Source organism: Echinicola marina (assembly GCF_020463795.1).
GTDB classification, from domain to species: Bacteria; Bacteroidota; Bacteroidia; order Cytophagales; family Cyclobacteriaceae; genus Echinicola; species Echinicola marina.
Genome location: NZ_CP080025.1, coordinates 3551616 through 3666958, shown reverse-complemented (window position 1 = coordinate 3666958; position 115343 = coordinate 3551616). Strand labels below are relative to the sequence as shown.

At 38.6% G+C, this 115343-nt stretch carries 96 protein-coding genes and 1 pseudogene (2 of these 97 cut by a window edge); 30 read left to right on the top strand and 67 right to left on the bottom strand.

The features are described from left to right. From KZP23_RS14875 to vapB (KZP23_RS14745), 27 genes are all read right to left on the bottom strand, one after another. A protein-coding gene (locus KZP23_RS14875) for a glycosyltransferase (RefSeq protein ID WP_226332577.1) crosses the window boundary here: on the bottom strand, window positions 1-218 show its start. It extends 670 nt beyond the left edge of the window; 218 of the gene's 888 nt are visible here — the first part of the coding sequence; its start codon is at window positions 216-218; its stop codon lies beyond the left edge, outside the window. Then, a complete protein-coding gene (locus KZP23_RS14870) occupies window positions 215-1147 on the bottom strand; it encodes a glycosyltransferase family 2 protein (RefSeq protein ID WP_226332576.1) in 933 nt (310 codons plus the stop codon). The genes KZP23_RS14875 and KZP23_RS14870 overlap by 4 nt, the downstream gene beginning before the upstream one ends. Beyond that, complete coding sequence (locus tag KZP23_RS14865) at window positions 1140-2345, bottom strand: glycosyltransferase (protein WP_226332575.1); 1206 nt, start codon at window positions 2343-2345, stop codon at window positions 1140-1142. Before KZP23_RS14865 ends, KZP23_RS14870 begins: the two co-directional genes overlap by 8 nt. Further along, on the bottom strand, window positions 2329-3225 hold the full coding sequence (locus KZP23_RS14860) for an FkbM family methyltransferase (protein ID WP_226332574.1): 897 nt from the start codon (window positions 3223-3225) through the stop codon (window positions 2329-2331). Before KZP23_RS14860 ends, KZP23_RS14865 begins: the two co-directional genes overlap by 17 nt. Further along, on the bottom strand, window positions 3222-4139 hold the full coding sequence (locus KZP23_RS14855) for a hypothetical protein (RefSeq protein ID WP_226332573.1): 918 nt from the start codon (window positions 4137-4139) through the stop codon (window positions 3222-3224). The genes KZP23_RS14860 and KZP23_RS14855 overlap by 4 nt, the downstream gene beginning before the upstream one ends. 2 nt (window positions 4140-4141) lie before the next feature. Further along, a complete protein-coding gene (locus KZP23_RS14850; RefSeq protein ID WP_262904662.1) occupies window positions 4142-4903 on the bottom strand; it encodes a glycosyltransferase in 762 nt (253 codons plus the stop codon). Beyond that, window positions 4900-5844, bottom strand: coding sequence for a glycosyltransferase family 2 protein (locus KZP23_RS14845; RefSeq protein WP_226332572.1), 945 nt, complete (start codon window positions 5842-5844; stop codon window positions 4900-4902). Before KZP23_RS14845 ends, KZP23_RS14850 begins: the two co-directional genes overlap by 4 nt. Beyond that, window positions 5841-6764 carry a glycosyltransferase family 2 protein gene (locus tag KZP23_RS14840; protein ID WP_226332571.1) on the bottom strand — a complete coding sequence of 308 codons (924 nt, stop codon included), beginning with the start codon at window positions 6762-6764 and terminating at the stop codon, window positions 5841-5843. Before KZP23_RS14840 ends, KZP23_RS14845 begins: the two co-directional genes overlap by 4 nt. 35 nt (window positions 6765-6799) lie before the next feature. Continuing rightward, window positions 6800-7669 carry a glycosyltransferase family 2 protein gene (locus tag KZP23_RS14835; RefSeq protein ID WP_226332570.1) on the bottom strand — a complete coding sequence of 290 codons (870 nt, stop codon included), beginning with the start codon at window positions 7667-7669 and terminating at the stop codon, window positions 6800-6802. 9 nt (window positions 7670-7678) lie between these two features. Beyond that, complete coding sequence (locus KZP23_RS14830) at window positions 7679-8437, bottom strand: class I SAM-dependent methyltransferase (RefSeq protein WP_226332569.1); 759 nt, start codon at window positions 8435-8437, stop codon at window positions 7679-7681. Further along, the gene (locus KZP23_RS14825) at window positions 8430-9659 is read right to left on the bottom strand and encodes an ABC transporter ATP-binding protein (RefSeq protein ID WP_226332568.1); all 1230 of its coding nucleotides are present in this window, start codon (window positions 9657-9659) and stop codon (window positions 8430-8432) included. Before KZP23_RS14825 ends, KZP23_RS14830 begins: the two co-directional genes overlap by 8 nt. Before the next feature lie 10 nt (window positions 9660-9669). Further along, window positions 9670-10440 carry a class I SAM-dependent methyltransferase gene (locus KZP23_RS14820; protein WP_226332567.1) on the bottom strand — a complete coding sequence of 257 codons (771 nt, stop codon included), beginning with the start codon at window positions 10438-10440 and terminating at the stop codon, window positions 9670-9672. A 164-nt stretch (window positions 10441-10604) separates the two neighbouring features. Beyond that, on the bottom strand, window positions 10605-11423 hold the full coding sequence (locus tag KZP23_RS14815) for an ABC transporter permease (RefSeq protein WP_226332566.1): 819 nt from the start codon (window positions 11421-11423) through the stop codon (window positions 10605-10607). A gap of 6 nt (window positions 11424-11429) precedes the next feature. After that, the gene (locus tag KZP23_RS14810) at window positions 11430-12167 is read right to left on the bottom strand and encodes a class I SAM-dependent methyltransferase (protein WP_226332565.1); all 738 of its coding nucleotides are present in this window, start codon (window positions 12165-12167) and stop codon (window positions 11430-11432) included. A gap of 44 nt (window positions 12168-12211) precedes the next feature. Continuing rightward, window positions 12212-13039 (bottom strand): glycosyltransferase, encoded by an 828-nt coding sequence (locus tag KZP23_RS14805; RefSeq protein ID WP_226332564.1) that lies wholly within the window; start codon window positions 13037-13039, stop codon window positions 12212-12214. A gap of 13 nt (window positions 13040-13052) precedes the next feature. Further along, on the bottom strand, window positions 13053-13841 hold the full coding sequence (locus KZP23_RS14800; RefSeq protein WP_226332563.1) for a class I SAM-dependent methyltransferase: 789 nt from the start codon (window positions 13839-13841) through the stop codon (window positions 13053-13055). Window positions 13842-13855: 14 nt separating this feature from the next. Then, window positions 13856-14809: an FkbM family methyltransferase gene (locus KZP23_RS14795; RefSeq protein ID WP_226332562.1), complete on the bottom strand. Its 954-nt coding sequence runs from the start codon at window positions 14807-14809 to the stop codon at window positions 13856-13858. A 21-nt stretch (window positions 14810-14830) separates the two neighbouring features. Next, on the bottom strand, window positions 14831-15787 hold the full coding sequence (locus KZP23_RS14790; RefSeq protein ID WP_226332561.1) for a D-alanyl-lipoteichoic acid biosynthesis protein DltD: 957 nt from the start codon (window positions 15785-15787) through the stop codon (window positions 14831-14833). Further along, the gene (locus KZP23_RS14785; RefSeq protein ID WP_226332560.1) at window positions 15787-17307 is read right to left on the bottom strand and encodes an MBOAT family O-acyltransferase; all 1521 of its coding nucleotides are present in this window, start codon (window positions 17305-17307) and stop codon (window positions 15787-15789) included. The genes KZP23_RS14790 and KZP23_RS14785 overlap by 1 nt, the downstream gene beginning before the upstream one ends. Before the next feature lie 1016 nt (window positions 17308-18323). Next, on the bottom strand, window positions 18324-18674 hold the full coding sequence (locus KZP23_RS14780; RefSeq protein ID WP_226332559.1) for a HepT-like ribonuclease domain-containing protein: 351 nt from the start codon (window positions 18672-18674) through the stop codon (window positions 18324-18326). Further along, window positions 18667-19062, bottom strand: a complete 396-nt coding sequence (locus tag KZP23_RS14775) for a nucleotidyltransferase family protein (RefSeq protein WP_226332558.1) — start codon at window positions 19060-19062, stop codon at window positions 18667-18669. The genes KZP23_RS14780 and KZP23_RS14775 overlap by 8 nt, the downstream gene beginning before the upstream one ends. Before the next feature lie 283 nt (window positions 19063-19345). Next, window positions 19346-19738, bottom strand: coding sequence for a type II toxin-antitoxin system VapC family toxin (locus tag KZP23_RS14770; protein ID WP_226332555.1), 393 nt, complete (start codon window positions 19736-19738; stop codon window positions 19346-19348). Then, window positions 19738-19944 (bottom strand): type II toxin-antitoxin system VapB family antitoxin, encoded by a 207-nt coding sequence (gene vapB / locus KZP23_RS14765; protein WP_226332554.1) that lies wholly within the window; start codon window positions 19942-19944, stop codon window positions 19738-19740. Before vapB (KZP23_RS14765) ends, KZP23_RS14770 begins: the two co-directional genes overlap by 1 nt. Window positions 19945-20883: 939 nt before the next feature. Further along, window positions 20884-21228 (bottom strand): HepT-like ribonuclease domain-containing protein, encoded by a 345-nt coding sequence (locus KZP23_RS14760; protein ID WP_226332557.1) that lies wholly within the window; start codon window positions 21226-21228, stop codon window positions 20884-20886. Beyond that, on the bottom strand, window positions 21221-21511 hold the full coding sequence (locus KZP23_RS14755; RefSeq protein ID WP_226332556.1) for a nucleotidyltransferase family protein: 291 nt from the start codon (window positions 21509-21511) through the stop codon (window positions 21221-21223). The genes KZP23_RS14760 and KZP23_RS14755 overlap by 8 nt, the downstream gene beginning before the upstream one ends. Before the next feature lie 286 nt (window positions 21512-21797). Further along, window positions 21798-22190 (bottom strand): type II toxin-antitoxin system VapC family toxin, encoded by a 393-nt coding sequence (locus KZP23_RS14750; protein ID WP_226332555.1) that lies wholly within the window; start codon window positions 22188-22190, stop codon window positions 21798-21800. After that, window positions 22190-22396 carry a type II toxin-antitoxin system VapB family antitoxin gene (gene vapB / locus KZP23_RS14745; protein WP_226332554.1) on the bottom strand — a complete coding sequence of 69 codons (207 nt, stop codon included), beginning with the start codon at window positions 22394-22396 and terminating at the stop codon, window positions 22190-22192. The genes KZP23_RS14750 and vapB (KZP23_RS14745) overlap by 1 nt, the downstream gene beginning before the upstream one ends. Before the next feature lie 1887 nt (window positions 22397-24283). Here vapB (KZP23_RS14745) and KZP23_RS14740 point away from each other — a divergent pair. After that, window positions 24284-24523, top strand: a complete 240-nt coding sequence (locus tag KZP23_RS14740; protein ID WP_226332553.1) for a DUF6520 family protein — start codon at window positions 24284-24286, stop codon at window positions 24521-24523. A 371-nt stretch (window positions 24524-24894) separates the two neighbouring features. Here the strand turns inward: KZP23_RS14740 and KZP23_RS14735 are convergent, their stop codons facing one another. The 4 genes from KZP23_RS14735 to KZP23_RS14720 all read right to left on the bottom strand — a co-directional run bounded on the left by KZP23_RS14735 (window position 24895) and on the right by KZP23_RS14720 (window position 33272). Beyond that, window positions 24895-26259, bottom strand: coding sequence for a RagB/SusD family nutrient uptake outer membrane protein (locus tag KZP23_RS14735; protein ID WP_226332552.1), 1365 nt, complete (start codon window positions 26257-26259; stop codon window positions 24895-24897). Between the two features lie 1281 nt (window positions 26260-27540). Continuing rightward, the gene (locus KZP23_RS14730) at window positions 27541-30762 is read right to left on the bottom strand and encodes a SusC/RagA family TonB-linked outer membrane protein (RefSeq protein ID WP_226332551.1); all 3222 of its coding nucleotides are present in this window, start codon (window positions 30760-30762) and stop codon (window positions 27541-27543) included. 12 nt (window positions 30763-30774) lie between these two features. Continuing rightward, the gene (locus tag KZP23_RS14725) at window positions 30775-32364 is read right to left on the bottom strand and encodes a TlpA family protein disulfide reductase (RefSeq protein ID WP_226332550.1); all 1590 of its coding nucleotides are present in this window, start codon (window positions 32362-32364) and stop codon (window positions 30775-30777) included. Between the two features lie 755 nt (window positions 32365-33119). Continuing rightward, window positions 33120-33272: a hypothetical protein gene (locus KZP23_RS14720; protein WP_226332549.1), complete on the bottom strand. Its 153-nt coding sequence runs from the start codon at window positions 33270-33272 to the stop codon at window positions 33120-33122. A 319-nt stretch (window positions 33273-33591) separates the two neighbouring features. On the opposite strand from KZP23_RS14720, the gene KZP23_RS14715 reads away from it, so the two are divergent. From KZP23_RS14715 to KZP23_RS14690, 6 genes are all read left to right on the top strand, one after another. Next, complete coding sequence (locus KZP23_RS14715) at window positions 33592-33849, top strand: helix-turn-helix domain-containing protein (RefSeq protein WP_226332548.1); 258 nt, start codon at window positions 33592-33594, stop codon at window positions 33847-33849. A gap of 321 nt (window positions 33850-34170) precedes the next feature. After that, window positions 34171-35088 (top strand): IS1595 family transposase, encoded by a 918-nt coding sequence (locus KZP23_RS14710; RefSeq protein ID WP_226332547.1) that lies wholly within the window; start codon window positions 34171-34173, stop codon window positions 35086-35088. Between the two features lie 35 nt (window positions 35089-35123). After that, on the top strand, window positions 35124-36512 hold the full coding sequence (locus KZP23_RS14705) for an AAA family ATPase (protein ID WP_226332546.1): 1389 nt from the start codon (window positions 35124-35126) through the stop codon (window positions 36510-36512). Beyond that, entirely contained in the window at window positions 36512-37393 is an 882-nt protein-coding gene (locus tag KZP23_RS14700) for a hypothetical protein (RefSeq protein WP_226332545.1), read from the top strand. Before KZP23_RS14705 ends, KZP23_RS14700 begins: the two co-directional genes overlap by 1 nt. Window positions 37394-37419: 26 nt before the next feature. Beyond that, the gene (locus KZP23_RS14695; RefSeq protein WP_226332544.1) at window positions 37420-37752 is read left to right on the top strand and encodes a hypothetical protein; all 333 of its coding nucleotides are present in this window, start codon (window positions 37420-37422) and stop codon (window positions 37750-37752) included. Between the two features lie 393 nt (window positions 37753-38145). Then, complete coding sequence (locus KZP23_RS14690) at window positions 38146-38952, top strand: IS110 family RNA-guided transposase (RefSeq protein ID WP_226332543.1); 807 nt, start codon at window positions 38146-38148, stop codon at window positions 38950-38952. A 32-nt stretch (window positions 38953-38984) separates the two neighbouring features. On the opposite strand, the gene istB is transcribed toward KZP23_RS14690, so the two are convergent. Beyond that, the gene (gene istB, locus KZP23_RS14685) at window positions 38985-39710 is read right to left on the bottom strand and encodes an IS21-like element helper ATPase IstB (RefSeq protein WP_226332542.1); all 726 of its coding nucleotides are present in this window, start codon (window positions 39708-39710) and stop codon (window positions 38985-38987) included. Window positions 39711-39739: 29 nt separating this feature from the next. After that, a complete protein-coding gene (gene istA, locus KZP23_RS14680; protein ID WP_226332541.1) occupies window positions 39740-41287 on the bottom strand; it encodes an IS21 family transposase in 1548 nt (515 codons plus the stop codon). A 161-nt stretch (window positions 41288-41448) separates the two neighbouring features. Between istA and KZP23_RS14675 the strand changes: the two genes are divergently transcribed. From KZP23_RS14675 to KZP23_RS14655, 5 genes are all read left to right on the top strand, one after another. Beyond that, entirely contained in the window at window positions 41449-42159 is a 711-nt protein-coding gene (locus tag KZP23_RS14675) for a transposase (protein ID WP_226332540.1), read from the top strand. Window positions 42160-42212: 53 nt separating this feature from the next. Further along, the gene (locus KZP23_RS14670; protein WP_226332539.1) at window positions 42213-42452 is read left to right on the top strand and encodes a hypothetical protein; all 240 of its coding nucleotides are present in this window, start codon (window positions 42213-42215) and stop codon (window positions 42450-42452) included. Window positions 42453-42835: 383 nt separating this feature from the next. After that, a complete protein-coding gene (locus tag KZP23_RS14665) occupies window positions 42836-43423 on the top strand; it encodes an STM3941 family protein (RefSeq protein ID WP_226332538.1) in 588 nt (195 codons plus the stop codon). 133 nt (window positions 43424-43556) lie between these two features. Then, on the top strand, window positions 43557-43751 hold the full coding sequence (locus KZP23_RS14660) for a hypothetical protein (protein WP_226332537.1): 195 nt from the start codon (window positions 43557-43559) through the stop codon (window positions 43749-43751). Continuing rightward, complete coding sequence (locus KZP23_RS14655; RefSeq protein WP_226332536.1) at window positions 43751-44047, top strand: DUF2695 domain-containing protein; 297 nt, start codon at window positions 43751-43753, stop codon at window positions 44045-44047. The genes KZP23_RS14660 and KZP23_RS14655 overlap by 1 nt, the downstream gene beginning before the upstream one ends. A gap of 38 nt (window positions 44048-44085) precedes the next feature. Here KZP23_RS14655 and KZP23_RS14650 read toward each other — a convergent pair whose 3' ends face one another. Both KZP23_RS14650 and tcmP read right to left on the bottom strand, forming a co-directional pair. Then, window positions 44086-44811 carry a DUF5131 family protein gene (locus KZP23_RS14650; RefSeq protein WP_226332535.1) on the bottom strand — a complete coding sequence of 242 codons (726 nt, stop codon included), beginning with the start codon at window positions 44809-44811 and terminating at the stop codon, window positions 44086-44088. Between the two features lie 76 nt (window positions 44812-44887). Beyond that, entirely contained in the window at window positions 44888-46012 is a 1125-nt protein-coding gene (gene tcmP / locus KZP23_RS14645; RefSeq protein WP_226332534.1) for a three-Cys-motif partner protein TcmP, read from the bottom strand. Window positions 46013-46398: 386 nt separating this feature from the next. Here tcmP and KZP23_RS14640 point away from each other — a divergent pair, with 386 nt between their 5' ends. From KZP23_RS14640 to KZP23_RS14575, 13 genes are all read left to right on the top strand, one after another. Further along, on the top strand, window positions 46399-47016 hold the full coding sequence (locus KZP23_RS14640) for a hypothetical protein (protein ID WP_226332533.1): 618 nt from the start codon (window positions 46399-46401) through the stop codon (window positions 47014-47016). Between the two features lie 53 nt (window positions 47017-47069). Next, the gene (locus KZP23_RS14635) at window positions 47070-47807 is read left to right on the top strand and encodes a DUF6966 domain-containing protein (RefSeq protein ID WP_226332532.1); all 738 of its coding nucleotides are present in this window, start codon (window positions 47070-47072) and stop codon (window positions 47805-47807) included. An 896-nt stretch (window positions 47808-48703) separates the two neighbouring features. After that, window positions 48704-49267 carry a transcriptional regulator gene (locus KZP23_RS14625; RefSeq protein WP_226332531.1) on the top strand — a complete coding sequence of 188 codons (564 nt, stop codon included), beginning with the start codon at window positions 48704-48706 and terminating at the stop codon, window positions 49265-49267. 500 nt (window positions 49268-49767) lie between these two features. Beyond that, window positions 49768-50004: a DUF6364 family protein gene (locus KZP23_RS14620; RefSeq protein ID WP_226332530.1), complete on the top strand. Its 237-nt coding sequence runs from the start codon at window positions 49768-49770 to the stop codon at window positions 50002-50004. Then, window positions 50001-50414: a type II toxin-antitoxin system VapC family toxin gene (locus tag KZP23_RS14615; protein ID WP_226332529.1), complete on the top strand. Its 414-nt coding sequence runs from the start codon at window positions 50001-50003 to the stop codon at window positions 50412-50414. Before KZP23_RS14620 ends, KZP23_RS14615 begins: the two co-directional genes overlap by 4 nt. Window positions 50415-51022: 608 nt before the next feature. After that, entirely contained in the window at window positions 51023-51364 is a 342-nt protein-coding gene (locus KZP23_RS14610; protein ID WP_226336534.1) for a type II toxin-antitoxin system RelE/ParE family toxin, read from the top strand. Then, on the top strand, window positions 51361-51651 hold the full coding sequence (locus KZP23_RS14605; RefSeq protein WP_009183299.1) for a helix-turn-helix domain-containing protein: 291 nt from the start codon (window positions 51361-51363) through the stop codon (window positions 51649-51651). The genes KZP23_RS14610 and KZP23_RS14605 overlap by 4 nt, the downstream gene beginning before the upstream one ends. A gap of 596 nt (window positions 51652-52247) precedes the next feature. Continuing rightward, the gene (locus tag KZP23_RS14600; RefSeq protein ID WP_226332528.1) at window positions 52248-52790 is read left to right on the top strand and encodes a hypothetical protein; all 543 of its coding nucleotides are present in this window, start codon (window positions 52248-52250) and stop codon (window positions 52788-52790) included. Between the two features lies 1 nt (window position 52791). After that, window positions 52792-53244, top strand: a complete 453-nt coding sequence (locus tag KZP23_RS14595) for a helix-turn-helix transcriptional regulator (protein ID WP_226332527.1) — start codon at window positions 52792-52794, stop codon at window positions 53242-53244. Between the two features lie 6 nt (window positions 53245-53250). Next, a complete protein-coding gene (locus KZP23_RS14590) occupies window positions 53251-53718 on the top strand; it encodes a hypothetical protein (RefSeq protein ID WP_226332526.1) in 468 nt (155 codons plus the stop codon). 1114 nt (window positions 53719-54832) lie between these two features. Then, complete coding sequence (locus KZP23_RS14585; protein WP_226332525.1) at window positions 54833-55909, top strand: hypothetical protein; 1077 nt, start codon at window positions 54833-54835, stop codon at window positions 55907-55909. A gap of 39 nt (window positions 55910-55948) precedes the next feature. Continuing rightward, window positions 55949-56803 carry a hypothetical protein gene (locus KZP23_RS14580; protein WP_226332524.1) on the top strand — a complete coding sequence of 285 codons (855 nt, stop codon included), beginning with the start codon at window positions 55949-55951 and terminating at the stop codon, window positions 56801-56803. A 323-nt stretch (window positions 56804-57126) separates the two neighbouring features. Next, a complete protein-coding gene (locus KZP23_RS14575; RefSeq protein ID WP_226332523.1) occupies window positions 57127-58548 on the top strand; it encodes a YfaP family protein in 1422 nt (473 codons plus the stop codon). A gap of 684 nt (window positions 58549-59232) precedes the next feature. Here KZP23_RS14575 and KZP23_RS14570 read toward each other — a convergent pair. Continuing rightward, on the bottom strand, window positions 59233-60417 hold the full coding sequence (locus KZP23_RS14570; protein WP_226332522.1) for an ArnT family glycosyltransferase: 1185 nt from the start codon (window positions 60415-60417) through the stop codon (window positions 59233-59235). A 118-nt stretch (window positions 60418-60535) separates the two neighbouring features. Next, window positions 60536-61132 (bottom strand): dihydrofolate reductase family protein, encoded by a 597-nt coding sequence (locus KZP23_RS14565; protein ID WP_226332521.1) that lies wholly within the window; start codon window positions 61130-61132, stop codon window positions 60536-60538. 369 nt (window positions 61133-61501) lie between these two features. Between KZP23_RS14565 and KZP23_RS14560 the strand changes: the two genes are divergently transcribed. Then, on the top strand, window positions 61502-62098 hold the full coding sequence (locus tag KZP23_RS14560) for an MCP four helix bundle domain-containing protein (protein WP_226332520.1): 597 nt from the start codon (window positions 61502-61504) through the stop codon (window positions 62096-62098). Window positions 62099-62323: 225 nt separating this feature from the next. Continuing rightward, window positions 62324-62722 (top strand): acyl-CoA thioesterase, encoded by a 399-nt coding sequence (locus KZP23_RS14555; RefSeq protein ID WP_226332519.1) that lies wholly within the window; start codon window positions 62324-62326, stop codon window positions 62720-62722. 103 nt (window positions 62723-62825) lie between these two features. Here the strand turns inward: KZP23_RS14555 and KZP23_RS14550 are convergent, their stop codons facing one another. The 29 genes from KZP23_RS14550 to KZP23_RS14410 form a co-directional block, all read right to left on the bottom strand. After that, the gene (locus KZP23_RS14550) at window positions 62826-63731 is read right to left on the bottom strand and encodes a pirin family protein (protein WP_226332518.1); all 906 of its coding nucleotides are present in this window, start codon (window positions 63729-63731) and stop codon (window positions 62826-62828) included. A gap of 381 nt (window positions 63732-64112) precedes the next feature. Next, a complete protein-coding gene (locus KZP23_RS14545; RefSeq protein WP_226332517.1) occupies window positions 64113-65753 on the bottom strand; it encodes a hypothetical protein in 1641 nt (546 codons plus the stop codon). 12 nt (window positions 65754-65765) lie between these two features. Then, window positions 65766-66953, bottom strand: coding sequence for a DUF4249 domain-containing protein (locus KZP23_RS14540; RefSeq protein WP_226332516.1), 1188 nt, complete (start codon window positions 66951-66953; stop codon window positions 65766-65768). A gap of 6 nt (window positions 66954-66959) precedes the next feature. Continuing rightward, on the bottom strand, window positions 66960-69686 hold the full coding sequence (locus KZP23_RS14535; RefSeq protein ID WP_226332515.1) for a TonB-dependent receptor domain-containing protein: 2727 nt from the start codon (window positions 69684-69686) through the stop codon (window positions 66960-66962). 36 nt (window positions 69687-69722) lie between these two features. After that, the gene (locus KZP23_RS14530) at window positions 69723-70457 is read right to left on the bottom strand and encodes a hypothetical protein (RefSeq protein WP_226332514.1); all 735 of its coding nucleotides are present in this window, start codon (window positions 70455-70457) and stop codon (window positions 69723-69725) included. A 168-nt stretch (window positions 70458-70625) separates the two neighbouring features. Then, on the bottom strand, window positions 70626-71675 hold the full coding sequence (locus KZP23_RS14525) for an alginate O-acetyltransferase AlgX-related protein (RefSeq protein WP_226332513.1): 1050 nt from the start codon (window positions 71673-71675) through the stop codon (window positions 70626-70628). A 1-nt stretch (window position 71676) separates the two neighbouring features. Continuing rightward, window positions 71677-72573 carry a hypothetical protein gene (locus KZP23_RS14520; RefSeq protein ID WP_226332512.1) on the bottom strand — a complete coding sequence of 299 codons (897 nt, stop codon included), beginning with the start codon at window positions 72571-72573 and terminating at the stop codon, window positions 71677-71679. A 28-nt stretch (window positions 72574-72601) separates the two neighbouring features. Next, the gene (locus KZP23_RS14515; protein WP_226332511.1) at window positions 72602-74086 is read right to left on the bottom strand and encodes an MBOAT family O-acyltransferase; all 1485 of its coding nucleotides are present in this window, start codon (window positions 74084-74086) and stop codon (window positions 72602-72604) included. Between the two features lie 186 nt (window positions 74087-74272). After that, window positions 74273-75322: a hypothetical protein gene (locus KZP23_RS14510; protein ID WP_226332510.1), complete on the bottom strand. Its 1050-nt coding sequence runs from the start codon at window positions 75320-75322 to the stop codon at window positions 74273-74275. A gap of 1731 nt (window positions 75323-77053) precedes the next feature. Beyond that, window positions 77054-78535: a Gfo/Idh/MocA family oxidoreductase gene (locus KZP23_RS14505; protein ID WP_226332509.1), complete on the bottom strand. Its 1482-nt coding sequence runs from the start codon at window positions 78533-78535 to the stop codon at window positions 77054-77056. Window positions 78536-78902: 367 nt separating this feature from the next. Next, entirely contained in the window at window positions 78903-79628 is a 726-nt protein-coding gene (gene pgl, locus KZP23_RS14500; RefSeq protein ID WP_226332507.1) for a 6-phosphogluconolactonase, read from the bottom strand. A 14-nt stretch (window positions 79629-79642) separates the two neighbouring features. Then, window positions 79643-81148, bottom strand: coding sequence for a glucose-6-phosphate dehydrogenase (zwf, locus tag KZP23_RS14495; RefSeq protein ID WP_226332506.1), 1506 nt, complete (start codon window positions 81146-81148; stop codon window positions 79643-79645). Window positions 81149-81186: 38 nt separating this feature from the next. Beyond that, window positions 81187-82584, bottom strand: a complete 1398-nt coding sequence (gene gndA / locus KZP23_RS14490) for an NADP-dependent phosphogluconate dehydrogenase (protein WP_226332505.1) — start codon at window positions 82582-82584, stop codon at window positions 81187-81189. An 18-nt stretch (window positions 82585-82602) separates the two neighbouring features. Further along, the gene (locus KZP23_RS14485) at window positions 82603-83085 is read right to left on the bottom strand and encodes an RpiB/LacA/LacB family sugar-phosphate isomerase (protein WP_226332504.1); all 483 of its coding nucleotides are present in this window, start codon (window positions 83083-83085) and stop codon (window positions 82603-82605) included. 503 nt (window positions 83086-83588) lie between these two features. After that, on the bottom strand, window positions 83589-84986 hold the full coding sequence (locus KZP23_RS14480; RefSeq protein ID WP_226332503.1) for a PAS domain-containing protein: 1398 nt from the start codon (window positions 84984-84986) through the stop codon (window positions 83589-83591). Between the two features lie 510 nt (window positions 84987-85496). Continuing rightward, a complete protein-coding gene (locus KZP23_RS14475) occupies window positions 85497-86618 on the bottom strand; it encodes an AEC family transporter (RefSeq protein WP_226332502.1) in 1122 nt (373 codons plus the stop codon). 16 nt (window positions 86619-86634) lie between these two features. Next, a complete protein-coding gene (locus KZP23_RS14470) occupies window positions 86635-87816 on the bottom strand; it encodes a pyridoxal phosphate-dependent aminotransferase (RefSeq protein ID WP_226332501.1) in 1182 nt (393 codons plus the stop codon). Between the two features lie 512 nt (window positions 87817-88328). Next, on the bottom strand, window positions 88329-88772 hold the full coding sequence (locus KZP23_RS14465) for a hypothetical protein (RefSeq protein WP_226332500.1): 444 nt from the start codon (window positions 88770-88772) through the stop codon (window positions 88329-88331). Window positions 88773-88817: 45 nt separating this feature from the next. Then, on the bottom strand, window positions 88818-90284 hold the full coding sequence (locus tag KZP23_RS14460) for a SusD/RagB family nutrient-binding outer membrane lipoprotein (RefSeq protein WP_226332499.1): 1467 nt from the start codon (window positions 90282-90284) through the stop codon (window positions 88818-88820). Between the two features lie 31 nt (window positions 90285-90315). Next, window positions 90316-93771, bottom strand: a complete 3456-nt coding sequence (locus KZP23_RS14455; RefSeq protein WP_226332498.1) for a SusC/RagA family TonB-linked outer membrane protein — start codon at window positions 93769-93771, stop codon at window positions 90316-90318. Between the two features lie 252 nt (window positions 93772-94023). After that, the gene (locus KZP23_RS14450; RefSeq protein ID WP_226332497.1) at window positions 94024-94989 is read right to left on the bottom strand and encodes a FecR family protein; all 966 of its coding nucleotides are present in this window, start codon (window positions 94987-94989) and stop codon (window positions 94024-94026) included. 159 nt (window positions 94990-95148) lie between these two features. Continuing rightward, window positions 95149-95733 (bottom strand): RNA polymerase sigma factor, encoded by a 585-nt coding sequence (locus KZP23_RS14445; protein WP_226332496.1) that lies wholly within the window; start codon window positions 95731-95733, stop codon window positions 95149-95151. Window positions 95734-96053: 320 nt separating this feature from the next. Further along, window positions 96054-96563, bottom strand: coding sequence for a winged helix-turn-helix domain-containing protein (locus tag KZP23_RS14440; protein WP_226332494.1), 510 nt, complete (start codon window positions 96561-96563; stop codon window positions 96054-96056). Window positions 96564-96798: 235 nt separating this feature from the next. Next, window positions 96799-98358 carry an alpha-amylase family glycosyl hydrolase gene (locus KZP23_RS14435; RefSeq protein WP_226332493.1) on the bottom strand — a complete coding sequence of 520 codons (1560 nt, stop codon included), beginning with the start codon at window positions 98356-98358 and terminating at the stop codon, window positions 96799-96801. Between the two features lie 163 nt (window positions 98359-98521). Next, window positions 98522-99583: a class II fructose-bisphosphate aldolase gene (gene fbaA / locus KZP23_RS14430; RefSeq protein ID WP_215225829.1), complete on the bottom strand. Its 1062-nt coding sequence runs from the start codon at window positions 99581-99583 to the stop codon at window positions 98522-98524. A 23-nt stretch (window positions 99584-99606) separates the two neighbouring features. Beyond that, entirely contained in the window at window positions 99607-102405 is a 2799-nt protein-coding gene (locus tag KZP23_RS14425; RefSeq protein WP_226332491.1) for an alpha-amylase family glycosyl hydrolase, read from the bottom strand. Window positions 102406-102522: 117 nt separating this feature from the next. Further along, window positions 102523-103563, bottom strand: coding sequence for a SusE domain-containing protein (locus KZP23_RS14420; protein ID WP_226332488.1), 1041 nt, complete (start codon window positions 103561-103563; stop codon window positions 102523-102525). An 18-nt stretch (window positions 103564-103581) separates the two neighbouring features. Continuing rightward, on the bottom strand, window positions 103582-105168 hold the full coding sequence (locus KZP23_RS14415) for a RagB/SusD family nutrient uptake outer membrane protein (RefSeq protein ID WP_226332486.1): 1587 nt from the start codon (window positions 105166-105168) through the stop codon (window positions 103582-103584). A gap of 18 nt (window positions 105169-105186) precedes the next feature. Beyond that, a complete protein-coding gene (locus tag KZP23_RS14410; protein ID WP_226332485.1) occupies window positions 105187-108153 on the bottom strand; it encodes a SusC/RagA family TonB-linked outer membrane protein in 2967 nt (988 codons plus the stop codon). Between the two features lie 351 nt (window positions 108154-108504). On the opposite strand from KZP23_RS14410, the pseudogene KZP23_RS14405 reads away from it, so the two are divergent. From KZP23_RS14405 to KZP23_RS14395, 3 genes and pseudogenes are all read left to right on the top strand, one after another. After that, window positions 108505-109551: pseudogene (locus KZP23_RS14405) on the top strand (LacI family DNA-binding transcriptional regulator); the annotation flags it as partial. Window positions 109552-109857: 306 nt separating this feature from the next. Beyond that, on the top strand, window positions 109858-112278 hold the full coding sequence (locus tag KZP23_RS14400) for a glycoside hydrolase family 31 protein (protein WP_226332481.1): 2421 nt from the start codon (window positions 109858-109860) through the stop codon (window positions 112276-112278). An 88-nt stretch (window positions 112279-112366) separates the two neighbouring features. Continuing rightward, the gene (locus KZP23_RS14395; protein WP_226332480.1) at window positions 112367-113746 is read left to right on the top strand and encodes an MFS transporter; all 1380 of its coding nucleotides are present in this window, start codon (window positions 112367-112369) and stop codon (window positions 113744-113746) included. Window positions 113747-113806: 60 nt separating this feature from the next. Here the strand turns inward: KZP23_RS14395 and KZP23_RS14390 are convergent, their stop codons facing one another. Further along, on the bottom strand, window positions 113807-115343 hold the 3' portion of the coding sequence (locus KZP23_RS14390; protein WP_226332478.1) for a sensor histidine kinase. It continues 248 nt past the right edge of the window; the window shows 1537 of its 1785 coding nt (coding positions 249-1785); the start codon falls outside the window, past its right edge; it ends in the stop codon at window positions 113807-113809.

Here is a 115343-nt window from a genome sequence, read left to right as displayed (position 1 = left end):
TAAGAACCAGATATGGGTTCATCAATTATTCTAATATTCAAACAATCAGTTAATTCCCTTGGAACTTCCACATCCCCTTCCGGATCATTATTTATTACTAATATTTCTGATCTATAACCATTAATTTTCTGGTGCATCAGTGCCCTTAAGCATAATATCAATCTATTGGTATCCTTGTAAACGGGAATAATTATTGAAAACAAAATAACTTGACTCATTTTAATTTATAATGCTTCATTCCCCAGTTATAAAAGAAAGGAATAAACCAAGCTCTTATGGGATGTATTATAAATTGAAATCCATGTAATAATGCCTTTCTCATAAAATGTGGACGAATCGGGTTTGAAATGGCTCTGGCAATATGATATATCACATACTTTCTCTCAAAATCATATAGTTTATTTAAACCTATATTATCTATGATAACTAACAATAATTTCATTTTAGAAGACCTCGATCTTCCAGTAATTCTATTATTACTATGTCTTCTAGCAATAGAAACAGGCTTATCCAATTCTCCTGAAATGAAACTAAATTTCCTTGAAAATCTCAACCATAATTCAGTATCCTGATGCAAAGTCAATCTTTCATCAAATCCGTTCAATTCCAATAATACCTCCTTTCTAAAAGTATTGGCATTGGTATGCCCAATAATCAAATCTTCTTCCAAACCGAATTGGTAAGTCCTTTTAGTACCCAACTTTTTTTGATAGTCCTCTAGTACAATTTTAATCCCAAACTCCTCTATTTCCCCATTTTGATAAGCAATGGCTGATAAAGAGTAGACAGCATCAAATTTAATTCCATTCTGAAAAATGTCTTTTTCAGAACGGAATCGAAAAGGTTCATACCAATCATCTGCATCTAAGAAAGCAATATATTCAAATGATGCATGCTGAATCCCCAAATTTCGACTTGCTGAAGCTCCTTTATTTTTTCTATTAGAGTGCGTCACAAGAACAGCAGAAGAATATTTAGCAACAATTCTGTTACAAACTTCCAATGAATTATCCTTAGATCCATCTTCCACCAAAATCACTTCCCCCACCTCTGTTAAATGAATAGCTGATTCCACTGCCTCCTCAACAAAAGATGCTGCATTATAAACAGGAATAATTACAGAGACCTTAAATGAATCCCTAGTCAACTTGATAAAATGATTTCATAGATTTAAAAAAAGTTTCTCTTCCACATTGAAAAACAGCTAAATTTCTGATTTTTTGAGGATTAATAAGTACCTCCTTATTTTTAATCTTTATAATAGCTTCAGCCAATGATTGGGGATTTTTTACTGGTACAACCAGACCTGTTTCATGGGTAATACTATCTTCTACTCCACCATTTGCAGTTGTTACAACAGGCAAACCACACATCATCGCCTCCCTTACTGCGATTCCATGAGGCTCCTGAATGGTAGGAGAAACAAAAACATGTGCTCTATTTAACACATCACTTATTTTTGATCTCTCTACAAAAGGTAAAAATGTGCCTTTTTCATATATCCCCAGTTCTTTACTTTTGGTAATAAACATATTATGTTCAGCATTTTTGGAATCTAAATCACCACCTTTTCCAATCATGATGAATTCGACATCATGATTCATCTTTACTACCTCTTTTATAGCTTCTAAAAATGTTATCGCACCTTTTATTGGTAAGGAATTTAAAATAGTTATGATGGTAAACTTCCTGTTTCTTCTACTCAAATCAATTTCATATTTCGTTTCATCCACCAAATTCCAAATTACTTCAGGGTTACATTCGGGTTGATTCATCAATACTTGACGTCTTTCATCATAACTTACTGTTGCTATTTTTGTGGCAGCTTTAAAAGCATCTAGTATCAGTTTAGCCCTCAACCTTGAATAATAATGAAAAACAAAAACCTGATGCTCTATAATCACAAAAGGGATATTATTAATTTTAGAAAGTTCGTGAGCATATATACTTGCATCCATTCCGCTTTGGGCGTGAATAAGGTCTGGAATACCATTTATTTTCACATATGAGTCATATGCTTTCCTGTAAAAATATCTCGCCAATTGGATTCGAAAACGATCTGGTACTCTTCTATTATCCGGAATGATAAATCCATAAGCTATTGGGTTTTGAGGCAAAAATTGACGATCAATCTCTAAATTAGATTTTATAAAACTCAGAAAATAAATCCATAATAATTTCAACAAAGGTGTTGATTGTTTCAAGCCATATAAAACTTTTATATCAATATCCTTATGATGAGAAAGAAAAGCTGCCTGCTCCCTAAAAAAAGACCCTTTTAACGGATTATTAAGGGTTGGGTACCAAGAAGGTATAATTAAACATTTCTTATCCAATACCACCATATTTTTCTATTTCTGCAGCCTTTTCTTTTGGGCTCATTAAATAGTTCAGGTTATTCTGATCAGTATTTTCACCTAGCTTAATGATTGGTTCAATCCCACTATTTTCATTAATCCAATAAAATTTATAATCCTTATCATTGAATAAATTCTCCAATTTCTCTCCTATTTCCTTACTTTGGACCTCCAGAATAATTGTAGGTCTATCCCTCCATAATCTTTCCCCATAACCTAATAGGACTTCATATTCCAAGGTTTCCACATCTATTTTCACCAGATCCACTTTTTCGATGTTTTTATCCTCCAAAAACTGATCTAAGCGACTTACCTTAACCATTATAGATTGTTGTTTTTCCGTCCTCCATTCCTTATTTAAGCTACCATGTGTAGTATTATTTGCCTCGAAGGTTGAGAATCCCGTATTATAAAAAGGAAGACTTCCATTGGAATCAGAAAGAGCTAACTGAATACAATTAACTTGAAAACCATTGACTTCACTGTTTAATTTTAAAACCTTATAAATATTGGGTTGGGGTTCAAAAGCAAAAATTTGCGCATCTGAATTATATGCTTGGGCCAACATTGAAAATATTCCAGTATTAGCTCCTATATCCAGAATAGTCGATGATTTTTTACTCAATTCAGCCCAAATAGACCTTGTTTTCTTTTCCCAATTGATTTTATCAAATCCTTGCCAAAAAATTTCAGTCTCCCAATAAAAGGCATTATTATATAACCAGAATCCGATCCCATCTTTTGTTCTTACCCTAAACTTATCAATAAAGGTTCGTTTCTTTAGGCCTAAAATTGGCTGTAAAGGCTTTAATAATTGATAAACTGGCCGAGCTAAGTTGTGATGATAATATTCCTTTAATTTATTCATTTATGAATCAGATAAGCGCTTGTTTTTTTTTCATACCAACTAAACATACTGACAAATGGAAACCCAGCATAAATCTTATCATTCCTTTCAATAGATTCCTCATAGGTAGCAATATCATATTTACTCTTAATATAATTTCTTTCTAATTTTCTTCTCATCCTGTAACTATAATAATAATAATACCATGCTAGTGAAAAGCTCATCCAGCTATCATACTTTCCAGATTGAGGATAGTAATGTTCTTTGATGATATAATTAAAGACTTGCATATCATAGTTTTGGTCATCGGCTAGATTTTCGAAAATACTTACCATTCTTTTCAGTAATTCTGCGACCTCTTGCTTTCTACCACCAATAGTACCTGGATTAAACACTGGATAGAAAAAAAAGCTTACTGCCATATTATCTAAAAACCTGTCATTAAAGTACTTTAATGCTTTTAAAGTCCATATCCCATTTTTCCATACACGTCTATTTCCTCTTCCAATATTTAATCGCTCGGGATTGGACATAAAAAAAGGTAAAGGGTTTTTATTAATAATCACATCATTGATATCTGTAGTCAATACAAAGCAATTATCAGGGAGCTTTTGTACAAACTCATAAAATACAAAGAAGCGCTCATCATTTAAGGACATCTTTCCCAATTGGCATTTGACAAAACGGATATGCTGTGTCTGATATGTTTCTAAAAATGCTTCGCTCAATTGATCATAAAAGACCACTGCTTTTAGACCATGTTCCTTCACACTTTCATACCAATGCTGGATATATTCAAAGTCATTTTCTTTCTGGAAACCTCCCCTAACTGGGTCTTGCTTAGAAGAAAAATAAGTAGATAGTACGATTAGTTCACCTTCCAAATCTCCTAATATTGGTAAAATGGTCTGAAACTGATTAAGTATCCTCTGCATCCCTATCTCTTTTTATACCACCTATAAATTGGCCCCAGTTTATCTGCCAACAGGTATTTGGAAAAGTCTTTTATAAATGCATCCTGAATTAGGGATGCAGGCTTCTTCATAAGTCTTTTCCAATAACTATATACAGCCATTCTAAAATCCTTGTCATGCAGGTAATCCCATTCATTTTTCCAGCTATGGTTCCATAGATGTACTGTATATGATTTTTCAGTTAAATACGGAAGGTAATCTTCCCCTCTCTTGGTATAGGGCAAAGGATAAAAATATTCCGGTGAGGAGGCTTTGGCTTTTTCTTCTTCACTTAAGCGTATGGTCAAATAATGAGGAATATCCAATGGAGCTTGGTGATCAAATTTTATTTGCTTGTACCCTCCCAACAAATTTCCTATGATAGCATTATTTTTCTCCGCACCGATTATAGCGGCATTAATTTGTCCTTTCTTTTCTTCCCCTAAAAAGAACTTATGATGTCTCAAATCATCTAATGATTTTAGCAATAGCATATCAGTATCCAAATAAATACCACCCTCATGGTAAAGGGCAAACAGCCGGCATACATCAGATACAAAAGCAAACTTATTTAAACGATAAGCTTCCTTAGTAAAATCGCATAACCTTATATCAAAATTGCTCTCATCCCAACGTCTTATCTGATAATCTGGTAAATGCTTTTTCCAGCTTTCTATACAATTCAATTCTAAAGCTGACATCTCACCTTGTCCGAACCAACAATAATGAATGATTTCAGGAATCATATTAGCTTTACTCCTTTCAAAAATCGAATACCTAATATTTTGATACCTTGAAATCTACCCTTAAAAAGATTATTTACAGTTCCAAAATAAAACAGATCCCAAAACTGTTTTGAAGATAACGGAAGGAATAAAAGCATATCATTAAATACATTTCTGAAAAATAATTTTTCAGTCTTATTTACCTTCCCTTTTATCTTTTTAAAATTTTTAAAAATCAATTTATAACTGAGATAACTTATTAGGTATTGGTATTTAGTCTGTAATTTAAAATGGCTATTTGTAATTGATCCTTGAGCCAATCTCCAGTAAACGATAGATTTCTCTTCAAAAATAAACCTAGGATTTTGTAAAAATAATCTTGTAAAAAATTCAGCCTCTTGACCTTTTTTTAAGTTCTCATTAAATAATATATCAAAATTCAATAAATATTCCTTTTTGAATAATGGCTGTGCGGTTTGAATCCAAAAACTACCTTTAATATAATCAAGAGGTAAGTTTCTATTTAAATTTTCATAATCTAACCTTTCAAAGACAGGCAGTTTATAATTATTATCATCAATTTGATGAATATTACTAATAATGAAATCAAATTTATATTGATGATTGAAGAAGGAAGCTACCTTAAAAAACAAAAAGTTTTCATCTAAAACATCATCTGAATCAAACCAATTTATATATTCCCCTTGGGCCATCTCAAAGGCATAATTCCTTGCTGCATTCCCTCCTTTTTTTCGATTATCTGGCCTTTTATAAACTTTAAATCGTTTATCCTTTGCTACATATTCCTCTAAGATTTCCCAGGAGCTATCCGTACTATGATCATCTACAATAATACATTCCCAGTTTTTATAAGTTTGGGCCAATACCGAATCTAAAGATTCCTTTAGATAGGGAGCTTTATTATAGTTGGGTACAAGAATAGATACTAACGGGGTTTTCAATTAAGATAATTGTTTCCTTTTACTTTATTTTTTATTCGGGAATCTTCCACCTGCACCTTTAATGATCTTAAAATGAGAAATGTTTTTATCCATTTTATAAAACTGGAAGCTCTTAAGGCAAAAAAAGAAATAAGTAATTTTCTTTTAAGTTCTTTAAATTCTGCATTTATCATTGGTTCTAGTGGTTTATTAATATCCCCACACTTAATTTTGATATATTTTTCAAACAATTTGACATTTTCATATTTATCCTCATTTATAAAAAGTTGTTCTCTATCGTGATAAATAAATGCAGAAGGGACAACACCAATTTTATATCCATGATATCTTAATCTATGACAATAATTCTCATCCTCACCATAATGAAAAAATATAGGATCAAATCCTCCAATTAATTTTATGATATTTACTGGAATTAACCAAGCTGCTGCATTCACATAGGGTAATGGATAAACATTTTTAAGCTTATTTCCCTTAATTAGGTCTGAAAATAAATTATCACACTTAATTTCAATTATATAATTAGAAAACTTAAGATCGATCCTTTTCCCTTGACCATCCAATTGAATTGGACTTAAAATTGCATATTCTTGATTATTATTAGCAGTATTAATCAATTTCTCAAGTGTGATACTTTCAACCGTTGCATCTTGATTTAATAAAAATACGTAATCATAGTTTTGTTCTATAGCGTATTTCATCCCAATATTATTTGCCTTCCCAAAACCTAAATTCTCTTTATTCCTTATTAAATTAATTTCAGGAAAATTCTCTAAGATAATATCGCAAGTACAATCATTTGAATTATTATCAATTACTATGATTTCAACGGGATATATAGAATTTAAAATTGAAAATATGCAATTTTCAATCCACTTTTCCCCGTTATATGTTACTACTATTGATAAAACCTTTTTCATTTTTTCAAAAAGAAGAAAACTAATATTATTTAATATCAAAAAAACCGTTTAATCCGTCGAATCATTTTTTGAACTATTGGATAACTTCTCAAAATTATTTCAATCTTATTTCTAAAACTAAAATCCCAAAAATGGTTTAATAAATAAAGCCTATTAAGGCTTTTTAGTTCCAATTTAGAATTCGAGGAATTTTTATTACTAGCTTGATTTTTATGCAGCCTAAATCCAATTAAGGTAGAATCTAATATAATAATATCTGAAACCTTTAATATTCTATACCAATATTCGTAATCTAATGATTGATTTAGATTTTCTCGAAAAAATCCTACCTCCTTAATTATTTTTTTTCTAAACATTACTGATGAAGGCTCACCGACTTTATTCTTTGGTTCCTGAAAAAAAAGAGAGGATTTAAAAAGTGAATAAGAAATCCTAAAATTACCAATTTCTGTATTCCTTAATGTTTGTTGTAAATCAGAATAATTTTCAATCCAATTACTATAATATTCAGAATCCCCATCATGACAAATTATCCTTCTTAAGCATCCCACCATACCAACCTCTGCATTTGCATCCAAATAACTAACCATTTGATCAAGGCAATTTGGCTCTAATATATCATCTTGAAATAAAAATTTTATATATTCTCCAGAGACATTTCTCAAACAGTTATTCCAATTTGACCCGATACCTCTTGTATTGTTGAAAAAAATTTTATTCTTTATCCAAGGGTTTTTACGAAGAAATCCCTGAACAATCTTTAATGACGAATCTGTTGATTTGTCATCTGAAATGATAAGTTCGAAATCTTTAAAAGTTTGATTTTTTACTGAAGACAAACATTCACATAAATATTCTTCCCCATTATATATTGGTATACATATAGAAACTTTTACTGAATTCAAGTTGTATATTTATTTGTTTAAAACCTTATTTTTAATTTTACGAAGTATAATTCTAAATCTAAAACTAATACTTGTCTCATAATTTAATTTTATTTTATTGTAGGAGTCTTTCAAGGAATTAAACTCTATTAATTTATTTCCATAATCTTCAAAAAAGGAACTGAGCCAGCTACTATTTCTCAACTCAGAAATGAAGTTATTTTCAAAATTTTCTTTAAGAATTATAATTCCTAAACCATTAGAATGTCTAAAATTGAAATTTAATTTGTACGTCTTTATAAGTTCTTTCCAATACCTATGAACACCAAAATCTTTCCGATAAACTTCAGTATCGTGAAAAAGCACTACTGCATTGCTTTTAAGTTTTGGTAACCATGTTTCAAAATCATTTTTTACCGCATCATAAGTATGTAAGCCATCAATATGAAGGCAATCTATAGACCCATCTTCAAAATCAAAAACAGCTCTATTAAAATCTTTTCTTATTAACTTAACATTGTCAGAATAATTTTCATCAACATATTTTTTTAAATCCTCAAAAATATTTTCATCATAAAAACCTGCATGGTTGTCCCCCTTCCATAAATCAATTGCATAAAGTTTTGCATCAGAATTATATATTCTACAAGCTTCGCAAAATGCAATAAATGAGTTACCCGAATGCGTTCCCAGTTCCACTATCATTTTTGGTTTTGTTTTCTCAATTAAATAAAACGCAAATGGAATATGACCAACCCAATTATATGGAAATACAATTCTATTATTCATAGTTATAATTTAAAAACACTCTTCCATAGTCAATATTTTCCCATTTATAAAAGGTGCTACCATTATCAAAAATTTTAAATGGAGCTAATCCATCTAAATACAAATAAGAATCATATTCATCGTGGATGTTTATTAACCATTTGAAAGAATTTGGAGTTAATAAACCTCCTTTAATAAATACTCTGACTTCGTTTTTCCCAACTTTGATATTAAATGGCTTTATATGAATGGATGATATTTTTACGTCTAAATTATCTTTTAATAGCAAAGCGATTATAACATTAGAAATATTTTTAATAGACTCAAATCGTATATAAATTTGAAAATCCTTGTCATGAGGAATTGAATTATTCATATCATCTTTCCCATCACATGATATTTGAAAGTTTTTTAAATTCAAAAATTCAAAATTATGTTCAGGGATAGATACTTTTAAATTATTCGATAAATAATATTGTAATGAAGACCTAGAACTTCCCAAAAATTTCAAATATCCATCTTGAAGAACTATTCCTGCATTGCATAATGATCGAACAGCTCCCATATTATGACTTACAAATAACACCGTTCTACCTTCATTCTTGCTCACATCCTCCATCTTCCCTAGGCATTTCTTCTGGAATTCAAAATCCCCCACCGCCAATACTTCATCAATCACTAATATTTCTGGTTCCAGATGGGCGGCTACTGAGAAGCCCAAGCGCACCCGCATTCCTGAGGAATAAAACTTGACAGGGGTATCGATATATTTCTCCACTCCGGAAAAATCAATGATTTCGTCCAGCTTATGATCTATCTCCCTTTTGGTCATGCCCAAGATGGTCCCATTCATATAGATATTTTCACGGCCACTGAGCTCTGGATGGAAACCTGTCCCCACTTCCAATAAGGCGGCAATTCGCCCATTGATTTCAATTCTTCCTGAAGTGGGCTCGGTGATCTTAGATAGGATTTTTAGTAAAGTGGACTTTCCAGCGCCATTCTTCCCTATAATCCCCAACACTTCCCCTTCCTTTACTTCAAAAGATACATCTTTCAGTGCCCAATGCACACCTTCTTCCTGATCCTCCTGAAAGCGGCCTAAGTTTTTGATCCGCTGAAAGTTCTGAAATGGATATTTGATGGTATTCACTAACTGCTGCGCTAAGGTATCCGCTTTCTTTTCTTTAAGCCCGATGCGGTAGCGTTTAGAAAGGTTTTCTACTTTGATTACGGTCTTCAAAACTCTTTAATTAAAATTGCTCAAACCATTTCCAATGTCTAACAGAATCATGGGTCTTTCTTAAAAAAACCATTGATGAATTCTTTATATCAAATGAATGTGGATTATGTATTCTTTCAGTAAAAAAATATTTTTTTCTTTTAAAGGGTATTAATTTATAAATCCCCTTTATTAAAGTTAAAAAAGTTTTTTCCCTTAAATTTTCCTTAAAATCAACATCCTCCTTAACAATTCGTTCCAATTTTATGTTGTCAAAATTTAATATATAAGAAATAGCTTTCCTTATACTCGGCCAGTTCGAATCATCTATTGCAATAATCCCTCCTGGTCTTATCATTCTTTCCAAATAGAAAAAATCTAATAATGTATGCTCAAATGTGTGATAACCGTCTATGAGTGCAAAATCATATCGCTTATTGTCATTAAGGAGTTTAGGAAGAACTATCTCCGAATATTCCTGAACAAAAACTATTTTCTTATATCCAGCTTTTTCAATATTGTTTATTCCTACTCCTTTCCAGTCAGATTCTTGAAAGGGATCTATAACAGTATGAAACGCATTTTCTTTATCGTCTAAAGCTTCACAAATAGCTAAAGTAGAGATACCATAAGCACAACCTATTTCAATCGTATTTACAATTAAATCATTTTCCTTAATTATTTGAATAATTGCTTCTATTTCATCTTTGGAAAGTCCAGAATGTATCTTAATCTTTTCTCCAGATGCGCTTTCGGCCATACCTGAATCTAAGACTTCCTTAAAATATTTATTCTTTATCATTATTAATGGCTTATAAAATCATAAGCGTTTTAAGCTCTCAAGACACATAAAACGCTTCTATTTTGCAAAATTGAAATTTGGGATAAAATGACAAATATATAATTTAGAAATTGTGCACCTTGGATTCTAAATTATAGGTAAATAAATCAATCTTTAAATTTATATTAGGCTACATCCGCAAAGACTTTTTCCATTTTTCTGAAGTAGAATAAGCCAAAGGTAAAAAGACCAATTGACACTAAACTTCCCGGCCAGACCCATTCCCAGGGAACTTCTCTGGCCAATAACATGGCCCTGATGCCTTCTATTACCCCCACCATTGGATTAAGTGAATAAACAAACCTCCAAACTTCAGGAACTGCCATAGTACTGTAAACCACTGGAGCAGCATAAAGAAGAAGCTGAACAATAAAACTCAGGGCATATTTCACATCCCTGTATTGTACCGCCATAGCAGACAAGATCATACCAATGCCCAATGAAGTCAGTAAGAGCTGAAGCAATAAAACCGGTAAGAAAATAATTTCCCAACCTGGCAACACTTGAAAATAGATTAAGAGCCCCAGCAGGATTACAAAAGAGATCATAAAGTCCAATAATTTGGAAAATATGGCTGATAGCGGCAGAATCAACCTAGGGAAATACACCTTGGTAATCATGCCTGCATTGGCCACCAAGCTATTGGCGGAGTCCGTCAAGGTTCCGGAAAAATAGCTCCATGGCCATAAAGCCAAGTATGAAAAGAGAATATAAGGCATACCATCCGAATCCACCTTGGCCAAATTCCCAAAAACCACCGTAAACACCAGAGTTGTAAATAGAGGTTGGATAATTGCCCAGCCAATCCCTAAAATGGATTGGGCATACCTGGCCTTAATGCCTCTTACCGTCAGGAAATATAATAGGTCCTTATACCTCCATAATTCATTTAAATCAATTAGCCTCCAACCTTTTGAAGGCTCAATAATATTTAGTTTTGACATTCTTTTTCAGTCCAGATTCAATTTTGACAGCTCCCATAAAGCCATTGACTTATCAAAATAAAGCCCATTGTCATCTGTATTATTTTCTTTAATCACCTTTAAAGGTGTTCCCAAATTAAATGGTGTAATTTCGAGATTTATCGGACGCCATCCACCTGTAGCAATATCACGATTGATTTTCCTAGCTCCGTAAGTGGTGGTCAACAAATACTTGGAACCAGAATTTTTAAAATTTCTTAGTGTCTTATCAATATCTGAAAATGAAAAGTGAACTAAACAATCCCTGCAAAAAATCAAGTCTACCTTTGGGAGTTGGTCCTCAATGATATTACCTTTTTTGAAAATTAACACGGATTCATCTGCATACTCATCACTTAACTTATTGATAACATCTTCAACAATATCCATCCCTGTATATTTAATTCCCTCTCTATCTAAATTTTTCATCCAATTAAAATCTCCACAAGGAGCATCCAACATGCTTTTTATCCTCAACTCCTGATTCAATATATTTAACTTCCGCAGCAGAATTCTGGTATGTTTTATTTCCGATCCCTTTCCTGAAACACTTTCCTTTGATCCCCAAGTATTTTTACCATTAATTTCTTCAAAAATCTCTTTGCTAGAGCCATTTTTCAAGTCAATATTGGGGTAGTATATATATTGGTTTTCTTGTATTTTACCCCTTAGTTTTCTTAGAAAAAACTTTAACCTAATAACAGTTGAATTATTTAATAGACTCATCTTTTCGCTTTCACTATTGATTAATTGGGTTTTTCAAATTACCCTTATGCCTTTAACCCAATCCTTCTTTTTGTTTTAATGAATAGATTATTCATTCTTCCCATCAAATATTTTAAAAAGGAATACAAAAGCATATTCCCTTTAGGGACATTGGGAGCATCTTTTATATGAAATAAGGACAAATCATTTCCAAGCAAAGGCATACCTGAAGGTTTATTTAAAAGATTATTGCCATGGACAATTTGCAACCACATTTTTGGGATAAGCAAATCAATGGATTTGATGGTTTCGGTTATTTCCTGGTGTTGCCTACCGAATATTGAAACATCCATATCATCTGCTGATTGAACTAAAGAAATGAATGGGTTACTGCGCATCTTTTTCAGATGGACGACTCCTGATCGCCTATCCAATATCAATCCTTTAAGCGGGTTTATGGCGAGAGGTAAGTTTTGATATTGGTTTGAAAATTCTTTTTGAATAGCTCCCATAAAATAATCGGCAATCGCATCATCACAGTCCAGTCGGGTAGAAATTATAACATCAGTTTTTTCTAGTTCAACATCCTTGGATATAAAATCAAGAATATCTTTATCCATTTTGCTCCAATGATCACTAAACCTAAATTGAATAATGTGCTTGGTATCCAATGAAGAAATTATTTCCAATTCCTTTTCAGGGGTTCTTGGATCAAAATATACCAACCATGTAAAATTATTGCAGCGCTGATTTATTACACTTGGATAACAATAATCAAAGAAAAGTTGAATTCTCTCTGATAACCATCGCTCGGGATCCATCTTTAAATTATATGGAACCATCTCCAAATACTGGACATTAAACCTAGAAATAAGAAAATGTTTAAACCTCAATTATTTATAAAACCTAAGTTGAACGATTAATATTGGATCCCTCATTATTTTTATTCTTATATATAAAGATAAGGTTATGATAAAAATGAATCGCTGAAATGTTTAGGTCATAATAATTGGGCTTATATGTATGATTTTTATATTCCTCATGGTTTAACCCATCCACTAAGGATTTAAAATAACCCATAATCGTTTCCTTACTATTTCTTTCTTCTAACTCCCCTCCATAATGCTCCCAATAAGAAGTCTGCGTGTCTTCAATTACATAGATACCACCTTCATTTAATTTAGGAAATAGATGATGGAAGGTAAACAATACATGTTCATTGATATGACTTCCATCATCTATTATAATGTCTAAACTTCCTGCCTCATTACAAACTTGATCTAGAAACTTTGCATCCACTTGACTCCCTTGATATATCTTTATTCTAGCCTCTTCATGAGCCGATTTATCGTAAATATCAAATGAAAAAATTAGACCTCTTGAGAAGTATCTTTTCCACATTCTCAAGGAGGATCCACCACTAAATGGTTTGTCATATCCTCCAACCCCAATTTCTAGCAATTTAATTTTCTTATTTCTTAACCTTTGAAAATGAAATTGATAATGGGGAGTATACCAATGCTCCCCCCATTTGTCTGTACCATAAATCTGAGCCAAAAAGGTTAAGTCACTCCCCCTTCCTATACTAACAATTCTTTTTCCTAAGTTTTTAAGTTTCCTCATTTGCTTAGGGGAAGCCTTATTATCCATAAGAGGAATAACCTTTTCACGAAAAAATCTATCTACCTTTATCAAGCTTCTGAATATTATTAAACGTCCTTATCTATATTAACTGCCAAGAAATTAGTTTCTTTTGGTAGAATGCTATCCAATGAAACAACTTGCTTTTTACTATATAATCCAAATACTTTATAATCTATGGAGTTTAAAGTATTAATCATTGTCTCTTGATATTGGAATCCATGCGCTTCAAATATCAAATCAGGGTATTGTTCTTTTAAAAACCTCTCTCCCCCGCAAATCACCTTCTTTTCATACCCCTCAGTATCCAGTTTCACCAAGTCTGGTCTTATGGATTCATTTTTGATAAAATCATCCAATGTATCCACCGTAACTTCCTGAGTATTTAGTCTTTCAAATCGCTGTAACGCTTGGATGTTTCCTCCACTCAAACTTCCCAACCATAACTCAGTCTCTGGAAAGGTAATTTGAGCATGTTCAAATTTATCTCCTAAAGCAATAGCATGCCATTCCCCTTGGACACCATTCACTTTGCATAAAGTATCAAAGAAAGGCTTACATTTTAAATTGGGTTCTATTGATATAGCCCTTATTCCACACGATAAAAACATCAATGAATGAGTACCATAATTCGCTCCAATATCTAAAAAACAGCTTGGAGGATTTTCAGAAGTAATCTTTTCCTCATAATACTCCTTAATTTCATAATCATGACCCAACACTGAAATCGCTGTCTCCCAATCCAACCAAAGCGATTCTGATCTCAAAGGGATTTTGATATCCTTTCCTGCAAATTTCAATATCCAAACTCCATCTATTGTATATTGTTTTCCATCTCTAAAAATTCGACCATATAACGAATGAAATATTGATTTCTCATAATAGCTCATTCTATGGTAAAAGCGATTAAGTTTGGCTCTTTTAGATGGATTAAGAACCGCTTTTTTCACCGCATTTTGTGTAATCTTTCTTAAAAAAGAAAACTTTCCATTTAGCTTAAGAAAAAGCTCAATTGGTCCCATATGTGATTTTTACTTGACTTTTTACTCTAAAATTTTCAAAATATCAGTTAATAATTGTTCATTATAAATTTGAACTCCTTCTTTTTTTAGGTGCAAATTATCAATAAAGAACTTTGATGAATAGTTTAGGCCTGAAATTGCTATCTCATTATAATTTTTATATCCTTCAAGGTTATTGTCTACCACAACATTTTTAATAAATTGATCAACTTCTTTCCTATTCGACGCTGATTGGTACCACTGAGGATTAATTGGAGCGGCAACAAAGAGAATCTTAATATCATTTTTCGAAATAAATTTCACTGCATCATTCAGTGCGTTTAATTGATAATCAATCAATTTATATTCATAATCTTTAATGCTATTGGATTTAAATTCCGATGAAGAGTATTCGACAAAACCACCCTCTATATAAGTTTTATTTTTAATTACTGATACTTCCTGAAAGTCATCAAAATCAGTGAAAATTTGTTTTAGTCCTACATAAACATATGTATTTGTTAATTCATAGCTTTTGGTTGTCAAGAGTAAATTAATCAAATCACCATTAACTCCCTCATTTGAGACTAAATCTATTAAACTTTCCTTACCTGAGTTAGCAATACTGAATCTAGGACTAACATCCCAAACTACTAACTTTGGATTCATATCTTTTAGATATTTGTCTATTAAATATTTAGATTGTATTGCTGTTTGAGCACTTGATCCCAGATTAAATGCTTTAAGGCCTAAATCATCAAATAATCTAACATCAATTCCACGATAAGCCAATGAAGAACCAACAATTAAAATATCAATATCTTTTGTTTGATCAGCTTCTCTCAGCCGGCTCCACATAAAATCGTTCTCCCCTCTTAAATCTCTAATATTTCTAAAAAATCCATAAGGCCTAATTTCACCAATGAAATATGTCACAAATGGATATAATCCAATCAATAAAAGGAATAAAATTAGTCCCTTTCTTAAAAACCTATCCATTAGAATTGAAAATAAATAAAGTCAACAGGCTCACTAAAGACTCCCAAATAAATTACAAAATAGGTGATCGTTACATAAACAGCATACCGCCATCTTTTTCTTGGTAATAGCTGTAACCAACTCCCCTTTTCCCTGCCTACCCACTCCAATACAATAAATAATACCAGCGCCATTCGAAGGTCATAATTGATAAAACCAAAATGCTTAGGCATAAATGGATTGACCACTAGATTTTGAATATAAGCCATAGCATCATTCAATGATTCAGACCTAAAAAATATCCATGCCAGGCATACCAAAGTAAATGTCATTAGTATCTGTAGTGATTCGTTCCAAGTAGGAAGAAGTCTATTTTCAGCAATTGCATCTATATGCTGTCTATTTTTCTTTCTAATGAAAAGTGGAATAAAAAATAAAGCATTCAATCCACCCCAAAATACAAAAGTCCAATTTGCCCCATGCCAAAGTCCTGAGACCAAAAAGACAATAAATATATTGCGAATGCTCAGCCACTTGCCCACTTTAGAACCTCCTAATGGAATATAAACATAATCCCTAAACCAAGTAGAAAGCGAAATATGCCACCTTCGCCAAAATTCAGCTATGTCCCTACTGAAATAAGGTGTCTTAAAGTTTGTCATTAAATCAAAACCCAATAGCTTTCCTACACCAATAGCTATATCGGAATAACCCGAAAAGTCCCCATAAATCTGAAAAGCAAATAATACCGCTCCCATAATCAATTCAAGCCCCGAAGCTGTTGTATAATTTTCAAAAATCGGATTAACAACTATAGCGCAATTATCAGCAATCACCACTTTTTTAAATAATCCCCATAGTATTAATTTGACTCCTTCCGTACCTTGCTCATATACAAAATTTCTCTGCTTAAAAAACTGTGGCAAAAGGTGCTTGGCCCTTTCTATTGGTCCCGCTACCAATTGAGGAAAGAAACTTACATAGGCAAAAAAGGCAATAATATCATTAGTAGGCTTTAGCTTTCCTTTGTAAACGTCAATGGTATAGCTCATGGTCTGGAAAGTATAAAAACTGATACCAACGGGGAGGATAAGTTTCAGAGAATAATCATTCGATTGGAATCCAATAGTATTTATCAAGTCAGTTGCGGATTCCATAAAGAAATTAAAATACTTAAAAAAGCCCAATAAGCCCAGATTGAAAGCTATACTTAGTGTGAGGTATTTCTTTCGGCCTTTGAACCAAGAAAGAAAACTGTTATTCTTAAATGAGATTGCCTGCCTGCCGGGCAGGCAGGCTTCGTCGGTTTTAGAACCATCTCGCAATGACGGTGTAGAGCCCATTTTCAATCCACATAAATAATCCACCCAGGAACTCACTATGATCAGGCTTAGAAAACGCCAATCCCACCAGCCATAAAACACATAACTTGCCAATAGCAAGAATGTATTCTGGGCTTTGAGGTTCTTTTGAAATACTGCCCAGTATAATAAAAACACTATTGGCAGAAAGATTAGGAATTCAAAAGAGTTAAAAAGCATTATTTCTATAAGCTAAGGTTAGTCTTATCGTACTTTTTTGATTAGTGTTGCCCCAATAGGGCTCGAACCTTAGATGTTTGATTGTAGAATTGTTGAACTGAGCTGAAAGCCGAATGACTAAGGCCAAAGGTCAAATGCTGAAGGCTGAAGGCCGAAAGTTGAATGCCTAATGCTAAATGCTGGCTTTGTTCCATTCTCTTTATTCTTTGCTCTTCCTTGCGGCTGGCCTCCCCTTCAGGGGCCGGGGGTGCGGGAAGGGATTCGATGTATGGTTGGTGAAGTGTTGAACTGTCGAATCGTTGGACCTGCCTTGCGGCAGCCAGGTTGTTTAATCGGGTCTAAAACCGTATGCTTTTTCCAATCCCTATCTCCCTTCTCAATTCGTTCTTTGTGCGACCCCTTCGGGGTCGTGAGGGATTGCGTTGGCAAATTCGTCTACGTATGTTTGACCCCTTCGGGGTCTTTGAGGGAGATTTGGTGAAGCGTTATTAGTTATTCGGGATTTGATAATTGTAATTTGTTATTAGTGAACCTGCCTTGCGGCAACCAGGCTGGGCTGAAGGCCGAATGGCTAAGGCTGAAAGTTGAATGCCTAAGGCTAAATGCTGGCTTTGTTCCATTCTCTTTATTCTTTGCTCTTCCTTGCGGCTGGCCTCCCCTTCAGGGGCCGGGGGTGAGCGAAAGCTGAAAGCCGAAGGTCAAATGCTGAAGGCTGAAAGCTCATTCTTTTGTTAATAGAGAATTGTTATTTGGGATTCGATATTTGGTTGGTGAATCGTCGAATCGTTGGATTGTCGAACTGTCAAATTGTTGGACTGCTATTAGAGATTGGATAATTGTGATAGGTGAAGGGTTTAACTGTACTTGAGTCAAAAGCCGAAAGCTGAATGGCGAAGGACAAATACTTGATCTTTTTTCTCCCTTTACCGTATCAATGGCATATTCTTTTGATTTCGGATATATGGTTTTATACCCAAGGACTCGGAATACCGGATTTTTTATCAATATTCACAGATTCACAGGGGATACATCAAGCTATTGATTTCTCTTTTCAATTTTGGTAAGTGATTAATCAAAATTGACCAAATGTTTTCATCAGAAATACCATCATATGCATGGATCACATGATTTCTAAGGCTAATAATGGCTTTGGATTGGGTAATTCTTTTTTCATAAGCGGGATTCCTCTTCAGTATTCTTTTAACAGCTTCCCCTATAATTTCCAAATTTCTTTCTACGGCCCTCTTCAGCATAAGATGTGCCTTATAATCAAAAAAAGTATTTACGTCATACTCCTTGATAAAAGCCTCGATTTCTTCAATGGCAAAAGCCACATCATACAAGCACTTCTCTATCCGATCATCCATAGATCAGTTTCTTATTCTTATCTATAGATCGGATAAGTATTGGGTTTTTAAGTGTTTGAAATTCCATTAAATCCACTTTCCGTTGGAAAAGCACTTCCAATTGATGTTGCAGATGAATATAGTTGTCAAAATAATCTTTAAGTTCTAGCTCCTTAAATTTTACCAAAAGGTCCATGTCTGAGTTTTCGTTGACCTTCCCTTCTGCCATTGACCCAAATAAATATAGCTTATCCACATGGTGTTGTTCACACAATTCCCGAACGGTTTCCTTTATACCACTGTGTTTGCTTGGGTTCTTTGGTATCATATAGCTATCCACTACAGCTTCATTTACATTTGCGCTGCCAAAACCTATGGAATTGTCTTTTGGATAGTTTTTCTTTTTCATGATAGTTTCAATATACGAAAAAGGAGAATTTCTTTGTTATCATTAACTTAAATTTGCTTAGTTGTTGAATCGTTAATGGGGATTGGTGAACTATCGAACCTGCCTTGCGGCAGCCAGGCTGGGCTGAAGGTCGAAAGCTGAAGGCCGAAAGTTGGATGCCTAATGCTGAAAGCCGAATGCTGAAAGCTTAAAGCCGAATGACCAAGGCCGAAAATTGGATGCCTAAGGATGAGGGTTGAAGATCTATGGTCCAAACCAATAGATAAACCGAGCCACCGATTTGTCACCAAATTACCTTTAAGTTCTTATACTTGGGGAAATTTTGATCTTTTGTAATTACTGGAATATCTTCCACTAAGGCTGTAGAAATAATAATTCTATCAAATGGATCTCGATGGATATCATCTAAATCCATCAAGCCTGCAATATGTTCAAATGTTATTTGAATGATTTCAATATCGTTTTGATAAAGGAGTTCAGCTAATTGTTTAAAGTCAGCATCAATTGATAGCTTACCTAATTTAATTTTTATGGCAATTTCCCATAGTGAAGCTATACTAACATAACACCTATTGGTCGTATCCAAAAGTAGGGTCTTTGCATTTTCAGAGATCGCATCATCCCCGGCCAAAAACCACAATAAGGCATGAGTATCTACCAAATATGCCTTTTGCATCACATATAATCATTAAAATCAGCTATTGGAGCATCAAAATCCTTGGAAATTGTGACCTTTCCTTTCAAAATTCCAAACTCCCGCTTTTTGATAGGACGCTTTTGTTTATCTGACTTCATTTTTAAAAACTCCACAAAATCACGCACTTGTTCTTTTAAATTCGCTGGCAAATTATTGATCTGAGTGTATAAACTTAAATTATCCATATCTTGACCCTGTTTGTTCTAAACTAACGAAAAACCTGATGGTTTGGGTTCGATTATTCCCTTTTATTAAAATCTCTTCCAACTTGGTTGAAGGCTAAGGGCCGAAAGCCAAATGACTAAGGCCAAAGGTCAAATGCTGAAGGTTGAAAGCTCGTTCTTTTGTTAATAGTGAATAGTTATTAGGGATTCGATATTTGAAATCACTGCTCTTCTTTAACATCTCTGCCTCGTACGACTGGCCTCCCCTTCAGGGGCCGGGGGTGCGCAGGTGGATTCGATATTTGGTATTGTCGAATTGTCGAATCGTTGGACCTGCCTTGCGGCAGCCAGGTTGTTTAATCGGGTCTAAAACCGTATGCTTTTTCCAATCCCTATCTCCCTTCTCGATTCGTTTTTTGTGCGACCCCTTCAGGGTCGTGAGGGATTGCGTTGGCGAATTTGTCTACGTATGTTTGACCCCTTCGGGGTCTTTGAGGAGGATTAGTGAATCGTTGAATCGGGCTGAAGGTCGAAAGCCTAATGACCAAGGCCGAAAGCTGAATGCTGTCTTTGTTCTATTCTCTTTATTCTTTGTTCTTCCTTGCGGCTGGCCTCCCCTTCAGGGGCCGGGGGTGCGGGAAGGGATTCGATGTATGCTTGGTGAAGTGTTGAACTGTCGAATCGTTGGACCTGCCTTGCGGCAGCCAGGTTGTTTAATCGGGTCTAAAACCGTATGATTTTTCCAATCCCTATCTCCCTTCTCAATTCGTTCTTTGTGCGACCCCTTCAGGGTCGTGAGGGACTGCGTTGGCGAATTTGTCTACGTATGTTTGACCCCTTCGGGGTCTTTGAGGAGGATTAGTGAATCGTTGAATCGGGCTGAAGGCTGAAAGTTGGATGCCGAATGACCAGGGCCTAATGCTGAAAGCCAAAGGACCAAGGCTGAATGCTGAATGCCTTCTAACTAAGGTGATCCATTACTTCTTCCAATCGATCAATTAAGCTGTCAATATCTTCTTCTATAATGGTCCAAACAATTTCAATATCAACACCAAAATATTCATGAATTAACCTATTCCTAAATCCTCTTAATTTGTTCCATTCTATTTGAGGAAATTCAAATTTAAAATCATCGTCTATCCGATTCGCTGCCTCTCCTATAATTTCAAAATTTCTTATAACTGCATCAATCGTTTTTTCATCCTCCTGAAAGCGTTCAAAAGAATATCCAGCAGAATATTTTTTAATTTTTGTTGCGGCATCATGCATATCCTGAATCAATAACAGAATATCCCGTTTAGACATACTTAATATCCTTTTCTATTGCCTTAAAATATTTCTCTTTTAAGCCCTTTTTTGAAACCAAATCCACTTTCAAGCCCAATAGCTTTTCAAATTCCTCTGCAAGATCAATAAATCGACTTCCTATCCTCCCATCAATCTCTACCAATAAATCCACATCACTATAATCCGATTGTTCGTTCCTCGCATAAGAGCCAAATACACCAATAGAAGAAATAGGGTACCTTTTGATAAGGTCACTTTTCTTATTTCTCAAAATCTGAATGATGTCTACCAGCGTTTTCATAAAGCTAAAATAAGCATAAATAGATGAAAGTGGGAAATTGTGTTGGCGAATTCGTCTACGTATGTTTGACCCCTTTGGGGGCTTTGAAGGGGATTGGTGAAGTGTTATTAGTTATTCGGGATTTGATAATTGTAATTTGTTATTAGTGAACCTGCCTTGCGGCAACCAAGCTGGGCTGAACGCCAAAAGCTGAAGGCCTAATGGCTAAGGCCGAAAGTTGGATACCTAAGGATGATGGTTGAAGATCTATGGTCCAAACCCATAGATAAACCGAGCCACCGATTTGTCACCAAATTACTTTTAAGTTCTTATACTTGGGGAAATTTTGATCTTTTGTAATTACTGGAATATCTTCCACTAAGGCTGTAGAAATAATAATTCTATCAAATGGATCTCGATGGATATCATCTAAATCCATCAAGCCTGCAATATGTTCAAATGTTATTTGAATGATTTCAATATCGTTTTGATAAAGGAGTTCAGCTAATTGTTTAAAGTCAGCATCAATTGATAGCTTACCTAATTTAATTTTTATGGCAATTTCCCATAGTGAAGCTATACTAACATAACACCTATTGGTCGTATCCAAAAGTAGGGTCTTTGCATTTTCAGAGATCGCATCATCCCCGGCCAAAAACCACAATAAGGCATGAGTATCTACCAAATATGCCTTTTGCATCACATATAATCATTAAAATCAGCTATTGGAGCATCAAAATCCTTGGAAATTGTGACCTTTCCTTTCAAAATTCCAAACTCCCGCTTTTTGATAGGACGCTTTTGTTTATCTGACTTCATTTTTAAAAACTCCACAAAATCACGCACTTGTTCTTTTAAATTCGCTGGCAAATTATTGATCTGAGTGTATAAACTTAAATTATCCATATCTTGACCCTGTTTGTTCTAAACTAACGAAAAACCTGATGGTTTGGGTTCGATTATTCCCTTTTATTAAAATCTCTTCCAACTTGGTTGAAGGCTAAGGGCCGAAAGCCAAATGACTAAGGCCAAAGGTCAAATGCTGAAGGTTGAAAGCTCGTTCTTTTGTTAATAGTGAATAGTTATTAGGGATTCGATATTTGAAATCACTGCTCTTCTTTAACATCTCTGCCTCGTACGACTGGCCTCCCCTTCAGGGGCCGGGGGTGCGCAGGTGGATTCGATATTTGGTATTGTCGAATTGTCGAATCGTTGGACCTGCCTTGCGGCAGCCAGGTTGTTTAATCGGGTCTAAAACCGTATGCTTTTTCCAATCCCTATCTCCCTTCTCGATTCGTTTTTTGTGCGACCCCTTCAGGGTCGTGAGGGATTGCGTTGGCGAATTTGTCTACGTATGTTTGACCCCTTTGGGGTCTTTGAAGGGGATTGGTGAAGTGTTATTAGTTATTCGGGATTTGATAATTGTAATTTGTTATTAGTGAACCTGCCTTGCGGCAACCAAGCTGGGCTGAAGGCCGAATGGCTAAAGCTGAAGGCCGAAAGTTGAATGCCTAATGCTAAATCTCCTTTCTCACGTCTCAAATCTCACATCAATCAAACACAGCTTCGCCCGGTCGGTCACATCATCCTCTCGATAGCACCTAGCGGGCACGAGTAAAAAAATTACTCATGAGTAACAAATTTACTCGTTTGGGCGACAAATGCAAGGAAGTGGCTGGGGAATTGGACTTAAAATAAGAAATGTTTGTTATATGTTTTGGATATGGAGGGGTTTGTTTACGGGAGATTGTTGTTGAAGTACGAGGAATGAAGTACGAAGTTTGAAGTGAGGGAACCACAGATCGGCACAGATAAACACAGATATTGATTTTTATCAGTCTTGAGTAGGGAGTCTGGAGTATTAAGTATAAAGAATAAAAACCACAGAGGGCACGGAGTTCGCTGAGGGCCCAAAGGGTGAGGTATGAAGTACGAGGTACTTGGGTACGAAGTCGGGAAATTTGAGTCTGGAGACTCAATTTTAATCGTCCCGCAGCTCAGCTGGCGGGACAACCGGGAGTCTGGAGTATTATTAGATAGGTTGTACCAAGTCTCCGACTTGGTACTCGTTAACATTGAGTCTCCGACTCTAATATAAAGAAATGCGGAGTCAGAGACTCCTAGCTATTTGATCCCGCGACAGAGTCGACGGGATAACAGCGTGTGAGGGGTATAAAGTACGAAGTTTGAAGTGAGGGAACCACAGATCAGCACAGATAAACACAGATATTGATTTTTATTAGTCTTGAGTAGGGAGTCTGGAGTATTGAGTAGAAAGAATGAAAACCACAGAGGGCACGGAGTTCGCTGAGGGGCCAAAGGGTGAGGTATGAAGTACAAGGCAGGGGTGCGAAGTCGGGAAATTTGAGTCTGGAGACTCAATTTTCATCGTCCCGCAGTACAACTGGCGGGACAACCGGGCGGGACAACCGGGGTGGTTGGACTATTGAGAAGTGAGAGGAAGTACGAAGTATAAAGTATAAGGTACGAAGTGGGAAGCTTGAATTAGATTGGGGCATTACAAATGCCTATTATCGGTGAGTCTGGATTGCAAATCCAGACTAGCAAAGGAAATAGCTGAGTCTGGAGACTCAAGTATCATCGTCCCGCAGTACAACTGACGGGACAACGGATCATAAAACATTTGCCCAACCCTTGGGAAGGAAGTATTAGATAGGGTTAGCTTTTTTCCCCGGCAATGAAAGGAGGATGCCGAAAATCCTGAAAAAGAGTAGGCAAAAAGCAACCATAAACGTTAAGGGATTTTGATGGTTAAAAATCCCATTTTCAACCATGAATAAATTTTTGAAAAGTTTGCCAGCATTGGCTTTTGCATTGGCTGCCTCTGTAGCTTTTGCTTTTAATATGGCGGATGAAGGTACCTTGAAGCACCAAGATGAAGAGGGTAACTGGATTCCCGTTGAAGGAAGTTATCAATGTGATCAATCAAGTGAGACTTGTACAGCCTTGTTTGATGAAAATGATAATATGATTTCTGGTTCTGAAGTTGAAGGTGAGTTTGTTCAACTATGATTTTGGATTACAGGTGGGGGGGGGCTCCCCCACCTGGTTTTTATTAAATATTCATTTTTTTAATCTCTTGTACTTATTGAACACTTTAGCAATCAAGTCTGTTTTCTAAACTTTATTCTTCATTTCTTTTATTCAGAGATTAGTTTGTTTTTAATTGCCTTCATGAATACTGAGCATTTATCTTAGATGAAAAGAAACGAAGCAAAGAAAAATCAAGACACAGCTAAAGCTTCTTCCCGCAAGGCCAACGCTGGCCCGCAGCTGTGTCGACCCGCCCTCTAGGTTAATAATTATAATTTTTGCACTTATGTGATAGCGGATAATCAAAAATTCATTTTTAGAATTCTTGGGTTGGTTGATTTTTGGGATTGTTATCTGGGGTTTTGTTTTATGCCGCTTAGGGCGATTTCATCGTCGGGGATGGGAAAGGCGTAACGGGAATCGTTTGGTGCTAAGGTATAGTTGCCCTCTTCCAATTGCCGGCTTAAAGTGATCTCTTCGCCTTCTATCAGATTCAGCCTTTTGAGGTCTCCCCATCTTATCCCTCTCATCAGCAGTTCTTTCCTTCTCTCCACCATGATCATTTCCAATAGTGCCGCCCCTGTTTTGTCTGTTTCCTGATACGTACCTTCCTTAAATCGTTTTGACAAAAGCGCGTTGATATAGGTTTTAGCTTCTGAATCATTTCCTAATCGGGCATGGGATTCGGCCAAATTTAAGTACACTTCATCTGTGGCCAGGCCACCAAAAAGATTGACCAAATCAGTATACTGTCCCCTAAATGAATGATAATCGCCCTTGTCCTGAAAGAAGAGTGTAGCCCTGAGGTCATCTTCATGGTAAGCGTTTACCAGTTCCGGATCGACCGAGGCGCCGGAGCTAAAGAAATAGTATGAGTTGAACAGCAATCCACTATGGTATAAAACCTCTTCGAAGTGCCCTATAAAAGGTCTTGAAGGACTGCTATCTACCGAATTATAATCCAATAAGGTGTTTTTTATTACTAGTGCTTGCTCACCAAAATCAATAGCATTCTGAAAATCTCCCATATATAAATATACCCTTGAAAGCATGGCCAAAGCTGCCACACGTGAGGGCCTGGTTTTATGGGGAGAGGTATCCCCTAGTAGCGGAAGGGCATCCACCAAATCAGCTATGATCTGATCCATGGTTTCTTTTAGGTTTGCTCTGCTTACCTCTTTCTTCACATCTGATACCAAGCGGATCGGAAGACCCAAAGTATTTTCCGCGTTTTGAGGATCGTATGCCAAACAAAATTGGCGTGCCAGTCCGAAATAGGCATAAGCCCTATAAAAGAGTGCACTGCCTTTCAAATCTTTCCAGTCGGTCTGCTGTTGTTGATTAGCATCGAACTTTTCGAGTTCATCCAATACCACATTGGCATATAATACCTGCTCGTAAGGAACTTTCCAATCTGAGGTATAGCCACCTTCATAAATGTCCTTTGCCCAGATATAAGTGTTTTTCTGCAAAGGAGTCAGTCTTTGTAATCGACTGGGCAAAAGGAGGACATTATCTGTAGCCGCTTCCCCTAATGCGGGTTCAGAGTTCATTACCTGGGTGGTATTGTCCAAAAGTGACCTCAGTTCGGAGAGGCTTTTGGGAATGATCAGGGCCTTATTGGGCTTTTCATCTAAGAATTCCTCACAGGAAGTCAATAGATGGATGATGCTGATGATCATGATGGTAAGGATGAGTTTTGATATGTTTTTCATTTTTTTTGTATTTAGTCGTTAGTATTGAGTCTTGAGTAGTTAGTATTGAGATTGTTTTTGTTGGCGAGCCGTATCGTATCCGTCATTGCGAAGGAGGACGAAAGAGCCTGTCCCGATCCCCATCGGGAACGACTGTGGCAATCCTGTCTGCCGAAGATGAGATTGCTTCACTTCGCTTCTCTACGTTCGCAATGACGTTTATAGGATTCGAGATTGCCACGTCGCATGGCTCCTCGCAATGACGTAAACATGATATGAGACTGCCGCGGACTCCTTAGGGTCGTCCTCGCAGTGACGTATATAGTGGCAATCCCGTGTTTCGAAGGTGAGACTGCCACACCTCCTGCGCCGGTTCGCAGTGACGTTTTATTTTTTGTTCTTTCTACTAAAAAGAGTCCCGGTTTCCCGTCTGGAAACATTTCCCGTTGATTTTGATGATATTGTGTTTTCACATATGAAGAAATTGCGCGGTAAGGGACTCGATGATAGTAGTCAGATTATAGTATCAAGTAGTTAGATGATTTATGGATGCGAGATTGTTTGGTCTTTATTACTTTGATTAGATTTTAGATTTGAGCCTGCCTGGCTTAAGACAGGACATTAGATTTGAGATTTGATTTCGGTCGCGAGGTCGTATCGTATCCGTCATTGCTGTTATGGTTTCCATGTCAATTAATTACCCCCTAAATCCCCCTTGAGGGGGACTTCTTGATATCGTAACCAAAATCGGTTCTTCCCCCTTCAGGGGGAGGTTAGGTGGGTGTAAATTCTTTCTTCTTTTCTCTTTTTTCCATCTTGCTACTTGATACTTTCATCTTGATACTCAAAAAAGCTCCGCCCACCTGTTTATGTGTAACCCGGTTTATAATTTGTTTAAAATTGAACATTGATTGATTTGGTGGACGAAGCTGTATTTTCATTGCATTTAGTGATTTGATTTGTTTGATTATATAGCGTTTAGTTTGGGAGTCTGGAGGCCTGTCTGCTGCCAGGAAGGCTCCCTTTTAGTTGAGTTCCAAGTCACCGCTTTGCTAGAGACTTGGAACAGCGCGAGATCAAGTATCACCCTGAGCGGAGTCGAAGGGGCCTTCCTACCATTGATGTTCTTTATTGTCATCCCGAGGTATCGAGGGATCTCTTCCAATAACGATTAGGAAAAGAGATCCTTCCTTTGTCAGGATGACATCGAATTGTAGTCTTTGGTAAGGCAATCCCGTGTTCCGAAGAGGAGATTGCTTCACTTCGTTCGCAATGACGGATGGATCGCAATGACGTAGCATTTTAAAAGCTTGCCTTTACTCCTACTGCTATACTCCTTAAGGGTTTGGCTGTACGGAAGTCGGGGTCCAGGGGGTCGTCTTTGGCGGATTTCCATATGATCCCGAGGTTATTGGCGTAGGTGTAGAATTCTGCTCTTTGGAAGGGTAAGGCAGGTAGCCTGCTTTTCTCCAGGGTATAGCTGAACCGAATATCTTGTAAGCGGATATGGTCGGCCTTTTCCACCAGGCTTTCTGAGTAAGCATGGAAATTGTCGCGCTGTGGATCCCTGCTCTCTGGAAGTGAGGGAATCTGTGTCCTTGCTTCATCACTGGGTTCTTGCCAGCGCCTATAGTAATCGGCATGCCCCCCTTGCCCCTGCATGATGGTATTATAGCGTACTGAAGGGCGACGATAGTAATATCCCAAACGGTAAGCGATATTAAAGGAAAGACTGAATCCTTTATAGGCAAAGGTGTTCCTAAGGGCTCCAAAGTGGGTAGGCTTTGCTGATCCGTTATAGATAAGGGTCTCTGGCGAGGCACTGTTAATGATGGCCGTATAGTCTGTGCTTTCCTGACCGTCCAGATAGCCCATAGGATCACCTGTTTCGGAATCGAGGCCAGCCCATGGGAGACTATAAACTGCCAAAAGCGGCCTGCCTGTCATGGGAAAAACGATATTGGTACCTTGGGCCCCTGCTCCCTGGCCCAAGTATTCCAAGACACTGCCTTCTTGCTGATAATCCAGTATTTTTTCATCCACATGGGAGTAGATCAGGTCCGTATTCCACTGGAGTTTTCCGTTCAGATTGCTAGAACGCAGTTGGATGTCCCATCCTTTTGTACGTGTAGCGGCAAAGTTTCCCCTGAATGATTCAATCCCCGTATTGGGAGCAAAGGGCATCTCCCCTATCAGGTCATCTCCGGCTTTTCGGTACCACTCCACTGATCCAGAAATCCTGTCCTCCCAGAGGTCAAACTCCAAGGCTAGATTGAGGATTTTGATCCTTTCCCATTGCAAGTCCGGGTTAGGCGGATTGGTCAAGGTGGAAACGGTAAGACCAGAATAGCGGTCCACGCCGTACACCCTGGCGGTGGTAAAGGCTGTCACGCCTTTGTGCACATTACCGTTTTCCCCGTAGGTGGCCCGCAATCGCATATAGTCTATCCATTTGCTTTTCATAAATGGTGCTGCAGAAAGGACATAGCCAGCGCCCACCGACCAAAGCGGTACAGCCTTTTGGTTGGCATCTACCCCAAAGAGGTTGGAAGCATCTTTTCGGGCACTGGCGGTCAAGGTATATTGCTTTTTGAAGGCATAGGCCAAATTGGCATAATAGGAAATGAAATTGTCCACCGTTCCGGTATTCCCTGTCCCATAGGGGATATTATTGGAGATGGCGTTACGGTAATACTGGGGGAATCTGGAGATATAATCCACGGGATAGTTATTGCCAGTTTCGGGATCGTAACCATAGAGGATATTGGAGAAGCCCTCTGAACGTGCCGACCTGGCCTCATAGCCTGCCAGCATGTCGAGATCATGTTTATCGTTCCAGGTATTGTTATAAGCCAACTGTGCACGTAATGTATGGGAATGACTGGAAAGATCGCCTAGGTCCATGATCCCGCCTCGGGGAATGGGATAGGTCAGTTCCCCCTCATCACCTTGCTGGGTAAAACGGTTCACCAGATTGCGGGCATAATAGGAGGCTTCATCCGCAAAATTACGGGTAGTGCGCAAGTTGGTCCAATACTGGTAACGGAGGCTTGCCTTTAGATTTGAATGCAGTTCAAAAGACAGACCTGTTTGGAGTCTCATGTCCAATTCCTTACGGCGGTTATCAATGAGGTGGATTTCCTCAAGAGGAGCAAAAGACCAGTCCAGCAGTCCTGCCGCTTCTGCATCCCTTTTAAAGCTTTCCCTGAAATCCTCTGTAATGCTCAGGGGATTTCCTGCCTTATCAGCCAATTGGGCATAAGGATAAAGTGGCTGGAGCCCATCAAAGCGCAATGCCTCCGGTCCCGTATTATTGGCCACACGGGTAGCCTGTACGATATAGATCCCATTTTCCCATTGCAACCTGTCCTTTAGAAAACGGGTCTGATGGCGTGCCTGTATGGTAAAGCGTTCCTGGTAGTTTTCCACCAAGTTTTCTTCTTTCCTGTCATAGCCCAAAGAAAGGTAATAGGTCTGTTTTTGGCTACCGCCAGAGAGACTAAGGTTATGCTGCTGTGCCAGACTGGGGCGGTAAAGGTAATCCCTATAATCTCTACGGACATCAAGGGCCTTATAATTCGCTATACGTGCATCAGCCTCTTGAGGAGAGAGCAGCCCATCCCTGGCCGCAATCAAGGTTTCGATGACCGGGGTGAGAGGTTGTTTGTCATTGGCCATTTCTGCACTTTCATAAAATCCCTGCTCAAAGAGCCTTTGCTCCCAGTCCACATAGTCGGCCGTATTCAGGCGGGGCAGGTAAAATGAATCAGGACGTTCTGCCACGGTGAGATTGGTATTAAAGGAAATCCGTGGACTTTGGTCACGACTGCCCTTTTTGGTGGTGATGACGATTACGCCATTTCCTGCTCTTGCTCCCCAGATGGAGGCGGCTGCTGCATCCCTGAGCACGGTAATGGCTTCCACATCATTGGGGTTAATGTTTTCGATAGGCCCATCATAAGGAAAACCGTCCAGGACTATCAGTGGACTAGCATCGGCGAAGATGGTACCACGCCCACGGATGCTGATTCGTTCGGTCTTGGAGCCAACGCGGTTAAAAACCAGTCCGGGAGTGACATCCTCCAAGCGGTCGAGTATATCAGCCCCTACCCTCCTATTGATCAATTGCTTGTCCATTTGGACAAAGGATCCCGTGGCCCTCTCCTTTGGCAGCTCCTGATACCCCGTAGAGACGACTTCCACCGCCTGCAGTTCACTCTGTGAAGGATAAAGTAGGATGTTAAGAGCTTCCGAAATGGGTACTGTAATAGAAAGCTCCTTGGTTTCATAGCCCAAATAGCTCAATACCAAAGTATATTCACCTGCATCAAGATCAATGGAGAAACGACCCTCGGCATCTGTAACCATTCCTTTATTCGAGTCTTTGATCTTGATCGTCGCGCCTGGCAATTCCAATCCAGATTCCCCATCATGGACGGTCCCGTATAGGGAATGGCTTTCCATAGACTGCGCATATAGCCAGTATGGTATAGATAATAAGAAAATCAGTATAAGCTGTTTCATAGTCGTTAGGGGTTATTTTAATAATTCATTGATTTTGCTAATCAGCATTTCCGGGGCACCGTTCAGTCCCCTACTAGTGACCAGGTTTCCATTCTGGTCGATCAGCATCTGTGAGGGTACCGCATTGAGATGGTAATACCTGAAAAAGGGATGTGATAGTCCTTCAAAGTGGGCATTCAGCTGAATGGCGTCTGGGTCACCATATTTTCCTGATGACCTGCCCTGCTGCCATCTCGTTTTGGATTTATCAGCAGAAAGAGAAATCATACAGACCTTTGGATGATCCTTGAAGTGTTTACTCACCTCTTCCAGGCTGTTTTGGTAAAACTTGGAGGAGGCCGTACAGCCCGTAAACCAGGAGTTGAGCAGGACAACCTTCCCTTTAAAATCTCCGATGCTTACTTCATTCCCAAGGCTATCCACCATGGTGAAATGCTGGACGGGCTTCCCTGGGGCGAGCCTTTTATGGAAGGCGGTCAACTGGGACTTTAGGTCTGAATTTTCAATCTTTGAAAGCTGTTCAAGGAATCTTTCTGAGTGCTCCTGTCCTGTGCGGTAAGCCCGATAAAGGTATTTGGCCATAGCCCAGTCCCTTTCATTGCCTTTATGCAGCGCGGTGATTGCCTCCGGTAGGGTACATCCCATCAGTTTTGAATAAAGGCGCGCTTTTTCATACAAAAAGTCCGTATAAGCTTCCGGAAAGGAATTGGCCTCCAAGCTTAGCGCATGGGGCAAGTCCAGTTTCATCAGCTCCTGCAGGATGGATGGGAAAAGCTGGTCATGTCCTTTCCTTTTGGCATAAGTATGGATATTGCTTAAAGTGCGGCAACGGATCCTTATCATCCCGGCAAGGTATTCCCCTTCCAGTCTGGACAGAAAGCGCTGTGATAGATCTCCGCGGTAATTATCCAAAAGACCATTAAGCTTTGACATTAGGTCAATAAGGTCTGTGTCGGTTTTATACTCCCTTAGCATCTTTTCAGGATCGATCAACTCCACCAATACCTTTCTCCCGAAAATGACATCTTGATTGGCTATAAAGTTGGTTTCTGAACTTGGGTCAGCAAATAGCTCCCCTTTGTCATAGGTGAAGATCTTAACGGGGGAATTCAATCGCTCCTGCATCCGTATGCTTTCCCAATCCTTTTGGATCTGGAATTTGAGGGCTGCGGGGCCTGCAAAATATTTGGTGGCCTTGCTTTCATCAATAAACAGCTTGATACTGTCGCCGGGACTGACCAAGTATTCGTCCAGCCAGGTTCTGCCATTGGCAGTGATGCTCAGGTAGGAAGGGCCCGCAATTTTCTGGTGATAATGAAAAGTCTGTTTGCCATAGGCTCCGTTTTTCAAGGTGCCTCTTTCTGGTAGGATTGGGCTAAAAAGGAGATTAGGTGCATCCATTTGTATGTCCACTGGCTTTTCCCAGAGGGAGATTTCAATGGTCTCGACAGCCCTGATGGCCTTAATCTCCCCATACACCACCACCGGAGCCGGAGCAGTTTCCGACCCCTTGGTGGCGGGAGGTGAAGCAACCTGACTATATGTTTTGCTTCCAAAAAGGCATAGGTATGCCAGGAAGCACGTGAACGTTGTTTTTTTCATGCTTAAAATGCGGTTGTGTAGAAAGGGTTGGGACAAGACTCGAAGTCTTGTCAGAAGCTAGATACTAGACGCTAGATACAAGACTGGATTTCGGAGGCGAGGACGCCCTCAAACCCGTCATTGCGAAGGATCCGCGCAAGCGGAGACTGTGGCAATCTCGTATTTACCCCCTAAATCCCCCTGAAGGGGGACTTATCGATCTCGTTAAGGAGATCGGTTCCTCACCCTAAAGGGGGAGGTTAGGTGGGGGTAAATTACCGTCTTAGAGTATATAAATCTCCCCGTCCAATACGTACTCCAAAGCTTTCGGCTTTTGTCTTTCGACCTTTAGCTTCCTTCTTTCTACATTCATTAAGAAATTGATTAAATCCCAGTGCTAATAAAGCACCAGGCCAGGCTGCCCTACCAGACGCGAGGGGCGTCCCCCAGGCGAATGCAACCAACGAAATTGTAGTATGGAGTATATAGTATTGAGTATTGAGCTCGTTTTGCCTATGTACTCCGTTATGTAAAAATTTGATACCGTTTTCTGTTAGCAGTACAATTGGTAATAGCCTCAAAAGATTATTGTTTTACCAATAAACAGAACTTTATCGCAATCGCTAACAAAGCTCATGACTCAAGACTCCTTACTCACTACTCATTTAACAATAGGTTTGATAGTGGTTTATTTATTTACGGTATCGATATATGGGATAAGTATTAGTATCAAGACAAAAATCGAGTCTTGAGACTATCTACTATCATCTTGCGACTTAGATAGGATTCTTCGGTTTGCGGCGGAAGACCAGGTCGAAGATGGTAATACCGGACTGCTGAAGGACAAAAACTGATGATTTCTGTTCCTTACCGGTCGGTCTTTCCATCCAAAGGTCAAACGCTGAAAAATGTTTTGTTATCTGTTCCATAGATATGAGATTAATATGGAACGTCTCCGAAAAATAAGGCATTAGCCAAAAAAGATGGCGTGGCCTTAAACTTCATATCTAAGAGGTACTGGTATACCTTGGAGAATACAGAAGTATAAAGCTCACGCCAATGGCGTGAGCAATTTACACCTATTTGTCTCTTTCTCCAATTTGAAATTACCAGTTTCCTTAGATAGAGACGCACTTATTTAGTGTAAATGCTGTCTAAACTTTTTTATTTACTCCAAATATAATCCTTTTATTTAAATACTCCTAAATAGGAGTATTATATTTTACTAAAGCTCAAGTAATTGCCTTAATGGCAAAGAAAACTGAACTAACCGATAGAGAGCAAAAGCTTTTAAAAGCAATTGGAAACAAAATGACTGAACTACGTCAAAAAGAGAATTACACTAACTATGAGAATTTTGCATTTGACAAAGGAATCAATCGCAGTCAATATGGTAAATATGAAGCTGGCAATGTTGACCTTCGAATTTCAACGCTTCTAAGAGTCATTGAAAAATATGATGGAATGACATTGAAGAAGTTCTTTTCAGAAATTGATTTTGATTAATTTCAATAACAATTACTAAACTTATTGATGGCTAAATTTACTTATCTAACTCACATTCGCGTTGAATACATAAAAAAATACCCCACTTAGTGTATTTTATTTTTATGATCTATACTTAACTTTGAGCGTTTTTCTGAATTGGTATTATAGAGTTAAAACAATTCAGAAAAAGATTTTATTTTTAAAATATAGGATTTAAATAAATTCGGAATAAAATTTATGTGTATCCGTAAGAGTGCACGTAATAAAATATGACAATACGTGTCATTAAATTTCAAGGTATCAGGATAGTTGTTTTCTTGCATAAAAACAAGAAAAGCTATGAACCTTATAGAATTTACGGGCCATTTCCCAGATGAGGAAAGTTGTGAACAATACATCAAGAAATACCGTGAGAAAAGCGGTATACGGTGCAAAAACTGTGAGAAGATAACCCGACACTATTGGTTTGCCAACGGCAGGTTTTTCGAATGCAGCAGTTGTCGGAGACGTTCTTCTCTTAAATCAGGGACGGTAATGGAAAACAGCAAGCTTCCGCTCCGTATCTGGCTATTGGCCATGCTGTTTATGTCGGCGACCAAGAAAGGGTTTTCCTGCCTTGAGCTCCAGCGGCAACTGGGGCTTAGCCGATATGAGACCACTTTCCGTCTGATGCACAGGATACGGTCAGCCATGGGACAACGAGATGAGCTTTATATCCTCAGTGACATGATTGAATATGACGAGTGTTATATGGAAACCGTACAGGAGAACCAGATCTTGGGTCAGCTTAAACGTGGAAAAGGCAGCCAGAAACAGACCGCAGTAGCGGTGGCGGCCGAATCGGTACCCTTGGAAGACCTGGATTCCGGGCAGAAAACAAAGCGCTGTGGCTATTTCAAAATGAGGGTCATGGACAAAGTGGACTGCGAGAGTGTCAATGCCTTTATCCGGGCCAATACCGTAGGGGATGTGGTACTGTTTACAGACAAGAACACGGCCTACTCGAAAATAGAGGAAGTGGTGGCCACCCATTTGGCCGTTCCATCGGGAAAGGAGTCCGTAAACGACACCTTAAAATGGGTACACAAAGCAATCAGTAATCTTAAAAGAACCCTGTTGGGGGTATATCACATGATAACTTATAAATATTTACAGAACTATTTAAATGAGTTTGTTTACAGATTGAACCGAAGATATTTTGGCAAAGGACTCTTTGAAAGGCTCGTTATTGCGGGCACTTACCCATACGTGCAGTAAAACGGATACACATAATAAAATTTAATTAATATATAATGTTTAAATATTCCTTAGATAACTTTAGAAGTTATTGTAACCAATCATTTGATTTTTCTCGTGTCAACATTTTAATTGGTGAAAATAGTGGTGGAAAAAGTTCTCTATTAAAATCGCTACTAGCACTTAAACAAACTGTTGAATATCCAGATATTAGCAATTTAATCTTAAATGGGAAATACGCAGATTTAGGCAATTTTAAAGAAACAATTAAAAACCAAGATGATAGGAAAAGTCTCTCTTTTTCCTTTTCATTCAAAGATGAATTACCAGGTTTTTTCAACTATTTTTTCCTAGAAGAATTCCAAAAAAGAAACCCAGAAAAATCTAAAAAAATCAAAGGATATGTAGGAAAAGCATTTAAACATGAAACAATTTCAAAATTTATTATAAACAATAAATTAGAAGACCACACTTCAATTAAATCTATTTTTGAAAATAAACATCTCGGAAAACTTGAAATTGAATATTTAAATGAAAAAGAGAAAGGTGATGAAGAATTTGATCTTCTCACTAGAATTAAGACTTGTAACTTAATTTATTCTAATTCTTCAAGAAATGAGAAATTTATATTTTCTAATGTAGAATATAGCAAACGGGGATTTTTAACTTTTATTGATCCTCAGTCATTTAGAAGGGAATGCGAGAAATTTGAAGATGAGGAATTATTTTATGAAGTTGGATTATTTTTAATAAATCAAAATTTAATTGAATACTATCTTGATAATATTCAATATTTAAATCCACTTTCATCTACACCTAAACGTATTTATCTAAATAAAGATTCTCAAAGTGAATACGAAAAAGCTGATCTAGATAAGTTCACTAATCTTATAACGACCAATCAAATTTCAAAAGAAAAAATTAACAAATTCGATAAAATTCTAAAGGAATATGGTATTGCAGATGGGATCAAGGTTTTTAGTTCGAAGAACCTTCCAGTTTCAGAGCTAAGAGTTAAAATTAAGAATTTAGTAAGTAATATATATGATGTGGGCTATGGAGTTTCTCTTCAAATTCCCATGATATTTGAGGCATTTATTGCAGAAAATGAAGGAGGAAAGACATTCATTATTGAACAACCAGAAGTCCATTTGCATCCAAAACTACAAGCCAAATTCATAGAAACCTTATTAAAACTTGGGGAAAAAAACAACTATATTATTGAGACTCATAGTGAACATTTAGTAAGAAAACTACAGGTAGTTGTAAAAAATAAATCATATAGTGTTACAAATAAAGAAGTAAAGGTTTTTTACTTTTCAAGAAATGAGGATTCATTTGAAATATCCAACCATGATTTTGACAATAATGGGATTATGAATAAACAGTTTCCAAGTGGCTTTTATGATAATTCCTATCTTTTAACTAAAGAATTAATGTTTTAATGAATATAGTTATAGATAAAGAGCTACTTTTTGAATATTTTAAGCTCTTAAAGCCAGGTAGCAAAAATGAAAAGGAAAATTTCCTTTTAGGAACTATTCATCATAATAAGAATAAATTTAAAATTTCATCAAATTATTTAAAAGTATTAGAGAATTATTTTAAGGATAAAGGAATAGGATATGAAAACATTTTTCAATCTTTCATAACCAATTATTATCAAGAAAAAAGAATAATTAGTTTTACTACTTCGAATACAAAATCAAATGAGGAAGATGAGTTAATTAATGCTTATGATTATGATTTAAAAGACTTTTGCTTTTGTCTTATCAAATCGAAAAGAATTAGAATCATAGAAAGCATACCTAATGGATTATCTATTTATGATGATATAAAAAAACCAAATATAAATTGGACTATACTGGGTTTAAGTTCTAGAACATTATTAAGTTTAGATTATTCTAATTTCAAATCAAACGATGAAATAAGTTCTTTTTTCCTATCTATTTCCAAATTGCCAAGAATTGATAGGACCGTTCATATTGTAGATAGTTATTTTAATGTTAACACATTTAATTCTGTTTATTTACCATTTAAGAATTCTACCAAAGTTAAATGTTATACTAAACTAGAAAATAATAATTCAAAAGAACTTAATAGAAACACCATTAAATCCTTTTTTGGAAAATCAAAAACAACGGTATTCTTCTCGACAAATAAAAGAATAACACATGACAGAAAAATTAAACTTGGATACCTTATTATTGAACTAACACATGACCCAGGTGAAGTAACTCAAAACAATTTGAACTGGACAATTTATTTTTCAATTTGCGAAGAAAAAACAAAACTGTTTATTGATAAAACCTCTAATTACAAATAATTATTCACACCCCGACTGGCTAGAGTATGCCCCGACTGGGTGGAGTATGTCACTTCCCTTTACTGATTGTAGCAATTGGATTTGACTTAGTGGCTCGATTGGCAATCTCCAAACCTGAGATAATTTCACAAACCGTGGAACAATTACGAGCGAATCCCGAGATTAAGAGAGCTATTGGCTCCTACGTAGGTTTTGGCTACAATGAAATTGAACTTAGCCAAATTAAAGAATTACCAGCCCACATGGCCTTTACCATGTACGGGAATGAAGCCGAAATAAGCTTATCCGTATTAATTGACTCATCAGAACAGGTATTTGAGATTAAGGAATATCGAATTGATAGTTTAATAAAAAAGTAAATTAGGCACATAACAAAATGAAAGCAGCATGGCTGCTTAGTTTGAGGAGGAAGCATTTATGCTAACAAATAAGATAATTAAGCACGGAAAGGACCTTCTCAAGAATCGTCACGCTACCTGCTCCAACCGTTATAGGGCATTCCCCCTACTTTAAAAAGTTGACTTCGTATGCTAACGGGCGAGATGGATAATCAGCTTTTTTTGCTAAATTCAATCACTCTCTGCAAGGCCGATTTTAGAACTGTCGCTCCCGTCCCTCGGGAAGCACGGGCGTCATTCTGGTTGGGATGCTTGCGATGACCTCAGTGGCGGTGCCGAGGCTTCGGCAACCCCGTTCAGAATATTTTCTTGCCAAAAGCACATCCTCAGAGAGTACTAAACCCTTCAGGTCTTATGGAACAAGAAATCATCTCCATGGAAGTCGTCAACCCTCAGGCTGCGGGTATTGACGTCGGCAGTCGCTCCCACTGGGTTGCAGTGGGCCAGTCCGAACAGGACGTTCGGGAGTACGGGGTGTTCAATCAGGATTTATTTGCCATGGCAGAATGGTTGGGGGAAAAGGGAACGAAAACCATTGCCATGGAAAGCACGGGCAGCTATTGGCAAAATCTGTATGCGATGTTGACTGCCAAAGGTTTTGAAGTGATCCTGTGCAACGGAAAGTTCACCAAAAACATCAAGGGCAAGAAAACCGACGTGAAGGACTGTCAATGGATCCAGAAACTCCATACCCTTGGCCTGTTGACCGGAAGTTTCCTTCCCGAAGGCAAAACCGAAGAGCTTCGGACCTATTGTCGCCATCGGGCAAACCTTCTTCACTCTGCCGCCTCAGCATCAAAGAAAATGCAGAAATACCTCCGGCTGCTCAACTTTCGGTTGGATGTAGTAGTCAGGGATATCTGCGGACTTACCGGACTGCTGATCATCCGGGCCATCTGCGAAGGGGAAACCAACCCGCAGAAACTTGCTTCCCTGCGTCATGGAAACTGCCGGAAAAGCGAAGAAGATATAGCCAAGGCCTTGCAGAGCAATGGAAGAAAAGATTACCTGTTTGCACTGAAACAGGAGCTGGAGACTTATGATCAGACCCAGGAAAAAATCGCCCGATGCGATAAAGAGATCGAGAAGATGCTGGATGATATTGTATATTCCGATGATCTTGACCACCAATCCGGTCATCCTGACCACCCTTTCAATTAGGGTTTTCAGTTACCGTTTGGAGGCTGTTAAAGTTATTGTTTTTTTCTCATTGATTCTCCTTTTAGCTCGATTCTGTGTGCGGTGTGCACCAGTCTGTCGAGAACAGCGTCGGCTATGGTACTGTCACCTATGGTTTCGAACCATTTTGTAACCGGAAGTTGTGATACCACTATTGTTGAAGCCCTTCCATGGCGGTCTTCTATGATTTCAAGCAGGGCCATTCTTGCCATTTCATCCAGTTGCTGAATGCCGAAGTCATCCAGGATCAATAAATCCTGTTTTTCTATTCTCGCTATCTCTTTGATATATGAGCCGTCAGCTTTCAGCATTTTGAGTTTCGGGAACAGCTTGGTGGTATTATAATATTGGGTTCTGACCCCTTGCATACAGGCTTGGTTTCCCAGGGCCGAAGCAATGTAGCTTTTGCCGGCCCCTGTTGCTCCTGTGATCAGTATGTTTTCTTTTCGTTTAATAAAGGACATATCAGCAAGTCTGAGGACCTGCATTTTATCCAGCCCCCGGTTTGGAGAGAACTCAAGCTCTTCAACAGTGGCACTGTACCTGAACTTTGCCGTTTTGTACAGTCTGTTGATTTTCCTGTTCTCTCTTTCTTCCCATTCTGCCTGCAAGAGATGGTTTATAAGCTCTTCGGGATTGAGATCATGATGTTTGTTGCTGTCCAGAATGGTTTTGTATGCTTCCATCATTCCGTGAAACTTCATTTTGGACATCTGGTTCAATGCGATGCTCTGTGTCATAATTGTGTGATCGGTTATATGTTTGATAATTACCTGAAGCTTTCCGCTCCCCTTATGTTTTCGTGGTCAACTGATTTATCGGACTTGTTTTCAGTATCTAAAGGGATTGAATCCATCCCGCTGTTGAGTATTCTGGTGATGACCGAATAATTATAAGTGTTGTAGTGTTTGGCACGTATTACTGCGTTTATGAGCCTTTCCCTGCCTGCCTTTTTATCATATCCCAAAATCCCCAGACAGCTTTTATAGGCCTGTTCCGGATACGGGTAACTGTCGAGGATAACCTGTAAATAATGCCGGACTTCAGGATGTATCCCTTTTGCCCAGTTCAGGAAGAATTCAGGGTTCCAGTCACTTACAAACCTGTGGGCTGAAGGCATATGGTCCTGGACCGTAGTGTATCCGCGCTCCTTAAGGCTTCTTTTATGAAAAGCGATCCTTTCCCCATCGTAGAAAACAGAAACGTAACTGGCTGAGTACACAACCTTGACTTTTTTGCCGATATACCTGTAGGGAATAGAATAATAATGGTTTTCAGGGTTCAGGGATATGTGGGAGGTTTTAGTGACGGTGGCATACTTGAACTGTTTGAGTTCATATCTTTCGGCAGGCAGGGGGGCCAGGGTTCCCTTTTCTTCCCTGTCGAAAAGCTCCTTCCTTGTTTCCGGTCTTTTCTGGAAAGGGGTATTGTTATGGATATTGAGGTAGTGCCGTATATCCGCATTCAGTGTATTGATGTCATGGTAAACTTTGTTTCTGAGCGGGGCGTATATCCTGCTGTAGACAATGCTGACGGTCTTTTCCACCAAGGCCTTGTCCTGCGGCTTCCTGCTCCTTGCCGGAAAGACCACACAGCCGTAATGGTTGGCAAAGTCCAGGAAATCGGGGTTGATGGCCGGTTCATACTTGTCGGCTTTGGTGACCGCGCTTTTGAGGTTGTCGGGCACCAGGGCCCTGGGAACACCGCCCAGGTAATGTAAAGCATTTTCAGTGGCTGCTATGAAGTCTTCTTTTCTTTGGGAGGGAATGGCTTCTACATAGCTGTATTGACTGGCTCCGAGTGTGGCAACATACACTTCCAGATCAGTGAGTTCACCTGTTACAGGATCTACTATGGACAGCCTATCACCCGTAAAGTCTATATAGAATTTATCTCCCGGAACATGTTCAATTCTCATACTGGCAGATAGACCGGTACGCCACTGCCTGAAGCTTTCACAGAACTGTGAGTAACTGTATCCGTCAGGATGTTTTTGTCTGTATTCTCCCCACAGGACCCAACGGTTCACACCGGTCCGTTTAAGCTCCGGTTCCATATAGGGAAAAAAAGATATAAGCTCCTGGTACCGCTCCCCTGAAACATGGTCCGGATCAGAAAGTAGGGCATCAAGCTCTTCGTCATTCATGGACAAAAGCTCTCCGTAAGAAAAACCTTTGGAATCAATCAGCTGAAGGTACTTCTTGACCGTGTTCCGGGCAATTCCCAAGGTTTTGGAGATGGTCTGCAGTGCCATTCCGTTGTCACGGTGGCGAATTATCTGTTTGAGATTACTCATGGTTATCGTTTTTCCTGCCATGCTTTACGGTTGGTTTTAAATCAACCGTAAAGGAAACGATAACTGAAAAATTAAAGGTGGTCAATAATGTCATTCTGGCCATTCTGACCACTTAAAGTGGTGGTCAACATGGCCGGATTGACAGTGGTCAATATCACCGGAATTTTACCCTTCGACAAAAGTTGATACCCAGAAGGGGGGTGGTCAACATCATCGGAAAAAAGTGGTCAGCATCACTGGAACAGGTGGTCAACATGAATCGGAATATACATGATATCATCAATTCGGATGACAATAAGCGGCAGCACTATATAGAGGCAAAGCCCTACAAAAGGGTCAACAAAAACACCCCCAAGGACATCGACCTCAACCTGAAGGCTTACCGGATCTTTGAAGGAACTGACCTGTTGGCCATCGAAGGAATGAGTTTTTCGACGGTACTGGCCTTGATGAGCGAAGTAGGCATAGAGGGCATCAGAAAGTTTAAAACGGCCAAGCACTTCGCTTCCTGGCTGCGACTGGCACCGAACAACAAGGTGAGCGGAGGGAAGGTGCTCTCAAGTAAAGTTCCAAAAGGAAGTAACAGACTGAAAATCGCATTACGGAATGCGGCCAATGCCATTGGAAACCTGAAGGATTCTACACCACTAAGAGACTTCTTTCATAGAATAAGTTTTAGAAAAGGAAGGGTTTCGGCCATCAGTGCCACGGCCAGAAAGCTGGCCGTCATCATCTGGAACATGGTGGTGAAGGGAGTACCCTATATCAATCCGGAAGGTTATCTCTTCCTGGACCAGAAAAGAAAACTGGGTTTAGTTAAAAGGATTAGGAAGCAAATCGATAAATTCGGTCTGACAAATGAGGATTTGGGACTGGAAACAGTCCATGTTTAACCTATTTTTATTACGTTAGTCAGAATTTAATAAGACCACACAGAATCAACAAAATGACAGTAGAATTTGAAATAAGAGATTATAAAATTAAATCGACAGGAGTTGACGGTGGACATTATTACTTATCGACCATTGTGGACTTTAAAGGCAGTAAACGAAATATGACTATCACTTTCAAAAACAAGAGTGACGAAAAACGATTAGCACAATTAAAATCACTTAAAGTAAAAGGACATTTACAAGATGAAGGTTCACAATTCACTTTAAGCTTGTTGGAATCAGAAATTATTTAAAATGTGTGAGAATTGTTTCAAAAATGAAATAGACTCTTTCCCTACAGAAGAAAGTTGGATAAGGTTTGACCTGGAGTTAACCAAGAAATTAGGGAATCAAAAAATAAAGCATGTCCAGTTCAAACCAGACGGGGTTAGAGACAAAGATGACGGTGAATATATTTATCAGTGTAATTCTTGTCATCAAAAATGGAAACTAAAAGATCCAGACTATTCATTTAGAGGATACTTTTTAAAAATGAAAGACCAATAATAATAACCCTGACGGTTGAAGAATGCCAATCACCCCGACTTGGTGGAGTATGCCACTCCACCCTACTATCCTGGGAATTTATAATTCCAGTAACCAATAACTTAATCCATGGAGGTCCAACTTATAACGAATGGCAGAACTTAAATCACATAGCATGACTCAGGAAGTTAAAATACCTTATAGCAAGTTGAAAATTGTTCTAGTTTTTGTCGGTTCACTTGGCTTCGTTGCCATAGGAGTTATGACTTTGCTTGATGAAAAAGGACTAACCTCGTTATTGTATAGTAGTGAAACCCTGAATAAAACAATCGGGGTTCTGTCAATTCTTTTCTTTGGAACTATTGCCGTGACAGTTCCGTGGAAGTTACTTTCAAAAAATTCGGGTATAGAAATCAATGAACTCGGAATAATTGACCATTCCAACTTATCAAGTATTGGACTGATTGAGTGGGAAGATATCAAAGAAATTCAGACGCATTCTTTTAAAAAAACAAGTTGGCTGTTGATCTACACTTTCCAACCACAGAAGTATATAAACAAGGCTGAAAATGGATTTAAAAGGTGGCTATTGAAATCTAACATAAGAACATACAAAACCCCTTTATCCATTACCTCAACCATTTTAAGTGTGAAGTTTAAAGTATTGGAAAAGTTAGTGATGGATGCCTTTGAAGAGAAAAAAGCATTACAAACGAATAAAGGAGAATCTCATCCCTAGACCTCTTACTCCTCCCCGACTGGGTGTAGTCTTTCACTCCACCCTACTATCCTCGGGATTTGTAATTCCAGTAAAAACAACTACATCTTAGAAGACCTTGTCAAAGCCGAGGTGAAAATAGAAACAATATACAATGGACAAATTTGAAATTCAGAAAAGAGCAAACAGTGTGGAAGGCCTGTCTGGCATGACTGTCAACGAACGTCTTTGGGCAAGCAGATTAATGAACTACTTCGAAAAAGTACGAACTGAAAACAAGGAAATTGCAAAGGTTATTCTTCAAGCACTTCGAGTGGATGAAAAATCTATTAATCAAATTTTAAACTAATGCCATACAAACAGGAAAAGGAACATAGAAAACAAATTCAGAAGGAACTAGCTCGAAAAGAAAAGGAATCATTCTTCAGTAACCTACCTATGGAACAAGAGCTCTTAATCGAACTTTTTGACTACTTAGATACTGAACTTGCTAGCTCCGGTTGTAAACATGATTATAACTTGACATCTAATTTCCTGAACTCCAAAGGAAAGCATCTTGAGGATCGAGTAATAAAATGGTTTCAGGAACAGAGAGGCTATTGTGATTGTGAAATTCTCTTGAATGTAGAAGAGAAATTTGAATAGGCTGGCTACAGTATAGTGAAGGACCGTGAGCTAAAGGTTCAAACACTTTTCTGTAGCTCTATTTCAGGCATTTCATCGTAAGTTTGGCCATTGAGCATACGCCCGTTTTTCTTTTTGTTTTTACCGCCCCATTGTTTAAAGAAAAATGCCACCTCCTTGCGGGCACATTGTTCTTGAATATCCAGCACCCAATCAGCATCCATAGGCCTGGGTTTATGGCCACTCTCCCCTCCTACTATTACCCAATCTATTCCCTCTAGGTTTAAATTTAGTAAAGGCCCTATTAAAGGCTCACAAGACAGGAATTTCACCTTGGCATCACTCTGCCTTAGCAGATCAATGCGGTCTGTCACGCGCTCATTTTCCACTGATACCCCCATCCAAATATTATGTGTCCACTTAAGCTCTTTGCTATATTGAAGTAATAAATCTGCTCTTTTGGTGAGCACCTGAAAAACATGCTGTGGATTATCATTCATCACCTTAAAGACTTTTTTGATAAAGCTTAAGGGAACATCCTTATGAAAAAGGTCACTCATGGAGTTCACAAAGACCACCTTGGATTTTTTCCAAGTATAGGGTGTATTCAGGGCATCTTCATGTGTCCGTATTTTGAATCCGTCCTTGTATTTCTCTATGCCCATGGCCTTTAATCTCTTGGCCATTACCTCGGCATAACAAAACTTACATCCCTGCGATACTTTATCGCAACCTGTGGTAGGATTCCAGGTCATTTCGGTCCATTCGATGCTTGATTGTGCCATAGGTTAATTTATTTAAATAGGTACTGACAAAGGTAATGAGTCGTAATAATTATAATAACTTAATGCGCTTATTGTCTCATTTTTTCTTTTCTACTATTCTGAATATCAAAAAGTTTTTATTTCGATATACATTTTCATAGGTAATCAAAGGTGAACTTCTATCGTATTCAATGAGGTTTGCTTTTTTCATCCTCTTGATTTCATCAGCAGCATGCTTTGCAATATGTCCTTCTTTTATGGTAAAATCATATGCCTCGAAATTATTACTGATTACCCCTTCAAGAATATGAGCTCTTAACTTTTCCTGAAAGGCCTCCAATTTTGTAGGCTTTTTGGCTTCAAAAAGGTGATACTGACCTTTGGTCATATCATCATCTAAATCAAAATCCGCTTCGCCATTGATGCTATTACGCTGCCATGCAATGTTCAAAAACTTGTCCACTGCCCTTGGGTGCGAAGCTCCGAATATTATCCCATGTATATTGGCTCCTTTCTTAATAGAAAATGGATATAACATCAATTCAGAATCTGCGGGTAATCTGCTTCTAATCTGTTCGGTAATTGACCTATGGATTGAGCTATATTTCTTTTGTTTGACTTTTTCCATATCAATATCCAGGTGCATCTTAAACTCTTTTTCTTTTCCAAAACGCCAGATATACGAAGATGATAAAAAATAGAGAAAATCAGTTTGGCGGGTCTTTTCCAAGGCATTGAAATACCTTTCAGAAAGGAACTTTATCCCATTTTGGTCAAGATAAACAAGTGAAGGATACTTTTCTATCAGTGGATAAAGTTTGGGAAACAAATGTTCAAAATCCTCATTATAATAACTAATTTCTATCCTCCGAGCCAGCCTGCTATTTTCCTTCAGGAAGTTTTCACAGGCCGATTTAAGTTGATTGAATTTATCCTGCTGTGTTTTACCTGGTTGGTACTCATTTAAAAACACCTTCACTTTAACGCCCTTTTGAAAAAGATTCCCAATTTGTTCTTTAAGCCTTTCCAAAATCCGAATAGGGCTCCCTGGCACTTTGTCTTTATCATATCCTGTACCTGCAAAGAAGTCAAAAATGCATATTTCAGGATCTCCCCGCATGACAAATGTAGGAATCCAGGCGGCAGCGTATGCTTCGAACATTTCAAGTTTGGCAATGGTCTTATCATCAAAAGGTTTTTCGTGCAGGTCTATTGTGGCCATAGTTATTTGTAATTCAAAAGTTTAAACAATTAAAAAGTAGTTCAATAAGTGAAAAATAAATAAAACAAATTATTCTTTACCAGTAAATACCCTAAGTGGGGTATTTTTTCAGAATTAGGAGGTATTGTTTTAAGGATAATGTTGTGGTTCCTATCCCCGACTGGGTGAAGCATGTCACTCCACCCTACTATCCTGGGAATTTGTAATTCCAGACATATAAACCATATCTTAGAAGACTTCGTCTAAGCCGAGGCTTTTTTGTTTTAGGGGAGGGGTAAAAATCCCATAGGTTGGATATTTGTTGGGAATGGGAAGATGGTTAGATTTATGTTTCAATAAAAATAAAAGTAGCTAAAACCATACTTATTATAAGTAGCATACATTTAATGAGCAAAAGCAATATTTACAGTATCCTTTCAATTTTTTTGCTATTTATGGCAATTATCCAAGCTCCAATATTCTATTACTACACCTTTGGAATGATAGCAATCTTAATTATTGTTCCTTATGTAGTCTTTGGGTTTGGATTGACAATTTGGCTTCTTGTTGTAATAGTTAAAAAATCAGATCAGATAACAAGAACCCCTAAAATTACCATTGGATTAACATTTTTAATTGGAAGCTTTACCTTGATTTTTGGTGAATCGTTGATAGAAAAGTTAGACTGGAATTTAAGGAAAAACGACAGAGAAGTAATAATTGAATTAATAAAAGAGGATAAGATCCAACCTAATGGAAAATATAATAATGGAATAGCAAAATTAAGTAATTGGAATTTCCCTCCGATTTCTAATGGTGGAAATGAAATTACAATTTACAAAACAGAAAGTAGCAAAGTGACAGTTGAATTTTATATCAACAGAGGTTTTTTGGATCATTATTCAGCTTTTGTATACACAAATGACACAGAAAAAATAAAAGAATTAGAAGAGCATATGTCTTATCAAAAAGGACTGCAGCTTAACAAAAAACTTGACGAAAATTGGTATAGAGTATCATATTGACAAAATAAAAAACAGCCACCATTACAAGAAAGCTGGGTTATAAGCAAGCATAAGTGACAGACTACTACAAAATATCATTAGACATTTTATACCGACTTCTAAAAGAGTCAGGTAACGACCATTGGGCAAATTGGATTCAAAAGGACATTCATTTATGGACAACTCAAAAAAGAGTTGACAATCATCTCGGTGCTTATGGCGGAATGGGTTCAATTAATGACTTGGTTGTTGGTGGCTCGGACACAATTGGTGTATGGAAAAACAAACTGTTTGACACGACCAAAACCCTTTCTTGGAATTTAGCAAAAGGAAAAATATCGACGGCCTCCCTTGACGAAAAATTTTATCGAAATGGTTCAAATGAAATAAGCGGGTGGCGTTGTAGACACTGTGGACATTCCCGAATTGACAAGTCAGATATAGAACTGTACCTATCAACTGAATTTTTACCTAAATTGTTTGTAGAATATATTAAGCAAGACAAATTAATAGAGATTTTAGACTTGAAAAATATTGTTGTGCTTGAAAAAATAGTTGACAAAAGAAATGCGATTGAAAAGGTAATTCAAAACGCAAACATTGCCTTGACCACAAGAAACAATTGGTTAAGGACTTGCCATGAATGTGAAAGTAAAAATGTTTGTGTTTACAGTTGGCAGACAATGGACAACGATACAAAAATTATTGAGTCGAAAGACAATTTAAAAATGGAAACGGGAAAAAGGCCTGCCTATAACACCTTACCAAAAGCAGGGCGTTCGTGGTGGCAGAAACTTTTCCGCACCGAATAAACATTAGTTGTAACTTGACAGGTTGGTGCTCCGAAAGCCCCGCCTTCGTCAAGCTGCAAAACGTTAAACGAATTGGTAATGTAAATGAGCTGAATATGAGCAAGGCTTTTGTTAATGGCCAATAGTATTTTAAAGCAAGTAGCCTCTAGTGGATTTAAACTTTCAAATTTCTTAAATTAGAGAAGCTGAGAAATTGTGACAAGTTGTTTAAACCCTATTCAATAAATTATGGAAGTCCTTCGGTTGGAGTTTTTTTTTGTGGGGTTTTGGTGAGAAATACTCTAAGTGGGGTATTTTTAGTTTTTAGAGGATTGAATATTTTTGGAAAACGATCGGAAAGTTGAAAATCCGAAAAGGTTTGAAATAGGATATAAAAGTATGAGTGCAAGCCTATTTTGGTGGACGAAATAAAAGTTAATAAACCTAATTACATTCCTCCTATTTAGAAAATAAAGTTAGTTTAGTTAATTATATAAACACCTCAGTATTCACTTAACAATAGTTCGGTTATTATCCAAACTTTTTAATTATCTTTGCGTACACAAATATGAGACTAGTTGGTAAGAAAAAGCTCATGAAGCTCAAAAATAAAAACAAAGGAAACATCCAGTTAGTCAAGGCTATTGATAAATTGATTAATGTAATTGAAGAAGGCAAATGGACAAATGGAGAAGAGCTAAAGAAAGACAGAATTGATGCAGATTGTGTACACAATGATGGTTTCTTTTTTTTTCAACATAAATGTTCACCGTACCTTAATCTTAATTGAATTTGATGAAGAGGGTGAAGCAACTGTTGTTTGGGCTGGAACTCATCAAGAATATGATTCCATTTTTAAGGGCAACAAAAACACCATTAAAAAATGGCTTAGAGCAAATGAGTATATAGACTAGATTATGAAAACACAGTTTGATATAGAAAGTGTTTTGAAGGCTGGAAAGCTTAAAAACGAATTGGAGTATGAAAGAGCTCTGATTGCTGACAGAAAACTAAGAGTTCTCTGTAAAGAGAATTCTCGACTCAAACCTGTACGTAAGCAATTAAGAGATCTAATCGAAAATTATGAAGACAAAAACTGGTCTTCATCAGAAATTAATGACGCTAAGTTAAAAGAAGGTGATTTGGCTGAATTAATAGCTGAAAAAGAGCGTCAATTCATTCGTAGTAGAAAAGAATTGATTAAAAAACAATTGAAAAAATACGAACTAAATCAACAAGATTTAATGACGCTACTGGGACATAAGAGCAAAACCCATATGTCTGAATTAATGAATGGAATTTCTCCTTTCACATTGAATGATTTAATCGTAATCAACCGCCTTTTAAAAATAGACCTTGCTGATTTAATCCCAACCACACTATCTCATCGGCGCAGAAGTCAAATAAAAAAATCTATTCAGGTAATTGGGACAAAAAAAGTCAAACTAAGTTCTGAAGATTTTGATTTAGCTCTAACTTAAAAACCAATCCTAGTAACTAAGTATTCGGGCGTCCGGAACGACCAAACCTAACAAAATTCGGCAGGCATGAATGCAGTGTTGAACGAGTGGTGCAGGAAATGGGGTAATTATGGGGTAAGCTTTTCTTATGGGCCAATAGTTCTTTTAAAGTATCTGCCTCTAGTGGATTTAAACTTTCAAATTTCTTAAATTAAGGAAGCTGAGAAATTATAGAAGTTGTTTAAACCCTATTCAATAAATTATGGAAGCCCTTCGACTGGAGGACTTTTTTTATAGAGGTTTGGTGAAAAATACCCTAGGTGGGGTATTTGAAAGGAATGGGGAGATGGTTAGATTTAATATTTCTTTTTCGTTCAACTGAATCTTAATTAGTCTTAAAAACAGTTTGTTTCTTGTCTAGATTAAGGTTAAAATACTTTAGGTTGCCTGCAAGAAAAATACCCGTGCTCACATTAGTTATACACGTAATTAATTATTATTTTTACACGTAAAACTCAGCTATGGATAAGAAATTGACTTTGAGCCTCGACCAAAACATTATTGAGCGTGCTAAAATTTATGCACGTTCTAATAATATTAGTGTTTCTAAACTAATCGAAGCTTATCTAAACAGCTTGACAACAAAAAGCAATGATATTGAAATTACACCTCTTGTTGAAAGCTTATCTGGTGTAATTAACTTACCTGATAACGATCAAAAGGATTATACGGACTACTTAATGGATAAGTACAAATGAAAAGCCTTTTAATCGACACGAATATTATCATCGATTTATTAGCTAAAAGAGATGAGTTTTATTCAGAAGCAGCTCAACTCTTCTCACTTGCTGATAAGAAAGAAATAAAATTAAAAATTTCATCTCTAAGCTTTGCCAATACAAACTACATTCTAACCCGACTAAAATCCGCTAAAGAGGCAAGAGAAATATTAAGAAAATTCAAAGTGTTAGTCGATATCTTAAATCTAGATGATAGGATAATTGAATTAGCCATCAGCGATGAAAAATTTCCTGACTTTGAAGATGGATTGCAATACTATTCAGCTATTGAAAATCCTGTTGACATCATTATAACCAGAAATAAAAAAGACTTTAAAAAATCAAAGCTACCGGTTTTAACAGCTAAAGAGTTCTTAGCTAATAAATAATGCCAGCAGGCAGTCGAGTAGGTAAAGGGGAATTCCATCCCTAAACCTCTCACTACCTGTCCCGTCATAGCGGGAGAACCATATTCCGCAAGTCTGTGGGACAGGTTGTGAACCACTGGATTGTTCATAATGAATATTTTCCAATTGTTTTCACGAATGCTATGGCATTTCATACGGCTCTTATTATGCAGTCGGTTGATAGTCCATTAAGTTAGACCAATTTATATCCCATATCCCAGTGATAGAAAAGGATTGGATAAGAGACAGTAACTTGTCTATGCCCTGACTTGGTGAAGTATGCCAGCCGTCTGAGTGAGTATGCCACTCCACCCTACTATCCCGGGAATTTATAATTCCTTCTGTAAGCCAACCATTCTTTTGACCGGCTTCCTCGAAATAATCGGGGCAGGCTGTCCAAGGATGTTTTAACGCAATCTTATTAGTCTTAAGAAAACAATTTATTATTTTGCATAGATTTCGAGTAAAATACTTTGCGTTATAGCGCATATAAAGAGCCCCAAACCTAACACAATTAGTTTTTTAATTTTGAAAATAGTAACTTTAAAGTTACATTTGTATTATGGATAAAGTAAGGGAAGTCATAGCTTATAAAAAACCATTTTGAAAACTTTTTAAAAGCCCAAACTGAAAAAGTCCAAAACAAGATTTTCAAGGTCATTGAGGCGATTGAAACATTGGAAAGAGTTCCGGAGACTTACCTGAAACCTATCAAAACAAAGAAAGGGCTATATGAAGCTAGGGTTCAGTTGGCATCTAATATATGGAGGGTGTTTTGTTTTTTCGATGAAGGAAAACTTGTGATACTTCTCAATGGCTTTCAAAAGAAAACCAAAAAAACACCTCCCAAAGAAATTGAAAAGGCTGCCCAACTGATGGTTGAATATTATGCTGAAAAGGAAGTTCAAAAAGGAAAAAAGAAAAAGAAATGAATACGAAGAGCTGGAAAGAAATCAAAGATGATGTGTACGGAGTGAAAGGAACCGAACGTAGGGATGAATTGGAAAGGGATTTTGAATCTTTCAAAATTGGTTTGCTATTAAAAAAGGCAAGGGAGGACAAGAATCTAACCCAGGAGCAATTAGCGGAATTAGTAGATAAAAAGAGAACTTACATTTCAAGAGTTGAGAACAATGGAAGTAATCTAACACTGAAAACCCTTTATGAAATTGTTGAAAAAGGATTGGGAGGAAAGGTAAAAATCTCCATTGAACTCTGAAAAAGGAAATACGCGCTATAGTCGAGTAGGTAAAGGGGAATTCCATCCCTAAACCTCTCACTACCTGTCCCGCCATTAGGGGGAACCGTATTCCGCAAGTCTGCGGAACAGGCTGTGAACCACTGGATTGTTCATAATGAATATTTTCCAATTGTTTTCACGAATGCTATAGCATTTCATACGGCTATTATTATTATTATGCAGTCGGTTAATAGTCCATTAGGTTAGACTAATTTATATCCCATACCCCAGTGATAGAAAAGGATTGGATAAGAGACAGTAACTTGTCTATGCCCTGACTTGGTGAAGTATGCCACCCGTCTGAGTGAGTATGCCACTCCACCCTATTATCCTGGGAATTTATAATTCCTGTAACTAATCACTTTATCGATAAGACCTCGTCAAGGCCGAGGCTTTTTGTTCTTGGGGATTGGTAAAAATACCCTAGGTGGGGTATTTTATTTAATTTCCTCATTCTTTAGTTTTGATAGTCATATGGATACACATGTTTGTAAAACACTTTTTCATAGGGAAATGGTTGATTTGTTAAATTCCATTTTTATTTGAACAAAAAAGTAAACTTGTAGGTTGATAAAATGAAGGTTCTCCGTATATTTGAATGTGCAAATGAAAAATTATACGCTGCTCAATATGATACAGATGAAAGAGATGCATTGGTTATCCTACAAAATCAGTGGAGCGATCCCCAATACCTAAGGGAATTTTTTGATGAATTTGACCGTGATTTTAGAAAGTTCTATGGAAACGTAAATGTTAACAAAAGAATCCTTGAAACAATAGACGAAGCAGACGAGCTTATTGGATTGCTTTTTGATCTATGTGAAGAAGGTGGTGATTTGGACGAAATATTCAAACCACTTGACAATCAAGAAAAGGAAACAAGCAGTTATTCCTTGCAGGCTCTAAAAGGAAAAGGGTCACATAGAAAAAGTTATTTGAGAATCTATGCACTACGTTACGGCAGTACTTATATCATTACCGGTGGTGCTATCAAGTTGACAGCTACTATGCAGGAAAGACCGCATACCAAGACTGAACTCTACAAACTTGATCTGGTGAAAAGGTTCTTAAAAGATAAAAATGCCGAAGGTCAGTTTGTATACTTAGATATAGAATAAGATGAGCCAATTAGAAAAAGATATCAGGGATATGGCCGCAAAAGCGCCTAGGTCCAATTGGAAAGAGAAGGTAGAATACAGAAGGGCCAATAAAAAATGGTTAAAAAAATCATCTGAAATTGCTCTCAGGGTATTGGACGCTCTTGATGATAAAGGGTGGAGAAAAGCTGATTTGGCCCGAAAACTTGAGGTAAGCCCTCAGCAAGTGGGAAAAATTGTAAAGGGACAAGAAAACTTCACCTTGGAAACGCTTTCTAAATTGGAAGATGTTTTAGGAATTACCTTGATTACAGTACTTCAAGAGGATGAAATTGTGATGAAAAGAAAAGATGTGGCCTACAGGTATCATACAGCAATTAAGGTTTCGGGTAATTTGAATATGGATGATAATTTTGTTTATCAGCAACAACGAAAAAGTAAATCTGAGGAGTGTGATCTTATTTCAGCAGCTTAATTAATTATGCCGAAGAATATAGAATTTTCCTTTCGCTTAGTAGGTATCGATACCCAGCAATTTGCCCTACTCCAGGATAATTTCTCCAATGGGGGTGAAATAGGACTCGACCTTGGTGTTCCTATCCATGCCGATGACGAGCATCATAGAATTTCTGTGGTAATTGAAGGACGATTTATTTGCAACGATAAGCCTTTTATGATCTTTAAGGTCATGTGTGAATTTGAAATCCATCCTGAAGCCTTTCAAACGCTTATCAGTAAAAAAAGCAAAAAGGAATTTTTAAAAATCCCTGTAGGTCTATGCCGTCATTTAGCCACTATCGCAGTAGGTACCACAAGAGGCGTTTTGCATGAGCGCTTGGCCAAAACACCTTTTAATAACTTTATTCTCCCAACTGTAGATCTCACCAAAATTTTGACTGATGATTTGGTATTGGTAAAGGGAGCTAGGAAAATGAAGGAAATGAATTAATGTGTTAATTGCGTGGACTCCCGGACTGGGTGGAGCATGCCTCTTCACCCTATATCCTGGGAATTTGTAATTCCAGTAACGATTAGGAAAAGAGATCCTCTCGCCGCGGCGAGTGACATCGATTAATGTCTACGTCATTCAGCTACTTTATATTCGAGAAAATGTTCACCTCTCAGAAGTGGATTACTGGCAGAAGATTACTGGACTTGTATTATGGCCATTGCAAATGGCCTATTGACGTGAGGGATGTTATTTGGTAATAGACTATATTAAGGTGTAGATGCAATCTACACCTAGACCAGGGTGCGAAGTCAGGAGATTTGAGTCTGGAGACTCAATTTTCATCGTCCCGCAGCTCAGCTGGCGGGACAACCGGGGCTGACGCCGTTTTTAAGTTCAAAAACCCTCTGATCCCCCAAGTTTAAACTGTCGCTTCAGAACAAAGAACCTAGATACAGGATGCTGATTACCACTTTCAGCAGAATTAGGGAACAAAGCTAATTTGATAAAGGGGCATTGCAAATGCCTTGTATTGATAGGTCCAGATTGCAAATCTGGACCAGCAAGCTTTATTATTAGTTGTAAGTCATCGGTGTACTAAATACACACAAGGTCCTGCAGCTAAGCTGGCAGGAAAAGGGCTAACACTCCCGAAATACATAAAAAAGACCTCCTTTGTGGGGAGGTTTTATAGCAACTATCCTAGTCTCTTCCATTGTATCACTTTCATATGGTCCCCTGTTTTTATTCGCTTTCCAGTACCGGGATTTCGAGCCATAACCAATACTGGGCAACCCATCAGATTTACCTGTTTTAGGGTATTGAACCCGCATTATGCATTAGCCTATCTATTACGACCTGAAACTACTTTAAAATCAGTCGCTTCGCTGCTGTTTTCGATTCTACCTGGCGGTAGACAGGTTCACCATAGCGATGCTATGATTCAATCTCCAAACAGCCTGATTTTCTTGTAGTTTCAGCTCTCATAACGATTCCTAATGCATAAAGCGGGTTGAAACTAGATGAAGCTTGATGTATCTTTGAGTATAAATTATCTATTTATGTAAATATTCGGTGTAATATCGTACATAATTCAAATAATAGCCTAATAAATATGACTGCTACTCCTTTTAAAAAAAACCAGTCCAAAGCCACTAAAAAAGGTCTTGTCCCCATACGGCTTAAGCAATATTTCTTGAAAAAGGCCATACCGTTTTTAGCTTTGTACCTTTCAAGTATTCCCTCTATTTTCGCACAATCATTTTGTGGTGAAGTGAAGCCTCTTTTGGTCAGAAGTCAAATGCCTTATATTGGAATTTCCGTAGATGGGCACAAAGGCTATTTTTTGATCGACTATGCCGCGACAGTATCTACTATCGATACCAGTGCCTTTGTCAAAGGACATCCCAGTCCTATAGGTCCTTCAACCTATTTCAACAATTTTGACTTTTACGGTTCTTGGGGAAAAGTAACTTTATTCCATGCGGACTATAGCCCTATTCAAGGATTAGGAGAGATCAAACAAGCAGGTATAATAGGGACAGATTTCCTTTCTCTTAATGCCTTCCTGTTAGATTATGAAAACGGGAAAATCTACCGATCAAAAGAGGATGAATGTACTGAGTCATGGTTATCAACTCATGGCTTCAAGGCAGTTTCCACCGCTGGATATTTTGCGGATCAAAAATCAAAGCTTCAGGATAATTGTACTTTCAATGTTCCGACCATCCCGGTAAGAATTGGAAAAGCCATGGCTATGGCCCAGATCGACCCAGGATTTGATGATGGGCTCTACCCGTTTTCGGTCAATATCAATAAAGCTTTTTTTGATGCCATAGAAGCCTCAGGGCTTTCATTGGAAGAGCTTCCCGAAGCAAGCTTATCTTTATCTACCTGCATAGATGGCATTACAGAAGAAGTAAAAGCCTACCAAGTCGCTGATGGCAGCAAGTTTGAAATTATCGGGATGGATGGAAGTCCCGTGATGATCACTTCGGATTTTTATATTTTCTTGAAAAACCCTCCTTCCTCTATTTACTCCTGTGGGGGAATCGGTACTTGGAAAATTCCAGCCGCCCAGTTTGGAGCATCTTTTTTAGCCGCTGCCAAACAGGTTTTCTTTGACCCATTCCATTCTAAAGTGTGGTTCAAAAAAACTACTTTGCTGATCAAGGATGACAAAGTCCAATAAATATACACGTTTATTTTCTCACATGGATAACCTTTTTGTATGAAAAACTTCGCGATTACGCTACTGCTTATTTTGTTTAGCCTGCCCTCATTTTCGCAACAGGAAAACGAAGTATCTTTCTATCAATTACGCCCTTGCATACCCAAGCAAGACACCGTATATATGAAAACCGGAGAGAAGAAAGTACTCCTTAAAGAGGGCTGGACGGTTACGGAGGAAAAGGCGGGAATAACCGTGCAACGGGTTTTAGAAAAAGACACAGTGATTTCGATTCCTCAAGACATTCCTGTAAAAGTTACTTCAAAGTGGAAAATTGGAGAGGTAAAACATACTGATGATACTCCAGGGAAATTATACCTTAACCCTTACCATTTTACGTCCTCTTCAGATACAAACCTAAACCATCAAAGCTATCTACCAATTCTGGAGAATGGTTATGTGAGATTACTAAGACATGCTTTTAAATGGAGTGCCATCACCATACCCTTTGCAATCCGACCAGCGCTAAACGACACTATAGGCAGTAAAGCCACTACAGACCTCAAACTAGGCGCGTCGATTTCCTACAACCTCAATTGGGAAACCTTTAAGAACAGGCGGTTTAAAGCTAAAAAAAATGCCATGGGCATAGCTGGGGGCTTGGGTTTCGGACTATCCAAAGTCAGCCTTAATGCTTCTTCCACCAGTCTGTCGGATAGCCCATATGTTCATGAAGAAGACGGCCTGGCTTTTTTTCTTGCTCCGGGAGTAGGTCTAAATATCAGGGGATTTCAGCTCAACTTTTCTTATGCCTGGGATATTCCCCTCACCCATAATGTCAAAGACTGGAACTATGCCAATAAAGGCTACTACGGCATCGGACTGGGAGTTAATCTGGATGGATTTGGCAAGTAATGATGAAACGTAAGGACTTCCTAAAAACAAGAAAGGGGAAAACAAAGGAGAACCGGAATCATCACCAATGACCATTATCAATTTGAAAACCGGCCTGTAACTAAGTGAAATAAGCAATAAATACACTAAAAAATGTATTGAACAACATAATTAAGGATACTATTTTTGTTTTCATAAGTATTTGATTCTTACGGCTAATTTTTGTCCACTTTGAATACAGCCCAGTTTTTATGCTGTTCAAAATCCATTAAGCAATCAAATATCCATCCTTTAACATTTAGTAGGTTATTTAATAAGCCGTTTATTTTTAAGCATCAAGAATTATGAAAAATTTACTTATCCATTTGACAATTTGCCTTCTCTTTTTCAGTTGTAGCCTGATAGAGGAGATGACCAATGACGAAGAGGAGTTTGAAGCCGATGTATCCATCGTCCATTACACACCTGAGGCCTTTGGACACGAAGAAATAGCTCCTCAGGTAAGCCTGAAAAACGATCAATTTCAAGTCACTTCTTTTGGTCGCAATGATTCGGAATACCCTAGCTCTCCTGAAAAACTGTACCTGTCCGATATGGAAACAGGCACGGAATGGGTAGTCTTGCTCAACTCATCCAAAGAAGCGGAATTTATGTATGGCATCAATACCGCCACCCATGAAAGACTCCCCTACCTTTACCACTCAGAAAGCATCGATGAAAGCGCTTATTACCTGAGATTTTATCATTACGACTGGGAAAATAGACTGGGAACATTGCTGTATGAGGCAAAAATTGACAACGAGATTGTAGAAGTGATTTTTGACAATGAACTATCTCCATCTGATCGGATCAATCCTGACCTTTCCAAAACGAAAACAAAGGCCTTTCCTGCGCCAGTCATTGGCCTGTACAATAGGAAATCCAAAAGCAATAGCAGCATGGTCCAAAGGGTTACGGCTACTTCAGTGGATGACCTCGACGACTTTTTTGACAGTCAAGTAAAAGACCTTATGGAGGTACTCAAAGACACCAAAACCAAGCTTATCAATGCCCCTTGCAATGTCAGTAAGGTATTGAATAAATCTGACAAAAACTTTGTGTGTAAACTATCGGACAATTTGAACAAAATCACTGATGAGGAGATTTTTGGAGACATTTATGAACTTACCGATGAGGAACAATATTTAGGAGAGAGCGAATTTCAAGGGGAAAATGACATTTCCATTTCCCTATTTGATGATGTCAGCTTTATAGATGACATCAGGGACCATATCAATGATATACGAAATAAAATTTCTGAGAGTGAATGGATAGATCTGGATGATTGGTTAGAAGACCTGGACGAGATAGCAATAGTGGAAGAAGAAGACTTGGATGACTTATCGGATAGCAATGGGGTGATCCAAATTGGGCTAAGCTGGGATACAGAAGCGGATATCGACCTGCATGTCACCGATCCTAATGGGGAGACCATCTATTATGATAACCCGAGTTCCGCATCGGGAGGTTACCTGGACAGGGATGATGTGGATGGCTTTGGCCCCGAAAACATCTATTGGACCAGTGATATTCCAAATGGCAACTTTTCCATAAGCTTGGTGTACTACGCGCCCAGTGAAAACGCTCCCTTGACAGATTGTGTCGTTAAAGTCATCAATGGCTTAGGTGCTGAAAAAACCTTCAGACTTAGTTTAGGCTATTTTGACCATAACAAAGTGCATGTAGCGAATTTCCAAAGACAAGGGCATACCTTGACATTTGAATAAATATAGGTCCTTTTCTTAACCTACAGAACCACCCAATTCAAGTAATTTGTAAACTTGGATTGGGTTTTCATTTTTCACCTTGCTCAAAACAAACACCCTGCTCTATTAGCTGTTGGGCATTAAAAATTGAAATGGGAATGATAAAAGAAAATAGGCTATATTTGTCCAGATGAGGTTCAAACTTTTTACGTTGGTGTGAGCTGCTGATATTCCCAGCACTTATATGCTTAACTCTTCAATTATTTTATAATGAGATTGGTTAATCTTAATTGGCCTTCATAAATACGGTACCTATGCTACCAATCACTGTCCGTAAAATACCCTGTTCGGGATATTTTTTTTAAGGAAGCGTAGTTACTTAGCGCTAATGCTTGCTAAAAATAGCCTGACATCTAGCCAAGCTGTGGCTAATCTGAAACCATTTTGCGCAGCAATCCATTGATCAAAATCAAAATGGAACATTAGAATACGATTGTTTCTCAAAACGATAATTTCTTTGTTCTTTGTTCATAGGCCCATCGTTTAGGCTTGGATCATGCCACTGCCCAATCCCCTTCAGGAACAAGTTGATAAAGCATCCGCAGACAAAAACCTTGCTTTAGTGCTTCAACCAGCCAACTTTAAATCCTAACCAAGGTGAAGAATATTCTATGGCCTATTGCTTGCTCCTGGGCAAACCCCACTTTAGCCCTTTCTTTTCCCCCATATCCTTCCAAACAGGCCAGCATATTCAATTTTTGCCAAACTCCCGCTACCTATGATAAGCACCCAAGGCAATATGGCCACCAAAAAACGATTGCGCCAATCTATGGTCATCAGAATAGTGCTCAGTATACTCACAAGTAGAAATACAGCCACCATTACCCTGATACCCATGGGAACTTTATTTGATCGTATACCTTTGACAAAACCTATATAGAAAGGCAATAAGATCAACAACATGTAGCCATTATGCATACTAGAATAATAAGGTCGGATATAAAACAGGTAATAAAACAACTTTGCTCCCAATAGCTGGAGCGCATAAAGCGGGTTGGCCAAGACCAAAACCAATAACTGCACCAAGGGTGGCCAAGATGCATCCGGTAGGTAGAGGTCTTGCGGCACCTCTAATTTCAACCATTTTTCATAAGCCCCAAAAGGCAGTACTTCCAAGTTATAAATGATTTCTCCTACCTGATAGTCCCGAACAAAAGTAAAGGTAGAAAGCATTTTATTGGCCAAAAGCAATAAGGTCAAAGTACCTACCATTAGACAAGTATACTTCACAGTTCTCTTCTTGATCTTGTGCCATAGCAATGTGAGCAATAAAGCAAATACTCCTGCCAATAAGGCGATGCCTGTAGGTTTGGTAAAGACGGCCGCCAAGATAATCAGGCTGCCCATCCCCCATAGTTGCTGTCCTCCCCGACCCCTTACCCCTCTTAGAATAAAGTAAAAAGCCAGACAATTAAGTGAGATCAATAAAGACTCACAATATATCTCAAAATTCCAGTAGGAAATCATAAAAAAAACAACAAAGCCTATCCCAGCCCAAAGTCCCGCTTTTGGCTGAGCATACAAGCTTTTGGCACTGGCGTAGACACTGATCAAGGCGGTATAAGACAAAAGCAGCTGACCAAACACAACCATTCCTAAGGAATTATAGATACTGGTCATCAGGATAATAAATAAGGGGTAGACGATATACCAAAACTCATGGGGCTTAAAGAAAATCCCCCTTTCCTGAATTTCCCGGGCATAGGTCAAATACCTTTCCGTATCGCTGTCTTCCATCACACCCAGTTGGGTATACAGCACTAAATTGACCAAGACAAATCCCAAACTAAGGATAAATATATGTAAATGAGATACTGACTTGAAAAGCATAAACAGCTTGACTTAATTAAACGGATAAAAAACACAGCATAAGCATCATGGGCCACAAATCTACTGCTTGGGTTAATAATTGTAAATGACCGCTTGGAAGTTAGGGACGCAAGGGGATTTAAGTGCCAACCGTTCCTGTCTCTACTTTTCCTGCCCTTAGATAATTGGCCAAAATAACACCCTTAGGCGTACTAGTACATGCTTTTAGTAGAAATGCTGCTGGTATCTCTCCCCCTTCAAATAGCTTCTTACCTTTGCCTAGCGTCAATGGATGTATCTTGAGCCTTAACTCGTCCACTAAGTCATGTGCTAATAATAGCTGTATAAGTTGTGTACTGCCCCAGACCTGAATATCCTTACCTTCAGTATGTTTGAGCGCTTTAATATCGGTGATTGACTTTAAAAATACCGTATTGTTCCAATTTGATTCCCTTCTGGTTTCTGATAGGACATATTTAACACCTTCATTGATTTGTGGCCAAAATTCAGCATGCCCCGGCCAATAATTCTCCCAAATCTCAAAAGTCTTTCGCCCCAAAAGGTAATCCACTGATGCCTCGAGCTCTTTGGTCACGGCACTGTCATATTCTTCCTCATCATAGGGTGCCACCCAACCTCCAAACTCAAAGCCATTGGAAGGATCTTCTTCTGGCGCCCCAGGTCCCTGCATCACCCCATCCAAGGTAAGCATGGCTAAAACAGTTATCTTTCTCATATCCTTATCCTAATAGTGGAATGTGCAATCTACACATAAAAGAAATATTTGGAAGTATTGGAAGCTTGCCTTTGTAGAAAAATGGGGAGGAAGACTTCACCCATTTTAAATCCCACTTCCTTCGCTGGATTAGATATAGAATAGGTCCTTGATTTGATGTCGCACGAAGATGAATTTGATGACATCCATCCAATTCCCCAAAATTATTATATCTTTCAGATAAAAGCCCTGCTGGCCACTATTCCCTAAGGCATCACAAGATGTGCGGAAGACGGCTATTATGGATGGCATAAAACTTAAATTGATAGCGACCTGTGAGCAAGGTCAAGGGAGACAAGCTAATTTATTTATCCAAATAACCTATGTAATATGACGGTTTTCAATAAAATAAAATGGAGCGCAAGCATACTTTTGGTATTTATCATTGTTTTGACTACTAACCTGATAGACAAGGACAATTTTCAAAGTTTGAGCAATTCAGTAAAAACCATTTATGAAGACAGAATCGTTGCCAGTGATCTTTTATTTGAAATGTCAACCTTGATCCATCACAAAGAAATCGCGATCATTTCCTCAGATTCCAGTTATATGCAGTCTGAGAACTCTCCTGATAATGAAAAACTGGACAATTACATGCTGCAGTATAGCAAAACTAAATTAACCGAGAAAGAGCAGTTCTTGTTTGAACAATTAAAGGATGATATTGCTACTTTGAAGCACAGCGAAAGGAACCATGGTATGCAGGACAAAAGCAAATGGCTCAGCCAAATAGATAAAGTAAATCAACGCCTATATGATCTGTCAAAGATCCAACTTGAGGAAAGCAGGCGACAAGTATTTATCAGCAATAAGGCCAAGGATACCATCAACTTTTTTACCCAAGGAGAAATCATATTACTGATTTTATTGTCCATACTCATTCAGGTAATCATATTTTATAAACCCAAAGGGGATAAAAAGTCCTGAATATTCAATCATCCGACTATTCTTTCAGTAGTCAGGAATAATATTCTCTGCAATTAGTCCCTGTTTATAACTTGCCCTATTTCTATCGTTTGTATACCTTCGGGAAGAATAGTTAGAAGGGAGAAACGGCCAAGCCATCAAATACAAACGGATAAAAAACCTTACTAAATGGCTTGGATGAAATTATTAGTGATTTATTGATGTTAAAAAACTAAAACAGATCATATGAATTTCCACACCAGAAAATGGATCAAACCAGAAGACCTCAATGCCAATAATTCTTTGTTTGGAGGACGCCTGTTGGCATGGATAGATGAAGAGGCCGCACTTTATGCAATTATTCAATTGGAAAACAAGCATGTCGTGACCAAGTACATGTCCTCCATCAATTTCATGGCATCTGCGCGGGTTAACGATATCATCGAAATAGGTATAGCCCCAGTGAAATTTGGAAAGACCTCGCTCACCTTAAAATGTAAAGTGAGGAACAAAATGACACGACAGACCATTATCACCATAGATGAGATCATCATGGTCAACCTGGACCAAGATGGCCAACCCAAAGCTCATGGAAAGCACCAGATCGAGTATGTAAAAGACCGGCTAGAAGCAAAATCGAAGTAAGAAATTTAAATAGATGCTTGGAGCTTAAAAGATGATCAACCAACGGAAAATAATCTTAAGCATAGATATTAAGATTTATCCCCTTAGTAGGTGAAATTTTAAATCATGCTTTCTTTTGGAATATGTTTTCCGGTAAAGGCACATAATCCTGATCATCATGTGGAATTTTTGGGAATGCTGTCAGGTTTTGCGCTTTCCAGTCTTCTTTGGCCCTTTCGATAATGGCCTTGTCAGAGCTCACAAAATTCCAATACATAAAACGTTCTTCATCAAAAGGTGCTCCCCCAAAAAGATATAAGGTGGTTTCACCATTGGTTTCAAATTCACATAATGAAGCTTTTTTGGCAATAAGCAGCTGCCTGCTTCCATAATCATTGTTCTCAATTTTTACGGTTCCCTCCAAAACATACATGCCCACTTCACCAAACAATTGCTTGCCAATATTTATTTTCTGGGCCGTTGTGGTCTTTATCTCAATAAAATATAAAGGACTATGTACCGGAACAGGCGACTTTTTATCTTTGATTTCACCAGCGATCAATTTATAAAAAACACCATCTTCTTTCCAAGTGGGAATCTCTGCCTTACTGATATGAAAAAAGGAAGGCTCTGCTTGCTCCATATCCTTGGGCAGGCCAATCCATATCTGGAAGCCATGAAGAAACTTATCTGCTTTCCGCAAATATGCTGGAGTTCTCTCCGAATGTACCACACCTTTCCCTGCTGTCATCCAATTGACTTCACCGGGTTTAATCTCTATGACATTTCCCAAGTTATCCCTATGTAAGATAGCCCCATCAAATAAATAGGTCAATGTAGAAAGTCCGATATGAGGATGGGGCGGTACATCGAGGTTTTGATGTTCTTTCAAACAGGCGGGGCCCATATGGTCTATAAATACAAAAGGACCTACTGCTCTTTTTTGCCGGAACGGAAGCAGCCTTCCCACCATAAAGTTACCAATATCAGCTGCCTTTTCTTCTAATATAAGGCCTACGTTTGATTGCATACAAAAGGGGTTTAGATCAACAATATTGCTTCAGTTCTCCTACTAAAATACATAATATAATCTGATTATCCGCTATGATGCCAGTAACCATAAATCCTTTGCTCAAGAGGTCTGAAGACCGAAGCAGTTGATATTTTGACTAAAACCAACATTTCGATTCCCTTTTAACATTTACTGGTGCTATTGCGGATATACATAATATAAATGCTATTTCTTAGAAACACCTAAAAAGAATGTTTATCTGGAGACTGTAGAGAAAAATCTTAGGGAAACAAAATTGCAAACGGAGAGCCCTAGGTACCTCGAAGGGTCAGAAATGCTACAATGTGTAAGATGAGAAATCTGTAATGAGACATTCTGTTATAAAACAGACTAACTATATTATTCCGCTACAACCCTAAAATCCAATATGGACCAGCTTTGTATCCCATTTGGGGAAATACTGCTCACTTTCACTTCATATACTCCCGGTATATGGGAAGTACTAAACTTAATTTTCACTTTCCCATCTTCCTGTACTTTGACATTATCCTCCCAATACAAAATGGTTCTGAAATCTGGTATACTTCCCTCCTCTTCACTTAAGGGGGTATTGAACTTCCAATTTAGGGGAGATTGAATCTTTGGATATTCGATATATAGCACCCCTTTAGGAATAGGGAAGCCCCCAAAATTATTATGATAAGATTGAATATTGATCAGCCCATCAAAAACATTATCCAGTATATAGAATTTTCTGTTGACTACCTCTATCTTTTCGATGCTGTCTGTACTATGCCTTCCCAATGCATCACTATCAAATACAGGCATACCATCAATCAGCATTAGAGGATTATTCTTAAACATCTTGTCCTCGGGGTAATTGGAAAGTTTAAAATGGTATTTCCCCTCATTTTTCCTGACCATTACACTTGGGACATATTCTTTAAGGGTAGTGCCCAAATCATTAAACCGATTGTACTCATCCAAATTATAGGCTACATCCGCATCGAAACCGGTTATAATGGGCTTTATAGCTCTTTGCTTTGGTGCTAAATAATAGGCTGTGGCAGCATGGGACAAAACCAAATCATTCAATGCCCCCTTATCCATCATGGTAAATTTCAGCGCAGGAAATTTCAACACCTCTTCGGAAGGAGCTCCCGCAAAAGGATGCTGTAGGGACATATCAAATGGTAGGGTATCCTGCCCTGTTTGTAACAGCAGAAAGTCATAGCCCTTCAATGCCCCCAGTTCAAAAAAGACTTGTCCACTTTCATCTGGTTTTCCTAAAAACAAATCCGATTTTTCACCATGTGCAGAAAGAAAATACACTTGCGTCGTATCTATTTGAGCACCTGAGACTACTCCTTTAATGATATGTCCACGCAATTCAGGAATTAGTTCAGTGTTTTTACTTGACAGAATTTCAGTATCGGGTATTATAGCCTTTATGGCAGGAAGGTATGGATTCTTTTTACTTACAGAAATACTTAATTCTTGACCAAAAGAGGCTGTAATGGTAAGTTCAGCCCCTTCATCCTGACCCAATGTTTCTTTGCTTAAGTTCAACTTGATGGAATTTTTGGCAATATTTTCCTTCCAAACCTCTCCACCAGATTGACTACTTTGAGCAGGAATTTCTGGATTAATGACCGTGATCAAACTATGGTGGTAATTATTTTCATCTCCCATTGAACTGGCCAATCTGGAATATACCCTGAGTAAGTAATGGTCAGATGGGATCTCTACCGGAATTTTCATATAAGCATCAGCCTTTCCTGATTCCAAAGGGATGATGGTGCCAGTGACCCGTTTACCTTTGCGATTGATCAAATCGGCGTAGGCCATTTTTGAAAAGGTGGCCTTGCCTTCCTGCCTGATATCCACCGAAAAAGGAACCGTTTCTCCGCTGACCGCTATGGATTTACTCATATGCACATAAACCTGCTCAGAAAAGTGGGAAGGCAGGGTCTCCTGCAATGCCCAAGAAAGGGATAGGCTACAACAAAAGAGTGGAAATAAATAAATGAAAATTCTCATGTGTGCTATCAATTAATACTCCCAAAAATCAGGTTTTTCTTTTTGCCCTCTTAAGGTACAATCTGTACATTTGGTACTGGCTCCTACATAAGCGACAATGCGGCTCGGGTCATTATCAGCAGTAATTGGAGAAACGGGCACCCTATAGTTATTATTAAAAGAAGCACTGGCATCTATTACAGCAACTGTATCTGTAGAAAACTCACAGCCGGTATAGAATGGGTTATTGACCTGCCAATTTAGAATTTCATGGCGTCCTATATAAATACGTTTTTCAATTGATGTACCTATGGTGATGAAACCGATTGCCTTCCGCTCCTTATTCGATACATGATGGATATTACTACCCAAAATAGAGGGCAAGGGGCTAAAAACACCACCTATATCATCTGAGTTTTTCCTGAGTATTTCAAAAAAATCATAAGCTTCTTTTGAAATAGCCCTTTGTCGTATTACAATCGAATAACGCCTGCCCAACTTTTCAGAACCATAGGGAATTTGTTGGATTTCCTTCCGATGGATACTATGGTCCTGGTACTGCGCTGAAGAACCTATCACCACCTTATTGGATTTTTCAGAAAGGAAGCATTCATTGGTCATCTCATTTGCAGTCCTGTACAAGATGGTATCTTTGGTTTCGCTTAATTTGACATATTTAAGAAAACTGATGATCGGGGTATTAAAAATCCAAGTCTCCTCAAAATTCCAAATAAAATATTGTGCGTTTTCATTCCCTTTGGTGTTAAGGTAAATTTCTAAATCATCATCTTCCCCTTGGTGATAACCTATGGAATCAATTGGCGGTGTAATTTGTGGTCTGATCCAATCACTTAGGTACTTACCCTTTTCTGGAATATCAATGCTAAGTCTATATTCTCCATCACTATTTAAATAACGGTCAAAGAAATACCTCCCTGTTTGGTCTCCCCACAGTGGAATTTGCACCATGCTTCCGGCTTGGTCTTGGTATTCTATAGTTACGTCTGCATTGGTAATGCTATTCATAAAAACCTCCCCAGAAGAAATTGGAGAAGTATAACTCAATTTTATTTCTGATAGGCCTTCCTCCACCTCAATATGACCTTCCACCACTAGTATTTCGAGTTCTTCCTGATCGATCTCCGGCTCATAAACCTCCCTACAGCCCCATCCCAGTAAGAATAACAAGCAGCATACCAAATGAATATACCTTTGATCCATGTTGTTTTAAAATTTAAAATTATACGTAACATAGGGAATGGGCTGCGCAAAAATTGACAGCTGGTATCCTTTTAATATTCCATTTACAGGGGTATAGTACACCGAGTAAGGATTATCCCTTCCCAATACATTATAAACTCCCAATGACCAAGATGCATGAGCCAATTTCTTGACCTTGTGGCTTCCTTCCAGATTTAGGGCAAGGTCAATTCGAAAATAATCAGGGATACGATAAGCATTTCTATCTGAATAATAGACTTGTTCTGATCCATTATAGTAGAATTTGGCCACAGGTAATGTAATGGGACGTCCTGTACTATAATTAGCATTTATAGCTACATGGGCTCTCTTATTGAATTCATAATTGGCCACCAACATCAAGTCCTGCGGTTGGTCAAAATTACTGGGATACCAATTTCCGTCATTGACTTTTTCTGAAAATTCATCAGAAGCAGTTCTAAGTAATGACCTGGAAAAACTATAGCTAAACCATCCGTTAAGCCTCCCTGTTGGCTTTTTGATCATCAGTTCGAGTCCATAGGCTTTCCCTTCTGTATTGAGCACATCCTGCTCAATTTCATTATTAAGTAATAGCTCCGCTCCACTTCTATAATCAATCAGATTTTTCATCCTTCTGTGATAGACTTCTATGGAAGTTTCAAACATTCCCTGCGCCATATTTTTGTAAAAACCAATGGAAGCTTGTGCGCCCTGCTGGGGCCGGATAAACGAATCACTTAGTTTCCAGGTATCTGTAGGACTCACAGCAGAGGTATTGGTGAGTAAATGGATATATTGTCTTGTGGTATGGTATCCCGCTTTTAAAGAGGTAAAATTGTCCAAGCTATATCTGGCTGACAACCTGATTTCAGGTGCATGATAAGCTTCAATGATTTCATTATTGGCGAATGTCGCTTCTCCTACAATCGTGGACTCATTTTTTGGCAAGCCTGGTGAATATTGATAATGCTCATTTGGACCAAGGAAATTATAAAGCACATACCTAAGCCCATAATTGAAGCTGAGCTGTTCATTGACTTCAAAAAGGTCATTAATAAAAATGGCCGATTCGTTAGCCTTCTCTTTATTCACTGACATGGGAATGACAATTGAAGTCGTGCCTATGGCTTGTCTATTACCAGGACTAAGGCGATAGTAGATATTATCCCAACCAAAATTCAAGCTGTGCCGCTCATTAAAGTCATAGTCAAAATGCAGCTTGATATTGTATTGAGAAATATTAAAGTCAAAATCAAAAGCATTGAGATCATTTTCCCTCCCGGATATACCAAATCGGTAATGATCATAACCTATGATTATTTCACTTTCCAATCTTTTATTGAAATAATGGGTCCAATTGATATTGAGGTTTCTGTTACTATAATTGTACAGGGTGTCGACATCAAAATTGAAATTGTCTTGGCTCCAGTAAGAAGATAACTTCAGGATGTTTTTGTCATTTATATGGTGTTTCAAATTAAAATAGAAGTCATAAAAAGAGGCCCCTGCGGCATTCAGATCGGATTTGTCATTCACCAAATCCAACAGCCAATTGCTGTAGGTGGTCCTTCCACTGACGAGAAAACTGGTGTTTTTCCCTATAGGACCGTCTAAGGTCAATCTACTGGTCAACAGACCAATACCTCCTTTTCCGTGCAGCTTATCTTGATTCCCATATTTGCTGTGTATGTCCAAGACAGAAGAAAGCCGCCCTCCCAAATGTGCGGGCATTCCAGCTTTGTGCAACTCAACCATATCCACCATATCGGCATTAAAGGAAGAAAAAAAACCAAAAAAATGGGAAGGATTATAAATAGTGCTTTGGTCAAGCAAAATCAGGTTTTGGTCCGCAGCCCCTCCCCTGACATTAAAACCAACGCTGGATTCACCTACTGTCTTCACCCCAGGCAAGGTCAAAATACTTTTGATTACATCCACTTCACCCATAGTGGAAGGAAGTTTTTTCATGGATTCCACAGACAGCACCTCCACCCCCATTTCTGATCGCTTGATATTAGAAAGCCTATCTGAACTTACGACCACCTCATCCAAGGCAACAATGCTTTCATCAATTTGAAGGTGCAAGTTTCCATTTCCCAAAAGTTCTATTTGTCGCTGTTCCTGAAACTGTCCCAAATGCTGAATATACAGGGTATGGTGTCCCAAGGGCAGAGAAATACTAAAGCGGCCGTTCTTATCTGTAGCCACCCGGGTATCATTATTCTTTTCATTAATAACTGCTCCAAAAACGGGTTCTTTTGATTTAAGTCCATAAACAGTCCCTGTTAATACGGCCATTTCACCCATTTGCACAGGATGTGCAGCCCCGATACGCCATAATTTGTTTTTTGCATAAGCCCTGTCCAAGTAGTTTTCGTCATTTTGGATCTGTTCGTCCATACTCGTGACGTCCTTCTCAAAGAATCCATCGGAAAGTGCAGTATAAAATCCTTTGGAACGATGGACAAATACTCTCTTTTCTTTATCTATGGTATATCGGACTCCTGTATCCATAAAAATCAGGTCAAGAATATCTTCAAGATCATTTTTATAGGCGGAGATATTTACCTCTATATTGTTGATATCCTCTGTTTTGAAGAAAAACTGGTAGCCAGTCTCCTTCTCTATGACTTTGGTAAAACGGCTAAAGCTAATTCCCGAATATATCCCACTGACCTTTTCTCCTTGAGTTTCCTGAGAAAACCCCAAAAATGGCAAAAGATTGCATAACATACTAAAACACCATATGATCTTATAAGGCCTCATCACTTAGTCTTTCGATTCATTCGTCAAGTAGGCTTTCACAATAGTCACCAAACTCTCTGCTGTTTGCTTCTTAAACTTCAGTTGTTGCTCTTTGAGGGATTGGTTAAGCTGTTTCTTAGGAATATCCAAGACCAAAGCCAAATCCTTTTTTTTATTGATACGGTAAAACCTGTCTTTTTGCCTGATAAAAAAATGGGTTGTATGAATAAAAAAATACCGTTTGGTCTCTTTTGAATTTTGATCCTTTTTTAGTTCTTCAACTTTAATATGTTTGGCCAATACAGCTATATCCCCCTTCAGCAGTACCTCATAATACCCCCTTCTATGAAGGAAATATTCCTTATTTTCATTTGTTCTAATAAAACACCTGCCGTTTGCCAATGTAAATGAATTTACCCTTTGGGCATTTATGATTATTCTCTGATAGTTCCGAGGATGGAAAGTAACGAGCTGATCATCTTGAATATCATAATTCAACAGAATATTTTCATAATTAAGTCCATTTATCGTAATACTGCCTTTTTCAAAATCAGCTGATTCCAAATATGAAGTCCCTTCTATATGAAACGCCTTTCCAACAGCATATTGTCCGCCTGAATAGACCTCTTGAGGCTCTGGAATAAGTCCTAAATAAACGGCAACCAATGCTGGAGGTATAGTATCATTGACTTGGGAACATGCTGAATAAGATATTGCCAAACAATAAAGAAAAATACTGATCTGACAAAAACTCTTCATAACGGAATAAAATGGTAATACCCTATAAGTTAACCAGGAGATTTTTAAGAAAAAAGATGTATTGTATATACGGCAAGTGATTTTGTGCTGCCAAAACAATATTTTTCACCAATACTTGAGCATCCATAGGATATAAGGCTTCCATTACAAGCTGCCACCTACCCATTATTACTTCAGCCTACCTTCAGGACCCAGCCCTATCTTATTTTTCAAAAGCTCAGCTGCCAGACTCACCCCCTCTGCATTCCAATGCGTATCCTGTTTCTGATAATATTCTCCACCTCTCTCCAGCATTGCCTCTAATACTTTGATATGATGGATTCCAAGACTATCTAATCCCGCATGGATACCTTCAAGATATTGGGGCAAATCGGGTCTTTGAATATCCTCAAAATAAACAGTTTCCTTCAATGGCAAAGGCATCACAATCAATTCAATTCCATTTTGCTCACAATATTCCTGATAGCCCTTTAGGCTTTTTAAAGTTTGCAACCGACCATTTTCATCAAAGGGCCGATAAGCTTCCCCTTTATAAAAATACATATCCCCAATATTTGGATATTGGAGCTTTTCGTCCAATATTTTATGTTGAAAATAATGCACCCAATGCAGCCTGATTAGCTTGTCCCAAATCATATTAATTTGAGATGCATTTACCCATGCACTGATAGGAACCTTAATAGCGTCATATTTCCCTGATAGATACGGTACAAAAGGCTCAGGAAACATTTCTTCTACAAATTCATAGACCAATATATCAGGCTTTTCTATTAATCCTTTTTTCACCATGATATCCAAGGTCCTTAATGGAACAGGTGCCATATTGTATACCTTGATCCTATCACCGAATAACCTTGACAATTGCTTGGATAACAGTTCCGACTGATCTAAGCCCGTCCCTACAACAAAAGAATCGCCCAACAAAACAATATCCGGCTTTCCAATAAATTCATCATTTCTAAAACCATATTCATCGGTAATCCACTCATTCAGTGAGTAGCTTATCGAATCTACCCCGTCACTTAAATCTCCTCTCTCACACATTACCAGAGATTGACTTTGATAAAACTTACCATAGGTCAACAAGTCCTTATGATAAGAAATGCCTTCCCAAAACCTATAGGTCCAAAATGTATGGGGCAATACAAACACATCCACTATTCCCAACAACAGGGCTGGAATCATAAGAAGACCAATTTTCTTAAAAAATACTTTCATGCTACAATTGGCTATTAATCCACTGGCCTAGGTCTTTTGAAATTTTTCTTCCAGAATCCTGATAAAGATGAATCCCATCTGTATAAGTAAATTTCTCTGCTTGGCCACTATAATCCCTATAGGGAATTTGATATTTTTCACTTATTTCCTTCATCAATATGGGAAACTCAGGAAGTACCAAACGATCATATTTCATGATCTTAGGATGAGCAGGCATATATACCAATACCACTTTTCCGTGCTCTTTAAGCACCCTTATAGTCTTCTCCAGATAGTCTAGCCTGGTCTGTGACAACTGAAGGTTTTTATAACCATTTCTAAAATCCTTCAGTTTTTCCTGTATCCGATAATTTACCGTGGCAGTGTCCATGGGCAGCACCAATTCCAACCATCCACTTTCTCTGTGTAAGCGCTCATTGGCCGGTCTGAAATGCCGATGAATGATTTCATAATAAGACGGTCCAAACCAATGGAGCATATAAGCCAAATGAGGTTTAAAACTTTGATTGTCAAGCGCTGCTAAAGGCGAATCCTGTTCCGGGAAAAAACCGGGATCATTAGGATGTCTTCCTCCTTCTACCAATGCCCAGGGATCTGTCGTGACAATAAAAAGTCCATTTTTTTCATCTTGCTCCAATTTATCCATAATACTGTTTAGATAGACCGGTCCATAAGCAGAATAGCCTATCCCAAAGCTATAATTGTATAAATCCAATGCATCTGCCCCAAGGATTTCCTGGGTGATCAAGTCCGGTATCAATCCCTGCGCTGCCCTGGAGTTACCAACAATCAATGCACTTTTCTTTCCGGTGGTGAAGCGCATTCCAAATGGATCAGCATGGCCATCCTCTACTGCCCATATCGCCCAAAAGCTTAAGGTAATTGCCAGGGAAAACATAGCTGTTTTCAGTAAAAAACTACGCATCTCAAAATTGGAAATAAATGAATTCTTGCTCCTTGGTAGCAAATAGGAAAATCATCATCACAATACTATAGTAAAAACCATAACGTAAAATAGATGGCCAGCTAAAACCTACCTTTTGTATGGCAAAATCATTCTCCCTTCCTATCCATTCCAGCAAAATAAAGCACACAATCAAAATGGAGAACAAATAAATCCTTATATCCATTTGTGGCCAAGTAAAAAGTGAGGAAGACCATAAGCCATTTAAATAAATCCAAGCTTCAGATACAGACTTAGAGCGAAAAACCACCCAAGTCAATGTGACCAAAATAAAATTGGTCAACATTAAACTCAAATCTTTCCATTTTGGCCATAGCCTACCCTTTGCGGCGATTTCCATATGATGCTTGTGCTTATTATTTAACATCAAAGGCAAAAAAAACAGGGCATTTAATCCGCCCCAAAGTATAAAAGTCCAATTGGCACCATGCCACAGTCCAGAAACCAAAAATACAATAAAGACATTGCGCATGGTCCCCAACTTGCCTCCATAGCTTCCCCCCAAAGGGATATAGACATAGTCCCTAAACCAGCTGGAAAGGGATATATGCCACCTTCTCCAAAACTCGGCAATATCCCTAGAAAAGTAGGGATAGGCGAAATTCTTCATCAAATCAAACCCCAAAAGCCGACCTAGTCCTATTGCGATATCTGAATACCCCGAAAAATCCCCATAAATCTGAAAGCTAAAAAATACTGCCGCCAGTGCTAAATTGCTGGCCGGCTGATCTCCAGGATGGGCATATACTTGATCAACAAAAACAGCACAATTATCCGCAATGACCATTTTCTTGAACAAACCCCAAAGAATCTGTCGCATCCCATCCATCGCCTTGCTATAAGCAAAGGATCTTTTCTGCATAAATTGGGGCAATAAATGTTTTGCTCGCTCAATGGGACCAGCCACCAGTTGAGGAAAAAAGCTCACATAAGCAAAAAAAGCAATGATATCTTGCGTGGGCTTCATCTTGCCCCTGTAGATATCCAATGTATAACTCATGGTCTGAAAAGTATAAAAACTAATCCCAATGGGCAGGATCAATTGAAGGGAATAATCATTGGCTTGAAAGCCCAAACTACTGATCAAGTCACTGGCAGATCCAACGAAAAAATTGAAATATTTAAAAAAACCCAATACGCCCAAATTAAAGACTAGGCTAATGCTCAAGTATTTTTTTCTACCTAAAAACCATGAAAAAACAGCTTTAGGAGCTTCACTGCCAGTTTCAGAATCCTTAAACCCGGCCAATTTTAATCCACAAATATAATCCACCAGTGAACTGGCTGCTATCAAACCCAAAAACCGCCAATCCCACCAGCCATAAAAAAGATAACTGGCCAAAAGCAAAAAAGCATTTTGGGCTCTGAGGTTCTTCTGGAAAACGAACCAATAAAGTAAAAATACAATGGGGAAAAACACTAAAAACTCAATTGAATTAAAAAGCATATGAGGGACTGACTTATTGGTGAAACATTAAAAACAAATTTAAAATAATCAAATGGGATTATTTTAAAAAGTGGTACAATCATCTTATCGACCAATCTTAAAAATACGCCAATACAATTCCTCCGACTGAAAAGGCCTAAGCGCTAAAAGTAATTCATCATTTGTACAGTTCAGGAAACTGTTGGCTTACCAATAAACTTTTTCATCCATAACTTCTTCCCTCGCTTTTTCTAGTGGTTGATAAAAATTAACCCTTACATTTCCACAATAAGGTCTAATCATATCTTCTAAAAAGCCATCCTTGTTCTCTTCTATCTTAGCACTAAAATGAATATTTATTTCCTCGAGGTCTTTATGAATCAATAAATCAAGAATATGGTAAATATTCTGCTTATTGAAATTTACCAAGCTTATCTTTTTAACCTGCTCAAGGCTAAAAATAAATTGATAGGCTTCAGGCTTCTGGGCATTCAAAACCGTTATCTCCTCCAAAGTAATCCCCTTTTCAATATTCAAGTGTTCATTCGGCCATTTTATCTTTGGTCCCTCCTTAAGCCTTAGTTGCTTTAATTTGGGCAGTCTGGAAAATTTATTAAAGTCAGCTTCGCAATCTATCCTTCCATTAATTTCTAAAGCTTGTAAATTTTCTAAGGCTTCGATCCCTTTAAATACATCATAATCAAAACTGTTTAATTTATAGGACATCTCGATCCATAAATATGTAACATCTTTCATCTGATTGGGAAGAAATCCCTTAGCATGCATTGACAACTTCAACTCTCTGGACAACTGTCCCCATTTATTGGTATAATATGCAAAATCACTTTGTTTAAGTAAGAAAATTGACAATTCAGCAGCTTTCAACAGATCATCCAACTCATCCAAAACTCTTTCCAGATGAACTGAAAATTCTTCTTTTAAAATAAATTGGGATTCACCAGCTCCATTTTTGGTATATAGCACATGCGACTCCCCAAATTTCACATTTACCAATTCTTCGAGCACTGCTCCTTGATATTTGATGTCTCCATAAAAGTCCAAATGACAGTAGCCACGAGGAATACTACCCAAAATCCTTTTTATTTTTGCCCTGATCATATTGGACCTGAAGATCAAAAGATATATATCTCCGTCCTGCTGAAGATCTTCAGGCATAGAAAAAGGGAATTCCTCCACTTTGTCAGCTTTTATCTTTTTAATAATAAAATCACTCAATCTTTGAAACAATGTACTCATATCCAAATCATTAATACGCTTTGTTAAACAAATATTAATCAAAAGAATGGCGACAAAAAATACCTTAAAAGGACATTTGTATGCCTCAATCAAAATAGGCGTCCAACATACATTATGCTGCTGTTACGTATCAATTTTATCAAACAAATGCCCAACAAATTTACCTGACTGCACTATAGAACAATGAATATACCTAAAATCGTAATCCTAAGTAGGTACAGCGTCATTATTTGTAATCAAATTGAAATGGAAACACCTAAGACTAAAAAACAACAAAAATCTAACCAAAAAATGACCACATTCAGGACCATACTTTAAAGTCAGCAAGTAAAAACCAACAAAAGGTAATTACAATTCTATTTACGCTTACTTTACCAAAATTTATTTTATTAAAACTGAGTATCCGGAATAGCACCAGTACAGGTTTCCATTCTAAACCCTCCCACAATAAGCACAGGACCTATCAGAGTTGGTGGTTTAAATTGTCAAAACGGATAATCTTTTAAATTCCTCATTAGACATTAACCAAAAAACTGCCCAGGCCATTGCAGAACTTATATACCAAAATAAGCTTAGCTAGATTCTTCAGGTCATGAGAGAAAATAAAAAAGCTACGAGACAAAGTCTCATAGCTTTAGTCAATTAAACAATAAACCCATTTGTAAGTTGGGACCACATTCCTATAAACAAAATGGTTAAGGACTTCAACTAATAACCTTCCAGTTTGATCTAGGATAAGACGCCAATCCTATGGTCCCACATTCAACTCACTTTCCCTATAAATATAAGTAATTTTATCCTACAGACACACACTTATTATATATATTTTATTTATTAAACATAAGTTAAACTATTTTTTTATTTATCATTTCACTAATCAAACAAATTATATATGTACTTTCTTCTAAATATTCACCCAATTCAATAAAAACAACACTTTAACCAAATATCCCTACTGTCCATAAATGATCAAATCATGTTCGGTTTTAAAACATAAAAATTAAGTTTTCTTCCTTCAATACAGTTAAAAGCGCTTGGCATCATTTTAGGAAGTCCATTGGCAACATATCTAATATAAAACATGAATCTATTTCTTAATCTGGTTCTTTGGACCCTACTTTTCGTGCTTTGCTGGCCTTTGGCTTTGTTATTAATCCTTCTTTATCCCGTAGTTTGGTTGATCCTGTTTCCTTTTAGATTATTGGGTTGGGGAATAGACTTAAGCCTCTCGCTAATCAGGAATATATTCATGCTGCCATTTAGGGCCATCAAATAAGCTATATAACAAAAACCATCGGACGATGAGTACTATAAGAAAACACCCCTAATTACTGATGGAAGTAGAGATCTTGACGAAGAAATGACGTTCAAAAAAGTTAAAGAAATACCACTTGCAATTATCAATCACAAAAGCAAAATGCACCTTAAAAAATGGTCAAAGGAATTCGGTTATCTATAAAAGAATAAAACCTGCCAGGTTTAATACGCACCAAGATTCAATCATTTCCTTGTGTCCGTTCTTTTTAAACCTGACAGGTTTATATCCCTATTTAAACATTGCAAACCAGGGTCAATCCAAATTTGTTCTTTACTTGTTGACTAAATGAATCCAATCGCAAATCACCTAATCCCTGTTTACAATTACCTATTCCTTAGAGGAAAAACACTTTTTGGAGGGATTTTGGTAAGATACTAGCATGAAACGTTCTCCTAACTATTCATTTATAATAATTACACCTTATAATAATCTTCCCAACCTTTTCTTGGGGGCTCTCCTACCAAAAGATCATTGGCCAGGGCATTATTGGTGATCACTTTTTTCTTTCTATCAAACTTCAATTTGGTATCCAATCGCTGCGCCAAGGTTCCAAGTGTAAACACCTGACTCAATGGACCCGTCACCTCAAATGGAGACCTTGTTTTTTCTTCTCCCTTGCAGGCAAATAAGAAATTTTCGAAGTGATTAGAAGGGCTTTCTGGCACCTCTGGAAGTTTGCCGGCCATGTCTTTGGCGGCTTCTTCAGGGATGATAGAAAGTGTGCTGGAATGCGATCCTCCTTTGAAGGTCAAATCCTTACCGTAAATAATTTTACCAGGGTTTAATTTAGATGGCTGAATTTTCCCATTACTTGCAGCAGGAATATTGGCATCCAATTCAGAACTGCCATATCCTTCAGGAACTTCTGGGACATTGTCCACCCCATCATACCAGGTGACAGTAAGCTTAGGATGCTTGCCACGCTTAGGGAATTTAAAAGCTAAAGTAGTGGATTGGGGATAAAACAGCTTATTGTAGCCTTGGATTTTCACGGGATCCACTTCATAAGGTAATCCCAAGTCCAAGAATTGGTGGAAGGCATCCATGATATGTGCTCCCCAATCCCCTAAAGCTCCCATTCCGAAATCATACCAACATCTCCATTGGCCATTGATAAAGTCTTTATTATAATCATGATGCTGGGCAGTAGTTAACCATATATCCCAATCTAAAGTCGAAGGAATGGGTTCAGCGGCAGGAAAACTGCTCATATTGGTATCCCAACCATGCCATCTTCTTGCACTGTTCATATGACAGGTGATTTTTTTCACATCCTTTATGATTCCTGCATCCACCCATGATTTAAACTGGAAATAATTGGCCCCTGAATGTCCTTGATTGCCCATTTGGGTAACCACACCATACTTCTCAGCCGCTTTCATCAATAATTCAATTTCATTGAAGGTTCGTGCCAGTGGTTTTTCCACATAAACACCCTTTCCTTCTGCCATCGCATGCATGGTGATCGGGAAATGTGAAAAATCTGGCGTTCCCACGGTCACAGCATCGAATTCCCCTCCTACTTTATCAAACATCTCTCTAAAATCCTGAAACCTATGCGCCTTAGGATGCTTATTCATTTGGTCCAAAGTGTGCTTTGCTCCCATATCTACATCACACAGGGCCACCACATTGGCCATTCCAGTATTATGGATCGCATCCATTACCTGCGCTCCACGATTCCCTATTCCTATGCATGCCAGGTTCACCTTATCACTGGGCACTACGGAGCCCCTTTTGATCAACTCCCCTGTTTTGCTTCTTATTTCGGGTTTAGCAAAAAGCACATGACTAGGAACAATACTTACTGCTCCAAAGGCCAAAGCCCCTGCTTTTAAAAATTTCCTTCTTACGTTTTTCTCTTTGGAACTTGGTTTACTAAAATCTTTCTTCATGATTTTTGGTTTAAGATCAATCCCTTTCCTTTTAAAAAGACCTGAGATTTATTTAGTGGTTTATTGTTATAAAATTCTGGTTTAATAGCTTAGTTTAAATCAAGCCAATAGCTCAGTCCTTCAACCAGTACCTCTTATTAATTTTACAAATAAAGGAATAGCCAAATATCAAAACTGTCTTCATGCTCATATCCTAACATATAAAAAGAAAACCGAAGCTTGGTTGTTAACTAATTTTAAAACTAATGATTCTTCGGTAATAATTGCAAAAAACTTATACCAATAGAAAGTAAAATATACAAATGGTTATAAATGCAAAAAAGGAGACCACCGTCTCCTTTTTAACAATTATTTTAGAAATCTCTGTTTACCTACCCTTCAGTTTGGAAGCCGCAGCCTCATCTGCTAACCATAATAATTCACCATTCACCGGTTTGATCAGCTGTGATGGATATAGTTGGTAATTTGGTTCCCCTTCCAGCACTTGGTATAATGCATTAGATTTATTATCCCCAAAAACAAAAAACACAATCTTTTTGGCTTTATTGATCAAAGGGGCTGTCAGGGTAATTCTATAGATATCCTTTGCTTGCAAAAAATATCCTTCTACCCATTTCTGATTTTCTTCCAAAACCTTGGTACCAGGAAATAAGGATGCTGTATGTCCATCATCTCCCATACCCAACAGTATCAAATCAAAAACACCTTCTTCTCCTAACACCTTCTTCAAATACCCTTCATATTCAGCTGCCCTTGCTTCAGGCGTGATACCTGCTGCCCACATTGGATAGATATTTTCCTTAGGAACAGGAACGTGGTCCAACAAGGTATTAAAGGCCATTCCGGCATTGCTCTGCTCATCTTCCAAAGGCACCCATCTTTCATCCCCCCAAAAAACAAATACCTTATCCCAGTCTACCTGGCTTTTGTATTGTTCCTCAGCAAGCAATTTGTACAATTGAACTGGAGAACTCCCTCCTGTAAGTGCTACCGTAAACTTACCTTTTTCTTCAATAGCCACCTTTGCCGAATTAACAAATAATTTGGCTGCTACTTCTCCAAGCGCTGCCGGATCTTTATGAATATTGATCATTTTAAGCATTGTTTTTAATCTTTCTGAAGGCTGGTTGCCCAAACATGTCCGTCCTTGGCAATCAGAGCTTCTGCATTTTCAGGTCCCCAAGCTCCGGCGGCATAATTAGGAAAGTCCAATGAAGGTCTTTTCTCCCAAACTTCCAATATGGAGCTGATCACATCCCAAGCCTCTTCTACTTGGTCAGAACGCATAAACAAGGTAGGATCCCCTCTCATTGCATCCAACAATAAGGTTTCATAGGCTTCTGGTGTTTGCGTGCTACAAGCATCATAATCATAGATCATGTCTGCCTGGTTAAGATTCATCTCCAAACCGTGCTGCTTGACCGTAAACCTTAGTCGGATATCCATCTGGGGCTGTAGGTTAATGGTCAACCTATTGGGCATCACACTGTCTCCTTGCTCCTTGGAGAAGGTAGAATGTGGTACTGGTCTAAACTGTATGGTCACGGAGGAAGTCTTTACGGGCATTCTCTTTCCAGTCCTTAAGTAGAAAGGAACCCCCTGCCATCTCCAGTTGTCCAAGTAAAACTTGATCGCAGCATAGGTTTCTGTTCCTGACTTTGGATCAACACCATTTTCTTCTCTATATCCAGGTACTTTTTTCCCCTCCACCCAACCAGGGCCATATTGTCCTCTAACGGCAAATTTATGCACTTCCTCAGGATTGATCCTTCTTACAGCACGAAGCACATCCGCTTTTCTATTCCGGATTTCTTCTGCCTCAAAAGAGATCGGTGCTTCCATGGCCACCATACAGAGAATCTGCAAAAGGTGGTTTTGAATCATGTCCCGAAGGGCACCAGAGCCTTCATAATAACCTCCCCGATCTTCTACACCTACTTGTTCGGCTACGGTTATTTGTACATAATCGATATAATTCCTGTTCCAAAGCGGCTCAAACAAGGCATTGGCAAACCTAAAGGCAAGAATATTCTGCACAGTCTCCTTACCCAAATAATGGTCTATTCGGTATATCTGTTCCTCCTTGAAGGTCCTACGCAGCATGTCGTTCAGCTCAATGGCCGTTTCCTTATTGGTCCCAAATGGTTTTTCAATAATGATTCTGTCCTTCAGATCATCACAGGCCAAACCAGAAACACTCAAATTGGTGGTTACACTTTCGATGAACCTAGGAGCAACTGAAAGATAAAACAGCCTATTTGCCCTTACACCCCATTCCTGATCAATTTGGTCCATTTTCTTGGCCAAATCCTCATATGAACCCTGATCATTTATATTGGACTGGAAATAACTTATGGCAGGATTGAATTTTTCCCAACTCTCCTTTTCTGGCTTTCCATTTCTGGAAAACTCCACCAATCCATCAAAAAGTCTCTTTTTGTAGGCTTCATCATCCAACTCGGTTCTTCCCAAACCGATAATAGCAAATTTGCTCGGCATCCACCCATCAAGGAACAGATTGTAAAAAGCTGGTACCAGCTTTCGCTTGGCCAGATCACCTGTACCTCCGAAAATTACAATAATGGTCGGGTCTGCCTTTTTCGTTGTTTTCATTTTTTAATTCTTTAGATTAATCCCTCAGCTCGACTTCCTTATTCCCACTGCGCGTGGAATACCCCTTCTTTGTCAATGCGCTCAAACTGATGGGCGCCAAAGAAATCTCTCTGAGCTTGGATTACATTTGTCGGTAAAATCTCACTTCGGTAAGAATCAAAATATCCTAATGAAGCCATATAAGCAGGAGCAGGAACACCCTGGTCCACAGCCATTTTCACTAGTTCTCTTATATCTTTTTGCTTATCCATTAAACTCTGGCCGATGTTTTTGTCCAACAACAAATTAGGCAAGTCAGCATTTCTACTGTAAGCCTGTCTGAAGTCTTCCAAACATACAGCTCTAATGATACATCCTCCACGCCAGATCTTGGCTACTTCCTCCAAGTTCAATCCATAATCGTACTCCTTGGAGGCGATGCTTAGCTGAGCCATCCCTTGCGCATAGGTAGTAATCATGGCAAAGTAAAAAGCATTTTTCAACATATCCAAAGAAGCATCCTTTTCAACTGCCGGATTCCACAATAAAGTTTTGCTGGCACTTTCCCTTTCTTCTTTATATTTAGAGATATCTCTCATTAAGACCGCCACATCGATAACCGGAACAGGCGCCTGCAAATCCATGGCATTCTGAGATGTCCATTTACCTGTACCTTTTGATCGGGCACGGTCAGATATCAAGCTTACCAAGTGCTTCCCAGTGGTTTCATCCACCTTCTTAAGCAATTTAGCGGTTATTTCAACCAAGAAAGACTGCAATTCACTTTGGTTCCAGGCTTCAAAGGCTTCTTGGATCTTTGCATCATCCAGCCCCAAACCTCTCTTCATGAGATCATAGGTCTCTGCAATCAGCTGCATGATGCCATATTCGATACCATTATGCACCATCTTCACATAGTTTCCTGCAGATCCCCTGCCCAAATAGGTCACACACGGTTCTCCATCCACTTTAGCTGCAATGGCTTCAAAAACAGGCCTTAGTCTTTCATACGCTTCAGCATCGCCACCCGGCATCATACTAGGACCAAACCTGGCTCCTTTCTCACCGCCAGAAATCCCCATCCCAAAGAAATGGATACCTTTTTCGGCCAATTCTTTAAACCTTCTGTCCGTGTCTGGGAAATAAGAATTTCCTCCATCCACCACGATATCCCCTTGATCCATAAATGGCAACAATGAAGCAATGGCAGCATCCACGGGCTTTCCTGCCGGCACCAAAAGCATGATGGCTTTTGGGTTTTTAAGCGATTTGATAAAATCCTCGGCAGCAGTAAATCCCTTTACCTGATGGCCCTTGGCGGCTTCTTTTTCGAGCGAAAGTGCTTTTTCTTCATCCAGATCAAGTCCAGCCACTGCAAAACCATGATCTGCCATATTAAGCAGTAAATTCCTGCCCATCACACCTAAGCCTACTATACCAAAGTCATATTGTCCCATTTCTTTTAATCTTTACTATTATTTTTTAGGTTCTTCTTTTTTAGTCAATTGGCCAAAAGCCTTTTCCAATTCATCCACTTTATTGAGACGTCTTTGAAATCTTTCCTTCTCCACATACTCCGACTGAATAAACACCGCCACTAATTCCTTGATCAAAGCCGGGCCAATCACTCTGCCACCAAGACACATTAAATTCATATTATCATGCTCCACCCCTTGATGGGCAGAATATGGTTCGGTAATCAAAGCTGCTCTCACCCCTGGCACCTTATTGGCCGCCACGGAAACACCAACCCCACTCCCACAAATAGCTATGCCTTTCTTCACTTCTCCTTTTGCAATGGCCAAGGCCAATGGTTTTACCACATCCGGATAATCATCTGTTTCATCAAATTCGTGAGCACCAAAATCAATCACCTCAAGCCCACTATCTTTCAGAAATCGTAAGATTTGTTGTTTTTGGTCAAATCCACCATGATCAGCAGCTATTCCTAATTTCATCTCATTTGTGTTTTTGGATGCCAATACATTTCATTGAACACCCGATTGTCCTTTATTCTAAAGAAGCCCAAAAATAGGCTTTTTTTAATTTAATCTTAAAACGCTAGTACCTGTTAAGCCTTCAAACTCCGAATTAATCATCCATTTAGTAATATCAGATAAGATACACTTCCTATCCATTCCCTACTTAACGGAAATACCCTGCCCATACTCTTATTGACATCAGATATCAGTCTTATTTTTCATGCCTATTTCCCCTGTATAAAGAGGCTAAAACATCATATAGGAAGATGAATAATACAAAGCCTTGGCAAAACTAAAAAATACAGGCGGAAAGTCCGAGAATTTGCAATGAATTAGCTCAACATTTAGAAAATAATTAACAAATAGGCTTTTCACTGATCTAAAATAAAAACCCAAATAAACTTAGTCCTACTAAACCTATAGCCCAGTTACTTACCAATTTCTGGAATGGTCAAAGAAAAATTATCCAATATCACTCCCTAAAATAAATCCTTTCGCTGATCAATCAAGGGATTGAAATCAAAATGAAGTAATGCATTGGCTTCCCTTTGATCACTATAAGCATGATTTATTTCACTTAAAAATGAATCTAATTCATTGGTAACTTCCTGTAATTTAGCAGAAAGATCTACTAATTCCCTTTCGGATAAATCACTACTACTAATCATATTGGCCAAGCCCAAAATGGATGCAATAGGTTTTCGGATGACATGGGAGATATCAAACAATATTTGCTCTGTTGTATTGATATAATTTGCGATAGGAGTAATATCATGACTTGTCCCATACCAGATTATTTTTCCATTCTTACTTTTCTCAGGAAGTGCTTTTAACCATCTCCATCGAATTTCATGGTTCACCTCTATCCTATATTGGATACTTAGTAATGTATTTGAATGGTATGCCGACTTCATCGCTTCTATGAAAGGGACCCTATCTTCTTCATGTAAAGCCTCTCTAAACTTCCTTGAGCTCTTGATTAAATCTCCCATATCAAAGGAATAACTATGATCGTCAGCTCCCTGGTTGGCAAAAAGAATATTGACATGTTCAGTCTCATCAATTTCAAACATATAGGTGTTGCATGGAGCCTGGTTTGTGATTTTTCTAAGTACCTGTTCATTTTCCCGTACTTTCTGGCTATCCCTCCACTGCTCTATAAACAGCCCAATAATACTGGAAAGTATATTGATCAGCCTTGTTTCTTCAAAAAGGAACACAGAACCACCAAAAAGAGGCACTTCATGCAGATAACCTACTTCAATAAACCCAATTTTCCCTTCTTTGACCTTTATATCTGCCCGCATCATCCACTCCGTTTCCTTGAAATTTTTACTGGCAAAAACCTCCCCACTGGTTAATTCTATTCTCGCTATGGTCGCATCAGGGAATCTCCACCCCTTACATATGGCCGGCAAACAATTGGCTATGGCTTCATTGATTTCAGAAAACTTAAACAGGGCATCTATTACATTCAATATGGCCAACTGTTCCTTTACCCGCTCTTTTACCTGATCTTTGAGTTCATTCACAAGCCTATCATCACTTATCAAAATCTGAAATGAAAAAACGAACCTATTTTTTCCTTTAGACTTGATACTAGAAGAGGAAATTCTTGTATAAACCTCCGAACCATCTCTCAACTTGATCATATAATCGCTACGTGTATTGAGACCTTTATAGAAGTTGATAAATGATTGAGCAAAAGAAACCTGTAAAGGAGCCAATAACTCCAGTATACTTACTCCTGTTAATACATGGCCATCGTTTATATTTAAAAACTTCCGGGCACTTTCATTCATTATCTCAATTTCCCCCTCTTCATTGGAAATAATTAATGGGATTGGAGCATCATAAAACAGTTTTTTATAATCCATATTGATCTATTATAAAACCAGCATCACACGCATAGCTAAGATATTCATTGAAGCCCATGTATACAAGTACCTGTATGCAATCTGCAACGCATAAATTATAGGATATTCTCTTCTGTAATAAAGCAACCATAAAAGGCACACCAAGAAAAAAACAAAAAAGATTCTTTCATCGCATGATCCATTTACTGGTTAATGCAACATTCAGCTGACATAGATCAAGAAAAACAGAAACCTATTCCCGAAAATCGGTTTCCAGAGCTTCAATTGGCCTTTTAGATTTTGAAATTTAGTTTTGAGACAGTTTTACTTTAACTCACAAGATCTCTTCTTTTAAAAAAAATGCCCCAAACTATGCCTTTCAACTCCCCCAAAACCACGCTAGAAAACCAAAAACTCTATACAAAAAACCAAGCCCCCTAAAAAAGTAAAAGCCCCGCACACGCGAGGCTTTTGCCAACCCACAAAATAACAACATTCAACTATATAACTTATTCTGAAATAAGCACTTGTTTATTCACTTTCCTCTTCGGAAAGCTTATAACTTCCGACATTCGACTTTTTGACCAGCTGAACCACCACAGGAATTGCTGCCAAGCCCATCAATGTCGCTCCTCCTAATAAAATATGATAGGGGTTTACAAAATAACTGCCCGAGCTAAACACCCCCAGGATTACCAGGGTACTGAAAGGCAAGGATACGGCAAGTATATTCAAGCCAAGCCCCATATCAAAAGTCTCCTCATGAACTGCCTTATTATCCAGTTTTTCCATTCCTGAAACAGCTGACATATGCGCATAAGGCCAGAAACTACAGGCACTTTGTGGAAAAACTACTGCCAGCAATATGGCCGCTTCATTGGGCATAGGCACGAGCATAACCAGTAAACCACTGATGATAAAGGTGATCCCAGCCCTAAACGATAGCAAAGCCACAATCATTTTCAGTTGGTCCCACTTCAGAACCGCAGCCACTCCAATGAATATCAGGATAAGCGGAGTCATCAGGTTTTTCATTTGAATGATCGCTTCACTGAGGAACAAGGGCAGACTCTCTAAAGTAAAACCAAAGCCCAACAATATAATCGCCACAATCATGACCATGTTAATGGGCTCATTGAGCATGGATAGCAAGAGTCCCTTGATCTTTTGGTTCCCACTATGACTGACCGACTTATTGGCTTTATAGTACCAACTCATGGCGAGCAAATAGGTCAAAATCAACACAAAAACCTTATTCCCAATATCTGCCAATGCCCCCATCGCCAGAGCCTCATCTCCCAAGTATTCCACCAAAAAGGGGAAACAGGAAAGTCCAGGGGCCAAAGAAGGTAAAAGCATCATCAAGGTACGCATAGTTGGGCTATCATTATCAATCCCATATAATGGCAGTACATACTTACTCACCCCCAACATAACCAGGTTAAATATCAAAGCCAAGACAGGCAAGAACAAAAGATCCGGCTGTATCTCTATCTTCAGCAAGGCCACAAAAATGATTGCAGGCAAGGCTATATTAAGAATGATGATCTTCAGTCCTTTTTTGTGCTCTTCTTTATTCAGTTTACTCTTTAGAAAAAAACCTATACCTATGAGTAATAGTAGAGATAGGGTTTTTTGTATAGCTATGCTCATGATAGACTAATTTTTATTAGGCGGTAACTTTCTTAAATGCTTCTAGGAAAATCTTCATCTCTGGCATGGTACCCATACTTACCCTACACCAAGGCTTATCAAGAAAATTATAAGCTCTCACCCCTACTCCCTCTGCAAACATGGCTTTGATAAATTTGTCCCCTTCCATTTCTATTGGAAAGATCATAAAACTGGTATTTGAAGGAATCACATCGTATCCCATCCCTGTCAATGCACTGTAGGTAAAGTCCCTGCACTCCTTATTCATGCTTTTACAGTCGGCAATGAACTGCTCTTCTTTCATACTGGTAATCGCCCCTCTTAGAGATGTTACCGACAAGCCCATGGTGCTTCTCACCATACTGGTGATGCTTTCTATTCGCTCCGGCTGAGCTACGATATAGCCGATCCTTAATCCAGCCATACCATGGATTTTACTGAAAGTTCTGGCAATGATGACGTCATATCCCTCAGCCACCAATCCGGACATGGTATTTTTCTCGGAATCATCCATAAACTCCAAATAGGCCTCATCGACGAAAATTGGCGTCTTTTTAGATACGTTTTTACAGAAACTTTTCAGCTTCTCTGCATTGGTAATAGATCCTGTCGGATTGTTTGGATTACACACATAAACCATCTTTGTTTCACTGTCCACGGCGCTGGCCATGGCATCCAAGTCATGTGAAAAATCAGCTTTTAAAGGAATCGGCTTCCATTCCGCACCTATACCTCTTGAAGTATTGATCAACGACATATAGGAAGGATCTGCTGATACGATATTCCCACCTTTCAGAAAACTCACAATAGCTGTTTTCTCCAATAAATCAGTAGAGCCAGGACCTAACATTATATGGTCTTTGGTTACTCCTTCTTTTTCAGCAATCATTTCAATTAATGTTGCCGCATCACTATGTGCATACCTATTTCCTAAAGAAACTGCTTCTGAAATAGACGAAATCACTTTTTTTGCTGGACCATAAGGGTTTTCATTGGCCAAAAGCCGAGCTTTTAGTGCCGGTACCTTTTCCTTAAACATAGGGTCATGCTCCCAAAGCAAGCTCTGTGGATTAATCGGTGCGACATGTGATGAAACCCTGGAAACTGTTGCTCCTGCTAAGGATGGAGCCAATCCTATACCTCCAGCTGCTAACAAACTGGACTTGAGCCAAGCTCTTCTGTTGATTTTTGTTGTCATGGTTGAAATGGTTAAAACTTGAAAATTGATATATAAATGATCTAATTGCTTACTAATAATGGGCTTATTGTATGGCTTTGCCGGCTCAAATTATCCGGACCTAAATAATCATCATTTATTTCGGGCTTCTATATATAAGTCAAGCTAGGCACCATCAACCTCCATAGGAAAAGCATTTTTTACCCCTGACATCTAAAAAAAACTGAAAAACAAACACATCAAGGGTAAAATAAAAAGCTAAAAACCCTACAAAAAACAAAACAACATCCTAAAACACAGTTTTTCAACACCCATATACCTAATACTTTAATAGACCTTCTACCTACATTTAGATGCTATACTATTGAAACATTTTTCAAAGCTTTATATATGAGCGATCATTTAAACACTTTCTTTCTATTTCGTTATTATTGATCTGCCACTACAATGAAAAAAACCTGAACAGCTATGCCATCCAGGTTTTTGACCTATAGAATTACCCATTATAAATTCTTCTGTAGGATAAAGACAAATTAATCCACCCTCACAGTATGATATTTTCTGAATGCCACATTTTTATATGAGCCTGTAAATTCCAACCTTACCTGATCACCGGTATTTGCTGCTGTCAGCCCAAGCTCCTCCCATGTCAGTGCTAACATGATTGCTCCTTCCTGATCGGTCACTAAAGAAGAAACTTCTTGGGTTTGATTGACATATACAGTTATAGGTAGATCCATAACAGGGATAGAATCTATCCCTACATTATGGTCTAGTATACCTGACTTATCCAATTCCAAAAACTTGGCCATTACATCAATTTCTCCATCAGCTGGAAAAGAGCTACCTTCCACCATTACCAATACTGGAGAGGCCACATTGGGTGTAGCTAAGTCTTCTGCATCTGTGCAAGAGAAACTCAAGAAACAAACCATCATTAACAAAGCTCCAAAGGTTTTATATTGTATATTTTTCATGTTTTTGTTCTTTAATTGAAAACTGCAAATTTTGAATGCCCTGTATCAATCCTCTACCCACCATAATGGCACGCGCATATTATCTTCTCCACCTAGCATCCTTACACCTTCATCTAAGGCTACTTTGTTCAGTGAATACTCTGAAGTAGGATACTCGATTCTAGTGGGCAATACACCTTCATTATAAAATACAGCACTTGGATGAGCCGGAGGAAATACTGGATAACCTGTTCTTCTATACTCGGTCCAAGCTTCTATACCTTGCCCAAAAAGCGCCAACCATTTCTGCGTCATAATGATCTCCTTATCCACCGCCCCAAGCCTGGACATATAATCACCGGGCATTTCCAAACCATGCTGGTCAAAGGAAGCAGCAATGGCCTCCTCCAATAAGACTTCAGGATCACCAGAAATATCTCCGTCAAATGCCGCCTCTGCCTTGATAAACAATAACTCTGCATAGCTCATCAAAATACTCGGTGCAGTTGGCTGCAAAAACTTGGTACCTATTGTGGATGCCGTGAAAGTCCCCGCGGCTGCATCAGTCAGTCCATTAGGTAAGCCCGCATATGACCCATCTGCCAATGGCTGGGCATAAACTGTAATCCTCTCATCATCCAGTTCCAGCAATTTATCAATCAATGTACTACTAATATTCCAGTCAGAACGGGTAGAGAATACATCGAACATTTTATTCCTGCTACCTATAACATTAACATGATGCAATTGTGCAAAATTGTCATTGTTGGTAAACACCGGGTAAGTAGATGGATTGGATAAAATCTCAGCCATTACAGCCTTAGATTCTGCCGGTTTTTTGGCTGCCTGATGGTTGGCCAGTTTCAACCTAAGGGAATTGGCAAACATCTTCCACTTCAAGATATCACCATCAAAAAGAATATCACCACTTATAGCAGGACCATCCACGTTTAAATTCTCGTTGGCCAATTTAAGATCTGCCATTAATCCTGCATATATTTCCTCCATAGAATCATATTTTGGACTATTAATGGACTCCTCTGCTGTCCCCTTTAGTGCCTCTGAATAGGGAATCGGTCCAAACACATCTGTCATATAGGAAAAAGTAAAGGATTTCATCACAAGGGCCACGCCATAATAATTGCTATTGGAGAAGTCTCCTTCAGGTCCTGAAAGCCTCAACACACTTTCAAAATTCACCAAAGCATCGTTATAGAGCGCGTTCCAAGTTCCAGATGAAACCGTCAAAGGAATTTCATAACTATCCCCTTCTACGTTGATATATATATTTCTAGATAAATGTTGCATCCAACACATGGCTGCATCAATATTCAACCTTTCAAACCGGGTATCATGTCCCCAATACCTGTCTACTGAAACTTGGATGGCATTGGGCAGTAACAAGGCCGGTGAAATGGTCACCGGGTTGTTAGGATCAGTGTTCATCTCTTCAAAATCCCCTGTACAAGCGCCCACTACGAGGCCTGCCGCTGAAATCATAAGAACGTGATATAGTTTTTTTATTCTTTTCATAACTCGTTGTTTTTAGGCTCCTCAATCAAGATCAAAAAGTAACGCTTAGGTTAAAACCTATACTTCTCGTGGCAGGTTGCTGTCCGTAAGAAAAGCCTTGGCCATTCCCCCCCTTCATATCAACTTGAGGATCCATGTGTGGATGATTTTTGTAAAGCAATGCCAAGTTTCTACCAACCGCTGACAGCTTCATAGATTGTATAAAGTTGTTGCCAAGGAAGTTTTTAGGGAAAGTATAACCTAGGCTAAGTTGTCGCAGTTTTACAAAACTCCCATCGAAAATACCAGCTTCATGATAGTTCCTTGGATTTTGGGCATTCCAGAATGTGGATGCATTTACGATTACATCATTCTCTACATAAACTGGTGACTCTTCCGTGCCCACATTCATCACACCGGCTCCGATAACCCCTTCTTCACGGCCAATGGCTGTTTCAGCATACTGACCTGTTTTACGGGCAAGCCCGGTTCCTACATCAAACAAGTCTCCCCCCATTCTGATATCGATCAATGAACTCAATGACCAGTTCTTATAGCTAAAATTATTGGAGAACCCTCCCATCCAATCCGGCTGAATATTTCCTAAGGCAAAAGTACCTTCCTCCAACTGAGGCAATCCATCCTTATAGACAATCTCTCCTTCTGGAGAGCGCATATACCTTCTTCCGTAAAGTGTTCCGTATGGCTCTCCTACCCTTGCTTCAGAAGTCAAACTGTTCTGACTGGCCAAGGTGTAGTTTTCCAAACCTTCTGCTAATTCAACAACAAGGTTCCTGTTTCTGGAAAAATTGAAGGACATGTCCCAAACAAAACCCAAATCTGACTTAATGGGTGTACCATAAATCATTAATTCTACCCCTTTATTGGTAATCTCTCCAGCATTGAGTATCTGGCTGGCGTAACCCGAAGACCTGGAAATAGATACAGCAAGGATTTGGTTGGTGGTTGACTGTGCGTAATAAGTAAAATCCAAACCAAGTCTTCCTTCCAAAAACCTTAAATCCAAGCCAATTTCCTGACCTGTAGTAATTTCAGGTTTTAAGTTAATGTTTGCGATTTCATCTGACTCAGCGTAAGTAGGCGTAGTGCCCGCCCAAAGTCCTTGGGAATTATATACCTGATTAAGCATATAGGGATTCGCATCACTTCCTACCTGTGCCCAACTCGCCCTAAATTTTGCAAAGGAGAGTACATTACTCTGTATATTAAACATATCGGTCAATACAGCACTCAATGCCAATGAAGGGTAGAAAAACGAATTGTTTTTAATAGGCAATGTACTTGACCAATCATTTCGGCCCGTCACATCCAAGAACACATAGTTGTTCAAACCAAATTGTGCAGAAGCAAACAAACTGTTCACTTCCTGCTTTCTAATGGTACTTTCAGGTGTCACAGGGCTGGCATAATTTCCCAAATTATAGAGTCCATCAATGGTCAGCTCACTTACATTCACATAATTTCTTTTATAATAATTGGTTCTGTTGATCCCCCCTGCTTGGGCTTTTAAGGAAAAGGCATTCGAAAAATCCTTATCAAAAGTAAAGATAAAATCACTGTTGGTTTCCTGGCTCCTCAATACCTCTTCCTCATAAGAACCTTTTGTAGTTACAAAATTCTTGGTCCGCTCCACCCCTGTAACATTGATTCGGGTATCTGTCCAAAAATCCGTTCCTGATCTCACCATTAAGCTCAGCTCATCAGTAAATTCATAGTTTACAGCGATATTGCCGAGCATCCTATCTTTGGTATTTCCATTGGTATAGTATTCTTGAAGGAAATAGGGATTAGCAAAATATTCATGTTGCCAGTTAGCATATGGATATTCATCTCCATCTCGGAAGGTCTCTTTTTGGATGTCATAATAATCCCTCCAATTTTTCAACTTGGTAAAATCGGTATGTCTATGTGACCAGATGAAATCCGAACTACCAGAATATCTTCTGTTGTCAGATCCGGATTTTACATACTCTGCACTTATAGTAACTTTAAGCTTGTCCGTGAAATTATATCCAGTATTCAGCTTGAAGTTATTCCTGTAATAATCATTATTATACATGATACTTTTCTGGTCAAGACGACCAACGGAAAGCCTGAAATTCCCTTTGTCGTTTCCTCCAGAAACAGCGATATTATTGCTGACGGTTTTACCAGTTTCCCAGAAGTCCTCCCAGTTATCAGGCTGAGGGGTCAGGGCCACCTCCCCAGGAGCAGAATACCATAAGGGTACCATTCTACCATCCATAGGAGCGCCCCAACTTTCATCGACACCGGCTGTTCCTCTTATTCCATTTTCATCGAAACCGTTCCGGCCATCTACATAATAGGTCCTATAACCAGAGCCACCGCCATAGATATTTTGAAAGTTGGGTTTCACCAAGGGATTGTCAAAGGTCATATTCGAATTGATGGCAACACCAATTCCTTTTGCCCCTGATCCATCTTTAGTGGTAACCATGATGACACCATTGGCTGCTCTTGAACCATATAAAGCTGCTGCAGTGGCTCCTTTTAAAACGTTAATCTCTTTAATATTATCTGGGTTGATTTCTGAAAGGCCATTACCATATGTTCTAGATGAAGTTTGCTCCAAAGGAACACCATCTACTACCACCAAAGGCTGGTTTCCTCCAGCTACTGAGGACGAACCCCTTATCACAACGTGAGCCCCGCTTCCGGGCATCGAATTACCATTGATCTGTACACCTGCTACTCTACCAGAAAGGCTGTTTACCACATTGGGAGTTTGTGCTTCCGTGAGTTCATCGCCTTTGACGCTCTGAACGGTATAACCCAATGCCTTTTTGTCTCTTTCAAGACCAAAGGCCGTTACAACTACCTCATTCAAAGCCATGGTACTGGAGCTGAGGACAATGGTGAATTCAGATTGCGAACCTACAGTAACTTCCTTGGTCTCAAATCCAATAAATGAAACCACTAAAACCTGATCAGGCACCCCATCCTCAATATCCAAAGTGAAATTCCCATCAAAATCAGTAACACTGCCTTTCATGGTTCCCTTCACTAAAACACTGGCTCCTGGAATAGGCATTCCCTCTTCATCCAACACCACTCCTTTAATTTCTTCAAAAACCACCTTTTTGGTCTTAACAACAGTTGCGGAAAGGGCCTCTTTGACAGTCTCTTCTGCATCTTTTTTCATCACGACATAAAATTCGCCAACACCCTGCCTATAAATCAGCTGAGAGTCCTTTAGCAAATTATTCAAGTTTTCTTCGACACTAAGGTTACGGTCTGGGGTGAATTCTTTAGACCATTTTTCGTCAGCTAGATCCGACGGATACGCTATAGAGACATTATAAATCGCCTCCAACTTACGAAATACATCCGGTAGCGAAGGTTCTCTGGAGACCGTAAAACGATCTGGAACCTGGGCAAATTCTGCGAGTAGCTGGGCTTTGGCCTCTTCCGAGAAAACAAAGGCCGCCATCAACACTAACACGCGTTTGGTAAATGTGTTTAGCATAGGTATTTGGTTAAGTGGTTAAAATACTCGCGTATTTTGGGCTTTGGTTGTCATTGACCTTTTGCTAAACAAGCCTCCCCATCTCCTCGAATGATTATCAGTATTTTTTGGCAATATCCTTCCAGGGAAAGCCAAGACATAACTTTCCTGAATGTGCAAATATGCCATCAGCACCGATGATAAGAATGAATAATTAAGGTTGAAGGGTGCCCCCTTCTTCAGATCTTTTCGTTGACCTGATTTAAGAATTTTTTATTTCTGCTCTGTAATTTCAATATCTATATCGAAAAGCTTTTCGAGATTCAGGATCAAGGATTCAGGATCTCTTGTAAGTGGCAGGGTTCCTGAAACTTTCCTTTCACGCCAATTGGAAGTATCCAAACTTAGGCTTATTCCATAAGTTCCCCTCAAACGCTCTATGATCTCTGGTAAAGTGGAATAGTCCATGATTAACTTTCCATCTTTCCAAGCATAGTAACTCTCCAAATTACCAGGAGATGCAATTTCCACACTCCGCTCTCGTACATCAAATTCCGCCATCTCTCCAGGCTTCAGAAAATGCTCCTTCTTGACTTCCCTGCTATCATCAGGTAACATGATCTTTACACTTCCGGATTTCAAAGCCACTGCGTTCACCCCTTCTCTAACTTGATAGTTGAATTCGGTTCCATAAACTTCTATTCCCATGCCTGTCTTCTCGTTTATCGTAAACCTTTTATGATCAACCGTGTGAAACACTTCAAAAAATGCTTCACCTTCCAAATTTACTTTCCTGTCAAACTTACCCAACCAATTTGGCTTATAGCTCAATCGGGAGTTTCCATTAAGAGTAACCTGTGTACTATCTGGCAACTTCAAAATCAACATCTCTCCCAGATCAGTTTGGTATATTACAGGTTTTAAACTTGGATAATATACCGAATATGCAAACGCTGCAATCAAAACCAATGAGGCAGCTACCGACACCACTCTTATAAATATTTGCCCCAATGATTTTTGAGAAGCACCTTTGGACCACTTACTATCAAAGGCCTGTTCTTTTATTGCCTTTAACATTTTGTTGCGTATATCTAGCTGCTCATCCTTCCTCATCCTATCAGTAATATCATCATGGGAATCGAAATCCTGATACCAATTATCAAGCAAATCCTTTTCCTCCTTACTGATCTTTCCGGACAAAAATTTATCTAACAAACTATTAATCTCCTCTAGGTTCATTTTAACTGCTTTCTATATATATGTCAACTTTACCAAATCCTCCCTCTATCCTTATTCAAAAAAAATCAAAAAAACTTAAGTATTTATTTTAATTCAATAAAAAAAGATACAGTAATCAAACAATTCTACAAACATTAACTTGGTAAAGTAATGAGATATTTAGAAATTCATTTGCCCAACAACACCTACTAAGATTGCCGAAAATGAGTAATTCTTTAAATTGGTTCTTAAAATCTTAAGGGCCTTAATCATATGCTTTTCAACCGTACTAATGGAAATATCCAATTTCTGGGCTATTTCAGCATAGCTTTTACCTTCGTTATTCTTCAGTACATAAACTTTCTTGGCTTTTTCAGGAAGTTCAGCCACTTCCTTTTTATATGCCTCATCCAATTCTTTATAAAACACCTTCTCTTCCACCTCACTCCCAAAAGAAGGACGCTTTGAACTTATAAAAGCTACATATTTTTCCTTGACCATTTGGGATTTCATCTGATTAATTACCTTATACTTCATGGCAGTATAAAGATAAGAATTGAAGGAAGTATGGATTTCTAAGCTCTCTCGCTTCACCCACATCTCCACAAAAACCTCCTGCACCAATCCCTCAACAATCTCCTTTTTTCGAAGCCGCTTATATCCGCTATTGAAAAGTAATTTCCAATACTTATCGTACACTTCAACAAAGGCCAACTCATTTCCTTTCCTTATTTGTTTAAGTAGTCTTAATTCGATTTCTTTCATGGGCTAGCGGTGTGGTTTTCGGAACAAACGAATAAAAGCAGGAACAAAATATTATTAAAACCTTAATAGGATTAAATAAATACCTATTTGAACCAACTTTACGTCAAATTATAAATTTAACGATTAATTAAAAACTTGTTTTTACATTTTTTCAATAAAAATATAATTTATAAGTTAAAAAAATAACTTCTATTAATATATTTTACACAATCCATATATACAGTGGATTAAAATTAAAAATCAATATTTTTACAATTGAAAAATAAAATTTTGATGTTTATACAACTATTCCAATAAAACCCGAGAGAAAAGAAGCGCTATTAAAGGTCAAAAACGACCATTCCATCTAAAAAATCCGGCTCTTCGTCAAAAACCTGTACATGTACTTTCCTTTTGATTTTATCTTCAGCCTTCTCTATTAAAAAATCTAAGTATTCTTGATTGATATCCTTTGCCACCAAAATCAAGTCTATTTGTCCTGAATCAATTCCTTGAGCATAATCCCCTACAACAACAGCCTTGCTAACATTCCCTAAATTCCGAATGACCACTTCTACCAAACGATCAAAGCCTAGGTACTTGGCCACCATGTTTTTCATCTCTTTAAAGAGCGGGTGTTGCCTATTGGCTGAATAAGATTTAGTATTTCCCTCTTTCTCCGACACCAAAATACCGGCATCCGACAGGCGGTTCAGTTCCACTCTCACAGAATTGGTGGATTCATTGAACTCTTCGGCCAATCCACGTAGATATCCCTTATTGGATTCCTGAGTAAAAAACTTAATTAAAAGTTTAACCCTGGTTTTTGAGGTGATCAATATATCTAACATGCTCCGAGGAAATATAACATAGACCTTTTTGTTTGAGTAAAGATCTTACTCATTTAAAACAAAATTAAGTTATTTAACCTAAAAAGCAATTTATAGCACAGAAAATACAAAAGTGTAAATCCAGTAAAATGTTATCTGGTTTCCCAATACTGATAGAGCTGAAAAGTATAACCCTATTGATCAATTTTGAAGAAAAAAGCGGCTGCCTCGAAAAACAAGACAGCCGCTTTTCCAATCATTTTTCCAACACTATTGATCCAAAGGAAGGCAAGATCACTTTATCCCCACTCACCTTTGCGCCTTTTAAGCTATAAATAACATTGCTATAAGCCTCTGGTAAATCTACCTCTAAAGCTTTCTTTCCTACATTATGAAACACCATCAGATCTTGGGCTTCTGTTTTTCTATTATATGCCATGACAGGCTTAGGATATGCTTCAGAAGGAAGTTTCAAATCCCCTATGGCCAATGCAGGATTGGTATTACGCAGTTTAATAACCTGTTTGTAATGATTATAATAACTGTTTACATCATCCTTTTGCTTAGACAGGGGTACCACGGTTTTATCAGTAGTATTAAGTGGCTCCATCCAGCTAGTTCGCCCGATATCCTTCGAAGCTTCATCCCAAAGAAATGGTTCTCGAATATTCGGATCAGGCTTTTCACCCAACATCCCGATCTCTTCACCATAATATAAATAAGGAGCTCCGGGCATGGTCATCAAAATAGCGATGGCCTGCTTTTGCTTGTCCGGGTTTTTACCCAATTCATTTAACAGCCTCGGCTGATCATGATTGGAAGAAATAGTAGCATCTATAAAATCACTGGTAATTCCCTCATAAAATTCAATAATCTCTTTTTGTTTTTTGGCCAACAACATACCGTCCTCCATTCCAAAGGCATCCAAAAGCGTATAGTGAAAATCAAAATTGAACAGTGCTGGCAATCCTGTCAAATAAGGAGCTACGACCTCCTTCATATCATAAACCTCTCCTACCAAATAAATATCCGGCTTTATTTTTTCCATCTCAGCCCTAAACTCATTCCAAAAAGCATGGTTATCCACTGCCCTATCATCTGGATAGATATGCTTGGCAGCATCCAACCTAAAGCCATCTACACCAACTTCCTCGAGCCAAAACCTTCCTATATCGTAAATCTCTTCCCTAACCTTTGGATTATCAAAGTTCAAATCTGGCATATCCCCCGTAAAAAAACCATAATAGTAATCCTTTCCGAATCCTGGATCATGCCATTGGCGAATATTATCACTGTCCAAGGTCACCACCTTTTTATCCAGATATTCCTGAATTGTATCTGCCTGGGCCCATACATAATAATCCCGGTAAGGGTTATCCCTGCCCTTTTTTGATTCCAAAAACCAAGGGTGCTCATCACTGGTATGGTTAATAATCATATCGATGACCACTTTTATATCTCTTTGATGAGCCTCTTCAATAAGCTTTTTAAAATCTTCCATTGTTCCGTAATCCGGGTGGATGGCCTTATAATCTGTCACATCATACTTATGGTAAGAAGGAGAAGGCATGATAGGCATAAACCAAATAGCATTGGCGCCCAGGTCCTGAACATGGCCTAGTTTTTCAATAACCCCGTTCACATCCCCGATACCATCTTCATTGGTATCATAAAAAGATTGGATAAAGATCTCGTAGGTTATCCCTGCCTTGGGCCAATAGTTTTTCACTTCCTTGTCATTTTTTGGCTGCTTTTCACAACCAAACGCCATCAATAAAGATAAAGCACAGATGGAAAATTTTAATAGTTTACTCATTATACATTTGGTTTTTGGGTACAAAAAAACCGCCTCAGAAGTTATCTAACTACTCAGATCAATCTGCATTTTGTTGAATTCCAGTTTCCTGAAATTCTTGCTATTGAACAAAGATGTTAAAGTAAACTCCTGAGACGGTTCCTATACCGTATTATAGAAATAATTAGTTTCTATTCACCGCATTAAGCATGTCAAAGGCAACTTCAAGACGCTTCACAAAGCTCTCTTCACCTTTTCTCAACCATACTCTCGGATCATATTTCTTCTTATTAGGTACATCTGGACCTTCAGGGTTACCCAATTGAGACTGAAGATAACCTTCATTCTCTTTGTAATAATTAAGAATACCTTCCCAGAATGCCCACTGCATATCTGTATCGATATTCATTTTGATAGAACCATAGCTGTTGGCTTCTCTGATTTCCTCTACAGAAGATCCAGAACCACCGTGGAATACGAAGCTTACTGGCTTACCGCTCAATCCGAATTTCTCACAGATATAATCCTGAGAGTTTTTCAAGATCTTAGGCTGCAAGCTTACATTACCTGGCTTGTAAACACCGTGAACATTACCAAAGGCAGCAGCGATTGTGAACAAGTCACTTTGAGCTTTAAGAGCTTCGTACGCATAGGCAACTTCCTCAGGCTGAGTGTAAAGTTTAGAGCTGTCAATATCAGTATTGTCAACACCATCTTCTTCACCTCCTGTTACACCTAATTCGATCTCAAGAGCCATTTCATACTTCTTGAATTCAGCTAGGTATTTTACGGATGTTTCAATGTTTTCCTCAAGGCTTTCTTCAGAAAGATCAAGCATGTGAGAGCTGAACAATGGCTTTTTAAAAGCTTCATAATACTCTTTACCTGCAGCCAACATACCGTCTACCCAAGGAATCAATTTCTTAGCAGCGTGGTCAGTGTGAAGGATTACCGGTACTCCGTAAGCCTCAGCCATTTTATGAACGTGCATAGCACCTGAAACGGCACCTGCAATAGAAGCTTGTTGCTTATCATTAGCCAGACCTTTTCCGGCAAAGAATTGTGCACCACCGTTTGAGAACTGAACGATAACAGGTGAATTTACCTTTTTAGCTGTTTCCAAAACCGCGTTGGCAGTACTGGTGTTGATTACATTGACAGCTGGTAAAGCAAATTCGCTCTCCTTGGCATAGTCCAACAAATCTTTCAATTCTTCACCGAACTTAATCCCTGGTTTGAATTTCATAATTGAATGGTTTAATGGTTTGATTACTTTTTGATAAATTGCTTTCTTAGCATCTGACGATTGTCATAAAGCTCAAAGATATAAAGACCTGCTCTAATATCCTTTAATTGAAAGGCTAAAATCTTATCATTTCGGTAATTTGTCCCCTCAAACCACACTTTTCCACTCATATCTATAATTCTATATCTAAATTCCCCGATTTTCCCAGGCAATTTCACATTTAAGGTCCCGCTTGCCGGTACTGGAAAAAGCTTCATTTCATCCTGCTTTTCCCCTTCTTCGGGCAAGGCTGTAATCAAATCCAAAGACCTGATCTCTCCCTCAGGCTTTGGCAATTTCTTATTGGTAAAGACCAAGAATTCATTGGCTTCTAGATCCAGAATCCGCGAATCTCCCACTACCTCTATTTCTTCTCCACTTATATACTCATACCAAGCCCCAGGGTAAGGAAAATTAACACTTTTCTGCTTCACTTCCTGTAAGTCAAAATTCCCTATAAGCACCACGTCCAATTCCTCTCCTCCAAGGCTAATCACCTTGACGTCATCAGCTAAATCAAGAGATACCTCTTTTGGATAATTGAAAACAGCATGCTCCTGCTTCAATTTTATCATGGCTTTATACAAATAATACAATCTCAACCGCTCCTCATCCTCTAAATACTCCCAATGAGGCTGTTTAACACCTAAACGATCATTGTTCAGCTCTACATCATAGCCCATTTCACCAAACTGCCAGATCATTTTAGGTCCTGGTAGACCAAAATAAAAAGCAGCCAATAATTGGTTTCTATCCACTGCATTTCCCAAATCACGCAAGTCTAAGGGTGACCGCTCTCCAAAATTCAATGTTTCCCACATTAACCGCTCCTCATCATGGCTTTCCATATAACTGAGCAGGTGATTTTTATTCCATCCCCTCTCTTTATAGTAGCCACTAGAAAAGCTTATAGATCTACCTTTGGCTATTTCCCGAAAGGTATGATTCATATTTCCCCACAGCATCATTCCATAATCTGCTAGGATTTTTTCCTCAGCATTTTCGGCAAGATGCTCCAATATCACATAGGCATCTGGATGGTGCGATCTGATTTGATCATATATTCTGTTCCATATCTCAATTCTACTTTCATCAAGTTGAGACCATTTACCCACATCATTTCCTGCATCTTGCTGGGTGAACCCCTTGCTCAAATCAAAGCGAAACCCATCTATATGGTATTCCGACATCCAGTAATGGTTCACAGAGTCCACCAGATTTTGGGTGTACTTGCTTTCATGATTGAAATCATATCCCACATTAAAAGGATGTGTAGCTGTAGTATTTAGCCAGGGATTCTCAATCGTAGGAGCTCCATAGTCTCCCTCATTGTATAACCTAACAAAAGGACTTTGGCCAAAAGCATGGTTCAAGACCATATCCATTATCACTACCATCTCCCGCTTATGCGCTTCATCAACCAGTCTTTTCAACTCATCTTTCGTTCCATAATATTTATCCGGCGCAAAGAAAAACGAAGGATTATATCCCCAGGAAAGATTCCCTTCAAATTCCATCACAGGCATTAACTCAAGGGCATTTACGCCTAAAGATTGAAGATAATCCAGTCTTTCAGTAACCGCATTATATGACCTGCGTTCATCAAAATCCCTAACCAGCAGCTCGTAAACAACTAATTCTTCAGGACCTGGTTTTTCATAATCATCATATTTCCAATCATAAACTTCTTGAGCTGTTTGCAAATAAGAAGCCTGAAACTCTTGTCCAGCCGGATAAGGCTTTAAGCCCGGGTATTTTGCCAAATCAATGATTTCTTGATCATGAAATGGATCAGCTACTTTATCCGCGTAAGGATCAGCTATTTTTATTTCTCCATCAACCAAGTATTGAAAAGCATATTCCTTGTTTGGCTCAAGGCCTTCCATTTCAAGCCAAAACAAGTCCCCATCTGGACTGATATTCATCTGATAATCCAGCGAAAGCTTCCAATCGTTAAAATCACCAATTAGAAATACATTTTTCTTCCCAGGAGCCTGAAGTACCAAAGCCACCTTAGTATCAGAAAGGTAGTTTATCCCCTTTTTCAATCCAGTAGGAACTGGGACAACATTATTTTCTTCAAGTACATGCACAAGCATGCTTTTTGAAATCACCAAGCCATTTTGCTCTGCTTTTGCTGACAGCTGAAAACTTCCGCTCTCTTCCGAGGAAAACAAATAATTCAATGAAGTCGCATCATTCACATAAACTACTTCCGCTCCATCAATTTCAAGGCTAATACCGGCCTTTGCAGTTGTAGCAACTTCAACAACCAGTTCGTCCCCCTTCTTTATTAATACATCCCCACCAGGAGGCTGAACAAAAGAAATATCAAATCCCTGGGCCAGGTTAATAAAGAAGTCCTCATTGCTTTCACTCTTTCCCTCCTTGGTCCCATCAGCATTTCTGAACACCAGCCCGAGCCTGAAAATCGTTTCATCATTTGCCCTTTCGAAAAACTCATTCGGAATCAATTCAAAAAACCATAGATCATCTTGGCCATCCACTCTGCTCATCCTAGCATTTGGATCTCCAGTTCCCCACTCAAAAGGCACGATGGACCAAGAGTTGGAATTCTCGCTTTCTGTAATTGCACCAATATGAATATACAGCTCGTCCTCACCCTCTAATTCAGAAACTCCTGAGCTGGCATCATAAACAATTCTTACCTTTTCATCTGCACACGGAAAACTTGGCTCGGTACTGACTTGCCCCCAAACTAGCACAGGAATACAAGCCATTACCAGAACCAGTAATGCATTTTTAAGGTAAAAATCTTTCATTTGGTTATTTAAGGTCAATAAATAAGGCTGTTTCTAAGTCCCCTATATTTTCAATATTGGGATAAGAATGAAATCCTTAATGCTTTTGAAACAGCCTTACTTTTCAGATAATTGGGATTAATTTTTCACTAGTGTATAAGACACTTCTCCTGGTACTTTGAAATCCATTGTAATCGTATAGTTCCCTGCCTCTGTCACTGCAATATCAGAACCACCAGCATCCAAGACACCATCTCCATCACTGTCTCCGTAATTATTGTCCCAGGCATCATTGGCCCTGAACTTCATATTTCCCACACTTAGATCAGCATTAAGCGTCAAAATATTTTCATCAGCATCGAATTCCATTGGAGTGGAACTGTCCCAACCCCCAGCAGTAGCATCACCAATGATACCCCAATAAAGTGGAGCTCCTATACTATAGGTTTTATCGTTTAGGTTCACCGTCAACATATAGGTTCCCTTGGCATCTACTTTTAGGTTTGCACCTCCAGCATCAAGCACACCGTCTTCACCATCATCCCCATAATTCACGTCCCAGTTAGGACCTTCATTTACTTTAAATTCCCCGTTACCAGTGATTAGGTGTACAAAACCATCATAAACATTATCCGACTTTACTGAATATAGGATGGTGTTTTCATTGGCAGGATTCCAGCCTTGATAATCTCCAGGAACATACATTTTAGGATATTGCAATGCTACTTCATAAGGAGTCAGTGACATGGTAATGGTCTCAGAAAACTCATCACTTATATTGTCATTGAGAAATGCCTTTATCCTCATCTCTACTGTCGTTTCTTCATCAGGCATCAAACCCCTGCTCAATAGTTTTTGGTTTAAATCAGCATAAGTCAATATCGCTCTATTGCTGGTAGAGTTAATTACATCTACAGGCTCAGCAAAACCATTACCCACAAGATCCATTTGTACAGTATACCTGGTTGCTGCTGAAAATCCATAATCAGCTTCCTGATATTCAAATATTACTTCCTTCGTTTCTTCCTCTGCTGTAAGCACCAAGGAAGTGCCAGATTCTGGACTCATCAATACTGGAGATTGGGGATCACTGCTGATAACCGGATCCAAGTCTTCGCTACACGACCAAATCATCGCTATGGTCAACAACCAAAATATATTAGAATAATAATTTTTCATGTTTTGAGAATTTTGGGTTTAGTATCCGATGTTTTGCTCAAGGTTTGGATTGGCAGTCAAGTCTGCAGTAGGAAGAGGGTAAATATCCCTAAACGAATCAACGGCTCTACCTTCAAATGTGCCACCTTTCCACTGCCATACATAGTCATCCGTGGTAAACCTACCAAACCGGATCAAGTCAGTTCTGCGGTGAGCTTCCCATTTTAATTCACGGGCTCTTTCATCAAGGATAAAATCAAGGGTCAATTCCCCAGATGAAATATTTCCAGTAGCATCACCATAAGCTCTCTGTCTCAATTCATTAATATAAGCTACTGCTTGTCCTAGACTTCCTCCACTTCCACCTCTCAAAACAGCTTCTGCATACATCAAATAAACATCACCCAACCTGAACATTGGAAAATCTGTATCAACAATTTCTGTTCCTGGACTGGAACCTCTTTGTCCATCACGAGTCACATTTTTAAACTTTTTGACAGCATAACCATTCTCAAACAAAGCAATATTTTCAATATCTAAAGTATGTCCATCAGTATGAAATGATCCTCGAATATCTGGAACTCCATCAGTACTTGGATATAGCGCAACGATCTCCGGCCTAGTTCTCAAGCCCTGCCACCCACCTGGCACCCCAAATTCCTCCTTGTCCATAGAACCTCCTACAGCTGCATTTACTATAAATGTTGTACCACCATAAGTTGTTGAATTCATACCGTCAAAGGCCACAGAAAAAATCAATTCCTGGGAAAGATGATTATCTGCTAAAAACAGGTAATTATAATTTGGCTCCAAAGTATAACCACTATTCAAAACCTCATTCAAATAAGTCAATGCATCAGAATAATGGTCCTCGTCTATATACACTTCCGCATTAAGATAAAGTTTAGCCAAAAGCATCCATGCAGCCGCCTTATCGGCCCTGGCATACTCATTTTGCCTTGCATCCACCAGCATCGGTAATATTTCCAGTAATTCGCTTTCTACATAATCAAACAACAATTGTCTGTTGCCCTGCTCTGGGAAATAGGCTCCCACTCCATTTTCCTCCGTCACAAAAGGTACATTCCCATACATATCCAATGCATGATAATAACTCAATGCCCTTAGAAACCTGGCCTCAGCCCTGAATATTCTGGCTTCTTCCTGATCAGCTTCAGCGATACCTCTACTGGCCATCTTTTCATCACTGGTTTCCCTGATATATTCATTAGCCAAAGAAATTTGATAAAATATTCTATAGTACATTGCCGCTATAAAACCATTATCAGAAGTCCACTCCATGGTATTCAAAGTAGGAAGGCCTTCATCATTCCAAGCAATAATCGCCTCATCCGTTGGCAACTCCTGTAACTTCCAATAAGCCCTGATATAGGTGGAAGCTCCTTCGTCCAAACCACTGATATCCGGTTTTCCAGAAGGCCCTTGCTGACCACTCACTGCCAAACCTCCATAAAGCTTGGCCAAGACATTTTTGTAATTATCAAAATCCTCATAAACCTGTATAGATGTCACCTCATTATAAGGTTCTAGATCCAGGTTTGTGCATGATGCCACGGTAAACAAACCCAACACCAAACTGATTTTATATATCCAATTAATTTTCATTGTTATTCAGGGTTTAAATTAAAATCCTAGGTTTAGACCAAATGAGAAGATCCTTGGCACTGGGTAGAAATTATTGTCAATCCCTCCTCCAGTAGCATCATCTACTCCTGGAGCAATCTCTGGGCTCACCCCTTCGTAATCTGTGATGACAAAGACATTTTGTACTGTCGCACTTGCCCGCAAGTTGAGCTTGGAATCAAAGAGGTTTCCAAAATTGTATCCAAGACTGATATTTTCCATTCTTAAGAATGAAGCATCTTGCACATAATAATCTGACCTTAACTGATAATTTTGGAAATTGGTGTTCAAAACATCCGTTGGAAGGTTATTCAAATAACCAGAAAACCTCAAGCCTTGATAGGCTGCATTGGAAGAGGCCACATTATTATAAGCCTTGTTTCCCGCACTTCCCCTAAGGACAAAGCCAAAATTCCAGTTTTTATATTGCATGGATGAATTGAACCCGAAAAACTGGCGAGCATCAGGGTATCCATTTCTTACCAAGTCATTTTCATTGATGATTCCATCCTCATTCTGATCTACGTATAAGCCCTCTATTGGAGCACCGTCATTATCATATACCTGCTCGTACACATAAAACGAATTAGGCTGATATCCTACCGTATGAACCTGGATAGTATTTCCCGTTCCACCGTTAATATCTCCAACCAAAATCCCCACGGCATCTTCTTCCACATTGCTCAGGCTCTTGATCGTGCTTTTACTATGGGTATAATTGGCTCCGATATCCCAGTTAAAACTGGATGTCTTTATGACATTATAATTGACCCCAATTTCCACCCCCTGGTTTTCAATGCTACCTACATTGGTGAACAACCTGTTAGTTAGGTTGGTACCTGCTGGCACAGGAATCACTGCCAACAAATCATCGGTTCTCTTGAAATAATAATCCAAGGTACCATAGAGTTTTCCATCTAGGAATTCATAATCTAGACCAGCATTGATGGTCGTGGTCTCTTCCCACTTGATATTCTCATCATATCCTTCTGGTCTAAGGGTGGTATAATATGTATCCCCAAAACTGTACCGCGAGGCATCATCACTTTGGACATACCTAGGCAGGTAAGGGAAGTAAGACCCTATATCCTGCTGCCCGGTCACCCCATAGCCTAATCTTAACTTTAAATCAGTCAGCGTCTCATTGGTTTTCAAAAAGTCTTCTTCACTGATTCTCCATGCAGCTGCTAGAGAAGGGAATACGCCCCATCTGTTATCAGGGCTAAACCTGGATGAACCATCCGCTCTTACTGTCGCAGTAAAGAGGTATTTGTCTTTTAAGCTATAATTTGCCCTGGCGAAATAGGATATTAATCTGTATTGAGGTCTCGTTTCAACACCCGCTGCCGCCAATGTATCCCCTTCATAATTCAGTCTTGCGAATGTTGGGTTTTTGGTTAAGAAATCCTGGGCTGAATACCCCACCATCATATTCAAGCGGCTATCCTTAAACTCCTTCTGATAATTCAGGTAAAAATCAGCCAACAAGTTTCTTTTGCTTTGTGCATAAGGGGCATTGCTACCTCCCTCGTTATAACCAGCTGCTGAATTTGGAAAGATCAGGGTACGCCCATCACTTTCACTGATATCATAGGCCAAATTAAGATTGGCTTTTAATCCTTCTAAGAATGGAAGGTCATAAATCAACTGAAGGTTTCCTATGCTTCTTTTCACTGTCCCCCTATCATCCTTTTGCATCAACAGTCCCAGCGGGTTTCTTGAAGCCAAAGTTTGGGGAGATCCATTTTCGTTCAACCATTCCCAATAGCCACCAAGCCCTTCAGCATCATAAATTAACTGTGTTGGGTCAAATGCAGCTGCAGCACCAATGGCATCCCTATTGGCAAAACGACTTTTTGTAATCACTCCCTTTACATTGAAGTTTACGTGCAGTTGATCATTGAAAAGATTAGGATTCAAACTGATACTGGCAGATGTTCTTTTTAGGTTGTCAGTCTTTAGGACCCCGTCCTGATCCAAATAACCAACAGACACCCTATAAGGCAATTGGTTCAATGATCCAGTTATGGAAACATTATTATCAAAACTAATTGCATCTCGATATATTACGTCCTGCCAATTGGTACTTGCATCCCCCACCAAGGCTGCTTGGGATGGAATGGCCTGTTCAGCCACCACATCTCTAAACTGATCAGCTGAGAGCATATCCACTTTTTTGGTTACCTGTGAAAGAGAAACCAAAGAACTCACATTTACCTTCATTGGCTGGCCTTCTTTTCCTTTTCTGGTAGTAATTAAGATTACTCCATTGGAAGCCCTAGAACCATAGATTGCTGTTGCAGAAGCATCCTTTAGGATATCGAAGGTTTCAATATCATTAGGGTTTAGAAAGTTCAGAGGATTGGAAGTACCTGATGTTTTGGAATTATCCAAAGGCACACCGTCAATAACAATCAAAGGGTCATTGGAAGCATTCAATGAAGCTCCTCCTCGGATTCGGATCCTACCTCCAGATCCGGGAGCACCTCCATTGGGTGTTATTTGAACCCCAGCCACTTTACCTGTGATCAGTTGCTCTGGATTGGTTACTTGTCCGACATTGAAGTCGTCACGTACAACAGATCCTACCGACCCCGTCAAGTCCGATTTTCTCTGTGTACCATAACCTACCACCACCACTTCATCCAGCTGTTTGGTATTACCCTGAAGCTGAACATCTATTATTGACTGATTATTTACTTTGTATTCCTTTGGCTCAAAACCAATAAATGAGAATACCAATACATCATCTTTGGAATTAATATTTATGGTGTAAGTACCATCAATATCTGTAGTCGTCCCTCTTGTAGACCCTTTCAATAATACATTCACAAAGGGAAGAGGCTCTCCGGAATCAATATCCGTCACCGTACCGCTCACCGTTTGAGCTTGTGCGACCAGGTTTTGGCTACCCAATAGCACCAGGCAAATTACTGTCACCTTTAAGACGGTATAAATCTTTCGCATAATGGTTATGTTTTGGATGAATTGTTAATTAATTCAGGATAAATATTTTCTTGGTTTTATACAATTTTATCTAATTCCTACCATTTAAATTAAAACCGTATTTATTCACCAAACAGTTCATTTTCCCTGAACGGTTAATGAATATTAGGCAATACAGAACGTATAAGCAAGCTTTCGGAAACAAAAAAATCAACTATTTTTAATGCAAACGTCACCGCAAACGTTTTCATAAGGGTACAATTTTTTAACTTACAATAATTCAATTTTAACGATTTTGAACAGTTTTATACAAAACCTTAAATCAGTCACCATTTTTAAAACAAACAAAAATCTTATCTTAGGTTCTTAGAAAAGTTAAATTTTATCATGAGACTAGGACAAGCTACAATTAAGGATATTGCCAAAGCTTTGAATATATCTTCTTCCACTGTTTCCAGGGCACTTAAAGACTATCCTGGAATCAGCAAGGAGACCAAGGAAAAGGTTAAAGAGTTGGCTAAAAAACTTAACTACCGACCTAATGCCGTGGCATTGAGCTTAAGAAAGAGCAAGTCCTCTACCATTGGTGTTATTGTCCCTGAAGTAGTTCACTTCTTCTTTAGCACAGTGATCAGTGGTATTGAAGAGGTAGCCTATGCTAATGGCTATAATGTTATTCTGTTACAGACCAATGAAAGCCTCGAAAGAGAGAAAGCGGCCATTGAAACCATGATTACCAATCAAATAGACGGCTTACTGGTAAGCTACTCAAAGGAGACTGAAAACTTTGAGCATTTTCAGAAGTTGATGGACTATAATTATCCTATTGTATTTTTTGATCGTATTCCAGATCTCAACAATACCATTAATGTAACTGTGGATGACTTTTCAGGTGCATACGAAGCAGCAAAACACCTTATAGATCAGGGTTATAAAAAGATTGTCCATCTGGCTGGACCAAAAAACCTTAAAATAAGCAAGGATAGACAGGAAGGCTACACCAAAGCACTGGCTGAAGCCAATATTCCCATTAGGGAAGAATGGATTATCCCTTGTCCTAAGGGAACCCCAGAAGAAAGTGAGGAAATATGCTTAAAGTTACTTCAAGCTGATGATCGTCCTGACGCAGTATTTGCATCAAATGACATAGCAGCAGCTGGCGCCATGAAGGCAGCCAAATCACTTGGCCTTAAAATCCCAAATGATTTCGGAGCAGTAGGCTTTAGTAATTGGCAGTTCTCCTCCATGATAGATCCACCACTCTCCACTGTTTCCCAGCCTGGCTTCGACATGGGAGAAAAAGCAGCCACTTTACTTTTAAAAATGATAGACAATGAAAGTGAAGAAGTCTTTAAACCTAAAACAGAGGTTTTGGGCACAGCTGTTATTATCAGAGAATCCTCAACTAAGAAAAGTTGAGTTTTTCAAGTTTGCAAAATATTTTTTCCCAGTTTTGCATTCTTTTATGCACACGATTGAATTGAAAAGAACAGGCCTATTTACAGGAGATAACTACTAAAAAAGCTAAAGCTAAAAGCCCCTGAGGACTGATATTCAATTTTTTACTTTGATTTTACTTTTTAACTTAGCTGTCGAAAACCTGTATTTTATCACTAGCTGTCCGTCACCAGCGATGCGCATTAACAGGTCTCCAAGCTACTCCAAGTCCTACCCAAGGAGGGCTGTAATAACTATTAATAAAGATTAATCATTAATTACACCCAAATGACTACTGTAGCAACAAGCAGCAATCGTGCTCAAAATGTATCAGCTGGAAGGATCATTTCTTGGAAAAAAACCTCCACTGGCTTATGCGGACAAACAGTCAATGCACAATTCAATATTAGCGTATACGCCAATAATACCATCAGGGTCAGGCTCAGTCAACACGATCATTTTAGCCCCAACCCTTATAGTGTTATAGCAAATCCACCTGAAGAAATTTTCCTTATTTCTGAAGATGAAGAATATATCTACCTCGAAACAGCCAAAATCAAGGTCCGGCTCAATAAGAATGAATGGGCACTGACCTTTCTTGACCATAATGGGCAAATCATCAATCAGGATGATCCTGCTTTTGGGGTATCTTGGCTAGGCACTGAAGTCAGCAATTATAAAAAACTACAAACCAATGAACGATTCATTGGTCTAGGAGAAAAAACAGGAGGGCTGGATCGAGCAGGTCAGGCCTTCACCAATTGGAATACCGATTTCTTTGCCTATGGCGTGAATGATGACCCATTATATATGTCCATTCCCTTTTATATGGGAATCCATCATGGATTGGCCTATGGGATATTCTTTGACAATACCCATAAATCAGTATTTAACTTCGGAGCTTCCAACAGGAGGTTTTCCTATTTTTCTGCTGAAGATGGCGATATGGACTATTATTTTTTCCATGACCAAAATGTAGAGAAAATTATTTCCGCTTATACTAATATCACAGGAAAGCTGAATTTACCACCAAAATGGTCCTTGGGCTACCAGCAATGCCGCTATTCCTATTATCCGGAGTCTGAGGTAAAATCCCTAGCCAAGACCTTTCGAGACAAGGATATGCCAGGAGACGTGATTTACTTGGACATCCACCATATGGAAGCTTATAAGGTCTTTACCTTCGATGGTGAAAAATTCCCAGATGCCAAAACCATGATCCGATCCCTTAAAGAAAGAGGATTCAGAGTAGTGGTCATCATGGATCCAGGTATAAAGGTTGAAAATAATTACTTGCCCTATGAAGAGGGAAAAGAAGAGAACTTATTTCTGAAATATCCCGATGGTGAAATTTATGAGGGACAAGTATGGCCAGGCTGGTGTGCCTTTCCAGATTTCACCATGGAAAAAACCAGAAGCTGGTGGGCCGAAAAAATGGAATTTTATACAGAGGCCGGTGTAGATGGCTTTTGGACAGACATGAACGAGCCTGCCTCATGGGGACAACACACCCCAAATCTGATCAATTTTGACTATGAGGGTGAACAGGTCAGCCACAGAAAGGCCAGAAATATCTATGGAATGCAAATGGCTCGAGCTGCCCAACAAGGTTCATCCTATAATGGTCAGGAAAGGCCCTTTATTCTCACAAGAGCTGGTTTTGCAGGCATACAGCGATATGCAGCAGCTTGGACTGGAGATAATGTAGCCAGTGAAGAACATATGTTAGCCGGAATTAGATTGGTAAATAGTCTTGGCATGAGTGGAGTGGCATTTGCAGGATATGATGTTGGCGGATTTTGCGGGGAAGCGAGCCCAGCCCTTTTCGCAAGGTGGATGAGCATTGCAGCTTTCTCGCCTTTATACCGGGCACATTCTATGATCAATAGCAAAGCAGCAGAACCTTGGTCCTTTGGTGAAGAAGTGGAAGAAATTTCAAGAAATTACCTTAAACTTCGCTACCAATTACTGCCTTTGATCTACAACAGTTTCCATCAAAGCAGTCTCAATGGCTTACCCCTAGTAAAAAGCTTGGCCATTAATTATTCTCATGACAAAAACATCTTTGACAGCAGATTTGAGAACCAGTATCTTTTCTGTGACAGTCTACTGATTGCCCCAATAGAAAGCAATAAAGAAATATGTAAAGTTTATTTACCAGAAGGACAGTGGTACTATTTCTTTAATGACAAGGAATACCAAGGGAATCAGGAAATCTACTTGGACAGCCCGATCAATTATTTACCTGTTATGGTAAAAGGAGGTTCCATCCTCCCCATGCAATCCACAGTTAACCATACAGGTGAAGACCATGATGGAATTTTGAGACTACATATTTATAAGGGTAGTGGAATTACAGAATACAATCACTATGAAGATGACGGCCTAAGTACTGCTTATCAAAATGGAGACTATTATTCAAGAAAAATCATCCTAGACAGTGACCAACAAACATTACTGCTTGAGAAATCAAAAGGTGAATTTGATTCAAGTTTTAAACAACTGGAATTGATCTTCCACGGATTTGAGACCAATACTATTAGGGTAAACAATAAAACACTGGAAACTGAAATGAAATCAACAGCCTTTTTGACAAGACTCACCGATTTTGATCCATTACCAGACAATTGTTTGCCTTTTCTAGAAACTCCTGCCCTACCTGCAGTGAGAATCCATAATGATTCGGAGGAAATTAAGATTTTCTTTTAATCATAATCAATCATTAAATTACTAGGGAAAGCATACTAAAAAACACATATTTAATGCTTTCCCTTTTTTAAACCCATTTCAAAAATAAATGCAACCCAAAATACATAAGAAAAAGCTCAGCTTCTGGCAAATCTGGAATATGAGCTTCGGCTTTTTAGGCATTCAAATGGGCTTTGCCCTCCAAAACGCCAATGCAAGTAGGATTTTGCAGACTTTTGGTGCTGATGTAGAACACCTTTCACTCTTCTGGTTGGTTGCTCCAATTACCGGTATGATCATACAGCCTATCATTGGTCATTACAGTGACAGAACTTGGACCAAATTAGGAAGAAGGAGACCTTACTTTTTGGTAGGAGCGATATTGGCCGCCATTGGTTTAATGCTCATGCCAAACGCCTCTCTATTCATTGCATTCCTTCCAGCCTTATGGGTTGGAGCAGGTTTCCTGATGATCATGGATGCCTCCTTTAATATTGCCATGGAACCCTTTAGGGCATTGGTGGCGGACAAACTTCCCACTGACCAACGCACGCTAGGTTTTGCAGTACAGACCCTATTGATTGGTCTGGGCGCAGTAATCGGTTCTTGGCTGCCTTACATCCTTACTGAATGGTTGGGAATATCCACCAGTAGCTCAGATGGCGTTGTTCCCCAAAATGTCATTTGGGCATTTATGATAGGCGCAACAATATTGGTGGCATCAATACTTTGGACAGTAATCAGAACCACGGAATATCCTCCTGGAGAAAATGACCATCCTTCCAACAATACTGAAGAACAAAAGGGAATCTTGGGAATTTTCACAGACTTTTGGGCAATGCCCAAAACTATGCGCCAACTCGGTCTTGTGCAGTTTTTCTCTTGGTTTGCCCTATTCTCCATGTGGGTATTTACCACGCCGGCCCTAGCCCAGCATGTTTGGGAGCTACCAGCAACTGACAGGTCTTCTTTGGAATTCAATGAAGCAGGAAATTATGTAGGAGTGATTTTCGGGGTGTACAACCTTGTTTCTGCCATTTTCGCTTTGACCCTCCCGGTAATAGCAGCAAAAATAGGCAGAAAACTGACTCATGCGGTATGTCTGACTGCTGGAGGTTTAGGCCTAATTTCAATTATTTTGGTGAGCAATGTGGAAATGAAATGGCTACTAAATATTTCCATGATAGGAGTTGGGATTGCTTGGGCAAGTATATTGGCCATGCCTTATGCCATTTTAGCAGGCTCAGTCCCTCCCAAGAAAATGGGGGTATATATGGGCATTTTCAATTTCTTTATCACAGCACCGCAAATCTTGAATGGCTTTGTGGGAGGTTATATCGTGAAGTATTTCTATGATGGACAAGCAATTTATGCATTGTTTTCTGCAGGGATTATCCTCATCATAGCTGCTATTTGTGTGATATTCGTTGATGATAAAGATGATGTAAAAATTATGGAAGAGGAATTACTTTCAGAAAAAGTGCAGTGATTCCAATTCTAAAATCACGGATATCTATCCTATAAAAGTTAAATCAAGGCTTCTTCAAATTTATTTCAAGAGGCCTTTTTCCTTTTTAATTTTCGCTTTTCTCGGCAATGTAAAAAAGAATTTCGTCCCTTTTCCTAGTTCACTTTCTACTCCAATTTCACCACCGTTCTTCTCCACAAAATCTTTGCTCAACATCAAGCCTAATCCAGTACCTTGTTCTTTCTGGGTTCCAAAGGTAGTAAATGCTTCTGCTGAAAATATCCTATCCAAGTTTTTCTCTGGAATACCTACTCCAGTATCTTCTACTAAAACTTTTGTTTGATTTCCCACAAACTCTAGGTAGATACTTATCTTATCCCCCTTATCAGAAAATTTAAGGGCATTGCTTAACAAGTTTCTCAGCACAAGACGAGTCATGTTTGGATCAGCAAACACCAAAGCCTCTCCCTTACTTAAATGATCAACTTGTATTCCCTTATTCTCTATTGAAGCTTTGAACAGATTTACTACAGAGCTTAATTCTTTATCTATATCAAATACTTCTTTCTCAATATTCTCTCCCATCAGTTGACTCATCGCCCACACCAATAGGTTCTCCATAAAACCTGAAACTTGTCTTAAGTTTTCTGAAATCTTTGGGAGCATGGCCTTAAACTCTTGATCACTGATAAATCCCGATTCGCTCATCTCCAAAAACTGTGTGAGTGAATTAAGAGGCCCTCTCATATCATGAGAAATAATGGACAGCAATCTATCCTTGGTCATGTTCAACTCACTTAATTCCCTTGCCTGTTCTTCTAATCTCCTTTGATCAAGTCTGAATTGGGTAATATCCCTAAACATCAGCAGCCGACCTCTGAAATCCCGCTTGCCTCCACTGATGATTTTACAGTTGATTTCATAATATCGCTTTTCTCCCTCAAACAATAAATCAAGGTAAACTACCTGTTCAGTATCCTGCTCCAGCAGCTCTTTCCACCGTTCATCTTTAAAACCTAGTTTACCAAACCCAAGTCCGGTAACTTCCCCCTTTCCCCTTCCTATAATTCGCAGCATTTGATCATTAAAATCCACTATCCTATCTTCTACATCCAGCACCACCATCCCTTCTCTCATAGAATCCACTACTTTGTTACGGGCTATAGGCCTTAAATCAAACAAACTCAACTCCCAGAAACCAAAGACAACTATAAAGCTAGTGACCACAAAACCATAGGGTGTTGGATCAAAGCCATTAAATGGCCCAACCTGAAAAACCACCAAAATATTCGCTACCCAAGGCACCAAACTACCCAAAATGATAATCACCGTTTGTTTTCGGTAAATCCCCTCTGACTTTTTATACTGGTATAGTAAAAGGAACATCCCAAAAATCATCCAGCAATAGAAATAGGTAGTATGAATAATATACCAAGGACCTTTTGCAGTGACCAGTCCATAAAGCCCATTTACTTCTTTGATAGCCGCGGACTGATAGTGCAAATGATGATAATCATTTGTCCAAACCATCAATAAGGTCAAAATTGGAAAAATAAACTGTGCAGCCACCATTCTGGGCTTTAACCATTGTTCCTTTCCTACAAAACGAAATACAAAG

Excerpts from the sequence above, each read along its gene's own strand:
- KZP23_RS14865 (WP_226332575.1), bottom strand. The coding sequence starts at position 2,345 with ATGGTGGTATTGGATAAGAAATGTTTAATTATACCTTCTTGGTACCCA.
- KZP23_RS14860 (WP_226332574.1), bottom strand. The coding sequence starts at position 3,225 with ATGAATAAATTAAAGGAATATTATCATCACAACTTAGCTCGGCCAGTT.
- KZP23_RS14855 (WP_226332573.1), bottom strand. The coding sequence starts at position 4,139 with ATGCAGAGGATACTTAATCAGTTTCAGACCATTTTACCAATATTAGGA.
- KZP23_RS14850 (WP_262904662.1), bottom strand. The coding sequence starts at position 4,903 with ATGATTCCTGAAATCATTCATTATTGTTGGTTCGGACAAGGTGAGATG.
- KZP23_RS14840 (WP_226332571.1), bottom strand. The coding sequence starts at position 6,764 with ATGAAAAAGGTTTTATCAATAGTAGTAACATATAACGGGGAAAAGTGG.
- KZP23_RS14830 (WP_226332569.1), bottom strand. The coding sequence starts at position 8,437 with ATGAATAATAGAATTGTATTTCCATATAATTGGGTTGGTCATATTCCA.
- KZP23_RS14820 (WP_226332567.1), bottom strand. The coding sequence starts at position 10,440 with ATGATAAAGAATAAATATTTTAAGGAAGTCTTAGATTCAGGTATGGCC.
- KZP23_RS14815 (WP_226332566.1), bottom strand. The coding sequence starts at position 11,423 with ATGTCAAAACTAAATATTATTGAGCCTTCAAAAGGTTGGAGGCTAATT.
- KZP23_RS14810 (WP_226332565.1), bottom strand. The coding sequence starts at position 12,167 with ATGAGTCTATTAAATAATTCAACTGTTATTAGGTTAAAGTTTTTTCTA.
- KZP23_RS14795 (WP_226332562.1), bottom strand. The coding sequence starts at position 14,809 with ATGGGACCAATTGAGCTTTTTCTTAAGCTAAATGGAAAGTTTTCTTTT.
- KZP23_RS14790 (WP_226332561.1), bottom strand. The coding sequence starts at position 15,787 with ATGGATAGGTTTTTAAGAAAGGGACTAATTTTATTCCTTTTATTGATT.
- KZP23_RS14785 (WP_226332560.1), bottom strand. The coding sequence starts at position 17,307 with ATGCTTTTTAACTCTTTTGAATTCCTAATCTTTCTGCCAATAGTGTTT.
- KZP23_RS14780 (WP_226332559.1), bottom strand. The coding sequence starts at position 18,674 with ATGGATGATCGGATAGAGAAGTGCTTGTATGATGTGGCTTTTGCCATT.
- KZP23_RS14775 (WP_226332558.1), bottom strand. The coding sequence starts at position 19,062 with ATGAAAAAGAAAAACTATCCAAAAGACAATTCCATAGGTTTTGGCAGC.
- KZP23_RS14770 (WP_226332555.1), bottom strand. The coding sequence starts at position 19,738 with ATGCAAAAGGCATATTTGGTAGATACTCATGCCTTATTGTGGTTTTTG.
- vapB (WP_226332554.1), bottom strand. The coding sequence starts at position 19,944 with ATGGATAATTTAAGTTTATACACTCAGATCAATAATTTGCCAGCGAAT.
- KZP23_RS14760 (WP_226332557.1), bottom strand. The coding sequence starts at position 21,228 with ATGTCTAAACGGGATATTCTGTTATTGATTCAGGATATGCATGATGCC.
- KZP23_RS14755 (WP_226332556.1), bottom strand. The coding sequence starts at position 21,511 with ATGAAAACGCTGGTAGACATCATTCAGATTTTGAGAAATAAGAAAAGT.
- KZP23_RS14750 (WP_226332555.1), bottom strand. The coding sequence starts at position 22,190 with ATGCAAAAGGCATATTTGGTAGATACTCATGCCTTATTGTGGTTTTTG.
- vapB (WP_226332554.1), bottom strand. The coding sequence starts at position 22,396 with ATGGATAATTTAAGTTTATACACTCAGATCAATAATTTGCCAGCGAAT.
- KZP23_RS14740 (WP_226332553.1), top strand. The coding sequence starts at position 24,284 with ATGAATAAATTTTTGAAAAGTTTGCCAGCATTGGCTTTTGCATTGGCT.
- KZP23_RS14735 (WP_226332552.1), bottom strand. The coding sequence starts at position 26,259 with ATGAAAAACATATCAAAACTCATCCTTACCATCATGATCATCAGCATC.
- KZP23_RS14730 (WP_226332551.1), bottom strand. The coding sequence starts at position 30,762 with ATGAAACAGCTTATACTGATTTTCTTATTATCTATACCATACTGGCTA.
- KZP23_RS14725 (WP_226332550.1), bottom strand. The coding sequence starts at position 32,364 with ATGAAAAAAACAACGTTCACGTGCTTCCTGGCATACCTATGCCTTTTT.
- KZP23_RS14720 (WP_226332549.1), bottom strand. The coding sequence starts at position 33,272 with ATGGAACAGATAACAAAACATTTTTCAGCGTTTGACCTTTGGATGGAA.
- KZP23_RS14715 (WP_226332548.1), top strand. The coding sequence starts at position 33,592 with ATGGCAAAGAAAACTGAACTAACCGATAGAGAGCAAAAGCTTTTAAAA.
- KZP23_RS14710 (WP_226332547.1), top strand. The coding sequence starts at position 34,171 with ATGAACCTTATAGAATTTACGGGCCATTTCCCAGATGAGGAAAGTTGT.
- KZP23_RS14705 (WP_226332546.1), top strand. The coding sequence starts at position 35,124 with ATGTTTAAATATTCCTTAGATAACTTTAGAAGTTATTGTAACCAATCA.
- KZP23_RS14700 (WP_226332545.1), top strand. The coding sequence starts at position 36,512 with ATGAATATAGTTATAGATAAAGAGCTACTTTTTGAATATTTTAAGCTC.
- KZP23_RS14695 (WP_226332544.1), top strand. The coding sequence starts at position 37,420 with ATGCCCCGACTGGGTGGAGTATGTCACTTCCCTTTACTGATTGTAGCA.
- KZP23_RS14690 (WP_226332543.1), top strand. The coding sequence starts at position 38,146 with ATGGAACAAGAAATCATCTCCATGGAAGTCGTCAACCCTCAGGCTGCG.
- istB (WP_226332542.1), bottom strand. The coding sequence starts at position 39,710 with ATGACACAGAGCATCGCATTGAACCAGATGTCCAAAATGAAGTTTCAC.
- istA (WP_226332541.1), bottom strand. The coding sequence starts at position 41,287 with ATGGCAGGAAAAACGATAACCATGAGTAATCTCAAACAGATAATTCGC.
- KZP23_RS14670 (WP_226332539.1), top strand. The coding sequence starts at position 42,213 with ATGACAGTAGAATTTGAAATAAGAGATTATAAAATTAAATCGACAGGA.
- KZP23_RS14665 (WP_226332538.1), top strand. The coding sequence starts at position 42,836 with ATGGCAGAACTTAAATCACATAGCATGACTCAGGAAGTTAAAATACCT.
- KZP23_RS14660 (WP_226332537.1), top strand. The coding sequence starts at position 43,557 with ATGGACAAATTTGAAATTCAGAAAAGAGCAAACAGTGTGGAAGGCCTG.
- KZP23_RS14655 (WP_226332536.1), top strand. The coding sequence starts at position 43,751 with ATGCCATACAAACAGGAAAAGGAACATAGAAAACAAATTCAGAAGGAA.
- KZP23_RS14650 (WP_226332535.1), bottom strand. The coding sequence starts at position 44,811 with ATGGCACAATCAAGCATCGAATGGACCGAAATGACCTGGAATCCTACC.
- tcmP (WP_226332534.1), bottom strand. The coding sequence starts at position 46,012 with ATGGCCACAATAGACCTGCACGAAAAACCTTTTGATGATAAGACCATT.
- KZP23_RS14640 (WP_226332533.1), top strand. The coding sequence starts at position 46,399 with ATGAGCAAAAGCAATATTTACAGTATCCTTTCAATTTTTTTGCTATTT.
- KZP23_RS14625 (WP_226332531.1), top strand. The coding sequence starts at position 48,704 with ATGAAAACACAGTTTGATATAGAAAGTGTTTTGAAGGCTGGAAAGCTT.
- KZP23_RS14620 (WP_226332530.1), top strand. The coding sequence starts at position 49,768 with ATGGATAAGAAATTGACTTTGAGCCTCGACCAAAACATTATTGAGCGT.
- KZP23_RS14615 (WP_226332529.1), top strand. The coding sequence starts at position 50,001 with ATGAAAAGCCTTTTAATCGACACGAATATTATCATCGATTTATTAGCT.
- KZP23_RS14605 (WP_009183299.1), top strand. The coding sequence starts at position 51,361 with ATGAATACGAAGAGCTGGAAAGAAATCAAAGATGATGTGTACGGAGTG.
- KZP23_RS14600 (WP_226332528.1), top strand. The coding sequence starts at position 52,248 with ATGAAGGTTCTCCGTATATTTGAATGTGCAAATGAAAAATTATACGCT.
- KZP23_RS14595 (WP_226332527.1), top strand. The coding sequence starts at position 52,792 with ATGAGCCAATTAGAAAAAGATATCAGGGATATGGCCGCAAAAGCGCCT.
- KZP23_RS14590 (WP_226332526.1), top strand. The coding sequence starts at position 53,251 with ATGCCGAAGAATATAGAATTTTCCTTTCGCTTAGTAGGTATCGATACC.
- KZP23_RS14585 (WP_226332525.1), top strand. The coding sequence starts at position 54,833 with ATGACTGCTACTCCTTTTAAAAAAAACCAGTCCAAAGCCACTAAAAAA.
- KZP23_RS14580 (WP_226332524.1), top strand. The coding sequence starts at position 55,949 with ATGAAAAACTTCGCGATTACGCTACTGCTTATTTTGTTTAGCCTGCCC.
- KZP23_RS14575 (WP_226332523.1), top strand. The coding sequence starts at position 57,127 with ATGAAAAATTTACTTATCCATTTGACAATTTGCCTTCTCTTTTTCAGT.
- KZP23_RS14570 (WP_226332522.1), bottom strand. The coding sequence starts at position 60,417 with ATGCTTTTCAAGTCAGTATCTCATTTACATATATTTATCCTTAGTTTG.
- KZP23_RS14565 (WP_226332521.1), bottom strand. The coding sequence starts at position 61,132 with ATGAGAAAGATAACTGTTTTAGCCATGCTTACCTTGGATGGGGTGATG.
- KZP23_RS14560 (WP_226332520.1), top strand. The coding sequence starts at position 61,502 with ATGACGGTTTTCAATAAAATAAAATGGAGCGCAAGCATACTTTTGGTA.
- KZP23_RS14555 (WP_226332519.1), top strand. The coding sequence starts at position 62,324 with ATGAATTTCCACACCAGAAAATGGATCAAACCAGAAGACCTCAATGCC.
- KZP23_RS14550 (WP_226332518.1), bottom strand. The coding sequence starts at position 63,731 with ATGCAATCAAACGTAGGCCTTATATTAGAAGAAAAGGCAGCTGATATT.
- KZP23_RS14545 (WP_226332517.1), bottom strand. The coding sequence starts at position 65,753 with ATGAGAATTTTCATTTATTTATTTCCACTCTTTTGTTGTAGCCTATCC.
- KZP23_RS14540 (WP_226332516.1), bottom strand. The coding sequence starts at position 66,953 with ATGGATCAAAGGTATATTCATTTGGTATGCTGCTTGTTATTCTTACTG.
- KZP23_RS14535 (WP_226332515.1), bottom strand. The coding sequence starts at position 69,686 with ATGTTATGCAATCTTTTGCCATTTTTGGGGTTTTCTCAGGAAACTCAA.
- KZP23_RS14530 (WP_226332514.1), bottom strand. The coding sequence starts at position 70,457 with ATGAAGAGTTTTTGTCAGATCAGTATTTTTCTTTATTGTTTGGCAATA.
- KZP23_RS14525 (WP_226332513.1), bottom strand. The coding sequence starts at position 71,675 with ATGAAAGTATTTTTTAAGAAAATTGGTCTTCTTATGATTCCAGCCCTG.
- KZP23_RS14520 (WP_226332512.1), bottom strand. The coding sequence starts at position 72,573 with ATGTTTTCCCTGGCAATTACCTTAAGCTTTTGGGCGATATGGGCAGTA.
- KZP23_RS14515 (WP_226332511.1), bottom strand. The coding sequence starts at position 74,086 with ATGCTTTTTAATTCAATTGAGTTTTTAGTGTTTTTCCCCATTGTATTT.
- KZP23_RS14510 (WP_226332510.1), bottom strand. The coding sequence starts at position 75,322 with ATGAGTACATTGTTTCAAAGATTGAGTGATTTTATTATTAAAAAGATA.
- KZP23_RS14505 (WP_226332509.1), bottom strand. The coding sequence starts at position 78,535 with ATGAAGAAAGATTTTAGTAAACCAAGTTCCAAAGAGAAAAACGTAAGA.
- pgl (WP_226332507.1), bottom strand. The coding sequence starts at position 79,628 with ATGATCAATATTCATAAAGATCCGGCAGCGCTTGGAGAAGTAGCAGCC.
- zwf (WP_226332506.1), bottom strand. The coding sequence starts at position 81,148 with ATGAAAACAACGAAAAAGGCAGACCCGACCATTATTGTAATTTTCGGA.
- gndA (WP_226332505.1), bottom strand. The coding sequence starts at position 82,584 with ATGGGACAATATGACTTTGGTATAGTAGGCTTAGGTGTGATGGGCAGG.
- KZP23_RS14485 (WP_226332504.1), bottom strand. The coding sequence starts at position 83,085 with ATGAAATTAGGAATAGCTGCTGATCATGGTGGATTTGACCAAAAACAA.
- KZP23_RS14480 (WP_226332503.1), bottom strand. The coding sequence starts at position 84,986 with ATGGATTATAAAAAACTGTTTTATGATGCTCCAATCCCATTAATTATT.
- KZP23_RS14475 (WP_226332502.1), bottom strand. The coding sequence starts at position 86,618 with ATGAGCATAGCTATACAAAAAACCCTATCTCTACTATTACTCATAGGT.
- KZP23_RS14470 (WP_226332501.1), bottom strand. The coding sequence starts at position 87,816 with ATGACAACAAAAATCAACAGAAGAGCTTGGCTCAAGTCCAGTTTGTTA.
- KZP23_RS14465 (WP_226332500.1), bottom strand. The coding sequence starts at position 88,772 with ATGAAAAATATACAATATAAAACCTTTGGAGCTTTGTTAATGATGGTT.
- KZP23_RS14460 (WP_226332499.1), bottom strand. The coding sequence starts at position 90,284 with ATGAAAAGAATAAAAAAACTATATCACGTTCTTATGATTTCAGCGGCA.
- KZP23_RS14455 (WP_226332498.1), bottom strand. The coding sequence starts at position 93,771 with ATGCTAAACACATTTACCAAACGCGTGTTAGTGTTGATGGCGGCCTTT.
- KZP23_RS14450 (WP_226332497.1), bottom strand. The coding sequence starts at position 94,989 with ATGAACCTAGAGGAGATTAATAGTTTGTTAGATAAATTTTTGTCCGGA.
- KZP23_RS14445 (WP_226332496.1), bottom strand. The coding sequence starts at position 95,733 with ATGAAAGAAATCGAATTAAGACTACTTAAACAAATAAGGAAAGGAAAT.
- KZP23_RS14440 (WP_226332494.1), bottom strand. The coding sequence starts at position 96,563 with ATGTTAGATATATTGATCACCTCAAAAACCAGGGTTAAACTTTTAATT.
- KZP23_RS14435 (WP_226332493.1), bottom strand. The coding sequence starts at position 98,358 with ATGAGTAAACTATTAAAATTTTCCATCTGTGCTTTATCTTTATTGATG.
- fbaA (WP_215225829.1), bottom strand. The coding sequence starts at position 99,583 with ATGAAATTCAAACCAGGGATTAAGTTCGGTGAAGAATTGAAAGATTTG.
- KZP23_RS14425 (WP_226332491.1), bottom strand. The coding sequence starts at position 102,405 with ATGAAAGATTTTTACCTTAAAAATGCATTACTGGTTCTGGTAATGGCT.
- KZP23_RS14420 (WP_226332488.1), bottom strand. The coding sequence starts at position 103,563 with ATGAAAAATTATTATTCTAATATATTTTGGTTGTTGACCATAGCGATG.
- KZP23_RS14415 (WP_226332486.1), bottom strand. The coding sequence starts at position 105,168 with ATGAAAATTAATTGGATATATAAAATCAGTTTGGTGTTGGGTTTGTTT.
- KZP23_RS14410 (WP_226332485.1), bottom strand. The coding sequence starts at position 108,153 with ATGCGAAAGATTTATACCGTCTTAAAGGTGACAGTAATTTGCCTGGTG.
- KZP23_RS14400 (WP_226332481.1), top strand. The coding sequence starts at position 109,858 with ATGACTACTGTAGCAACAAGCAGCAATCGTGCTCAAAATGTATCAGCT.
- KZP23_RS14395 (WP_226332480.1), top strand. The coding sequence starts at position 112,367 with ATGCAACCCAAAATACATAAGAAAAAGCTCAGCTTCTGGCAAATCTGG.